Consider the following 114474-nt stretch of genomic DNA (forward strand, 5'->3'; position numbering starts at 1 on the left):
GGAGTCGACAATGAACCCTGGTTCATCCCGCTGCCCTCGATCGACCCCGGGCAGCACCCACGGCCGGCGAACACCACCTTCAAAACCTGAGGGGCCAAACCTCAGATGCACCAGAACATGCCCAGGCCTGTTTCAGACCCGCTGCTCTGTGTCCGACCGATTGGTGGGAGGTGGAGTCGAATGGTTGCGTGCTTTCGGGGCGGCTCTACTTTCGGGTGCCCGTGTGGCCTGTCCCACTCAGTGGGTCATTATTCCGTTGTTGCCGCGCCGGTTGTGCCAGGTCATTTGGACGTCTGACCTGCAGTGCAAAATCTTTCGTTAGAACACGTTCCAATTTCGCAGATTTGTGGCTATGGTCACAGAGATAGATGCGGGTGTGCGAATGAAAGGGTGAAGTGACGTGAAGACCAAGGGTGCAATCCTGTGGGGCCTCAATGAAAAGTGGTCCGTCGAGGAGATCGAGATCGGTGAGCCGGTAGCCGGCGAAGTTCAGATTCGCATGGAAGCGGCCGGAATGTGCCACTCCGATCACCACATCGTCACCGGCGCGACCCCGATGCCGTCGTTCCCCGTCATGGGTGGGCACGAGGGTTCGGGCGTCATCACCAAGCTCGGCCCGGAGGTCAAGGGTCTGGAGGTCGGCGACCACGTCGTTCTGTCCTTCATTCCGGCTTGTGGAACCTGTCCGGCGTGCTCGGCCGGCCATCAGAACCTGTGTGACCTCGGGATGGGCCTCCTCAGCGGCCAGGCCATCAGTGACGGTACCTACCGAATCCAGGCTCGCGGCGAAAACGTGATCCCGATGTGCCTGCTAGGGACGTTCTCGCCCTACATGGTCGTGAACCAGTCGTCAGTGGTGAAGATCGACAAGGATATTCCGTTCGAGGTTGCCGCACTCGTCGGTTGCGGCGTCCCGACCGGTTGGGGATCGGCAACCCACATCGCCGATGTGAAGCCCGGCGAAGACGTTGTGATCATGGGTGTCGGCGGCGTCGGTATCAGTGCACTACAGGGTGCAGTTGCATCGGGCGCCCGGTACATCTTTGCCATCGACCCCGTGCCGTGGAAGCGTGAGCAGGCTCTGAAGTTCGGCGCAACGCACGCTTTCGAAAGCGCTGCCGCTGCCATTCAGCCGATCATCGACGCTACGTATGGCCGCATGGCGCAGAAGACGATCATCACCGTCGGCGAAATGAAGGGTGAGTACGTCGAAGAAGCGATGATTCTGACGGCAAAGGCCGGCCGTTGTGTCGTCACCGCAATGGGGCACCTGACGGACATGGATGTGAAGCTGAACCTGTTCCTGATGGCGATGCTTCAGAAGGACCTTCAGGGCAACATTTTCGGCGGTGGCAACGCTCGCCAGGACGTGCCGAACCTCCTCGCGATGTACAAGGCAGGCAAGCTGAACCTCGACGACATGGTGACTCGGACCTACACGCTCGAAGGCGTGAACGACGGCTACCAGGACATGTTGGATGGCAAGAACATCCGCGGCGTCATCCGCTACACCGAAGCTGACTGGTGATCGGAAGCGCAACTCTTGTGCCAGTAGTCTGATCGGGTGCCCAGTACTCACAGTCTCGACGTAATCCAGCAGTGGCCGGTCGACAATGCGGCAGCGGTCGTCCTCTCCGGGAAGAATCCCGGTGAGGGCGACCGCATTCGTGGTTTCAGTGGCGACCAGGCGCATGTTTTCCCCCTGGCTTCGGTGACAAAACTGTTGTGCGCCTACGCGATTCTCGTGGCAGTGGAGGAGGGGGCGGTCGAGTTGGATGGGCCGGCCGGGCCTGAGGGGTCGACCGTTCGTCATCTCCTCGCACATGCTTCGGGATTGGCATTCGCCGAACGGGTTGTTCAGGCGCCGGTGGCGTCGAAGCGGATCTACTCGAGTGCGGGGTTCGAGGTGCTTGCCGAGTTGGTTTCCCGGGAGACCGAGATCGAATTTGCCGACTATCTGGCCGAGGCGGTGTTCGCGCCGTTGGCGATGACCAGCGCGGCTCTTGTCGGTCCGGCCGGTCACGGTGCGCAGGCATCGGCAGACGACTTGGCCAAGTTCGCGGCTGAACTGCTCTCGCCGACTCTGGTCTCGGCGCAGACGTTCGCAGAGGCGACAACTGTGCAGTTCCCGGGGCTCCCCGGAATTCTTCCGGGTTACGGCTCTCAGCGCCCCAACGACTGGGGGCTCGGATTCGAAATTCGGGGCGACAAGCGTCCGCATTGGACGGGTCTCGAGAACTCGGCCGCTACCTTCGGTCATTTCGGCCAGTCCGGGACGTTCCTGTGGGTCGATCCCACGATCGATACTGCGTGCGTCGTGCTTACCGATCGCGATTTCGGTGATTGGGCCAAGCCTTTGTGGACCGAATTGTCGGATGGCGTGGTCGGTGAAGTTTCGCGGTAGAGCACAAATTTCTCTCCTTCCACTGGCGCAACACGGGTAACACAAGGCACACTGTTCAATCGAGCGTGCTGCACGAACTCGACAGAGGTCGTTGGGGAAGACGTCCCTCGTCGAAGCAGGAGGCTCGAGTGCGCGAAATGAATCAATTCGCGGACGTGACGACTGGTGTGGTTTACATCCACTCGTCGCCCGCGGCGCTGTGCCCGCACGTGGATTGGGCTTTGTCCGCCACGTTGGACAGCCCTGCCAAGCTCAGATGGACCTCACAGCCTGCCTACGACGGGCTTCTGCGTGCGACGACGGACTGGACGGGTCCCGTCGGAACCTGTGCCCGCCTGGTCGACTCGCTACGCGCGTGGCCGATGTTGCGGTTCGAGGTCACCGAGGACCCGAGCCACGGCGTCGACGGCGAACGGTACAGCCATGTGCCCGGTCTGGGCCTGTGGCGCGGATCCACCAGTGCGAACGGTGATGTCGTCGTAGGGGAGATGAAACTGCGGTCCATCATGAATTCCGGTGGAGACATCGCCGCGGAGATCGATCGGGCGATAGGCGCACCGTGGGACGAGGAACTCGAACCCTTCCGGAGTTCAGGCGAAGGTGCCGAAGTGACATGGCTGCGAAGGCGTGTCAGCTGACCGAGGTCCATCCTGAACCCTGAGCGCTCTCGCGGCTTGAACGACAAAGACTCGAATGACAAAGGTGGGCCCCGCCGTATCGGCGAGGCCCACCTTGCTGTCCCGGGTTGTCAGAGCGGAATGTTCTTGTGCCGCGCGCGGACAGATGGTGCAGACGCGAGGGCAGCGGTCACGATGCTGCGAGTCTTCGCCGGGTCGATTTCCTCGTCGACGACGCCGATTTCGACAGCGCGGTCGACGCCGCCTGCGATCGCCTCGTGTTCGGCAGCGAGTCGGTCGTGCAATGCTTCACGCTCGTCGTCCGGTGCAGCTGCGAGGGCCCGCTTGTGCAGGATGCCGACAGCAGCCTTCGCACCCATCACGGCTACTTCGGAGTTGGGCCAAGCGAATACGGCCGTGGCTCCCAGTGCTCGCGAGTTCATCGCGATGTAGGCGCCGCCGTAGATCTTTCGAGTGACGACGGTGACGCGGGGGACCGTTGCCTCGGCGAAGGCGTGAAGTAACTTCGCTCCGCGTCGGACAACGCCTTCCCACTCCATCGAGACGCCCGGCAAATACCCGGGAACATCGACGACGACCACGAGCGGCACGCCGAATGCGTTGCACAGTCGCACGAATCGAGCGGCCTTCTCTGCACTTTCGGAGTTCAGGCACCCCCCGAGTCGCAGTGGGTTGTTCGCAATGACGCCAACGGTGCGTCCGGCCATCCGGCCGAAACCGGTGACGATGCTCCGAGCGTAATTGCCTTGCAGTTCTTCGAAACTCGACTCGCCTTCGACGTTGTCGAGCATTTCGTGAACGATCGGACGAACGTCGTACGCGCGTTTCGCGGAGGCAGGCATCATGGCGCGCAGATCGCTGTCGCCGAGTTCCGCTGCCCGCTGATCGAATTCGCCCTGCTCGCACATCATCGAGACCAGGCGGCGCGCGCGGTGCAATGCGTCGGCCTCGTCGTGTGCGGCGATGTGCGCGACACCCGACTTCTTGGTGTGTGTGTCCGGACCGCCGAGTGACACCATGTCGACCTGTTCGCCGGTGACACTACGAACTACGTCTGGCCCGGTGACGAACACTCGGCCTTCCGGCGCCATGATCACGACATCGGTGAGGGCTGGACCATACGCGGCTCCGCCAGCGGCAAAGCCGAGCACGACGGAAATTTGAGGTATGAGACCCGACGCGCGGACCATGGCCTCGAAGACCAGTCCGACGGCGTGGAGCGCCTCGACGCCTTCAGCCAGACGCGCGCCACCGGAGTGCCAGAGGCCCACGATGGGGGACTCTTCCTCGATAGCGGTATCGATGGCTTTGACGAGGTGTTTGCAACCGTCGACGCCCATGGCGCCACCCATGACAGTGGCGTCGGAGCAGTATGCGATGGTGCGGACGCCGTCGATGTTTCCGGACGCGGCGAGCACACCGGACTTGTCACGGGCGTGGAGCGGCACTGTTGTGCCGGGGTCGAACAGATTTTCCAGGCGCGCAAGAGGATCGCGCGGGTCTGTCGATGATTCGGACTTTGTCACGGGGGCCAGGATGGTCATCGCGTCCTCCTTCAGTACGAGCCTTGGGTGGAACGAAAGGTCGGTGTTGTCCGCGGGTGACGTTGTGTTGCAACGACACCCGCGGACAGGTGCAAACCGCGGTTCGGGCTAGGCCCGACCGAAGGCGAGCGCGACATTGTGCCCACCGAAACCGAACGAGTTGTTCAGTGCGAAATCGAAAGAGCCGGTTCGGGGTTCACCCTTGACGACATCGAGATCGATTTCTGGATCCTGGCTGTCAACATTGAGCGTGGGCGGGATGATCCCGTCACGCACTGCCAGAACCGTGAGGACTGATTCGAGGGCGCCGACAGCGCCGATCGAGTGTCCCAGCGCGGATTTCGGGCCGTACACCGCAGCGTGATTGCCGACCGCTGCGTTGATTGCCTTTGCCTCTGCGATGTCACCGATCGGCGTCGCAGTGGCGTGGGCGTTGATGTGCTTGATGTCGGACTTCGTCAGTCCGGCCATCTCGATTGCTCGGGTCATGGCTCGCGCCGCGCCCAGGCCTTCCGGATGCGGTGCCACGATGTGGTACCCGTCCGAAGTGATTCCGGAACCAAGCAGGCGGGCGTGAATCGTTGCCCCGCGTGCCTTTGCGTGCTCCTCGGTTTCGAGGATCATCAAGGCGCCGGCTTCGCCGAAGACAAATCCGTCGCGGTCCTTGTCGAAAGGACGTGAAGCTGCGGCCGGATTGTCGTTGTTGGTGCTCATCGCACGCATCATGGCGAAGCTCGCGATCGGAACGGCGTCGATGAAGCTCTCGACTCCACCAGCCACAACCATGTCCGCGTCACCCATGACAAGCATGCGGTGAGCGTGAGCAATTGCCTCGGAACCTGATGAACATGCCGACACCGGAGTGATGACGCCACCGCGGGCCCCGAGTTCGAGTCCGACCGTTGCGGCCGGTCCGTTGGGCATGACCATCTGCACCGAGAACGGGGACACCTTGCGGTATCCGCCGCCACGGAGCTTGTCGACGGCGTCGATGAGCGTGTCGCCGCCGCCGAGTCCGGTGCCGATGACAACGGCCAGGCGGTCCTGATCGACTTCAGGGCTGCCGGCGTTGCTCCAGACCGTGCGACTCAACGTGAGGGCAAGGCGTTCCACCCAGCTCATCCGTCGAATTTCGACGCGGGACAAGCCCTCGTCCGGTGAAACCTTCAGGTGCCCGCCGATGCGAATGGGAAGGTCGAACTCGTCGATGAACGGGTCATCGAGGATTCCGATGCCGCTTTCGCCGGCGAGTAGCGCCTTCCACGTGCCATCCACATCACCAGCCACCGAGGTCGACGTCGCGAGGCTCGTGACGACGATGTCGGGGAATTTCCCTTTGCGGGTAGAAGCGGAAGTCACGGTCGGCTCACTCTGCGTTCTTGGCTTCGGCGCCTTCGGCTTCGAGCTTCTGGATGTACGCGACGATGTCGCCGACGGTGCGCAGACCTGCAAGATCCTCGTCGGGGACCTTCACGCCGTACTTGTCTTCGGTCTGAACGGCGATCTCGACCATGGACAGGGAGTCGATATCGAGGTCGTCCACGAAGGACTTGTCAACGGTGACCTCGGAAGGCTCGATACCGGTGACCTCCTCCACGATCTGGCCGAGTTCCGCGATGATTTCTTCCTGAGTGTGGGCCACTGGTGTGGCTCCCTTCTTGATCGATTGAGGTGGGGTGAAACGTCCGGCCGCCGTTCGGGCTGATCGGCCGGGTGGGCGTCCGAGCTAGGTCAGCTCGGACAGTGCGGAGATATCCTCCGGGTTCTTGAGGGCCACCGTCGGTGTGCCACGCATTTCACGCTTGGCAATTCCGACGAGGGTTCCGGCCGGCGGGAGTTCCACGATCGCGCTGACTTCTGCTGTCCGCAACGACGCGGAGCAGAGGTCCCAACGAACGGGGCGGGTTACCTGCGCGGCAAGCTTGGTGAGGGCGTCGGCGCCCGAGGAGACGGGTGCGCCATCCGAGTTGGAAAGCAGCGTGCGCGTCGGATCGGAAGGGGTGATCTTGGCGGCAGCAGCTGCGACGGCGACCTGCGCCGGCGCCATGAAGCGGGTGTGGAAAGCTCCGGCGACGGGTAGTGCGCGGACTCGGGCCTTTTCGGGTGCGTTTGCTGCGAGTTCTTCGAGCGCGGTGAGCAGTCCGGCCGCCACGATCTGGCCGGCCGCATTGCGGTTGGCTGCTTCCAGCCCGAGTTCTTCGATTCGTGCGAGCACTTCGGCTTCGTCTCCACCGAGAACGGCTGACATGCCCGTGGGCTCGAGCGAACAAGCCTTGGCCATCTCGGCGCCACGGAGGGCGGCAAGCGCGACCGCGTCGTCAGCGGAGATAACACCGGCGACCGCAGCAGCGGCAAGCTCACCCACCGAATGGCCGGCAGCGATGACGTCGGCGCCGAGGAGCCCACGTGATTCGATTTCCTCGTATGCCAGCAGAGCAGCGGCAACGACGAGGGGCTGGGTTACCGAGGTGTCGGTGATTTCTTCGGCGGTCGCGGTCGTGCCGAGTCGGACGAGGTCCAGGCCGGCTGCCTTCGACCACACTTCGAGGCGGTCTTGTGCTCCGGGCAGTGCCAGCCAGGGGCTGAGCATGCCGGGTGTCTGAGAGCCCTGTCCCGGGGCGAGCAACGAAATCACTTATTAAGAGAACACCGCCGCGAGCGACCTGCGAGATGTCGGTCGCGATGAACTCTGGCGAAGTGTTTTGTAGGGTTCCCACAAAATCCCACGTCGCGCTCGGCCATCGAAATTGGACGCTCAGGGGTTACAGGTTTGTTTGTCCGGATGTTAAAGATGTGACTGAAGTAACCGAATTGTTCGATTTGAGATCGATTTGTGTCAATCGGCCCACGGTAGCGGCGATCCGTAGTACATACGCGTCGCGTGGATTCGTTGGATCCCGGCCGGTAACTTCGGCGATTCGCTTCAAGCGGTACCGAACGGTATTTGGATGAACAAACAGAAGACGTGCACAAGTCTCAACCGCACCTCCACAGTCGAGATAACTGTCTAAAGTATCGGTCAAGACTGTGCCGGATTCAGCTAAAGGTGCGACGAGGAAATCGCGAAGAGCCTTCACGGCAGCGGCGTCTCCCAGTAGTGCCCGTTCCGGGAGCAGTTCAGTCGCGAAAACGGGACGAGGTGCGCCGCGCCACCCGGCAACAGCCTTGATTCCCGCCAGAGCTTCGGACGCACTGAAGTGCGCTGCGCTCAACGAGGGTGTCGTCGGGCCGATCACCACCGGCTCGTCGGCGAAACTCATGAGCAGGTCTTGAAGGAATTGGCTGCCTTCCGTCTTACTGCTCAGCTCGCCGCTGACGATCATCACCAGTCGCGGACCCTGCACCACGGCGAGAACAGCGCGCCCGTGCGCGGCGGCAGTCGCGTGGACGGTGCCGGCAACCGAGACCCGCTCGTCCGGCGGGGGAGACCCGACGATGACGGTGGCCGGAGCCGTGGCATCCCAGTTCAAGGTGGCGGCGCGAGAGAGCATGTCCGAGCCGGTGTCTCCCTGCACGACGGCGTCGACGACGAGCGCTTCCAGTCGCGTGTCCAGGGCACCCCGCGACTCGGCAGCGCTTGCGTACACCGTCGCTGCTGCGAAACCGAGTTCACGCCCGTAGCGCAGGACGGCTTCTGTCAGCGCGATCAGCTGCTGATCGTTGCGGGCGAGAGCCGGCAGCCATTTCTCGAAGAACTCCATCGCCACCCGGACCATGTCGACGGTCTGGCGCAGCGTGAGCTGTCGAGCAAGATCCTGAGGGATGACCGGAAACGACTCGTATCCGAAGCTGATCTCCGAGTCGAGTTGCCGCAGCCATTCCAGGAAATTCACCACCGACGTCTGCACCAACAGTTGAACGTCGGCGCGTTGCGAAGCGTCGAGACTGTCGAAGAACGGAAGCTGCTCCTCCATCACGGTCACGGCCTCGGTGGAGAGCCGGCCGGAGAACTGTTTGACGCGACGGAGCAAGGCTTCTGGAAGTGGATCGCGAACCTGACGACGGCGGGCGAGTACAGCCTGCAACCCGGACGACTGTGGTCGAGTGCGGCGTACGCCCTCTTCGGGTTTCTCGGGATCAGGTTCGGGCATGAGAAAAACCTACGCCCATCGCCGCAGCGGATGTCGAGATGACACCCGCGGCGATGGGCGTAGGTCTGTTTTCGATCGCTGGGACTGTTGCCCTACGACTTAGGCGCTACCGGTGTCCCCGGTCTGCTCGGGAGCAGCATTCACGTCGTCGATGCGGTATCGGCTCGCTGCTTCGACGGCCTTCGACCGCTCGATCGATCCTTCCTTTGCCAAACCGATCAGCACGGCAACGACGATGGACTCGGCATCGACGTTGAAGTAGCGACGCGCTGCAGTGCGGGTGTCGGAGAACCCGAACCCGTCCGTGCCGAGCGTGGTGTAGTCGCCGGGAACCCACTGACGGATTTGATCCGAGACCGCCCGCATCCAGTCCGAAGCCGCGACGACGGGGCCTTGGGCCGAGGACAACGCCGTGGTGACGAAGGGAACCGGAGCATCCTCGGACGGATTGAGCAGCGCCTGACGTTCGCACTCGACGCCTTCGCGGCGCAGCTCACCCCAGGACGTGACCGACCAGACGTCGGCCGAGACGCCCCATTCGTCGGCAAGCAGCTTCTGCGCGCGCAGCCCCTCGGGCATCGCGACACCGGAGACGAGGATCTGTGCCTTCGGGCCCGATGCTTCGGACGTCTTGTAGAGGTAGATGCCCTTGAGCAAGCCCTCGACGTCGAGACCTTCGGGCTCCGCCGGCTGAACGTACGGCTCGTTGTAGATGGTCAGGTAGTAGAAGATGTTCTCGCCACCGAAACCGTCGACGCCCTCGGTGCCGCCGTACATGCGGCGCAAGCCGTCCTTGACGATGTGCGCCAACTCGTACGAGAACGCGGCGTCGTACGTGACAGCTGCGGGGTTGGTGGATGCCAGGAGCAGCGAGTGTCCGTCGGCGTGCTGGAGACCTTCACCGGTCAGAGTTGTACGACCGGCGGTGGCGCCGAGAACGAATCCCCGAGCCATCTGGTCGGCAGCCGCCCACAGGCCGTCGCCGGTGCGCTGGAAACCGAACATCGAGTAGAAGATGTACAGCGGAATCATCGGTTCACCGTGGGTGGCGTACGACGTGCCGACTGCGGTGAACGAAGCCGTCGAGCCGGCCTCGTTGATGCCCTCGTGCAGGATCTGGCCGATCGGGCTCTCCTTGTAGGCGAGCATGAGTTCGGCGTCGACGGAGGTGTAGAGCTGCCCGTTGCGGTTGTAGATCTTCAGCGACGGGAACCACGAGTCCATACCGAACGTGCGAGCCTCGTCCGGGATGATCGGTACGATGCGCTTGCCGATCTCCTTGTCGCGCAACAGTTCCTTGAGGATGCGCACGATCGCCATGGTGGTGGCGACTTCCTGCTTGCCCGAACCCTTGCGGATGACGTCGTACGTCTTGTCCTCGGGGAGCTTGAGCGGCGCCGCATCGGTGTTACGGGAAGGCAGGAACCCGCCGAGTGCTTTACGACGGTCGAGCATGTACTTGATCTCGGGAGCGTCCGCGCCTGGGTGGTAGTACGGAGGCAGGTACGGATCCTTCTCTAGCTCGGCATCCGAGATCGGGATGTGCTGCATGTCGCGGAACGCCTTGAGATCGTCCAGCGTCAGCTTCTTCATCTGGTGTGTGGCGTTGCGGCCCTCGAAGTGCTTACCGAGGGTGTAGCCCTTGATGGTGTGCGCCAGGATGACCGTCGGCTGGCCCTTGTGTGCCATGGCCGCTGCGTAGGCGGCGTGGACCTTGCGGTAGTCGTGGCCGCCACGCTTGAGGTTCCAGATTTCCTGGTCTGTGAGGTCCTTGACCAGTTCCTTGGTGCGGGGGTCACGTCCGAAGAAGTGATCGCGTACGAACGCGCCGTCGTTGGCCTTGTACGTCTGGTAGTCACCGTCCGGCGTCACGTTCATCAGGTTGACCAGTGCGCCGTCGCGATCGGCGTGCAGCAGCGCATCCCACTCGCGACCCCAGACGACCTTGATGACGTTCCAGCCGGCACCGCGGAAGAACGATTCCAGTTCCTGGATGATCTTTCCGTTGCCGCGGACCGGGCCGTCGAGGCGTTGGAGGTTGCAGTTCACCACGAACGTGAGGTTGTCGAGGCCTTCGGTTGCCGCGACGTGAGCGAGGCCGCGTGACTCGGGCTCGTCCATTTCGCCGTCGCCGAGGAACGCCCACACGTGTTGATCGGTGGTGTCCTTGATGCCGCGGTCGTTGAGGTAGTGGTTGAACCGGGCCTGGTAGATGGCGTTCATCGGGCCGAGGCCCATCGAGACCGTCGGGAACTCCCAGAAGTCGGGAAGCAGCCGTGGGTGCGGGTAGGACGGCAGTGCGCCGCCGAAGTCGGCGTGGGACTTCTCCTGGCGGAATCCGTCGAGCTGTTCCGCGGGGATCCGGCCCTCGAGGAAGGCGCGCGCGTAGATGCCGGGGGAGGCGTGACCCTGGATGAAGATGTGGTCGCCGCCGCCGGGATGGTCCTTGCCGCGGAAGAAGTGGTTGAAGCCGACCTCGTACAACGCTGCCGAGGATGCATAGGTCGAGATGTGACCGCCGACGCCGACGCCCGGTCGCTGAGCGCGGTGGACCATGATCGCGGCGTTCCAACGGATCCAGGCGCGATAGCGGCGCTCGACCTCTTCGTCGCCGGGGAACCACGGCTCGTTTTCGGTCGGAATCGTGTTGACGTAGTCGGTCGAAGTGAGCGCGGGGAGTGCGACGTGCTTCTCGCCGGCGCGTTCGAGCATGCGGAGCATGAGGTAGCGGGCACGCGTGGGTCCGGATCGATCCAGAAGTCCGTCGAATGATTCGAGCCATTCGGTGGTCTCGTCCGGATCGATGTCCGGCAGGTACGACGCAACACCTTCGCGAATGACGCGAACGCGACCGTCGGTTCCCCCCGGCGTATTCGACGCGGGCGAACCCGACTCGCCGGCGGCGCCGGAATCGGCGTTCTGCCCGGACGCGGGACCCTGGATCAGGTCAGACAACGTGTGCTCCTCATTGGTTTGGGGACGCGTGGTGGGGCGTCCTTACATAGGTGATCGAGGCCTTGTTAGGTCCGACGCACTTCCATCGTGAATATGGCGCGTACCTCATCTTTCACCATCCCGGTCGGTCCGGCATACCTCGCCTCTGGTTACTCTCGGGTAGCGTTTTTCGGCGTGACGCAGGGGTGTGATGGTTCCCCGTAGTCACAGGCTTGGGGGATCGATCGGAACGTATGAAGGGGTGGGAAAAAATAAACAAAGAAATCAATTACGGCAGGGTCGGGGCGTGGGTCTCGGTCGGATCGATCGCAGTGGGGCTGTCGGTGATCGTGGGATGTTCGGCGGCGGTGACCGGATCGGCAGTACCCAATGAAGCGCACGTGGCTGCATACCAATCCGAGGTGAGTATTTCGATGGCCGCCGCGTCCTCGTCGAAAGCGGCGGCAGATGCGGCAGAGGCAGCTTTCGCGATCTGTGAGGAAGCGGTCTCTCGATCGAAAAACGACGTGGTTGCGTTCAATGCCTACGTCGACGCCGGAAATCATGGTGAGACCGACCTGAGAGCCGAAGCAAGCGCTGCTGCTTCGTCGGCCAGGGACACCGCCTCGTGGTTCGACTCGGTCGCGAGTGAACTTCCGACGCAACTTTCCGGACTGTTCGACGAATTGGCCGCGAACCTACGTTCATCTGCAGTCGTGATCGAGAGTGATCATTCGGCGGATGAAATCAATTCGATCAGCGATACGAGCAATTCGATTCGCAAGTCGATCTTCGATGAATGTGGATCCCTGTGACCTGCGGTAATCCGCAGGCGTAAGGTTCGCCGTGTGTCAGAAGACGATCTTTGGTGAAAGTTTTCGGCGTGGTCGGCTTGCGCTAACGCCTCAGACCATGTTCGCTTTCCCTAATTGATCGTCAAACGGTAGGTGTGCGGGGTCGCCACACACCATCAACAAAAGGAGGACCCCACCGTGGTCGCCGCGGCGGATGCCCAGAACTACGCTCAGAAACTCGGGATTACCACTGACATGGTGGTGCAGGAACTGGGCTGGGATGAGGATACCGACGACGGCATTCGTGCCGCGGTTGAGGAAACCATCGGCGGGGAAATGCTCGACGAGGATTCCGACGAGGTCATCGACGTCGTGCTGCTGTGGTGGCGCGACGAGGACGGTGACCTGGTAGATGCCTTGATGGATGCCATCGGGCCCCTCGCCGACGAAGGCTTCGTGTGGGTTCTCACTCCCAAGACCGGTCTCGACGGACACGTCGAGCCCAGCGAGATCGCCGAATCGGCGCCGACTGCCGGCCTGACGCAGACATCGGCAGCCAACCTCGGTGACTGGTCGGGAAGTCGACTGGTTCAGCCGAAGGCTCGTCCGGCCAACAAGCGCTGACCCGGTCCTTTCCGCACTTTCCCAAGGAATCGCACATGCCTCTCGAAGTTGGTGCCCAGGCACCGGATTTCACCTTGAAGGACCAGAACAACCAGGAAGTTTCGCTCGCAGATTTCCGCGGTAAGAAGAACGTTCTGCTGGTCTTCTATCCGTTGGCCTTCACCGGGACTTGTCAGGGGGAGCTCTGTAAGGTCCGTGACGAGCTTCCGAAGTTCGAGAACGACGACACCGCCATTCTCGCGATTTCTGTCGGTGCTTCGCCGACTCACAAGATCTGGTCGGCCGAGCAGGGATACACATTTCCCTTGCTGTCGGACTTCTGGCCGCACGGTGAGGTCGCTCAGAAGTACGAGGTGTTCAACGACAAGTTGGGCTTCGCGAATCGTGGCACCTTTGTCATCGACAAAGACGGAATCATTCGTTTTGCCGAGATGAACGGCCCCGGAGAAGCCCGTGACCACGGACTTTGGGCAAACGCGCTTGCCGCGCTAGAGTCTTAGAGCACTCCCGGTGAGGGTCTCACCGGGAGTTCGGGCGTGTAGCTCAGTGGTAGAGCTCTGGTTTTACACACCAGCGGTCGGGGGTTCGAAACCCTCCGCGCCCACCGAAGAATTCAAGCCCCGATCTGCGTCGACGCAGATCGGGGTTTTTTCATTTTCGGCAACGAATTGTCCGCAATACGCCATTCTGGACGCATGTCCAGTTCTGTGATCGAAGTAGCCGTCGACCCGACGCGCGTGCATCCCACCCGTCCGCACATACACATCGCCGAGATGCCCAGTCTCAGTGTTGCGTTGTTCCCGGGGCAGACGATCCGGGTTCGTTCCCAAAGCGACGCACTGGCGACCGGGATTGCCCGTGTCTGGGAAATCAACCGAATGCACCGCTTGATCTACCTGACGATCGACTGGGACGGGTAGAGATCGGCTCGTGCAGACACGTGACGGTTGGCCAGAGAACGAGCGTCGCTGCTACAACTACGCTCGTGCAGATTTCGGTTCGTTCGTCCCAGTCTCGATTCAATGCGCGAGCTGCCGGGCTTCTCCTCGGCTTCGTCGCGGATCGGGTCTTCGCCGATCCGGGGCGGTTCCATCCGGTTGCCGGCTTCGGAACCGCGGCTATCGCGCTGCAGAAGATGTCCTACCGGGACTCGCGCGCGGCCGGAACACTTCATGTTGCCGTGCTCTTGGCCGGCACCGCAGGACTTGGGCTCGCAGCCGAAAAAGTGTCGCGCCGGGCCGGTTGGGTGGCCGTCACGGGTACGACAGCGATGGCTACCTGGGCTGTGCTCGGCGGGACGTCTCTTGCACGCACCGGCATCGACATGGCCGCTCGATTGGAGGCGTCACAGGTCGATCGCGACCTGACGAAAGCGCGCGAGCTTCTCCCTTCACTGTGTGGACGCGATCCATCGGTACTGAGCGAGGAGGGCCTCACGCGTGCAGCGCTGGAGTCGGTCGCCGAAAACACCTCGGATGCAAGCGTCGGTGCAATGTTCTGGGGTGCAATTGCGGGCGTGCCGGGTCTGTTCGTCTACCGCGCTGCCAACACACTCGACGCGATGATCGGCTACCGCTCCGAGAAATACCTCAGATTCGGGTGGGCTGCGGCGAGGTTCGACGACCTGGTCAACATCGTCCCCGCTCGGCTGACCGGTGCGCTGACGGCTGCGTGTGCACCGGTGGTGGGCGGCTCGGTTCAGGAATCACTGGCAGCGTGGAAACGCGACGCAGCGGCTCATCCAAGCCCCAATGCGGGCGTCGCGGAAGCGTCGGCGGCAGGGGCGTTGGGCATTTCGTTGGGTGGTCGGACCGAGTACGCGCACGGGGTGGAGATGCGTCCCGTCCTCGGCCGCGGGGCTGTGCCGACGCCGAACGATCTGCGCCGCGCGGCGAGGCTTTCGTCGGCGGTGCAGATCAGTGCAGTTGTGGTGTCAGCGGGTATTTCAGCGGGTATTGCCGTATCGATCGGCAAGTTTGGCTTCCTGCGCCGTCAGCGGCACTGATTCCGGCTCCGGCTTCTTGCGACGGCTGAAGGTACGAGTCGGTTCGGCGGGGGGTGCGGCAGGCGCGGACACCGGCGCTTCCGGGGTCGTCTCGGTAGCGGCGTCGTCCGCTGCGAAGCCGTCGACAGCTGCTTGAGCTGCCTTCTCCTTGCGACGTTCGCGCCACTCCGCGCGAATGAAGTAGGCCAGTCCGAGCGGCGCCATGATGCCGAACGCCAGCCATTGGAACCCGTACGAGAGATAGGGGCCTGCATCGAGTTGGGGGAGAGGGATCGTCCCCAGGCCGCCGGGCTGGTCGGGTTCGAGTTGGATGTACGCGTCGATCAGGTCCGTTCCGATGAACTCGCCGATAGGTTGTGCGTCGATCGAGTAGACCTGTTTCGCGCCGTCCTCGAACATCGGAACTCGGCCGGGCGCGGTGCCTTCCGACAGACGCACGCGACCGTTGAGAGTGACCGGATCGGTCGGCGGCGCGGCGATGGGCGGTGCCTCGGCGCCGTTGATCGGCCGAACGTATCCGCGATTGACGAGGATCGTGCGGCCGTCGTCCAGGCGGAAAGGCGTCAGGATCTCGTAGGACGGCGCGCCCTCGATGGACTGCAGTCGGACGAGGATATCGGCGTCGGGCAGATAGGTACCGGCCGCGGTGATGTTTCGCCATTCGTCGTCCGGTGCGATCGTCGAATCGGCGATGACATCACCGATCGGCACGGTCTCCGCGTTGATCGAGTTCGAGATCAGATCATTGCGGTGCTCGGTCTTCGTGTTCTTGCCGAGCTGCCACGGAGCGAGCACGGTGAAGCACAGGTAGGCGAAGAGCCCGACCACAGCTGCCAGTACCAACCAACCGGGCCGCAACAGGAATTTCAGTCTTCGCACACGTCCACGGTATCCGTTGCCCGAACGGGAGTGAATTTTGCTCCGGGTTCAGGCTCGCTCGCGGATCCAGTCGAGTATGTCGGGAATGGCCGCTTCGATCTGGTCTCGAACCAGTTCGAAGTCCTCCTGATCCCCGTAGTACGGGTCCGGAACCGATTCTCCGTCCGCCTCGGGGTCGAACGACCGCAGTAGGCGCCGACGCTCGGTGGGCACGCCGAGATGAGCAAGCTCACGTTCGTGCCCGGTGTCGAGGGCGACGACAAGATCGGCGGCGAGATGATCTGCATTGACCTGCGCGGCGCTGTGGCCCGTCGGATATCCGGCCGCTCGGAGCACGACGTTGGTCCGCTCGTCGGCCTCGCTACCGGTGTGAAACCCCTCGGTACCTGCACTGCTGACACGGACTCGGTCGGCGAGGCCTTCACGGTCCAGATGCGCGAGCAAGATCTTTTCGGCCATCGGTGACCGGCAGATATTGCCGGTGCACACAAACGTCACATGAAGTGGTTCAGTCACGTGGAGTGGTTCAGTGGCGGCCATCGAGAAGTCCTCCCAGTTCGGATGCCGACGATACGGAGCGAAACGCTTGCCGCGCTTCCTCGGCGGAACCGTAGCCCCATTCGACGACGACGGTGGGGATGCCGTACTTCGCGGCGCCGAGCACGTCGTGATCACGGTCGCCGATCATGAGAACGTCGGGGGTTCCGCCGTCGGATGCGAGGACGGGAGTGATCCCGAGCGAGGTCAGCGAATGCGCGATCACATCGGGTTTAGCCCGACGAGTTCCGTCGTCACTCGCGCCGCCGATGAACTCGAAGTGCTCGGCCAGGCCGAAATGCTCGAGGATTCGAATGGCGAATCGCTCCGACTTGGAGGTGGCGACGGCCAGTCGGGTGCCGCTCGCGCGAGCCTTACCCAGGACGACGTCCATGCCTTCGTACACCGAGTTCTCCTGCCACCCGGTCGCGTCGTAACGCTCGAGGTACGCGGCGATCGCCCGATCCACGTCCGCCGGGGCCATACCGAGTGACCTGAAGGTATCGACCATCGGCGGGCCGATCACCGATGCCAACATCGCTTCCGTCGGCTCCGGATGGCCGACAGTTGCCAACGCGTGTCGGAAGCCGCCGTGAATGCCGGGAGCGGAATCGGTGATGGTGCCGTCCAGATCGAACAGAACTACGGGAAAGCGGTCGAGCGGTGGTGTCGTCACGGCACTCATTGTCCCGGACGGCAGGGGTGATGTCCGCGCACGGCGCTCGACCGTAGGCTGACCGGGTGAGTACCGGAACGGTTGACCTGGAGAGCTTGCGACATCACGGCGATGTCGAAGCGGAGCCCGGGTTACTCGATTTTGCCGTCAACGTTCAAGGCTCCGGCCCGCCGAAGTGGTTGCGGGATCGGCTGGCCGCAGGGCTGGCGACGCTCGGTTCGTACCCGTCGGCCGCAGCGGAACTGAAGGCACGCGAAACGGTCGCGCAGCGGCACGGGCGCCGGCCCGAAGAGGTGTTGTTGCTCTCGGGCGGTGCCGAGGGATTCGCGATGCTGCCGCGTCTGGGCACTCGTTCGGCAGCGCTGATCCATCCGTCGTTCACCGAACCGGAACTGGCACTGCGAGAGGCCGGTGTGCCGGTGACTCAAGTGATTCTGGAGCCGCCTTTCGAGCTTCGGACCGCGCAGGTACCCGAATCCGCGGACCTTGTCGTTCTGGGCAATCCGACCAACCCGACGTCCGTGCTTCACCCCAAGGCCGATGTGTTGGCATTGCGTCAGCCGGGCCGGATCCTGGTGGTGGACGAGGCCTTCGGCGACGCGGTCCCCGGCGAAACGGAGAGCATCGCCGGTGTCGAGTCGGCGGATGTACTGGTCCTTCGGAGCCTGACCAAGACGTGGGCGCTCGCCGGATTGCGGTGTGGATACGCGATTGGCTCTCCCGATCTTCTGGCTCGACTCAGTCACGGCCGAGCCCACTGGCCATTGGGCAGTCTGCAGATCGAGGCCATCACGGCGTGCTGCGAACCGTTCGCCGTCGAGCAGTCGAGGATCAAAGCCGACGCGATTGCCGTGGACCGCCGAGACATGTCGCGGCGACTGACCGAGATCGGGATTGCCGTGCACGAACCCGCTGCGGGGCCGTTCGTGCTCATCGACGTCCGTGACGGCGCCACGATGCGAGAGCACCTGCATGCCCGCGGAATCGCGGTCCGCCGGTGCGACACCTTTCCCGGACTCGGCCCGGATCGGCTGCGCGTGGCCGTCCGTCCAGCCGAGCAGGTTGCGGTACTGATCGAAGCGATGAAGGAGATCTTGTGAGTGGCCCAACTCTTGCGGACGTCATAGCCGTGCTGGAATCCGCTTATCCGCCGGCCCTGGCGGAATCGTGGGACTCGGTCGGCCTGGTCTGCGGCGATCCGGCCGACGCTGTGACGAGAGTGGTTTTCGCGGTGGATCCGACCGAGGCAGTGGTCGACGACGCCATCGCCTCCGGTACCGACCTTCTGGTCGTTCACCATCCACTTCTGCTGCGTGGGGTGGACACCGTCGGTGCTCACACACCCAAAGGTGCGTTGGTTCACAAGCTCATCAAGGCGGGGTGCGCGCTGTTCTCGGCGCACACCAATGCGGACTCGGCCGACCCCGGAGTGTCCGACGCGTTGGCGCAGGCTCTGGGCCTGACCGTGCTGCGCCCGATCGAACCCAAGCCGACGCAGCCGCTCGACAAGTGGGTCGTCATGGTTCCGGTGGAGAATGCATCGGCCGTGCAGGATGCACTTTTCGAGGCCGGGGCTGGGCGGATCGGTGACTACAGCCAGTGCAGTTGGACCGTCACCGGTACGGGTCAGTTCCTGCCCGCCGACGGAGCGAATCCGACGATCGGGACCGTCGGCGCTGTGGAGCAGGTTCGCGAGAATCGTGTGGAAGTGATTGCCCCTCGCGGAAAGCGAAGCGCAGTGCTGGGCGCATTGCGTGCCTCCCATCCGTACGAGGAACCGGCCTTCGATGTCTTCGAACTCGCAGCGTTCCCCAGTTCACTCGGACTGGGGCGGTTGGGTGAGCTCGACCACCCCGAAACCTTGCGGGAATTCACCGCGCGAGTGGCGCGCTCACTGCCCTCGACCGAGTGGGGTGTTCGCGCGGCCGGAGATCCAGACGCGACCGTTCGTACCGTGGCGGTGTGCGGCGGTTCCGGCGACTCGTATCTCGACGTGGTGGCGGCACTGGGCGCCGACGTCTACGTCACTGCGGACCTGCGGCATCATCCCGCGGACGAGCATCTACGCGCCGGTGGCCCGGCTCTGGTCGACGTCGCGCACTGGGCGAGTGAATACCCGTGGTGCGCACAGGCGAAATCGGTGCTCGACGCCGCGTTTGCCGACAATCCGGAGTGGGAAAGCCGGGTTTCGACAATTCGCACCGATCCGTGGTGTTTGAGTGCGCATTAGTGCAGCGCTCTGCAAGGTACGGTTGCACGAACAATTCAAGAGCAGTTCTTCGAGAGCCGTCCTTCGCGAGCACTGCCGACATCGGACTTACAGCAGGAGTTATACAGCGTGAACGTCGAACCACAGGTGCAATCCAAGCTTCTCGACCTCGCCGGGGTGGATGCTGAGCTCACTCGGATCACCCACCGACGCGGAGCGCTTCCCGAGCAGCAGGAAGTCGAACGTCTCGAGGCCGAGCGAATCAGCCGTAAAGACGCGTCCGTAGCCGTCGAAATCCAGATCGACGACATCGATCGCGACATTCGCAAGCTCGAAGGCGAGGTCGACGCGGTTCGTCAGCGCGAGGATCGTGACCGCACACTCCTGCAGAGCGGATCGGTCGGGGCGAAGCAGCTCACCGAACTCGAACACGAACTCGGCAGCCTGGTCCGGCGTCAGGGGCTCCTCGAAGACGAGTTGCTCGAAGTGATGGAGCAGCGTGAGGCGTTGCAGGCCGATCACGATCACGCCGGTGCCCAGCTGTCCCAGGCCGAAGAAGAGCTGATCGACGCCAAGCGTCGCCGCGACGATGCCGTCGCTGATCTGGACAAGGCGCAGGAGCGTTGCGCCGCCGATCGTGAACGACTCGTCGGTGAATTTCCCGCCGATTTCCTTGCTGTCTACGAGAAGCAGCGCAGCCTGGGCGGACCGGGCGCGGCGCTTCTGCAGGCACGCCGATGCGGCGCTTGCCGGATCGAGATCGACCGCGGCGAGATCTCCCGAATCGCCGCGACACCGGCCGACGTCGTAGTTCGTTGCCCAGAGTGCAATGCAATCATGGTGCGTACCAAGGAGTCCGGTCTGTGACTCTCTCGCAAGTCATCGTCGAGGCCGACGGTGGATCGCGGGGCAACCCCGGTCCGGCCGGCTACGGAGCGGTGGTGTTCGACGCCTCGCGCTCGGTGTTGGCCGAACGCAAGGAAAGCATCGGTATCGCGACCAACAACGTCGCCGAGTACCGCGGACTGATCGCCGGGTTGACCGCTGCCGGTGAACTCGGCGCGTCGACGGTCGACGTCCGCATGGATTCCAAGTTGGTCGTCGAGCAGATGTCCGGGCGCTGGAAGGTCAAGCACCCGGACATGATTCCGCTGCAGCGGCGCGCTGCCGAGCTGGCGACGCAGTTCTCGCGAGTGACCTACACGTGGATTCCTCGCGGCGAGAACTCTCATGCCGATCGCCTTGCCAACGAGGCGATGGACGCGGCTGCCGGCATCGAAACCGGCCCAGTCGCACCTTCGGCCCCCGCACCTGCTGCACCTGCCGCGCCGTCCGAAGAGACGTCGGAGCCGCAGATCGCCGGCTCTCCGGGATGGATCGCCACCACCGGCAAGCCGACACGAATGTTGTTGCTACGTCACGGACAGACAGCGATGTCGGTCGATCGCCGGTACTCCGGACGTGGGAATCCGGAGCTCACGGAACTGGGCCGCGCGCAGGCTGCCGGCGCAGCCGGACGCTTCGGGAACCGAGGCGGTATCGACGCCATCGTCTGCTCACCCCTCGGCAGAACCCGTGAGACGGCAGAGGCATCGGCCCGCGTGCTCGGCTTACCCGTCGTCGAGCACAAGGGTTTGATCGAAACCGATTTCGGCGACTGGGACGGACTCACGTTCCGCGAGGCAGCCGAGCGTGACCCGGACCTGCATCGCGAATGGCTCTCGGACACTTCGGTGCGTCCACCGGGCGGCGAGAGTTTCGACGAGGTACGCGAACGAGTCGTCGCCGCGCGTGACGACCTGATCTCGACCTACGGCGGCGCGACGCTGTTGGTCGTCTCTCACGTCACCCCGATCAAGACTTTGGTGCAGCTGGCCCTCGATGCCGGGCCGTCGTTGCTGTACCGGTTGCATCTGGATCTGGCGTCGCTGAGTATCACCGAGTTCTATCCCGACGGGGGAGCCTCGGTCCGGTTGGTCAACGACACGTCACACCTTCGCTGAAAGAGCCCCGACGGCTGATCAGCCTCTGATCAGATCACCAACCACAGGGCACTCACGGCGGCGAGCAATGTCAGTGGCGTCGTGATGACCCCGAGCAGAGTGAATGTCGCCAGCGTGGGCGGTGCGCCCGCGCTGGTGGCGACTCGTCGCCAGAGCATCGTTGCCAGTGAGCCCACGTAGGTGAGGTTGGGGCCGAGGTTGACGCCGATCAACATCGCAAGCACCAGCGCTGGAGGTGCCGCCGTTCCGAGCGCTGCGATCATCAGCAAGGTTGCCGGCAGGTTGTTGACGAGATTGGACGCAACCGCCGCTACCGCGGCGACAAAGAGCAGTGAGCCGTAGCTGGTGTCGCCTGGCAGGATCTGCGCAATCCATTCGCCCACCGGCCCGTTCGCGACTCCGGCGACGATGATTCCGAGAACCAGGACGAACGCGCAGAACCAGAGGTCGGCAGCGTAGAGCATCTTGGCGGCCGTCGTACGGTGCCGAGCCAGAGCGATCGCTCCCAGGACACTCGCACCCACCACCGCGATCCAGGCGGGCTCGATCCCGAAGAAACCCGAAACCGCGAAACCGAGCAGCGTCATTCCGATCACCGTCAGCGGCAGAATCGGCGCAGGCGCAGATCTGGCTGCCACCGGCGGTTCGGCGCTGTCGCCCCGCGCGAGTTCCGAACGGAAGAACAGTCGAAAAATCAGGTACTCGACAGCGATCGTCACAACCCACGGCAACGCCATCAACGCGGTGAAGTGCAAGAACGTCAAACCTGTTGCAGCAAACGCGATGAGGTTGGTCAGATTGGACACCGGCAGCAGGGTCGACGCCGAATTCGACAGGTGCGCACTGGCATAGGAATGCGGCCGGGGACTTGCTCCGATGGATCGTGCGGCCGCGATCACCGCGGGTGTCAGCAGCACGACGGTGGCGTCGAGGCTCAGGACCGCCGTGGTCAGGGCGGCGGCGCCGAACACATAGATCAGCAACCGGTGTGGATCGGCGAGGGATTTTTGCTGCAGGATCTGGCTGACCCAGCGAAAGACGCCGAGAGCATCGGCGGCATGAGCGAGAACCAGCACGGCAACCAGGAAGACGACGGTGGGTGCCATGCTCGCCAGTTCGTCGCGGGCTTCGTCGAGAGTTACGACGCCGGTCAGGAGAACGACGACAGCTGCCGGCCCGGCGATGACGATCTCGGGAAGCCCGCGTGGACGCACTATCGCGAAGACGAGGACGAGGGCGACGAGCAGGATCGGTAGAAGAGTCACGCGATGGTGCTCCGTGTCGGGGCGAGCGTCATTTGAGCAGTTTGTAGAGCGTGTTCAGGTTTCGGGTTGTGGTGAACGCCTTGAACTTCGGTTTTCCGGTGTTCCTGCCGAACGCGCTCTTGACGGTCTGCCCCTTCTCGACCTCCCAGTACAGGACTCCGTCGCCTGCCGCCACACGCTCGACCGAGGCATCGAGTTGCGCTGCTGCAGTGCTCAATTCCTCCAGGATTTCCGGCTCGGAGGCAACCATCGCATAAGCATGCCAACCCTCGCGTTCGCGCTCGAACGGGTAGTTGTCCACGATCGCCTGCAGTGTCGGAAGGTCGAGGACGAACACCCAAGCCTCGTAGCCGAACTCGCGGGCAAGGGCGGATTCGATCTGTTTCTTCAGCGTCGGGATGTCGGTGCTCGGACTGTCGAACAGAACGTTGCCTGAGGCCAACACGGTTTTCACCCCTTGGAATCCGAGGTCACCGAAGACTCTCGCCAGGTCCGCCATCTTGATGTTGATGCCGCCCACGTTGATACCGCGTAGCAGGGCCACGTACCGAGTCATACGGTGACCATAGTGCCGGCCACCGACAGGCGCCCGGTAGCATACGGGGGCGGACGAGTTGGCCGGGCGGCCGCGGCTTCTGGAACCAGCGCGTATCGCGCACAGGCCTGGGGCCGAGGAAAGTCCGGACTCCACAGAGCAGGGCGGTTGTTAACGGCAACCCGAGGCAACTCGCGGGACAGTGCCACAGAAAACAGACCGCCTGCCTTTCGAGGCAGGTAAGGGTGAAACGGTGCGGTAAGAGCGCACCAGCACCTCGGGTGACCGGGGTGGCTAGGTAAACCCCGCCCGGAGCAAGGTTGAAGGTCGCATCGCTCGCGGTGCGGCTGCGCAGGTGTTCGAGGGCTGCTCGCCCGAGCCTGCGGGTGAACCGCTCGAGGCACCCGGCGACGGTGTGCCCAGATGGATGGTCGCCACTCGGCACTTCGGTGCCGCAGGACAGGATCCGGCTTACACGCCGACTCGTCCGCCCGCGATCTGCACAGTGAGAAAAAGAAGACCCCCACCGGATCGGTGGGGGTCTTCTTTGTTCGAAAAGCTGTCAGACAGGCTTGATGACCAGCAGCGTAGCCCAGTACGTTGCCGCGTCATGGCCCATGAGCGGGAGGAGGTAATCGTAAAGAATTGCGGACATGCGCACTCCATTTTCTGTTCGTAGCTTGTGTTGGGCATTCAAGCAGAACTCACCGTTCGAATGTCCGGTTCTCACCTGCCAGGCCAAGTAGAAAGAATATCAGTCTCACAGCGATCTACAAGCTTCTATCTCACTCTGATGTCACACTGTGGATATGACTGATGAAGATCGACTCTGGTACTTCGACGTGTCCGACGGTTCCGTCACGCAGGGAAAGGGTGCGTCCTCGCTGACGAGGATGGGGCCGTACCCTGATCGGGACTCTGCCGAGCATGCATTGAAGATCGCTGCCGAACGCAACAAAGCCGCCGATCGGGCAGACGAAGACTGGAACAACTGAGCCTTGGAATAACTGAGCCTTGGAACAGTCGGGACTCGAACAACTGGGACCGGTACTGCTGCTACACCGGCCCGAACCGATCATGGAGGATGCGTGCCCGCAAGTCGAATGATGGTGCAGGGAATCGACTTCGGAGTGGTTCGGGCGGAGTTCGACTTGCCAGGAGCATTCTCGGCTGCGGCGCAGGCCGAGGCCGAGAATGCCGTGGATCGTTTCGGTGCCGGGCGTGTCGACGAAACGGGTATCGCCTTCGTGACCATCGACCCTCCCGGATCGATGGACCTCGACCAGGCAGTGCACATCGAGAAGATCTCGACCGGGTACGTCGTGCACTACGCGATCGCCGACGTCGCGGCGGTGGTGACGCCGGGTGGCGCTCTCGACATCGAAACCCGCAAGCGGGGCCAAACCTTCTATCTCCCGGACGGTTCCGTCCCGCTGCATCCCCGAGCGTTGTCGGAGGGATCGGCGAGTCTGCTGCCGGACGTGGTTCGTCCCGCCGCGCTGTGGCGGATCGAACTCGACGCGCAGGCCGAGCCGACGTCGTGGCAGGTGAGACGCGCTCTGGTGAAATCGGTGGCACGTCTGGACTATTCGACCGTGCAGCGCGATGCCGACGCGGGAACCTTGCATCCGTCCATCGCCGCACTACCGGAGTTCGGACGATTGCGCAGTGTCTCGGCGGTTGCCAGGGGTGCCATCGAGCTGAAACTGCCCGAGCAGTCAGTGGTTCGGGATCAGCCGGAGGACGAGTCCTCGGCTCGCTGGCGGATCGAACTGGAGCCACGCACCGAAGCGGACGACTGGAACGCAGAAGTGTCGCTGCTGACCGGGATGTGTGCCGGCCGCATGATGATCGACGCAGGTATCGGGTTGCTTCGCACGCTGCCACCGGCCGAGGAGTCCGCGGTTCGGACCTTGCGGAGAACTGCAGTGGCGCTGGGTATCACGTGGCCGGAGGGGCAAAGCGTCGGGCAGATTCTTGCCGGACTCGATTCCAACGAGCCGTCGACTATGGCGCTGATGTCGGTTGCGCCGTCGTTGCTGCGCGGGGCAGACTACGCGGCCTTCGACGGCCGACTACCGGAGTTGACGGTGCATGCGGGGATCGGAGCGCCCTACGCTCACGTGACTGCTCCGCTGCGCCGGCTGTCCGATCGTTTCAGCACCGAGGTGTGTCTGGCGATCACAGCTGGTACGCCGGTACCGGAATGGGCGCGCACTGCACTTCCCGAGCTGCCCGACATCATGAGTGGGTCCGACTCGCTGGCGAACAAGGTCGACCGTGCGTGCATCGATCTGACCGAGTCCACGCTGCTCGACGGCCGGGTCGGCGAGGTCTTCGACGCAGTGGTGATGCGCGCCAAGGACGGAAAGCGCTCGGCGGAAGTGTTTGTCCCGTCGGTCGCCGTGATTGCGAAATGCGTCGGAACGCCCGACGACGGTGAGCGCGCAAAGGTGCGACTCACCGCCGTCGACACCGTCAAACGGACGGTGGAGTTCACGTTCCCGGCGTAGCGAGCTACCGGTAAGAATCGGTGGCTTCCACCAAGTGATGTGCGATGCCGGGCTCCATCGCGGAGTGTCCGGCGTCGTCGACGATCACGAGCTTGGATTCGGGCCACGCCTTGTGCAGCGCCCACGCGCTGGTGGCGGGGCAGACGACGTCGTAGCGGCCCTGGACGATCGTCCCCGGAATGCCGTGCAGTGCGGAGCTTTTGCGTAGGAGCTGACCCTCGTCGAAGAATCCGCCGTTGACGAAGTAGTGGTTCTCGATACGGGCGAAAGCCAAGGCGAATCGGGTCTCGGAGTTCTGTTCGATCTTGTCCGCCTGTGGGTACAGGTAGCTCGTCGATCCTTCCCAGGCCGACCAGGCGATCGCTGCCCGGGCTGCGACGTCGGGGTCTTCGGAATGGAGCAGTTGGTGATAGACCGCGACGAGGTCTTCGCCGCGCTGCGCCTCGGGTACCGGTTCGAGGAATTTGTCCCAGCGCTCCGGGAAGATGTTTCCCGCGCCGCCATTGTAGTACCAGTCGATCTCGCTACGACGCAGGAGGAAGATCCCGCGCAGGACCAGCTCAGTGACGCGCGTAGGAAACGTTTCGGCGTAGGCGATGGACAGCGTGGAACCCCAGGACCCGCCGAAAACCATCCACTTGTCGATCGAAAGATGTCCGCGCAGGGCTTCGATGTCGGCCAGCAGCTTGTCCGTCGTGTTCACCGACAGGTCGGCGCCGTCGGCAACGTGAGGGGTGGACCGCCCGCAGCCGCGCTGGTCGAGTAGAACGATGCGGTATGCGGCCGGATCGAAGAACTGGCGTACCGCCGGTTGCGCACCACCGCCGGGGCCACCGTGCAGGAACACCACCGGCTTGCCGTCCGGATTTCCGCTGACTTCCCAGTACATGCTCTGGCCGTCACCGACATCGAGGAAGCCGGTGACGAAAGGCTCGATCGGGGGATACAGACTCCGGAGAGTCGACGGCCGCGCGGAAGTGTCGGTCATCAGAAGCCCACCAGGCCGGAGGCGAGATCGGGGATCTCGAGTGCGGAAATCGCGCCGCTCCGGACGTCGGGGCACGCGGCTGAGGTTGCCGCGTCGATGCTTTCGCGGTTCTGAGCGAGATCGAGCAGGTTGATGCCGTTCTGCGTCGCCCACGTGATGACGATCGTGTTCAGTCCGCCCTTGCCGAGCGTCGGGGTGACGGTCCGCCAGTTCTGCAGCTGCCCTTCCATATCCGAGCACAACTGCTGGACTTGAGCGTCGGTGAACGTCGAACCGGACGCGGTTGTTGCCGGCGCCGTCGTGGTGGAACTCGCGGGCGTAGTGCTGCTGGGCGCGGGAGAATTGGTGGACCCTCCCGCGCATCCGCTCAGCACCGTGACGAGAGCTGCCGCGCCGACTACAGCTGCGGCAGTAGAACTTCGACGGTTACCGATCATTGAACGCACCCCTGGCTGGTTGAGAGACAGGCGGCGTTCGCCGGTCTCGGATCAGAAACTGTGTTCTGCGGCCGGGAAAGCGCCAGTGCGAACTTCTGATGCATAGGCTGCGGCTGCGGAACGCAGTTCGTCACCGACGTTACCGAAACGCTTGACGAACTTGGCTGTCTTACCACTCGTGTAACCCGCCATGTCCTGCCAGACGAGTACCTGAGCGTCGCATTCGGAACCGGCCCCGATGCCGACGGTGGGGATGGTGAGTTTGCGGCTGACCTGGCCCGCAATCTCGGCCGGAACCATTTCCATGACGACGGAGAACGCCCCGGCTTCCTGGACTGCAATGGCGTCCGCCACAAGTTGCTCGGCCGCGTCGCCACGACCCTGGACGCGGAATCCGCCGAGCGAGTTCACGCTCTGCGGGGTGAATCCGACGTGAGCCATGACGGGGATGCCGGCCGAGGTGATAGCCGCGATCTGCTTACTCATCCGCTCACCGCCCTCGAGTTTGACGGCGTGCGCGAGGCCTTCCTTCATGAACCGTGTCGCAGTCGCTAGGGCCTGCTCGGCGGAACCCTCGTAGGTGCCGAAGGGGAGGTCGGCGACGACGAGTGCGTGCGGCGCGCCGCGAACCACGCCACGCACGAGCGGGAGCAGTTCGTCGACGGTGATCGGCACGGTGGTGTCGTAGCCGTAGACGACGTTGGCGGCAGAGTCGCCGACGAGCAGCACCGGGATGCCTGCGTCTTCGAAGATGCGTGCCGTGGAGTAGTCGTAAGCGGTGAGCATCGACCAGCGTTCGCCGTTCTGCTTCATTTCGGCGAGGTGGTGAATGCGCGTCTTACGCTTCGGTGCATCGGTAGAGCTTGCAGTGGGTACAGAAACTGCACTGGGTACAGAACCGTAGAGAGGTGTTTCGGACATCGTTGTCCCTTTCTGGCCTCGAGGCCCTGAGCGTTGATCGCCTTCGGGTCCCCGGGTGTGGGTGATGACGTGTTCAGTCTGCCACCGGACATCGCCGACACGAATAGTTGACGGGGTGCAATGGGTCACATCACCGCGCGCGTATCAGGTAGGTGCCGAGACGAGGCGAACCGCTGGCTATCGCGGTTTCCTGGCACCATCGATGGCATGTCGAAGTTCGTTCGCCTCTCCGGTGCCCTCGCCGGAAGCGCAGCAGTGCTCGTGTTGGTTGTCGGTTGCACCAGTTCGGAAGGCACGCCCGAATCAGTGGAACCTGCTGGTTCTGCCGCGTCCGCGGTGCCGTCCGGCCTCGAGAAATTCTACGAGCAGACGCTCGACTGGGGTTCGTGCGACCAATTTGTCGAAGAAGGAACTGCGCCGCTGGGGCGTGGGATCGACTGCGCCGAGGTGAGCGTTCCCGTCGACTACGCGAATCCGAACGGCGACACCGCGAAGGTGGTGATCTCGCGTTCGAAGGCAACCGGCGACCGCATCGGCTCACTGTTGCTGAACCCCGGCGGGCCGGGTGGGTCCGGGCTGTCGATGGCGACCTCGGGTTCGGGCACCGAATTGCAGGAACGTTTCGACATGATCGGCTTCGATCCGCGGGGGATCGGGGCGTCGACCCCGCAGGTTCGGTGTTTGACGCCGGAGGAGACCGACGCGGAGCGTGCGGAGGTCAACGTCGACATGACGCCGGAGGGCATCGCTCTCGCCGAGGCGGACAGCAAGGACTACGCCGCCAAGTGCGCTGAGCGGACCGGTACGGAGTTCCTCGCTCATGTCGGTACCTACGAGGTGGTGCGAGATATGGACGTCATTCGGGGCGTTCTCGGCGATCCGAAGATGAACTACCTCGGGTTCTCGTACGGGACCCGGCTCGGATCCACGTACGCGGAAACCTTTCCGCAGAACGTCCGAGCGATGGTCCTCGACGGCGCGCTCGACCCCGAGCAGGATCCGGTCGACGAAGTGGTCTTGCAGGGGCAGGGCTTCCAAGGCGCGTTCGACGCCTTTGTCGCCGACTGTGTCTCGCGAACGGATTGCCCGCTGGGTGATGATCCGGCGCAGGCGCAGGCACGCTTTCAGGCACTCGTCGATCCGTTGATCGAGAAGCCGGCACAGACCACCGATCCGCGCGGGCTGAGTTATTCCGACGCGATCACGGGCGTGCAGCAAGCTCTGTACTCGCCACAGTTGTGGACGCCGCTGCGTGGGGGTCTGTCGAGTCTGGCCGACGGACGCGGCGACTCGCTGCTCAATCTCGCCGACATGTACGAAGGCCGTGAGGATGACGGCAGCTACTCCAACATCAACGACGCGTTCAACGCCATTCGCTGCGTGGACGATCCGGCAACCACCGACCGCGCCGAGGCCGGCGAATCCGACACTCGGTACCGCGAGGCGGCACCGTTCCTCGACGACGGACGGGGTACCGGTCAAGCACCGCTCGACCTGTGCGCGTTCTGGCCCGTTCCGGCAACCGGCAGCCCCCACGCGCTCGACCCCCAGGCGCTCGCTGACGCCGGTCTGCCGCAGCTGGTCGTCGTATCCACGACGCAGGATCCGGCGACCCCGTATCAGGCCGGAGTGGATCTCGCGAAGCAGTTGGGCGCCGCCCTCATCACGTTCGACGGAACCCAGCACACGGTGGTTCTGGACGGAAACTCCTGCGTCGACGATGCCGTCGTCGACTACTTCGTTTACTTGAAGGCTCCGGAAGAAGGTCTCACATGTTAGCCGGCGAGACGCCGTACGCTGCGCCTATTCGATGGTGACCAATCACTCTGTTAACCGGGACCACTGATGTAACACAGATTTAACGTGGCTTGCTTAGTCTCGCGTGCATGGATCGCCAAAAAGAATTCGTGCTTCGTACCCTGGAAGAGCGCGACATTCGGTTTGTCCGCTTGTGGTTCACCGATGTTCTCGGGTACCTCAAATCGGTGGCGATCGCCCCCGCCGAACTCGAAGGTGCCTTCGAGGAGGGAATCGGATTCGACGGTTCCGCCATCGAGGGATTCTCGCGAGTCTCCGAAGCCGACACCGTCGCCCGACCCGACGCTTCGACATTCCAGATCCTGCCGTGGGCCCACAAGGACGGTGCGCAGCATTCCGCGCGCATGTTCTGTGACATCACGATGCCCGACGGTTCGCCGTCGTGGGCAGATCCGCGCCACGTCCTGCGTCGCCAGTTGAGCAAGGCCAGCGATTTGGGCTTCAGCTGCTACGTTCACCCGGAAATCGAGTTCTTCCTGCTGGAGAACGGTCCGATCGACGGCACTCCGCCGATCCCGGCCGACTCGGGTGGATACTTCGACCAGGCCGTCCACGATTCGGCTCCGAACTTCCGCCGCCACGCCATTGACGCACTCGAATCGATGGGCATCTCGGTCGAGTTCAGCCACCACGAAGCCGCGCCGGGTCAGCAGGAGATCGATCTGCGCTACGCCGACGCACTCTCGATGGCCGACAACGTGATGACGTTCCGGTACGTCGTGAAGGAGGTCGCGATCGGTGAAGGCGTCCGGGCGAGCTTCATGCCCAAGCCGTTCAGCGATCAGGCCGGCTCCGCGATGCACACCCACATGAGCCTGTTCGAGGGCGATACCAACGCCTTCCACAATCCGGACGATCCGATGCAGCTCTCCGAGACCGGCAAGGCGTTCATCGCCGGCATCCTCGAGCACGCCAACGAGATCAGTGCGGTCACGAACCAGTGGGTCAACTCGTACAAGCGACTCGTCCACGGGGGAGAGGCACCCACTGCTGCGTCGTGGGGCCCGTCCAACCGATCGGCTCTCATTCGCGTCCCGATGTACACGCCCAACAAGGCGTCCTCGCGCCGCGTCGAGATCCGTAGCCCAGACTCGGCTTGCAACCCGTACCTGACTTTCGCGGTCCTGCTTGCTGCCGGTCTTCGCGGCATCGAGAAGGGCTACACCTTGCCGCCCGAGGCAGAAGACGACGTGTGGTCGTTGACCTCCGCCGAGCGCCGCGCCATGGGTTACAAGGAACTGCCGAGCAACTTGGACAGCGCTCTGCGCGAGATGGAGAAGTCGGAGCTCGTGGCCGAAGCACTCGGCGAGCACGTCTTCGATTTCTTCCTGCGCAACAAGCGTCGTGAGTGGGAGGAATACCGCAGCCACGTGACGCCGTTCGAGCTCAAGACCTACCTCGGTCTGTGACGGTGAAACCGCCCGCTGCGAGATCAGCAGTTCCAGGACCGGGTCGACTCGGGCTGGTCGAGCCCACCGCTGCCGACGAGTTGCGTCAGCTCGGTTGGGTCGACGCCGAGAGCATCGAACTCTTGTGGTCGCTGTCGCGTGCCGCGAACGCCGACCTCGCTCTGCGCATCCTTGTGCGGATCAAGGACGGGCTCGGCGACGGGTGGCGCGAACTCGATCAGGCATTGCGCAAGGACAAGAGCCTGCGCGGCCGTTTGTTCGCACTGGTGGGTGCGTCGTCGGCCTTCGGCGACCACCTGGCCGCGGATCCGATCGGCTGGAAACTGCTCGACGGCACCGCTCTGCCGACCAAGGACGAGGCGACTGCAGCCTTGCTGGAGGTCGTGGGTGCAACTGTCGACGAGGGTGCCACCGAAGGTTCATTGACCTACCGCGCCACGGTGACCGGGCCGGAAGCTGTTGTTGCTCTGCGTAAGAGCTACAAGGACCAGTTGATGCTGCTGGCTGCGGCTGATCTTGCGGCGACCGTCGAGAACGAACCCGTAGTTCCGTATCAGACTGTGGGGCACCAGCTTTCCGATCTGGCCGACGCCGCGCTGACCGCTGCACTTGCGGTGGCCATCGCAACGGTGTGTCCCGAGGGCAGCTGTCCGATCCGGCTCGCCGTGATCGCCATGGGCAAATGTGGTGCGCGCGAGCTGAACTACGTCTCCGACGTCGACGTCGTGTTCGTCGCCGAACCGGCCGATGCGACGGCCAGTCGCGTTGCCGGTGAGATGATGCGTATCGGTACCTCCGCATTCTTCGAGGTCGATGCTGCGCTGCGGCCCGAAGGCAAGCGCGGAGAATTGGTTCGCTCCCTCGAATCCCACATCACGTACTACAAGCGCTGGGCCAAGACCTGGGAGTTCCAGGCACTGCTCAAGGCTCGTCCGATGACCGGCGACATGGAGCTCGGTCGCCAGTACTCCGAGGCGATGAGCCCGATGGTGTGGATCGCCTCCGAGCGCGAGGACTTCGTCCCCGAAGTCCAGGCCATGCGTCGACGCGTCGAGGAAATGGTTCCCCCCGAACTGCGTGAGCGTGAACTCAAACTCGGCCGCGGAAGTTTGCGCGACGTCGAATTCGCCGTCCAACTCCTGCAATTGGTGCACGGGCGCGCCGACAGTTCGTTGCATGTCCAGAGCACCGTCGATGCACTGACTGCATTGGCGGCGGGTGGATACGTCGGCCGCGACGACGCCGCCAACCTGACTGCGTCATACGAATTCCTGCGCCTGCTCGAGCACCGTCTGCAGTTGCAGAAGCTCAAGCGCACACACACCCTGCCGCCGCCGGACGACGAGGAAGCGCTGCGTTGGCTGGCCCGCGCCGCGCACATGCGGCCAGACGGTCGTCTGGATTCCCTGGGAGTCCTGCGCGCCGAGATCAAGCGGAATTCGCATCGGATTCGCCGCCTGCACGCCAAGTTGTTCTACCGCCCGCTTCTCGAATCGGTGGCGCGGATGGACAAGGAAGCACTGGTCCTGGGACCAGAAGCCGCGGTTCGGCAGTTGGCCGCTCTGGGTTACACGGCACCCGAGCATGCTCTCGGGCATCTGACTGCACTGACGAGTGGCGCTTCACGCAAGGGGCGCATTCAAGCGCTCCTGTTGCCGACTCTGCTCGAATCACTCGCGGACACACCGGATCCCGATGCCGGGCTGCTCGCTTACCGCAGGCTCTCGGACGCGCTCGTCGACCAGACGTGGTTCCTGCGCCTGCTCCGCGACGAGGCTGCGGTGGCCGAGCGTCTGATGACCGTGCTGGGCTCGTCGGCGTACCTACCCGACCTGCTCATCAAGGCTCCCGACGTGATTCGCTTGTTCGCGGATTCGCCGAGTGGACCGCGCCTGGTCGAGCCGAAGCCCGAGGATGTGGCTCGCGGGATCCTCACCGCCTCCGGTCGACACAGTGATCCCAATCGTGCTGTTGCTGCGGCCCGCTCGCTGAGGCGACACGAACTTGCGCGAATCGCGTCGGCCGACATCCTCGGCATGCTCGATGTTCCTGCAGTCTGCAAGGCGCTGTCCTCGGTGTGGGCCGCGGTGCTCAATGCATCGCTCTCCGCGGTGATCAAGGCCAGCGTCACCGAACTCGGGACCGAGGCGCCGGCCAGTTTCTCCGTCATCGGCATGGGTCGACTCGGCGGCGGCGAACTGGGCTATGGATCCGATGCGGACGTGCTGTTCGTGTGCGAACCCCGCGAGGGCGTCGACGAGACCGTTGCGGTCAAGTGGGCCAACAGCATTGCCGACAAGGTCCGCAAGCTCCTCGGGGCACCGAGTACCGATCCGCCGCTCGAAGTCGACACCGGATTGCGTCCGGAAGGCCGTAACGGTCCGATGGTGCGCACTCTCGAGTCCTACGACGCGTACTACGCGAAGTGGGCTCAGGCGTGGGAGATTCAAGCGCTGCTTCGTGCGCACCCGGTTGCCGGTGATCCTGAACTGGGACTGCGGTTCCTGCACATGATCGACAAGACCCGCTACCCCGAGGGCGGCGTCAGTGATGCGGCGGTGCGCGAGATCCGGCGCATCAAGGCGCGAGTCGATTCCGAAAGGCTCCCGCGCGGAGCCGATCCGGCGACGCACACGAAACTGGGTCGCGGAGGCTTGGCCGACATCGAGTGGACTGTGCAACTGCTGCAGCTACGCCATGCCGACAAGATCGAGTCGCTGCACAACACATCGACCCTCGAGACTCTCGACGCCATCGGCGCCGCGGAACTGCTCAGCGAAGGTGACGTCGAACTGCTGCGTGACGCCTGGATCACCGCGACGAAGGCACGCAACTGCCTCGTTCTGGTGCGAGGCAAGCCGACCGATCAGCTTCCCGGCCCGGGCCGTGTTCTCGCGGCGGTGGCGCAGGTCGCTGGATACGGCGACGACGCAGGGGAGTTCCTCGACAACTACCTGCGCATCACGCGTCGGGCAAAAGCAGTGGTGGAGAGGGTCTTCGGCGGGGAGTAGCGTTTTCGCTCAGTCTTGGCGAACCGGCGCATTCGCGGCGAACTTGCGGACTTCGGCGTCCTGCCACACGTGGGCGGGAACTCCGCCGCCGAGTAGCTCGCGCGCGAGCGCGGGTTGCCCGCCGATCGGTACGTCGCTGCCCGCGATGATCATGTTGCCGTAGCGGCGGCCCTTGAGCATCGCGGGATCGGCGATGATCGCCATGTGTTCGAACTGTGCGCCGATGGTTGCGGCCTCGCTGCGCGCGCCCTGGAGATCCGGGGTGTCGCCGCAGTTGACGATGTAGATGCCGCCCGGTGCGAGCACGCGTCGTACGTGGGTGGTGAATTGCGCCGTCGTCAGTGGTGTCGGAGTTGTGCTGCCGGCGAAGACATCTCGAATCACGATGTCCCGGGTGGACTCGGTGAGAGTTTCGGTGACGGCGCGGGCTTCTCCGACGCGGATGCGCAGAAGAGGCGCGCGCGGGAGGTCGAACCAATCGCGTACGAGTTCCGCCAGAGCACCGTCGATTTCGACCACCACTTGACGCGCGTCAGGGTAGGTGGCGGCGAAGTATCTGGCCATGGAGCAGGCGCCACCGCCGAGATGAAGCACCCGCAGGCGCTCGGCCTTGTCACGTTCGGAATCGACCAGATGCGCGATCCACCGCATGTACTCGAAATCGAGCACCGTGGGATCCGCGACGTTCACGTGGGAACTGGGCACTCCGTTGATCTGGATGATCCAACTGTCATCGGAGTACTGATCGCGGACTAGTTCGCACGTCCCGGTATCGATCGGAAAAGTGCCGGCGACGGGACCGGACTCGCCTCGCTCGGGAGTACTGCTGCGAGTTCTGGTCTTGCGAGTTCCCTTGGCCACTGTGTCCATGTTAGCCGTGCGCCTTTCTGGTAGAGGCGGCTACCAAAAAGGCACACGGACCGACGGTATTCTCGGGCTACTTCAGGCACACTCGTACATGGAGTGTGATCGGCGACACAAATGCCGGCGCGTTCTTTCGTCGTCCGTGCATCACGAAGAATTTCGAGGAGTGCAGGTGAAGGTCAAGGCAGCGGTAGTCAAGGCGCCAGGTCAGGCGTGGGAGATCGAAGAGGTCGAGCTGGGGGACCCGGTCTCGGGTGAGGTGCAGGTCCGACTCGCCGCATCGGGGCTGTGCCATTCGGACGAACATTTGCGTACGGGCGCCAGCCCGCTGCCCTTCTACCCGGCCCTGGGCGGGCACGAAGGAGCCGGAGTGGTGACGAAGGTCGGACCGGGTGTCGCGAGCGTCGAAGAAGGCGACCACGTGGTTCTCGCCTTCATCCCGGCGTGCGGACGTTGTCCGTCCTGTGCGAAGGGTCTGCAGAACATCTGCGACGAAGGAGCCGGCCTGTTGACCGGGCAGGCGATCTCCGACAAGACGTACCGCGTCACCCTCGACGACGAGCCGGTCATCCAGATGTGCCTGCTCGGAACATTTTCGCCGTACGTGACCGTCAACGAGGCGTCGGTGATCAAGATCGAGAAGGACATCCCGCTCGACAAGGCGGCCTTGCTCGGCTGCGGTGTTGCCACCGGTTGGGGATCGGCCACCGCAATCGGTGGAGCCAAGGTCGGCGACACGGTGGTGGTCGTCGGCGTCGGCGGCGTCGGAATCAACTCGGTGCAGGGTGCGGCGTCCGCCGGAGCACGATTTGTGATCGCGATCGATCCCGTCGAGTTCAAGCGCGACAAGGCAAAGGAATTCGGCGCCACACACACTTTTGCCTCCCTCGAGGAAGCGCTACCGGTGATCGGCGAGATCACCTGGGGCAAGATGGCCGACGTCACCGTGATCACCGTGGGCGAGATTCACGGCGACATCATTCAGCCCGCGCTCAGCGCGACGGGCAAGGGTGGCCAGGTCGTGGTCGTCGGAATGGGGCATTACGCGGATTCGCAGGTGACGCTCAGCCTCTTCGAGCTGACCCTTCTGCAGAAGCGTTTGCAGGGAGCCATCTTCGGCGGGGTAGGGCCACGGTCCCAGATTCCCAAGTTGCTCGATCACTACCGAAGCGGCGCACTCAAACTCGACGAGTTGGTGACCAAGACTTACAAGCTCGAGGAGATCAACGAGGGGTACGCCGACATGCTCGAAGGAAAGAATCTGCGCGGGATGATCGTCTACACGGAGGACGATTACTGATCGTTTCCCTTTGACTGAAGGCTCCGGCCCGGCACCACGCTTCGTGGTGTCGGGCCGGAGTCTTCTGCCCCCACGCACATTTCTGTCGATCGATGAGTCGACTGCCCCCGTAGTGGGCACTCGCAGAGTGAGGAAACCGGGCACCGTGTCCGGATCTCAGTCCACGACTCGACAGAGAAGAGCAGAGCATGCCCTACATCACCACCTCCGACGGAACCGAGATCTACTACACCGAGCACGGCGTCGGTCGGCCGATCGTCCTCAGCCACGGGTGGCCGCTGAGTTCTGACGCGTGGCAGGTCGAGATGAAGTTGTTCGCCGACGCCGGATACCGGACCATCGCGCACGATCGTCGAGGACACGGTCGCTCGTCGAAGACGTACACCGGCAACGACATGGATACATATGCCAAGGACCTGGCTGAGCTGATCGACACACTCGACCTGAAAGACCTGGTCCTGGTTGGCCATTCGACCGGCGGCGGGGAAGTGGTCCGGTACGCGGCGCAGCACGGCAAAGGGCGCGTGGCGAAGGTGATCACCGCCGGCGCCGTACCGCCGATCATGGTCAAGTCGGACGGCAACCCCGAAGGCACACCGATCGAGGTCTTCGACGGCATCCGTGAGGGAGTTCTGCGAGACCGATCGCAGTTCTACAAGGATCTCAGCGAGAGCTTTTACGGCGCGAACCGCGAAGGTGCCGACGTCTCGCAAGGGGCGAAGGACGACTTCTGGCGGCAAGGTATGTTGGTCAACCTCGCCGCGGCCTACGACTGCGTCAAGGCATTCTCGGAGACGGACCAGACCTCCGATCTCGAAGCCATCGACGTTCCGTTCCTCATCGCTCAGGGCGACGACGATCAGATCGTGCCGATCGGCGCAGCGGCCGAGAAGGCGATCAAGCTGGTGAAGAAGGGCACGCTGAAGGTGTATCCGGGCGCACCTCACGGTATCTACGGCTCATATCAGAAGACACTGGACCAGGACATTCTCGCGTTCATCGAGGACTGACGTCAGCGAGGCGGAAGGGAGCGGAGTCGAAAGGACCAGAGTGGGAAGGATAAAATTGCCATGTCTACACACGTTGCCTCACTACGCAATGGCCCCAGTGTCTTCGAGAACGAACTCGGGTCGATCTCGCAGCTCGACACGAGTTCGTTGCCGATCCTGTCCGGTCTGTCGATCAAACGAATTGTTCTCGGTCCCGGCGCGATCCGTGAACCACAATGGAACGTCAACGCGAACCAGATCGCCTACGTCACCAGCGGAACCGTGCTCGTCTCGATGTTGGGCAATGCTGACGAGTTCGCCAGCTTCGTGGTGCGAGCGGGGCAGATGTATCACGTCGAATCCGGCGCGATTTATCACATCGAGAATGTCGGAGAGGAGGAGGCGGAGATCATCGCTGCCCTGCGTACTTCACTCCCGCAGCACTTTTCGTTGCAGAGTAGCGTCAGCGCAATGTCGAACGCGGTGCTCGGCAACACGTACGATCTCGCCGCATCGGCCTTCGACGTCTTCGGTAGAGCCGATGCGTCCCAGATAGTTCGGCGGGACGGCGCCGCCGTCGTTCCCGATACCGCCGGCCTTCCCAACGCGCATCTCTTCGATCTCGAAGGCCAGATCGCGCCTCTCGCATATCCGTACGGACAGGCGAAAGTGGCGCGCAAGCAGTATTGGGCGGCGCTGGAGGATCTTTCGATGTACTCGTTGACTATTCGCGAGAGTGGGATGCGTGAGCCACACTGGCATCCCGTCACTGCCGAAATGGGATACGTGCATCGTGGTCACGGGCGGATGACGGTCCTCGATCCGGACGGTTCGCTCGACACCTACCTACTGGAGCCTGGTCAGGTGTATTTCGTTCCGCGTGCCTATCCCCATCACATCGAGGTTCTAGGTGACGAGGACATCAACTTCCTCATCTTCTTCGACCAGCCGACGCCGGGCGACATAGGCTACCGTGCAACGGCTTCCGCGTTCTCACGCGGCGTTCTCTCGGCCTCGTTCGGTGTTCCGGAACGGGATCTGCCGCACTTTCCTTTCACCCCGATCGATCCGCTCATCGTCTCGCGGATCAATCCGATCGACCGCCAGCACTGATCGGCAAGGACGCCCATCATGACCACCACGCTCACCGTGACCGATCACGGGACGACGCTCGACTTCACGTACGAGGACGCCCTCCGCTATCACGGTCCGCAGGCCCCGGGCGGCGTGGCGCATGCCTACAAGGTTCTCGAGCGCGCTCTCGGTGTGCTCGGCGGGGAAGGCTCCGTCGAGCGTCGCGAGCTGGTCGTCACCACCGCACACGGCGGACCAGGAGTGCGCGATTCGTTCGAGTTGGTCACGCGCGCGGTGACCGAAGGGCGGTACACCGTTGACAGTTCCTTGGCCAGGCGTGAACGTGGAAACACGCTCGCGCTGTACGTATTTCGGATCACCTATCGCGGCGCCAGCGTCACGCTGACTGTTCGGGAGGGGTTCGTCGTCGACGAGTTCATCACTCTGTCCCGTAAGTCCGACCGGACGGCCGAAGACGAGTCACGGCTGACAGAGCTCAAGCAGGAGATGGCGGATCGAGTGATGTCGAGCCCGGCCGAGAGCGTGTACGACGTCGAGACCGGCACGCTCCCCGTCTGAGCGACGGCGGCGCAGGCGTCGGCGTGCAGAAATCTGGGCTGTCTGAAGTCAGCGGCTGGCGAACATCCTTATTCGTTGGTCGCGGCTGCGCTCGAGATGGTTGCGCATGTGACCACGTGCGGACGATTCGTCCCGGGCGCGGATGGCGTTCAGGATCTCTTGATGCTCCGAATTGAGCAGGTCAGGTTCGCCGTAGTTCGACGGCGGGCCGCTGTCGTAGATTCGCAGTTGGGTGGTGAGGCGGATCAGCAATGAGGTGATCGTGGAATTGTGGGCGGCCTGCCAGAGGGCCTCGTGAAACTTGAAGTTTCCGGCACGAACCTCGGTGCCTTCTGTTGCAGTGCAGCAGAACTCGTGCAATCCGTCCAGGCGGGCAAGGTCGAGATCGCTGTGGCGGAGTGCGGCGGCGCCGGCGGCTTCCGATTCGAGGGCAACCCGCGCTGCGTAGATTTCGATGACGTCTTCGGGAGTGCCGGAGCGGACACGAAAACCGCGGGCGGCTCGTTCGAGTAGACCGTCGTGCGCGAGCCAGTTGAGTGCCTCGCGGATCGGGGTACGCGATGCGCCGTACGATTCGCACAATTGAGTCTCGTGCAGCGGAGCGCCCTGGGGGAACTTGCCGGCCAGGATGTCGGCTCGCAGGCGCAGGTACTGCCGCGAGGTCTGATCGGACCGGCCGAGCGCAGCCTCCGGCACCAGCAGATCGGTGGTGCTCGTATCGGCGTCGAGATCCATGTGTCCCCATTCCTGTGCATGCAAGTAGAGCGCGTTCGATTATGCCATCGACGACGAGTGAGTACTTGCGTATACGCTAGTACTCATTTAGGTTCGTGCTTGTTCGTTTCCGAGGGAGAGGGTCCGAAGTGGCTGGAGAGACCGCGTCGCCGCTGGTGAGTGCTGCTGAACTCGACGCGATCCTGCGTGAGGGAGGCGTCGCTGTGCTCGACGCGACGGTTCATTTTCCTCCCGCGCGATTTGACGGCGACTATCGCCCGGAGTCCGGGTACGACGGCTGGGTTTCCTCGCACATCCCGGGTTCCCGACACGTCGACCTCATGGACGTCTTTTCCGAAAGGGAAGCGGCGCTGCATTTCACACGCCCGTCAACGGAGCAGTTGATGTCCGATCTCCAATCCAGTGGTATCGAACCGGGTGCGACAATCGTGATCTACGACCAGGGTTCGACCACCTGGGCATCACGGCTCTGGTGGGTGTTTCGCAACGCCGGCATCGAAGCAAGAGTCCTCGACGGTGGCCTCGCCGAATGGACTCGATGCGGCTTCGCCCTCGCGAGCGGCGACGACGTCACCCACACGTCGGCGTCGAAGCGTTGGAGTGTGACGGACCTTGGCCTGTGGGTCGATCTACCTCGCGTTGCCTCACTGTCCTCAGGAGAAGAAGCCGGAACGCTGGTGTGCGCGCTGGCGCCTGAGCAGTACGAGGGAACGGAGAAGACGCGATATTCGCGACGCGGACATATTCCGTCAAGTGTGAATCTGTCTGCGAAGGGTCTTCTCGACGCCGATGCCCGGATGCTTCCGGCGGACGATGTTCGGTCGAAATCTGCTGACGTTCTACCACCCGTCGCTGAACCTGTCGTGATCTATTGCGGCGGTGGAGTTTCGGCGTGCCTGACAGCACTCGCACTGATCCGCGGCGGCTATGAGGACGTCAAGGTCTACGACGGTTCGTTGGAGGAATGGACTGCAGATCCGACTTTGCCGATGGTTGTCGGCGGTGAGCCCGGCGGCGCGCTTGCGGATGTTCGATGTCCGCGGTCCTGAATCGCCGCAGTCCTCAATTACCTCCCGTTCTGAAGGAATTCTCATGTCTGACACTGTCTCTGTCGAAACCGTCGCGTCGGCGATCGACGCACTCCGCGATCAGGTACCGCTCGTCCAGTCGCTGACCAACATCGTTTCTGCGAACTTCTTGACCAATGTTCTGCTCGCCGCCGGCGCAAGCAACGCTCACATCGACAACGTCCACGAAGCGGGTGGGTTCGCTGCCATCGCCGGGGGAGTGCTCGTCAACCTCGGAACGCCGGACGACGGGACAGCCGAAGCTTTCCTGATAGCAGCAGAAGCGGCCCGAACTGCCGGTACGCCATGGGTTTTGGATCCCGTCGGTGTCGGCGGACTACCCTGGCGGAGCGGTATCGCTGTGGATCTGCTGCGCTTTCACCCCAGCGCCATCCGCGGGAACGCATCGGAGATCATCGCTCTGGCCGGACTCGGCGGTGACACCCGCGGCGTCGACAGTGCCTCCGATTCCGCCGACGCGGTGCCCGCCGCTCTGTCACTCTTGAAGCATGCGGATGCCGTGTCGGCATCCGGACCGGTCGACTACATCGTCGGCCGCGATGCGGGCGGTGACACCCAGGGCATCCGAGTCTCCGGTGGCAGCGCGCTGTTGCCGCGCGTGACCAGTACCGGTTGCTCTCTGGGCGGTCTTGTCGCCGCCTACCTCGCCGTCACGTCGACCGCGCTGGACGGATTGGTTGCCGCGCACACGCATGTTGCCGTGGCATCGGAGATCGCCGAGGAAAATGCCTCGGGCCCCGGTTCTTTCGCGGTCGCATACCTCGACGCGCTCTACAGCGTGAATGCGGACACCATCCGTTCGCGTGCCCGAATCGAATCGTTCGACCTGCCGGCTGGAGTGCAGAACTGATGGGCATCAAGACATTCTGGTATCTCACCCAGGCAGACGGGGACTACCCGTGGAGCCCCGGTGGGCTGTTCCCCGTGGACGGGGCCAGGCAGATCGAGCTCGCGAAGACCATCGACGACGGCGGATTCGAAGGTGCGCTTGTTGCCACCTGGCCGAACGATCCGTTCATCTCGGCGACGTGGGCGGCAGCGCACACCACGCGCATGAAGTTCCTCGTCGCCGTCTACGCGAACATGACGCCGGCGCGACTGCTGGCGGAGAAGGCATTGACTTTCGACGCCTTCAGCGGCGGCCGACTGTTGATCAACTCGGTCAACGGACGCGAGAACATCCTGACCAAGTACGACATGAACGTGCCCCACGACGAGCGTTACGAGTTGGGGGAGCAGTACTGGGCGGACTTCCGCCGCATCTACGCCGAAGGCACGGAGTCGAACTTTCCCAACACACCACTGCGTATCGATGCGCCCGCTGGGCATCAGGTTCCGCTGTGGGGTACCGGTGATTCGCCTGCAGGCCTGGCGAATTCAGGCAAGGTGCTCGACACCTACTTGGCGATGCTGCGCGAGACTTCGTTCATCGAAGACAAATTCTCTGCCGCACGGGCGGCGGCGGAGGCAGCCGGGCGCGAGTTCACCGACTTCGGTGCGCTCACCGGTGTGATCGTTCGCCCCACCAAGGCGCAGGCGCACGACCGGTTCCGTTCGTTGTTCGAGAAGACGGGCGTCGAGCAGATCGCTCATGTCTTGGACAACGCAGTGCGTCGTCGTACTCAGGGGAAGCAAGACCTCAAGACCTTCACCGCCCGCGACGCTCAGCGACAGGGTTGGGCGGACAAGATTGCCTCCGGCCGACTTCCGGAACCGGAGGAGTTGTACGTCGGTGACGGGCTGTACGCGGGTATCACGGCGTGGTCACCCCTCGACATCTTCGGCACCGGGTCATCGGCCGTGTACTACGTCGGCGATCCGGATTCGATCACGGACTCGGTACGCACGCTTCGCAGCCGAACCGGTTTGACTGCACTGATCCTGGCAGGTTGGCCTCTGATCGAGGAAGCGAAGTGGGTTGCGGAGCATCTTGTTCCGCGATTCGACGAACTCAGCTGACGGCGCGCCGCAAGACAGTGGCACCGAGACCTAGAACGTCGCGGAGAAATGCTGTGGCAGTGTCGATTTCAGACGCAGTACATTCGAGAAGGATCTTGACTTCCACGTTCTTCTTGACGATGTCGGCAACAACGGCCACGGCGACAACACCGTTGCCGACGGCCGAGCCTCGGAACAGATCGATCCCGTCGCCGTCCGCGCTGACCGTGCCGTCGAGATAGCCGTAGTCGAGCGGATAGATCGCATCGGGGTACCGCGGGTGTGCCGACCCTCGGGGGCGATCGATCACGACAGCTGACGTGGCAGCCAGGTGATCGAGGGCGGCGAACAGTTCTTCACTCATCGTTACCGGTGCTCGCGCAGTAGCTGAGTCGGTGTCAGGCCTGCCAGTGCACGCGTATCGCGTGCGAGGTGGGCTTGGTCGGCGTAGCCGGCGCGACCGGCCAGCGACGACAGCGTGAGATTTGCGCCGCGGCTGAGAGTCAACACGTCCTGCATTCGTTGCACCTTCTGAATCAGTTTGGGGGACAGCCCGACCGCCGATGTGATCGATCGTCTGAAATGACGTTCGGAAACACCGAGGTCTGCAGCAATCTCTCGTATCGGCGTGGAAGGGGAGGAGATGAGCGCGGAGTAACCACGCTCGATTCCGTGGTCGGGTTCCAGTCCGCGCCACAACTGGCCCAGTAGGTGAGCGTCGACTGCCTCGTGGCTCAGGGCGTCGCCAAGTACCCGCGCTTGTCTGGAAGTGAGGATGTCGTCGAAGGCGATCTTCGAATCCTGCACCGCGTCGGCAGCTGTGCCGAGCAGGCTCCGCAGAGCCGGTGGATTGATCCGGATGCCCCACATGGTTGTACCGGCGGCGACCGAAACCAGATCGGCACCGGTGGCAGGTCCGACGAGCCACGACTTTCCGGTGCTGTCGACGATGAAGTCGGCGCAGAGATCGGGAAGAATCCGCTTTGCTTCCGTGGGCGTATGGGCTTCGCTGGTGCTTTTCCACGTGCAACTGAAGAAGAGGCCGGCCGAACCGGTGATCCAAGTCTCGACATAGGTGTGGCCGTTTTGTTCAAGACTCGACGCTACCGTCCGACTACCGTCGAGAGCGAGGGTGTCAGTGCCGGTCATCAGATCATCGTCACACACTCGCCGATCACTTCTCGACCCGAAACAGGAGAAATACCGTGTCCGTCTCTCCGAGACTCGATCTCGTCGGAATCGTCACCAACGATCTCGCGCGTTCCCTCGCGTTCTACCGAACCCTCGGGCTCGACATTCCGGAAACACCCGCTGACGCTCCGCATGTGGAGTTCACTTTCGACGGTGGGCTTCGGCTGGCCTGGGACGCGCTGTCCACCATCGCGAGCTTCGATCCGGACTTCGCTGTCGGGGAAGGTCGACACCCCGTCGCTTTGGCCTTCGATTTCGGGACTCCCGCCGCAGTAGACGAGGCGTATCAGCGCATGACAGCCGACTTCCCCGGGCACAAGGCGCCCTTCGACGCCGTATGGGGGCAGCGTTACGCCGTTCTTCTCGATCCCGACGGCAATACCGTGGATCTCTTTGCCGCGCTCTGAATTCGAACGACGCAGGCCCCGAACGAATATCGGTCGGGGCCTGCGGTTGTCGGTGATCGAGTCGTTGTCAGTTCACCAAGCGTTCAGGGTGTCGAGGATCTGGCCTCGGGCCTTCCACAGTTCTGCACCCCAGTACGGCCACGAATGAGTGCCGTTGGCCGGGAAGCTGTACGTTGCCGGAATTCCCAGGGAGTTCATGCGCAGTTGGAATGCCCGTGAGTTCATCAAGGCAAGGGCCTCGAGCCCGATGGCACTACCGGTATTCACGAAGTCGACGGGCCGACGCGGTTGATCGAACTGCCCGGGCAGGCCGCTCGCAGCGGAGATGTACAGCGAGAGCCCAGCCAGTTCGGGTGCAAACACGAAGGGATCGTTGCGGAGCCAAGCGGGGTTCCACGGCGGTCCCCACATTGCATCGACATTGAAGGACCCGGCGCTGACCATGGCCACCCGGATCGCCTCACGCATGCCTGGAGCTGAGATGTTGAGGTATCCCGAGAGCGAACCGGCGAACTTGAACTGATCGCGGTGGTAGGCGGCTAGCGTCAGTGCCGCGCTGCCACCCATGGACAGTCCGAGCACGCCGTTGTTGGTTCGCGAGACGCCGCGCGATTCCAGATAGGCGGGAAGTTCCTGGGTGAGGAAGGTTTCCCATTTGTACGTGACCGGCTGGCGATTCAAATTGCTGTTCGCATACCAGTCGGAGTAAAAGCTGGACTGCCCGCCGACCGGCATGACCAGGGTGACGTTGTCGCCGCGATACTGCTCGAGAGCGTTGGTCTCGAAACTCCATGCGTTTCGGTCGTCGCGTGCTCGTAGGCCATCGAGAAGATAGAGCGCCGCGTTGCCGCCGCGCGAAGCCCACTGGATCTGAACCTTGATCGGTCCCATCGACGAGTCTACGAACACTTCCTCGTAGCCACCGTCCGGGGCGGTACGCGCGGGCGCTGCGGTCGCTACCGATCCGCTGATCAGGCCTGCGGTCAGGGGGAGTGCGAGTGCTGTCGCTGCGAGGCCCAGGATCCGACGCTTGATTCGTTTCGAAATACGGTTTCTCGAAAGATCCGGGTTCGAAATATCTGGGTTCTTCGCCAAATCTGTGTGAGCCTCGTGCATGTATCACTCCCGCCCCAAAGGTGCTTGCACACCGAAATCCGACCGAGCCCCCCGAGGCGCGGAATTCCTTATGACACTAAGTGGTCTGTATTGACCTCGACGGCACCGTTACCGGTTCGTTATCAAACTGGTCCGATTTACCGTAATGCCGTCAGGCGTCGTCGACCGGAGGTTGTGCCACGATTTGCCAACCTCCACGAATCAGGTGTTCACGTACCCGAGCGACGTCCGATTCGTGCGGAATATCGTCGGTGACCTTGGTGATGAGGACGCCGATGTCGATCGGATCGACCGAACCGGGAAAGTCGATCGGATCGACCGGAAGCGGAAAGCGGGCGACGAGATCGTCAGCAAGAACGGCGATCTCGTCGTCGGACAGTTGTCGCCGGAGCAGGGCCATCAAAGGGACGTAGTCCTGCTCCGGCACACCGTTCGGATACCCGGCACGCAGCCAGCCGAGTATCGAAGCCAGAAGTGGTGGAAGACTCAACGAATCGAGCTTCAGTGGTTGTCGAGATCAGCGAGGGGCCACCCGGCGGCAGCAAGGACGGAGGCAACGCGCGCGATGTCCTCGTCCGAGGGAGTCTGGCTCGTCAGATCGGCGATCTGAGCGCTGATCTCGTCGCTCGAGATCACCTGGTCGCTGTTGACGTCGCTCAGTTCTGCGAGTGCAGCGCCGATGGCAATGTCTCGAATTTGCGCGTCCGAGAGTTTGCGTCGTAGCAATGCGACCAGCGGAATGCGGTCCTTGGGCGGTATGCCTTCGGGGTAGCCGGCGCGAAGCCAGTCAAGAATGGATTGAGGAAGGGATGGAGTCGGTGCAGTCACGGTGATGTCTTTCCGCTCGTGAGGGCGCACGGGATCAGAAGATCTCGATGCCGAATGTGTGGCTGAGGAAGCCCTGCATGATGAAGAGGATTCCGGTGACGATCGCGATGAGCACGACCGCGAAGCACACCACTGCGCCTGCCACGGCCAACGGACTGCGAGCCGCGACGGCAGTGCTCCCGCCGCCACTGCCGCGTTGTCCGGCGTCGAGCGACTTCAGGCCGATTGCGAAGATCGCCGGTAGTCCGGCGCCCAGCAGGAGGCCGACCAGTACGACCTGCCAGAGCGAGTCGACGGTGTTTTTCAAGATATCCATGTCGATTCCCTCTTTCAGGCTTTGGCGTCGGTGGTGACGCGGGCGTCCGGACCGGGGACCTCTGCAGGCACCAGGCCGCCGTCCCACTCGGCGTTGACGTTGCTCGGATCGATGGGCTCCTTGCGGGAGCGCAGGTACATCCAGCCGGCCAACGCGATGAGCACGGCGAAGACGACCAGGACACCGGGCAGGCCGCCGACGATGTCGGCCAGTCCCCAGCACAGAGCGCCGACGATTGCAGCGGACGGAAGAGTGATCAACCAGGCGACCGCCATACGTCCGGCTACGCCCCAACGAACTTCGGCGCCCTTGCGTCCCAGACCGGTTCCCATGATGGAACCCGTCGCCACATGGGTGGTGGAGAGCGGAAGGCCGAGGTGGCTGGAGGTGAGAATGATTGCAGCAGAGGATGCTTCGGCTGCCATGCCTTGTGGTGCGGCAATCTCGACAAGTCCCTTGCCGAGAGTGCGGATGACTCGCCAACCGCCGAGGTAGGTTCCGGCAGCGATCGCGAGCGCACAGGTGAGCTTGACCCAGAACGGCATGTCCGCGTCGGCGGAAATGGTTCCGTGGGCGACCAGGGCGAGGAAGATGACGCCCATGGTCTTCTGAGCGTCGTTGGTGCCGTGTGCGAGGGAAACGAGTGAAGCCGAACCGATCTGGCCGAGTCGGAAACCTTTGTCCTTGGTTTCTTCTCCGACGTTGGAGGTGATGCGGTAGATGAGCCAGGTGCCGGCCGCGGCAACCAAGCCGGCCACGACGGGAGCGAGAACTGCGGGGATGACAACCTTGCTGAGGACGCCGCTCCAGGCGACACCGCTCATGCCGAGGGACGCGATGGCGGCGCCGATCAGGCCGCCGAACAGTGCGTGTGAGGAACTCGAGGGGATGCCGAGCAACCACGTTGCCAGGTTCCAGATGATGCCGCCGACAAGGCCTGCGAAGACGATGGTGAGCAGCGCTTGGCCACCCACATTTCCGAGGTTCACCACGCCCTTGGCCACGGTGGCAGCAACCTCTACCGAGAGGAAAGCTCCGACCAGGTTCAAGGAAGCAGACAGAGCGACTGCCACCTTGGGCTTGAGGGCGCCGGTTGCAATCGACGTGGCCATAGCGTTGCCAGTGTCATGAAAACCGTTGGTGAAGTCGAACCCCAGAGCGGTTACGACGACGACGAGGAGAACGATGAGTTCCGCATTCACGAGAAGTCATGTTCCAACACCTCCGGGCCTCAAATCGACCTCAGACGTGGTCGTTCTGCGACATTTCCACCACTCGGCACCTGTTGTTCACCTTCGTCCGGATAATTGTCCGTTTTGAAACTCCTGAGGTAGAGAAAATTCATTCGCGTGCATGGTCGTGGAGGTTGTGGAGGCATACGCTCGTTTCATGTCCCTGGGCGAAGAGAAGACGATCTCGGTCACCACATTCCGTAAGAGCGGTGACGGCGTAGCCACGCCGACGTGGGTCGTGCCTCTGCCTGACGGACGTATCGGCTTCTGGACTTCCTCGAAGTCGGGTAAGGCCAAGCGTCTGCGGAACAACCCACGCGTCACCGTGGTGCCGTGCAACAACCGCGGAAAGGTTGCCGACGGTGCGTCGCCGGTCACCGGGACCGCTCAGTTGGTGAGCGGTGGAGCTGAATTCGACGAGATCCGCAGCAAAGTCAAAGCGAAATACGGTGTGATGGTGCCTATTTCGAAATTCTTCAACACCCTTGGTCACATCGGTAATGGTCCGTTCCCGTACGGCGACACCGGCGTGATCATTTCCGTCGATGCGTAGTCGGGATTGCGTAGCGGAGTAGTCTGAAGGTATGGAACCCACGACCGGGCACCTCTGCCTGACGGTTCCACGAATCCTCCGTCAAGGAGCCTCGTCATGGCGCACATCAGCACTCTCGACTATGCAATGGAAGCGCCGCAGCGCCATGTCGGGCAACCTTTCCCGTCGCCGACGCGGACTCCGCGATTCCTGCTTCGTGGGCAAGGTGCCGTCAAGGCATCGGTTGACGGCGCGTGGTTCCCGTGGACCACGAACGTCACGGCGGAGCTTCACGATCTGATATCCGCACTTTCGCTGAGGTTCGGGCCGATCGCGCGGGTTGCGTTCGACTGGAACACGATCAGCAGCGCGCAGCGTCGTATCGACGAGGTCGACGGACTGGAAGTGCGGGGTCCGTACCCTGGCCAGCCCCACGATTTGATGTATCTCGACGATATCTATGGTCGTCAACTCGTTTTGATGATGATTCCGCCGTACACGGATCCGGACCGCGCGTACGAGGTCATGCGGCGGTTGGTGGATCCTGTCCGCAGCGAAACCTATCGGGTGCAGTGAGATCTTTCTGACGTGCGGGGGTCGAATCTCGCGATTCCTGAACATGCGTCCAGTTTGTCTGGTTTGATGGTTCTCGTAACCACGATCTCAGGCGCATTCCTTCAGGTCAGCGCTTGGGCGCGGCAGCTTGACTCCCTGCCGTGTCGTCGGTCCGGCATGTCCACCACCCTCCCACTGTGCGTGAGCGCCGGACCAGAGGAAGCCCCGCCCTCCCCACGGGGGTGGGGCTTCTACTCTGTTCGGGCTGAGCGGCGTTCGCATCGCCGAATCCGCCCGCTTGTTCGGCAGTTCGGGACGCCCTGGCCCGTAGCATCGCCACCGTGAACATTTCCCTACTCGGTGCGGCTGGGCTTCAGGACTGCGCCGACAGTGGAATGGACTGCATGGACGGATTCGAAGCATTCATTCTTCTGTACGGCGGCGGATTCATTCTCGCCTTGATTTGGCTTTCCCTGTGTCTTGTCGGAACGGCCGATGTGGTTTCTGTGTCCGGGCGAGTCGGTGTGTGGCGCGCTGTCGCCTTCTCTGTCGGGATTTGGCTTGTGCCCATCGTCGGGTTGAGTGCATGGTTTGTTTACCGACGCTCTCGCCAAATCTCGAAGACGGTCGGTCCGGATCAAGCCCCCTACTGGACTTGAATGAGACTGACATTTTCACTGAGACCGCACCTAGCCTTGAAACTATGTGGCATCCTGCCGCTGCAGCCAGTTCAAGATCGCTTGGTTGGTCTCTTCGGGTCTTTCTTGTTGGATCCAGTGACCGCAATCGAGATTGACTACTTCCACATTGGGCACGAACTCTGTCAGGTTCTCAGCTCTCGCGATCGCGTCACGGTCGCCGTAGATCATGAGTGTGGGCTGTTGGATGATCGGGTCCACCTCCGCCAGCAGATGCCAGTTGCGGTCAAGGTTCCTGTACCAGTTCACACTGCCCGTGAATCCTGTCGATTCGAAGGCGGAGACGAAAACGGCCAATTCTCTATCGCTCATCAGGGGCTCACCGAGTGGTGTCTCTGCTTTGGCGAGATCGATCAGCGCCATACCCGGCTGAGGTTCCCTGAGGGGTTCGTTCTTCCGGTACAGGTTGCGGAGGAACCGGAAGGTGTTGTCTTCGAACACCGCGTCCGCGACGCCCGGCTGTCGATTGAAATGGACGAAGTAGAAATCACCGCCAAGCACGGCTTCCATGAACTCAATCCACGGCTGCTCTCCGCGATCCTGGTAGGGCAGGCTCAGGTTGATCACTTTGTTTACCCGGTCCGGGTGCAACAGGGTAAGGCCCCACACGACAAAGGCACCCCAATCGTGACCGACAAAGGTGGCATCGTCGTAGCCGTAGTGATCGAGAAGTGCGATGAGATCACCCGCCAAATGTTCGATGTCATAGTCCGTCACTTCGGTCGGACGTGACGAATTGCCGTAGCCGCGTTGGTTCGGGACGATGACGTGGTAGCCCGCCTCGACAAGGGCGGGCACCTGGTATCGCCAGGAATAGGCGTGCTCTGGCCATCCGTGACACAACACGATGGGTTTCCCGGCATTGTGTCGCCCTGCTTCGAAGACTTCGAGTTCCACGCCGTTCACTGGGATGAGGACGGGCCTGGGGAAGTCGGATGGATTCACGGATGCTCCTTTGAGTCGAGTACCGATCTCGTGTCTGGATCGACCGGTTGCTCCGACGATAGGGAGCATCGTGGACACATAAAGTCCTAGATCGCTGGCAATCTGAAGAAATGCGGAACGATCCCACAGGCCGAGCACTGCAACTGCTCTCGCTCCTTCAGACTCATCGCTTCTGGCACTGTGCCGAACTTGCCGCACGACTCGATGTCACGCAGCGGACGGTGCGCCGCGACATCGATCGCCTACGCGACCTCGGCTATCCGGTCGATTCCACGTCCGGAAAATACGGGGGCTACCGACTTGCAACGGGGGCGCACGTGCCGCCCCTGATCCTCGACGATGACGAGTCCGTGGCGGTAGCCGTCGGACTGCGCTACGCCGCCGAGGCCGCCATCGGAGGCATCGAAGAAACGGCGCTGCGCGCGCTGACGAAGATCGAAACACTCCTGCCCCATCGACTTCGCCGACGTGTGTCGGCACTGCATTCGAGCGTCAGTTCCATGCGGCGGGCAAATGACGACATCGTCGATCCCGAAGCACTCAGTGTGCTCGCTGCGGCATGTCGTGACCACGAGCACGTTCGTTTCGACTATCGGCGAGGTGATGGCGAGAGCAGCAGACGACTCGTCGAGTCGCACCGCCTTGTCACGGCGGGGCGTCGTTGGTATCTCGTAGCATGGGACCACCATCGTTCGGATTGGCGAACATTTCGACTGGACCGGCTCTCGGAGCCCTGGCTGGCAGGCAGTCATTTCACGCCACGCGAGATCCCGGGCGGTGACGCGGCAGGCTTCGTCGCGAGATCAGTGGGCTCGCCACCCCGTCACCACGATGCAAAACTCGCCATCGAAGCTACGTTCGCCGACCTCGCGGGCGTACTCAGATGGATTGACCACACACCGATCGAGGTGGCAGCGGACCGCTGCCTTGTCGAGATCCGCAGCGAAGATCTCGGCAGGCTCGCCATGACGGTTGCGCGCATTGCGCTCACCGCCCCAGTGGTCGTCATCGAACCAACCGAGCTTGCCGACACCGTCAGTCGGCTCGCCCTTCACCTCAGGGTCTCGCCACCATGACAGTCAGAAGAGGATTGCGCGACAAGACCATTCACGTCCAAGTTGCCGCGGGGACGTGTTCCCTGCGCAGGCCCCTCGTCTATCGAGACACGTATCCGATTCCCTCTAGGCTTGGAGAGTAAGTGACCGATTCGAAATCATCGCCGCCGGCTTCCGTCCACCCCCCGACGTGGAAGTTCGACTACCCGATCATCCACGCCGAGACTCGCGAACAGTGGCGAACTTGGTTGACGGACAATCACACGTCAGGCCGTGGAGTGTGGTTGTGCTCCTGGCGCACCACCACCAGCCGACCACGCTGCCCCTACCCTCAGGCCGTTGAGGAAGCGATCTGCTTTGGGTGGATCGATTCCACTAACACCATCTTCGACGAAGAGCGCAATTTGCAACTGTTCACACCGCGGAGACGCAAGAGTTCCTGGACCCGACTCAACCGCGAACGCGCAGCTGATATGGAGGCGCGTGGCCTCATGACCGCTGCTGGTCGTGGTGCCATTGCTGCCGCGAAATCCACTGGTTGGTGGACGATTCTCGACCAAGTCGAAGACCTCGAGGAACCATCTGACTTGCAGGCGGCGCTGGACCTGGACACGCAAGCGCGAAGCAACTGGGACAGTTTTCCGCCCAGCGCCCGCAAACAGATGCTGTGGTGGATCGTCAGTGCCGCTCGAGACGCAACACGGGCAGGTCGAATCGCCCATATCGTCAACAATGCGGCCATCGGTCAACGTGCCCGCGGCTGATCCGCGATTCGACCGCGTCCGGTATGAAGGCCGGTCATCATCTGTCCGAGGGGTTTCCCTCGGACGAAACAAGTCCACCCGCCCCGCAGAAGCGGGACGGGTGGACTCGGTACTCGCAGGTCTGACTTACGTCAGGATGCGGATCACACGTCGTAGTAGAGCTCGAACTCGTACGGGTGCGGACGCAGGTTGACCGGAGCGATTTCCTGCTCACGCTTGAGCGAGATCCAGGTCTCGATCAGGTCGGTGGTGAAGACGCCACCCTCGGTCAGGTACTCGTGATCGGCTTCGAGGCGGTTGATGACCGTCTCGAGGCTGGTCGGAGCCTGCGGGATGTTGCGAGCCTCCTCCGGGGGAAGCTCGTAGAGGTCCTTGTCGACCGGAGCCATCGGCTCGATCTTGTTCTTGATGCCGTCCAGGCCGGCCATCATCTGTGCAGCGAAGTTGAGGTACGGGTTACCCGAGGAGTCGGGTGCGCGGAACTCGAGACGCTTTGCCTTCGGGTTGTTGCCCGTGATCGGGATACGGACAGCTGCCGAGCGGTTGCGCTGGCTGTACACGAGGTTGATGGGGGCTTCGTAGCCCGGCACCAGACGGTGGTACGAGTTGATCGTCGGGTTGGTGAAGGCCAACAGCGACGGAGCGTGGTGCAGGATGCCGCCGATGTAGTGGCGCGCCATGTCCGAGAGGCCTGCGTAGCCGGACTCGTCGTGGAAGAGGGGCTTGCCGTCCTTCCACAGGGACTGGTGGACGTGCATGCCCGAGCCGTTGTCACCGAAGAGCGGCTTCGGCATGAAGGTTGCGGACTTGCCGTGCTGCCAGCAGGTGTTCTTGACGATGTACTTGAACAACTGCAGGTCGTCAGCAGCTGCGAGCAGCGTGTTGAACTTGTAGTTGATCTCCTGCTGTCCGCCGGTGCCGACCTCGTGGTGGCCGCGCTCGAGCTCGAAGCCCGCGTTGGTCAGGTTGGTGGAGATTTCGTCGCGCAGGTCCACGTAGTGGTCGTACGGAGCGACGGGGAAGTAGCCACCCTTGGCGCGAACTTTGTAGCCGAGGTTCGGGGAGCCGTCGGCGTTGGTCTCTGCGCCGGTGTTCCAGGAACCGGAGATGGAATCCAGCTCGTAGAACGCGGAGTTCATGCCGGAGTCGTAGCGAACCGAGTCGAAGATGTAGAACTCGGCCTCGGCGCCGAAGAATGCGGTGTCCGCGATGCCGGTGCTGACCAAGTACTCCTCGGCCTTGCGGGCAACGTTGCGCGGGTCGCGGCTGTAGGACTCACGGGTGAACGGGTCGTGCACGAAAAAGTTGATGTTGAGGGTCTTCGCCTTGCGGAAGGGGTCGATCTGCGCCGTGGTGACGTCGGGAAGCAACATCATGTCGGACTCGTGGATCGACTGGAATCCGCGGACCGAAGATCCGTCGAATGCGAGGCCGTCCTCGAACACGTCCTGGTTGAAAGCAGACGCCGGGATCGAGAAGTGCTGCTGGACGCCGGGCAGGTCGCTGAACCGAATGTCGACGTACTCGATGTTCTCGTCCGCGATGTACTTGATGACCTCTTCGGCCGTGGTGAACGCCACGCTTGTGCTCCTTAAGTCGCTTCAGCCAAGTGATGTCGGTTGAATCCGTCGAGGCAGACGGTAGGGAGCTGGTGTTGCCCGCTCGTCAACCCTTTGTTTCGGCAGTGTTACGCGTCGCAGCATCCTGGGGATTTCCGAAGTCCATGTGACCGGCCACACAGTTAAAACCCGGCAAATCTGGACTACGGTGCTGCGACGCCTATCCTGGACAGCATGGCACGTATCACCGGAACTTGGCTCTCTGGGCCGCAAGCAGCTTTGCCGAAGAGCGCGGACGGCCGTGAGCAGTCGTACCGTGGCGAGCTCCTCGGTTTCCCTCAGGAGGGTCCGGGTTCGCTGGTCGGTTCGGGCCGTCGTATCGCGGCACTGTTGGTGGATTGGGTGATGGCTGTGGGAGTGGCCTCGCTCATCACCGGCGACTTCTTCGACGGTATGACCTCGACTGTCACGCTGATGGTGTGGTTCGCAGTCGGCGTCGTCACGGTGGCGCTGTTCAACTTCACACCGGGGCAGTTCGTCCTCGGACTTCAGGTTGCACGAATCGAAGGCCCGATTCGAGTGGGCTTCGTGCGCGCGCTCGGACGTCAGGCACTGCTTGTGTTCGTGATTCCCGCGACCATCACCGACATCGACGGTCGCGGTATGCAGGACCGCGCGACCGGCACTTTGCTCGTGAAATCGCGCTGACACAAATTTCTCGAAGTAAAGAAAGACCCGGGTCCGTGTGGGCCCGGGTCTTTCGTTTTGCTGTGGGGGAGTGTCAGCGACGACGAATGGTTCGCTGCATTCCCTTCATCTTCGCGCCTCCGGGCATCGGGCCCTTGGGAAGCGCTGCTCCGCCGCCGCGTGCGCTTAGTGCAGCGAGGCGACCTTCGATGTTGTCCATGCGCTTGGTGTCGATGTTGCGGGGCAACTTGTTCAAGTAGCGCTGGAGCTGCGAGAGCGGAACCTGGCCCTCGTCGTTGCCGATGATGATGTCGTAGATCGGGGTGTCGCCGATGAGGCGGGCGGTCTTCTTCTTCTCCTGCGCGAGGAGGCCCTTGACGCGTTGCGGCGAACCTTCGGCGACGAGGATGACACCCGGCCGTCCGACGACGCGGTGAACAGCATCGAGTTGGGTAGTGCCGGCGACGGCATTCGTGACGCGCCACGCACCCTGCATGTTGTCGAGCGCCCACGCAGCGGCACCGGCCTGACCTTCAGCCTTCTTGTACACCGATTTCTGGACGCGACGACCGAAGATGATGAAGGCGCCGAGGAGACCGAGAACGATGCCGATCGGCAGCAGGAACCACTGAAGGCCCCAGATGAGGCCGACCAGGAAGAAGACCAGAGCCGCACCGACGAGGGTGCCGATCATCAGCGGCAGGAGGAGCTTGTCGTCCTTGCGCTGCATCTGGAATGCCTGCCAGAGCTGTGTTCTACGTTCCTTGGAAGCCTGCTTGCGGGCAGCCTTCGCTGCAGCCTTTGCCTCTTTGGTGGGTTTGCCCTTACCGGATTTGCTGCCGTTCGCCATGTACCCAGGATACGTCCATTGCTGTGCGCCTTTACTAACCGCCCGCGGTTAATAAAGGCGCACAGCAAAAAGTGGATCAGCGATTCAGGCGCGCCATGAGTGAGCTGGCTTCCTGGGAAGCGTCGCCGCCCTCGGTCAGATGACGCTGCGCCTCGGGAAGTTCACGGCCGTGATGTGCCATGGCCTGCGCATACAGGCGGCCGGCGCGGTACGACGAGCGAACCAACGGACCGGCCATGACGCCGGCGAAGCCCATCTCTTCTGCAGCCTTCGAGTGTGCGACGAACTCCTCGGGCTTGACCCACCGCTCGACGGGGTGGTGCCGGGGCGAGGGTCGCAGGTACTGGGTGATGGTGAGGATGTCGCAACCGGCGGCGTGGAGATCTGCCATCGCCTCGGTGACCTCTTCAGGGGTTTCGCCCATGCCGAGGATCAGGTTGGACTTGGTGACCAGTCCGTAGTCGCGTGCTGCGGTGATGACGTCGAGGCTGCGCTGGTACCGGAATGCCGGACGGATCCGCTTGAAGATGCGGGGGACGGTCTCGAGGTTGTGTGCGAGTACCTCGGGGCGTGAGGCGAAGACCTCGTCGAGCAGTTCGGGCTTGCCGTTGAAGTCCGGAACCAGGTTCTCGACGCCGGTGCCAGGGTTGAGTTCGTGGATCTTGCGGACGGTCTCGGCGTAGAGCCAGGCGCCGCCGTCGGGGAGGTCGTCGCGGGCGACGCCGGTGATCGTGGAGTACCGAAGGCCCATGGCCTGAACGCTTTCCGCGACGCGACGGGGCTCGTCGCGGTCGAGGGCTTCGGGCTTGCCGGTGTCGATCTGGCAGAAGTCGCAGCGGCGTGTGCACTGCTCACCGCCGATCAGGAACGTGGCTTCGCGGTCTTCCCAGCACTCGTAGATGTTGGGGCAGCCCGCTTCCTCGCAGACGGTGTGCAAACCTTCACGCTTGACCAGGCCCTTGAGCTCCGTGTACTCGGGGCCCATCTTTGCTCGGGTCTTGATCCAGTTGGGTTTGCGTTCGATGGGCGTCTCCGCGTTTCGGATCTCGAGACGGAGCAGCTTACGTCCTTCTGGGGCGATAGTCACGACAGTGATCCTACGCCCGGTGATTACTGCAACGGGGTTCGGGCGAGCCCGTCAGCTGTACTGAACGGTAGTAAAAGTCGGAGTAGGCGAGGCGCTTTCGAAGGTGACGCGCTCGACGTTCCGTTCGGTGACGGGCATGGTTCCGTCGAGAGCAGCGATCACTGCCTCGGTCACAGCGGGAGTGACTTCGTCCACGGTGACGTCGCGACCGAGTTCCTGCGACAGCGTCGTGACCCCGGCGTCACGGATGCCGCAGGGAATGATGTTGTCGAATCCGGTCAGGACCGAATTGCAGTTCAGGGAGAAGCCGTGCAGTGCCACGCCCCGTTGGACGCGCACGCCGATGGCTGAAACCTTGCGCTCGGGCTTCCATTGCCCGTTTGCGAGTTCGGCGGGCAGCCAGACGCCGGAGCGGCCGTCGATGCGCCCGCAGTTCAGGCCGAGGTCCGTGCACACCGTGATCAGTGCTTCCTCGATGCGTCGGACATACCGCACCACGTCGATGGGCTCGGCCAGTTTCACGATCGGATATCCCACCAGCTGGCCGGGGCCGTGCCAGGTGATCTTCCCGCCGCGGTCGACGTCGATGACAGGCGTGCCGTCGACGGGACGATCTTCGGGTTCCGTGCGTCGTCCTGCTGTGTACACCGGCGGGTGTTCGAGGAGCAGTAGCGTGTCCGGTCCGATGTCGTCCGCCCGCGCTGCCGCGAGCTCACGCTGGCGGTCCCACGCGGCGTTGTAGTCGATCGAACCGAGTTGCTCGACGGCGATCGGCAGTTTCGAGAACCGGGCGGAAACGGCAGCGCTGCTCATGGACGTAGAGATTACGCCCGACTTCGGAATCAACCGAGTGCGGCCGCCAGCGCTTCGCCGATCGTGTTGTGGCGGAAAGAGAATCCCGCCTTTTCCAAAGCTGCGGGAATGGCGCGCTGGCCACCGAGGATGCCGCTCTTGGCGAATTCTCCGATCAACGCTTCGAGTGCGAACCCGGGAACGATCCAGGGAGCCGGGCGGTGGACCGCACGGGACATGGCGTCATTGAACTGGGCATTGGTGACAGGGGCCGGACCGGTCAGGTTGACGGGACCGGAGAGTTCGGAATTCGTGAGCGCGAACTTGATCGCGTCGCACTCGTCCTCGAGTGAGATCCACGGAAAGTACTGGCGACCGTTGCCCAGTCGCCCGCCGAGGCCGAACGAATAAAGGCGCCGAAGCCGACCGAGCATGCCCCCATGAGGTGAAATCACGACGCCGGACCGCAGATTGACGACGCGGGCACCCGCCGCACGCGCCGGTTCGGTGGCAAGTTCCCAATCGCGACACGTCGTGGCGAGAAAGTCTGTGCCTGCCGGCGAATCCTCGTCGACGATCTTGTCGCCGGTGTCGCCGTAATAGCCGACGGCGCTCGCGTTGGCGAGGACGGGAACCTTCTCACTCGCGACCGCTTCGGCCAAGACGTCGGTCGCGACGATGCGGCTGTCACGGATCGCTTGCTTGTAGGAACCCGACCACCGTTTGTCGCCGATGCCGACGCCGCAGAGGTTCACGACGGCGTCGGCGCCCTGCAGGACGGAGAGGTCCAGACGGTCGTGGTCCGGGTCCCAACGCGATTCGTCGGGGCCGGCGGTCGAGCGTCGCACCAGACGCACCACGTCGTGGTTGTCGGAGCGCAACGATGACACCAAGGCCGTTCCGATCAAACCGGACGAGCCGGCGATGACTACTCGCATTCGGAAAGCCTCCTTCGATTCAGCGTGCTTCGATATCCGAACGTATATCTCCGACCGTACTGAAAAAGCCGGGGCGCCACCTCCTGATGGAGATGACGCCCCGGCCGGCCGAGCAGTTGCTTACAGGCCCAGATCAGCTTCGAACGAGGCTTCTTCCAACCGCTGCTTCACAGTGGTGAGGAATCGGCCGGCGTCGGCGCCGTCGACCAGACGGTGATCGTAGGTCAGCGGCAAGTAGATCATCGAGCGAACGCCGATGGACTCGTTGCCGTTCTCGTCGGTGACCACCATCGGGCGCTTGACGATCGCGCCGGTTCCGAGCATGGCCGCCTGCGGCGGTACCAGGATCGGGGTGTCGAACAGCGCGCCCTGGCTGCCGATGTTGGTGATGGTGAAGGTGCCACCCGAGAGCTCGTCCGGCTTCAGGCCACCCGAGCGTGCACGCTTGGCGATGTCGGCGATGGCGCGGGCCAAGCCGGCCAGGCCGAGATCGCCGGCGTTGTGGATGACGGGGGAGAGCAAGCCCTGATCGGTGTCCACTGCGATGCCGAGGTGCTCAGCGTCGTAGTAGGTGATCTGCTTGGCAGCCTCGTCGTAGCTGGCGTTGATGTTCGGGTGCGACTTCAGCGCCTCGACGACTGCCTTGGCGAAGAACGGAAGGAACGTCAGGTTGACGCCTTCGCGCTCGATGAAGCCGGCCTTGGCACGGGCCCGCAGGGCGACGATCTTGGTGACGTCCACCTCGAAGGTCTGCGTGAGCTGAGCGGTGTTCTGCAGCGACTCGCGCGTCTTGGTGGCCGTGATCTGCCGAATACGGTTGGCCTTCTGCGTGGTTCCACGCAGGTGTGCCAGTTCGGGTCGGACGCCTGCGGCTGCGGTGGCGGCCGGTGCGGCCGCGGGTGCTGCAGCAGCAGGAGCTGCGGCGGCGGGAGCCTTCTTGGCCTCCGCAGCGGCGAGCACATCCTGCTTGCGGATGCGGCCGCCGACGCCGGTGCCGGTGACGGTCGCGAGGTCGACGCCGTTGTCCGTTGCGAGCTTGCGCACGAGCGGGGTGACGTACGGGCTGCTGTCGCCGGAAGCTGCGGGTGCGGCCGCCGGTGCGGGAGCCGCAGCAGGCTTCGGAGCGGGTGCGGCCGGTGCGGCGGCAGGCTTGGGTGCTTCAGCCTTGGGTGCTTCGGCCTTCGGAGCTTCGGCCTTGGGGGCAGGGGGTGCTGCCGGTGCTGCGGGAGCGGCCTTGGGTGCCGGAGCCGCGGCGGGTGCGCCGGAGCCGACGACGGCCAGCTGGCCACCGATCTCGACGGTGTCGTCTTCCTGCGCATTGATCTCGAGCAGGATTCCGGCGACGGGGGACGGGATCTCTGTGTCGACCTTGTCGGTCGAGACCTCGAGCAGCGCCTCGTCGACGGCAACCTCGTCGCCGACAGCCTTGAGCCAACGGGTGACGGTGCCTTCGGTGACGGACTCGCCGAGGGCGGGCATCGTCACGGCGGTACCTTCAGCGGAACCGCCGGAAGCAGCGGGTGCCTCGGCAGCGGGAGTTTCTTCGGCGGGAGCTTCGGCAGCCGGCGCTTCCTCGGCGGGAGCTTCCTCTGCGGCGGGGGCGGGTGCCTCTGCCGCGGGTGCTGCGGCTTCGCCGGCTTCACCGATCTGGGCGAGCTCGCCACCGATTTCCACGGTGTCGTCTTCCTGCGCGACGATCTTGGTCAGGACGCCGGCGACGGGAGACGGAATCTCGGTGTCGACCTTGTCCGTGGAGACTTCGAGCAAGGGTTCGTCGACTTCGACCGTGTCTCCTTCCTGCTTGAGCCACCGTGTGACAGTTCCCTCGGTGACGCTCTCACCTAGGGCTGGCATCTGGACGGAGAAGGCCATGTCTTTTGACTCCTCGACAGTTGTGTTCGGGTTGTTGAATTTTGTCGACTTGTGGTCGTAATGCATTGTGCTCGAGTGGCGCGCGACGTGCGGCTACTTGTAGCTATTTTGCCGATGTCGACGCGCGGGCGCGGCGTCACCGTCGTTCATCTTTCCATTGATACGCCGGGCGTGTCCGATGAGGGGGATGCCGTCCGTTTCGGGTGTGTCGGCTACTGGCGAGTAGGTATGCGTCGGGGGTCCGGCTGTAACGTCGTAAGCGGACCAAACGGTATGTCGTGCGCAGGCACAACGGACATCGCCTGGCAAACTTGACATATCGCCGGGGTGCATCCGCGGCGTCGGTACCGAGGAGGGTACGACCGTGGGACTGTTCGATCGTTTCAAGCGTCCGCCAAGTGCGGCTCAGGCCGCAGCGCAAAGTGATGCGGATCATCTGGCGAATTGGGCGCACTCGCACGAAGGCGTCGAGGCCTATGTGGAACCGCAGACGACGGTGACCGAGGTGACCGTCGTCCTGGTTGCGAAGGACGGGGAGTGGACTCGTCGTCGTGTCGGCGGCGAACGTGGTGCCCGCAAATTGGGACAAGACCTGAAGATCCCGGTCTACGACGTCCGAAAAACGGGATATCCGCAGCGTATGCGCGATCACGACGAACGTAAGCGAATCGAACGCAAGCGGGCCCGAGAGCAGGAATTGCGCGACGGCGCCTGAACTGCTGTGGGGCTTTCTTAACCGCGGGGGGTTAATAAAGGCGCACAGCAAGGGGTCAGCCGTTGACCGCGATGTCCTCCAGGACCGAGATCATCGTGCGAACGGGAACGCCGGTACCGCCCTTGCCGGTGTAACCCCACGGCCCTGACGTGTTGTAGGCCGGCCCCGCGACGTCGATGTGCGCCCACTGGACACCCTCGGGAACGAATTCCTTGAGGTAGTGAGCTGCGACCAGCATGCCGCCCCAGCGGTGTGGGGTGACATTGGCCATGTCGGCGACCTTGGAGTCGAGATCTCCGCGCAATTCCTCCGGCAGCGGCATGGCCCAGCCGTTCTCGCCGACGCTCTGCGAGATGGAGGCGACGCGGTCACGGAACTCGTCGGTGCCCATGACTCCGGGGGTGCGGTTGCCGAGCGCGACCATCTGCGCACCGGTGAGGGTGGCGGTGTCGATCATGTAGTCGGGGTTGTCCTCACCCGCGCGAACCATCGCGTCGGCAAGAATCAAACGGCCCTCGGCGTCGGTGTTGACGACCTCGATGGTGATTCCGCCGTACTGGGTCAGCACGTCGCCGGGACGCTGGGCGGTCGCGGACGGCATGTTCTCGGCCATCGGTACGTATGCGACGACGTTGACGGGCAGGCCGAGCTTGGCGGCAAGCACGACGGTGGAGATGACGGCTGCGGCGCCGCCCATGTCCGAGGTCATGTTCTCCATACCGGCGGCGGGCTTGATGGAGATTCCGCCGGTGTCGAAGGTGATGCCCTTACCCACCAGTGCGACCTTGCGGGCACCACGCTTCTTCGACGCGTATTCGAGGCGGACGAGACGCGGCTGGCGTGACGAGCCCTTGCCGACGCCGATGATTCCGCCGTAGCCACCCTTCTCGAGTGCCTTCTCGTCGAGAACCTGGACGGTGAGCCCGGCCTCGACGCCCAGTGCCTTCGCGCGCGCGGCGAACTCGGCGGGGTAGAGGTGGCTCGGGGGAGTGTTGACGAACTCGCGTGCGGTGGCGACGGCCTCGGCGATGGCAGCCGACCGTGCCAGCGTCGCTTTGGTCTCCTTCGTGCGCGGCGACGGCACCAGAAGTTCGACGCGGGCCAGTGGCTGCGAATCGGGACCGGGAGCCGTCATGGACGACTTGAATTCGGTGAAGCTGTACGCGCCCAACGCAAATCCCTCGGCGGCTGCACCGAGGTCGAGGATCGAGAGCGTGGTTGCGACGGTGTCGATGCCGGACAACGAGCGAGCTGCGGCGCCGGCGGACTTACGGATCTGCTCGCTGCCGAGCTTGTCGGCAGAGCCGAGTCCGACGGCGAGAACGCTGGTGACCGACAGTTCGCTCGGTGCCGGGACACGAGTGAGCTGCTCGGGCTTGCCGGTGGCGCCGACGGCGATGAGGCTGTCGAGGATCTCGGCGAGTACGTCTTCGGCGACGATGCCTTCGCTGAGTGCGATTTCGGGGCCGTCCGGACCCGACGTCAGACCGACGACCAGTATCTCTGCGCGCTTGGCGACTGTGCCGGCGAGAACGAGGTCGGGTCCCAACGATCGGGCTGTGCGAGTGCTCAAGGTGTCTCCTGTGAGGTGAGTGTGCGATGCGTCCGGTTCTGGCGGATGCCTGAGTCGATGTTAGGCCCTTTGCAGTTTGCGGACGGGCGATCGTCACGGCCGGGTGAGCTCTCGCTGCGGACATGTTTCGATCGGCGAAGTCCGATAGGTTGTGGGCCATGACCGACGAACAACTGTTGCAGGGCCCGATCCACCCCGTCCACGTCGAACTCGGCGCGACGTTCGCGCCGTTCGGGGGGTGGCAGATGCCGGTTTCGTACGCCGGCGTCGTGGCCGAACACACCTCTGTGCGTGAGAATGTCGGACTCTTCGACGTCAGTCACCTCGGCAAGGCCGTCGTGCGTGGCGCGGGCGCCGCGGAATTCGTGAACTCCGCACTGACCAACGATTTGAACAAGATCGGGCCGGGTAAGGCTCAGTACACGTTGTGCTGCAACGAGTCCGGTGGTGTCATCGACGACCTCATTGCGTACTACGTCAGCGACGACGAGATCTTCCTCGTCCCGAACGCAGCCAATACCGCGGACGTCGTTGCGGCTCTGGTCGCCCTCGCACCGGACGGAATCACCGTCGAGGATCAGCATCGTGCCTACGGTGTGCTGGCTGTGCAGGGTCCGAAATCGGTGGCGGTTCTGACCGCTCTGGGACTTCCCACCGAGATCGAGTACATGGCGTACGAAGATGCGGAATGGAACGGCGTGCCTGTTCGTGTGTGCCGCAGCGGTTACACCGGTGAGGTCGGCTACGAACTCCTGCCGCGGTGGGACGACAGCGAGCCGTTGTTCCGCGCGCTTCTCGAGGCAGTGCGCGCCGAGGGTGGGCAGGCCGCCGGACTCGGCGCCCGTGACACTCTTCGTACCGAGATGGGGTATCCGCTGCACGGGCATGAGCTTTCGCTCGAGATTTCTCCGCTCGAAGCGCGCTGCGGATGGGCGATCGGTTGGAAGAAGCCGACATTCTGGGGCAAAGAGACCTTGACCGACGAGAAGGCTGCCGGCCCGGCTCGCAAACTCTGGGGGATCAAGGCTCTCGATCGCGGCGTGCTTCGTGCCGGCCTCGGTGTTCTGCGTGACGGCGAGGCAATCGGCGAGACCACCTCGGGGACGTTTTCGCCCTCGCTCAAAGTGGGAATTGCGTTGGCGCTCCTCGATTCCGGTGCCAATGTCTCGGCCGGCGACGAGATCGAAGTCGACGTCCGTGGTCGTGCTCTTCGGTGCGTCGTGGTGTCTCCTCCGTTCGTGGAGACCAACACCAAGTAGAGAGCTTTTTCACGTTCGATAGGATTGCGCCCATGACAGGTGCCGCCGATTTCGTTCGTGTTCAGAGCTCGTCCCCGAAGTCCGACGCCGAGCGCCGTGACATTTTGGCGGCGCCCGGCTTCGGGCGGCACTTCACCGACCACATGGTCTCGATCGACTACACCGCGGGCAAGGGCTGGCACGACGCCCAGGTGTTGCCGTACGGAAACATCGAGCTCGATCCGGCCGCAATGGTTTTGCACTACGGACAGGCCATCTTCGAGGGCCTCAAGGCATACCGTCAGCCGGGTGGCGAGATCAGCTCGTTCCGCGTCGAGGCCAACGCCGAGCGTTTCGCGGCATCTGCGCGCCGTCTGGCCATGCCGGAGCTCCCGTCGCAGATGTTCATCGATTCCATCACCGAACTGATCGACGTCGATCTCGACTGGGTTCCCGCAGCCGGTGGCGAGGACGCGCTCTACCTCCGTCCGTTCATGTTCTCCACCGAAGCCGGACTCGGTGTCCGTCCCGCCGACGAGTACCGCTACCTGCTGATCGCCTCGCCTGCCGGTGCGTACTTCCCGCGCGGCGTCAAGCCGGTCAGTGTGTGGCTGTCCACCGAATACGTTCGCGCGGCCCCCGGTGGTACCGGCGCGGCCAAGTTCGCCGGCAACTACGCCGCTTCACTCCTCGCCCAGGCGCAAGCCGCCGACGAGGGTTGCGACCAGGTGGTCTGGCTCGACGCCATCGAGCGCACGTACGTCGAGGAAATGGGTGGAATGAACCTGTTCTTCGTCTTCGGCTCGGGCCCCGACGCTCGCCTCGTGACGCCGTCGCTGTCCGGTTCGTTGTTGCCAGGCATCACGCGCAACTCGTTGCTCGCCCTTGCCGCCGATTCCGGTTTCGCCGTCGAGGAGCGCAAGATCAGCACCGACGAATGGCGCACCAAGTGCAAGAGCGGTGAAATCACCGAGGTCTTCGCTTGCGGCACAGCAGCAGTCATCACCCCCGTCGGACGCGTCAAGTCCGCCGAGGGCGAGTTCACCATCGCCGACGGCGAGCCGGGTGAGGTGACGATGGCACTGCGCGACACCCTCACGGGTATCCAGCGCGGAACCTTCGCCGACACCCACGGCTGGATGACGAAACTTCACTGATCGCTGGTTCGTTCCGCGAGCAATCGCTCCCGGAAGAACTGCAGAATCTCGTCTCGTGCGACGGTGGTGGGCGATCCCGCCTCGTCGACGAGATGAGCCGTCACCACGCTGTGTGGATTGGCAATGACGTGTTCGAAGAACGGCGACGTTGTCGCGTTGGCCGCTTCGTCGGGTAGTACCTTCCCGACGAAGCGCTCGCCCAAGGCCTTCGAATAGGCGGCGAATCGTTGTGCGCGGCAGAACGAGTCACCTCGAAAGCGGTATGCAAGCACCGTGAGGTCTTCGGCCTCGAGTCTCGAGCGCACGGCTTCGAGTTCTTCGGGCCCGCTGTCGGTTTCGTCCGGTCGATCGAGCGGTAACGACGGTTGGGCGAGAACCGGCGCGATGACCGAGGGTTCGAGCATCATCGACAACGCGAAGTTACCGGTGAAGCACATTCCGATCACGCCGACGCCAGGTCCGCCGCTCTCCTCATGGGCGGAAGCGGCGAGTGAACGCAGCCAACGGACCGCCGGACTCGGTTCATCGGCAGCGAGGGCGCGGAATTCTGCACTGACGCAGGCTCTCTTGAATACCGTCAGCCCCTCGTTCACTGTGGGGACCGCGCCGTCGTGCCCGAACAGTGACGGAACGAAGACAGTGAAACCGGCGTCGCGCACCCAGCGGGCGAATCGCGCTACATGCGGGCTGATGCCCGGCATCTCCGGCATGACGATTACTGCGGGACCGGTGCCGGCCACGTACACGGACTTCGCCACTGCGTCGATGGTGATCGTTCGACGGTCGAAGTCTTCGAGCGGATCGTCTTCGGTCATGCTCCGGTTCGGCACGGTGAGCCCTCTCAGTAGTCGAAACAATTCCTCTGCACAGTCTTTCGGCGCGGGATCGACTACAGAAGAGGGCGGTTCGCCATGTTTTCGGGCGGGCTCGCCTCGCACCTATCCGGCGCCGCCGTTGCGGAATCGCTTTCGGTAGTCGGCCGGGCTGATGCCGACGCGGTCGGTGAACAGGCGACGGAAGGTTCCAGGATCCTGATAGCCGATGTGCCCCAGGATCTTTCCGAGAGGCCAGTCGGTCGATTCCAACAACCGTCTCGCTTTTCGGATCCGTGCACGCTGCAGATAACTGCGCGGCGATTCCCCGGTCTCGTCCTTGAACTTCCGAAGCATGGTTCGGGTGCTGAGGTGAAAAGCACTCGACAGCAGATCCAAGTCGTAAGGTTCCGCCATCCGTTCGACCAGCCACCTTCCGACGTCGTCGGCAAACTGTGTGTGTTTGGCGGGCAGCATCGAGTCGAGGATGTACGGAGCTTGACTGGTTCGGTTTTCGGGCGCCAGCGTAATTCTTGCGGTCGTACGCGCAATCTTGTCGCCGAGATGCTCGCGCACGAGTGCTGTTGCGAGGTCGAGCGCGGCGGTGAACGCAGCAGTGGTGGTGACGCCGTCGTCCTGGACGATCAACGAGTCGGTTCGAACCGTCGCACCGGGGTAACGACTCGCGAGGTCCGCACCGTACAGCCACGACGTCGTACATCGGCGTCCGTCGAGCAGTCCCGCCTCGCCCAGCAGATACGCGCCGACGCAGACCGACGACACCCGGACGCCGCGCGCCTCGCACGCACGGATGAACTCGATTTCTCTGTCCCACAGCGACAAACGCGTCGCAGGGTCTTCGGACGGCACGAGTTCGAACCCCGGCACAACCAGGTGATCGATGTCGTGATGCCCCTCCTGCACGCCGAGCGAAAATCCACCTGCCGCAACGACGGGCGTGCCGGACGCTGCGATGACCGATACCTCGAAGGGGTCGGCGGGCGCTCCATCAGCGACGCGATTGGCGATCAGGAGAAGGTCGGTGAAAACGAAGATCTCGGCCGCGAGGCAACCTTCGTACGCAAGGACACCTACTCGCACGACGTCGGATCACAGTCCGAGAGTGAGGCCGACGGCCGTAAGCGTCACAGTGAGTTCGAGTGCGAATCCGAGAACGTCTCCGTTGAGTCCGCCGAATCTACGGACGCAGTGACGCACGCACAGCACACTGATCACCAGCACCGACGCGGTCACGAGAGGGCCGAGCCACCACCGGTCGGTGGCAAAGCCGGAAGCGGCGATCAGCGGAACCGACCACACGATTGCGGCCCACAGCGGTTGTGAATCGGCGACGAGCGCACCGAATCCGCTCGGGCCAGACGCGAGAATACCTCGGCGGCAGGCAAAAACGACGGCCACACGACCCGCAGCGACAGATACGAGAACGGCGATCCACTGCGTGGGGGAGTCGGCAACAGCGAGGACGCCGAAGGAGACCGATTGCAGCCCAAGGAAGATGAACAGTGCCGCGACCCCGAACGGTCCGGCACCGCCGCTGTGCATGACCTCGCGGGCGCGCTCCGGTGGACCGTAACAACCCAGTCCGTCGACGGAGTCTGCCAGTCCGTCCACGTGCATCCCGCGTGTCCCGAGAGCGAGCGCACCTACCGTCAGCAAGCCTGCGAGATAGGGATTCAGGCCGATACTGGTTGTGCCCCAGAGCAGAAACGTCGCGGCAATGCCGAGAGCGATCCCGGTGAGCGGAGCTGCGGCGATGGCGCGACGGCCGGCAGTTCGATCGATGTCGGAGGGACCACGAACCGGAAGGACCGTCAGCCACGAGAAGGCCAGCGGCACTCCGGACAGCGGGCCCGCCACGCTCACTCCGCCGTATCGGTCTTGGTCAGGTCGATCGACTCCGGTTCGTCGGCAGGTGCGCTGCCCTGAGTGCTGACACCGGCTTCGGAGAATGTCGCCATCTTGCTCAGGATTGCCACTGCGCCCTGAAGAATCGGGAGAGCGGTGACTGCACCTGAACCTTCACCGAGACGCATGTCGAACTCGACGATCGGGTCGAGACCCATTCGGGTCAATGCGATGGTGTGGGCGGGTTCGGTGGAGCGGTGTCCGGCGACCCACCATTCACGTGCGCCGAAAGCCAGTTCGTCGGCAACCATGGCGGCTGCGGTGACCACAACGCCGTCGAGGATCACCGGCGTACGACGCGAAGCTGCCTGGGCCAGAAAGCCGGCCATCGCGGCGAGGTCGGCACCCGAAGACGTGCGCAGCAGCGCGACTGTGTCGCGAACGTGCGGACGGGCACGCCGGAGAGCGTCGCGAATCGCTGCGGTCTTGCGGATCCATCCGGCGTCGTCGATACCGGTACCTCGACCCACGACCGCGACGGGTTCACTGTCCGTGAGTGCGGCGATGAGTACGGTTGCGGGCGTCGTATTGCCGATGCCCATGTCGCCGGCGATGAGAAGATCTGCGCCCCCGTCGATTTCCTCGTCCGCGATCGCTCGGCCGGCGGCGATGGCCTGAAGGGTTTCCTCGTTCGACATGGCGTCTTCGCGGTCGATGGACCCGGAAGACCTGCGTACCTTGTGGTTCGAGACGGACGGATCGGTATCGCCGTCCACTGCGATGTCGACGACGCGTACCGTGGCGCCGGCAACCTCGGCGAGGACGTTGACCGCCGCGCCGCCCCCGAGGAAGTTGGCGACCATCTGTGCGGTCACTTCCGGCGGATAGGCGGAGACCCCGTTGCGGGCGATTCCGTGATCACCCGCGAACACGACGACGCGAGGCCGAGCGAAAGCATGTGGGGGACAAACTCCTTGGCAGGCTGATGCCCAGCCGGCGAGAGCCTCCAGTCGGCCCAGCGAACCGGCCGGCTTGGTCAGATCACGCTGACGCGCATCGGCCTGCGCTCGCACCTCGCGGTCGGGCGGGGTGACGGGTTCGAAGTCGGCGCTACTGACTGGCGCGACGTCAGGGTTGGCATCTGGATTCGCCCCTGAAATGGCCCCTGGATTGGCCTCGGTACTCACATCGTGCCTTCCGGTTGTGCAGCAGTATCTTTCAAGATGAGCGGTAACCCTGCAACCACTAGTACGACACGATCGCACACCGCCGCGATACGAGCGTTGAGAGTGCCGATCTCGTCGCGGAACAATCGTCCGGACCGCGTCTCGGGGATGACGGCCAAACCCACTTCGGGGCTGACCAGCACCAGGTGTCCGCGATAGTTCTCGACACTGGCGACCAGGCTGTCCGCCGCGGGAGTGACGGTGCCGCGCGGAGCGTCCCAGGCGCCTTGCCGATCGAGTTCCGTGGTCAGCCACGTTCCCAGATCGTCGACCAACGTCGCTGTGTGTGAATCGCTTTCGAGCTGCGCCGCGAGATCGCCGGCATCTGCGGTTTCGACCGTCGACCAATGGGAAGGCCGCCTGTTGCGGTGTTGGTCGATCCGGCTCTCCCAGTCTGCGTCGGAGACATCGCGCCTTGCCGTCGCCAGATACCGGATCGGTGCCGAACTTTCGGGTAGGTGGCCTCCACAAACCAAATCCTCGGCGTGCGCGGACTTACCAGACCGCGCGCCGCCGAGGACCAAAGTTCTATACGTGTTCGTCACGCTCAGATTGCGTCGCCCGGCCCCACACGAGGCTTCGGTGCGCGCAGCTTGCGGATCTGCGACGCGCGAACGAACGCGTACCAGCCGAGCTTGAAGCCGCCGTCGGTGCTGTCGGGGAAGCGCTCGGCGACGCGGTTGTTGATCATGCGACCGAGCCAGATGCCTTCACCGACCATGAAGAGCATCATCACGAGCATTGCCAGTGTGACGATCTGCTGGAGCGCGGGCGTGACGAACATGGTCATGATGAGGATCAACGCGAGCGGCATGAACAGCCCGACGAGGTTGCGGCGAGCGTCGATGAAGTCGCGGACGTAGGCGCGAACCGGTCCCTTGTCGCGGGGGAGCAGGTACTTGTCCTCGCCGGCGAGCATGCGGGCGCGGCGGTCTGCCGACGATGCGCGACGCTCGGCGGCTTCGGCCTTGCGGTCCTCCTTGGAGCCGCGGGTCGCCTTGCGGCGGGCGCGGGCTTCCTTCGCGGTCAGCGGGGCAGGGGCAACGGGGCCACGCCTCTTCGCCTCGGCGTCACGACGCTTGGGTGTGGGGCGGCCCTTGCCCACCTGCTCGATGGGCGCCTCTTCGGAGGCCGAGGATGCCTCAGTGCCCTCGACGTCACGTTTGTCGGAGTTGTCTGAGTCACCGCGGCGTAGCAATTTCACACCTCCAGGCTATTGGATAAGTGCACGGTCTGGGAAACCGACCTCGGTCTTTCTGAAAAACCCAATCGCCCGAGGCACTGAAACGCGCGAGATCGTGAAACATCGGGGTCATTCGGGACTCTTAGACTTCGGCTATGCGGGTAATAGTTGCTCCAGATTCGTTCGGTGAGACGTTGACGGCCGTCGAAGCGGCCGAATCCATTTCTGCCGGCTGGCGGCGCGGTCGACCCGGCGACGACGTCGTCACCGCGCCACAATCCGACGGTGGTCCGGGATTCGTCGACGTCTTGGCCACGGCCGGGGGCGACATCCGGACTGCACGGGTGTCCGGGCCTTTGGCCGCCGCCGTCGACGCCACGTGGCTGTTCGATTCGGACACGGCGTACATCGAGTCCGCCGAGGCCGTCGGGCTCGGCCTGCTCGGAGGTCCGCCGACGCGGGACACTGCACTCGCCGCGCACAGTCTCGGTGTGGGAGAGCTGATCGCTGTCGCGCTCGAGGCAGGCGTGAAGACGGTTGTCGTCGGACTCGGTGGGAGTTGCTGCACCGACGGGGGACGTGGACTGGTGGAGGCGCTGGGCGGCCTGGAGGTTGCAGCGGCGGCTACGGCAGGCACTCAGTTGGTCGCCGCCACCGACGTCGAACACGTACTTCTCGGCGAGCACGGTGCGGCAGCGGTGTTCGGCCCGCAAAAGGGTGCCGACGCCGAAGCTGTCGCTGTTCTCGAAGCGCGGAACGCGAGATGGGCCGAACAGTTGGAGTCCGCCACCGGAAAACGAGTGTCGGATTTTCCGGGTGCCGGCGCCGCGGGTGGTATCGGTGCCGCGCTCTTTGCGCTCGGTGCACAGCGGCGATCCGGGGCCGACGTCGTCGCGGATCGCACCGGACAGGCCGCGCTACTGGCTTCCGCTGACCTGGTGATCACAGGCGAAGGCAAGTTCGACCACCAATCTCTGCGCGGCAAACTCGTCACAACGCTCGCTTCGGCGGGGGCAGCGCACGGCGTTCCGACGCTCGTCTTTGCCGGCCAGGTGACGCTCGACGAGGCGGACTATGCGTCGACCTCGATAGTCGCGGCGAAGTCGGTGACGGATTTCGCCGGGTCGGTGGAACGTGCGATGGAGGAAGCGTCGGCGTGTCTCGAGGGACTCGCCGAACACACGGCGCGCGAGTGGAACTTCTGGCGCGGCGTCCGGAGGTGAGGATCCACAAGCGTCGATGCGCCGTTGCCGTGTCTGGAAGACCGGATAGGATGAAGATGAATCGCACCCGGTAAAGGACTGGCGGGAATAAGTCGGCAGCGGCGTACCGTTGAAGCGTTCACGGGTTGGTACGAACATTAGGGAGAGCCCATGACTGTGCAGAACGAGACCGCCACCCACGGCGTCAAGATGACCGAGGCCGCGTCCGCCAAGGCGAAGGCACTCTTCGATCAGGAGGGTCGCGACGACCTCGCGCTGCGTATTGCAGTGCAGCCCGGCGGCTGTGCCGGACTGAAGTACCAGCTGTTCTTCGACGACCGCACGCTCGACGGTGACCTCACTGTCGACTTCAACGGCGTCAACCTGGTTGTCGACCGGATGAGCGCGCCGTACGTCGAAGGTGCGTCCATCGACTTCCTCGACACCATCGAGCAGCAGGGCTTCTCGATCGACAACCCCAATGCAACAGGCTCCTGCGCCTGCGGTGACTCGTTCAACTGAGTCTGTCGATCACAACTCAATTCACGAACAACTGACGCGGAACCGACATTCGGTTTCGCGTCAGTTGTTTGTGGTGACTCGTACGTAGACCGTTCCGATCCGACAGCTCGGACGCCGATGACGGCGCTACGGGCGGTAACGTGAACTTTTGCTCCTCTTTCATTCTTGTACTCACTTCGCTGAAAGGCCACGATCCGTGACTATTGCGGTAACCGGTTCCATCGCCACCGACCACTTAATGCGCTTCCCCGGCCGCTTCGCCGATCAGCTCCTCGCCGATCAGCTCGCCCACGTTTCGCTGAGTTTCCTGGTCGACGATCTCGTGATTCGCCGCGGTGGTGTCGGCGGCAACATCGCTTACGCCATGGGCGTGCTCGGTGGGTCCCCGCTACTCGTCGGCGCAGTCGGTGCCGACTTCGCCGAGTACCGCACGTGGCTCGAGGACAACGGCGTCGACTGCAGCGCGGTCCGTATCTCGGACAAGGCACATACGGCGCGTTTCGTGTGCACCACCGACGAGGACATGGCGCAGATCGCGTCGTTCTACCCCGGTGCGATGAGCGAGGCTCGCGAGATCGAACTCGCGGCAGTGGCCAAGACTGCAGGCGCAGTCGAGTTGGTGCTGATCGGCGCCAACGACCCCGAGGCCATGGTTCGCCATACCGACGAATGCCGTCTGCTCGGGATTCCGTTCGCAGCGGATCCGTCGCAGCAGCTTGCCCGCCTGTCCGGTGACGAGGCCAAGGCGCTCATTCACGGCGCGAAGTACTTGTTCACCAACGAGTACGAGTGGGGTCTTCTTCAGCAGAAGACTGGTCTGAGCGAGGAAGAGATCCGCGCGCAGGTCGGCATCCGTGTCACGACCCTCGGCTCCAAGGGTGTGGAAATTGTTGACGCCGAAGGCAATTGGGTGCGCGTCGACGTAGTGCCCGAGACCGGCAAGGTGGATCCGACGGGCGTTGGTGACGGCTTCCGCGCCGGGTTCCTGCTCGCACACGGCGCCGGTCTGAGCTTCGAGCGTGCTGCACAGTTGGGATCTTTGGTCGCTGTGTTGATTCTCGAGACCGTGGGAACGCAGGAGTGGGTGTTCAATCGCGACGAGGCACTCAAGCGCCTTACCGACGCATACGGCAGCGCGGCAGCGGACGAGATCGCGACGATCCTGCCGAAGTAGGGCTCCGCCCCGTGAGTGGTTGAGGAGTTCGGAGACTCCCTAACCGCTCACGGGGCCGAAGGCCTAGATATTGACCGGGTACACCGGTTCCTGGATCTGCGGCACGATGCGCTTCTCCACGAAGATTCCGTGCCAGACCATGAAGGTCAGGACGGTCCACAGGCGTCGGCTGTGGTCGGACACGCCCTCGCGGTGATCGTTGAGCATCTTCACGACGGCCTGCTTGTCGAAGATGTGGTCGGTTCCCGACTCTTCGATCTGCAGATGTGCCCAGTCGAAGAGTTCGGTGCCGCGCAGCCAATGGCGCAGGGGAACCGGGAATCCGAGCTTCGCGCGGTGCAGAACATGGTGCGGCACAATGCCTTCCAGGGCCTGGCGCAGTGCGTACTTGGTCGTGTCCTTCGTGATCTTCTGATCGAGCGGTACGCGTGACGCGACGTCGAAGACCTCGGGATCGAGGAACGGCACACGCAGTTCCAGCGAGTTGGCCATCGTCATCTTGTCTGCCTTGACGAGGATGTCGCCGCGCAGCCAGGTGAACAGGTCGAGATGCTGCATCCGCGCAACCGGATCCCAGTCCCGTGACTGCGCGTAGATCGGCGCAGTGACGTCCTGGTGAGTCCACTCGGGGCGGAAATCGCGCAGGACGGCGCGGAGCTGAGCGTCGTTGAAGCTACGAGCATTTCCGTAGTAGCGCTCCTCGAGCGTCAAGGAACCGCGGTTGAGCAGACTCTTGCCGCGAGTGCCGTCCGGGATGCGTTCGGACAACTTGCCGGCAGCCCGACGCAGTCCCTTGGGGAGGTACTCGAAAGGCTTGAGCGACAACGGCTCACGGTAGATCGTGTAGCCGCCGAACAGCTCGTCGGCACCCTCGCCGGACAGCACGACCTTGACGTGCTTGCGCGCTTCCTTCGCGATGAACCACAGCGGAATCAATGCCGGATCGGCTACCGGGTCGTCGAGGTACCAGACGATCTCGGGAATGGCAGCGGCGAACTCGGCGGGGGAGACCACCTTGACAACGTGCTTCGCGCCGATCGCTGCGGCAGATTCTGCAGCGACGTCGACCTCGGAATAGCCCTCACGTTCGAAACCGGTCGTGAAGGTGATCAGGTTGGGGTTGTGGCGCATCGCCAGCGCCGCGATCGCCGTGGAGTCGATACCACCGGACAAGAACGAACCGACGGTGACGTCGGCGCGCATGTGCTTGGCGACCGAATCCTCGAGTGCCTCGGCGATTTCCTGGTAGCGCGCCTTCTCGGTGCCAGGTGCAAAAGGCTTGGCCGGGAACTTCGGCGTGAAATACCGCGTGAACGTGGGCTCCTCGCCCGGACGCACCCGAGCGAAGCTGCCCGACTCCAGGCGTCGGATCTGCTTGTGCAGTGTTTCCGGCTCCGGTACGTACTGCAGAACGGTGTAGTGCTCGATGGCACGCGGATCCAGCTCGGTACCGATGCCGATCAGATCGGTGAGTTCGAGCAGGCTCTTCTTCTCGCTGCCGAACGCGGTGCCGCCGGCGCCGGTCGCGATGAACAGCGGCTTGATCCCGAACGGATCGCGCGCGATGAACAGCTCGCGTGTGTCGGTGTCCCAGATCGCGAACGCGAACATTCCGCGCAGGCGCCGGACCGCGTCCTCACCCCAGTAGTGGAATGCAGCGACGATGGCCTCGGAGTCGCCCTCGGTGAAGAACTTGGCGTCGTGGTCCTTGACCAGTTCGGCGCGGATCTCCAAGTAGTTGTAGATCTCGCCGTTGAACGTGAGCGCATAACGCTCCGGGTTCTCCGGTGGGCCCCAACGCAGCGGCTGGTGGGAATGAGCGATGTCGATGATCGCCAGGCGGTTGAACCCGAAGACGAGGTGATCGTCGTTCCACGTCCCGTGTTCGTCCGGCCCGCGGTGACGAAGGCAATGCATCGCCTGGTCGACCCGCGAGACGGCGTCCTCGCTGGTTCCGCCAGATGTCAGTAGCCCGAGCAGTCCACACACAGCGTCCGGTTCCTCGATTCAGAATTTTTGTACAGAAGGCTCCCGGACACGAGTGTCGGGGAGAGGTCAACGAACTCTTGACGAAAGTATGCCGCAGATCGACGTCCCTGCCGATCGCGGCGGAACGAATCGACGTGATGTGCGTCGCCGAAACGACCTGAGCCGTTCCTGAGCAGCACCTGAGAGAGCTGTGTGACGTCCGCCGCGACACGGGCGAGGACCCGAGGATGGATAGCGCCCGGCTTTGGTCTACGCTGCGTAGTAATTGGGCCTTCCCTCCGGGCATGCCCTAGTTGAATTTTGTGGCGATCAGGAAGGCGTGAACGTGGCGCAAGGTCGGATCCTTCGGCGAGCGGGGCTGGCAGTATCTCTGGGCATTGCTGCCTTGCTGCTGTCGGGTTGCTCCATCGACAACGAAGTGCTTCGTTTCGGGTGGCCTTCGGGCATCACCCCGGAGGCGACGCGCATGCGTGAGCTGTGGACGTGGTCGGTTGTAGCCGCCCTCGTCATGGGTGTGCTGGTGTGGGGGTTGGTCTTCTGGGCCGTCATCTTCCACCGTAAGAAGAAGGACTCGCCGGAATTCCCGCGTCAGACGGCATACAACGTGCCGCTCGAACTCGGTTACACGGCAGTTCCCTTCGTCATCATCGCGGTTCTCTTCTACTTCACCGTCATCGTTCAGAACCATGTTCTGGACAAGACGGACAACCCTGACGTCGTTGTAGACGTCACGGCCTTCCAGTGGAACTGGAAGTTCGGCTACCGCTCCATCGAGTTCGGTGACGGTTCCGCCAAGTACAACGGAATCGACGTCGAGGCCGAAGAGGCTGCCAAGACCGAGGGCTCCACTGTCAACGATCACGGCGAAGAAGTTCCCGGCCCGATCCACGGCAACAGCACCGAGGACCTGAGCTACCTGCACTACGACAAGATCGAGACCGTCGGCTCCAGCCAGGAGATCCCGATCCTCGTTCTGCCTACCGGCAAGCGAATCCAGTTCGAACTCGCTTCCTCGGACGTCATCCACGCATTCTGGGTGCCCGAGTTCCTGTTCAAGCGTGACGTTCTCCCGAACCCCAAGGAGAACCACTCGGACAACATCTTCCAGATCAGTGAGATCGAGAAGGAAGGCGCGTTCGTCGGGCGTTGTGCAGAAATGTGTGGCACGTTCCACGCGATGATGAACTTCGAGGTTCGTGCGGTTTCGCCGGAGGACTTCGCCAAGTACATCGAACTGCGCAAGGGTGACGCGGAGGGCAAGGGTGGTCTGACGACCGCTGAGGCTCTGCAGGCAATCGGTCAGTCGCCGGTGGCTACGTCGACCACGCCGTTCAACACCGACCGCGAGTACCGTCAGGCAACCGTCGCCACTGCAGGCAACTGAGCCGGCCAGCCTCTTCACTGAACAAGGACAAGTGCTGATATGAAGATCGAAGCCAAGCTCTTCGAGATCCTGACGATGTTCTTCATTCTCGTCGCGATCATCTACGGAGTGTTCACCGCTCTGTCACGCACAGGTATCGAGTGGGCCGGACTGACGGCCATCGTCCTGTCTGCAGGTCTGACGCTCATCGTGGGTACCTACTTCCGCTTCGTCGCCCGTCGTCTGGACACCCGTCCCGAGGACTACGACGACGCTGAAATCTCGGATGGTGCAGGAGAACTGGGCTTCTTCAGCCCGGGTAGCTTCTGGCCGATCCTGCTTGCCGCTGCTGCTGCACTCGCGGCAGTGTCGCTGGCGTACTTCCAGCCGTGGCTCATCGCAGTCGCAGTTGTCTGTGTGCTCGCCGCAGCCGCAGGCCTGGTGTTCGAGTACTACACCGGACCCGAGAAGCACTAGTTTCACCCGCACTCGAACAGAGGCGCCGCACCCACCCGGGTACGGCGCCTCTGTTGTCGTTTATGTACGTTTCGGTGGTAGGAGGGTGCCTGTCAACAGCCGCTCTCTGTCAATCGTGGAGCGAGTATTCGAGGTCGTAGCGGTGCAGACCGTCGACGACCTCGAGCTCGAGAGTGCCTGAGATGCCCTTCAACTCGCCGGTTCCGGACCCCGGCACGATCTCGTACAGAAGCTTCTGCGTTCCGTCGATCATCTGACCGAACTGCTGCAGGGCGAACGATCCCACAGCTTCGTCGACCTGCCCCGTGACAAACTCCAAAGCGACATAGCCCGCTGCACCGGCTGTCGGATCGCCCGCGGACAGCATCAGTCCGGACGACGTGCCTTCGACGCCGCCGATGAACGTCTTGTCGAACTCGAAGCGTCCGACGCGTCCGGAGAGCTCAGGATCGGCGGGGCGAAGATCGATCTCGAAGGTGCCGCGTGCATGGGATGTCATGGTCCGAGTATCTCACCAGGCGACAACGCCTCGAGGGGACTCCCGAGAACGTGCAACACTCGGTAGATGATTCTCGAACATGCCGTCCTGCAGGTCGATCCGTCGCAGTCAGCGCGTTTCGAGGCCGCATTCGACGTGGCCCGAACCATCATCTCCGAGGTTCCCGGATTCATCAGGCTGCGGCTCTCGCACTGCCTGGAATCACCGGAGCGATATCTCCTGCTGGTCGAGTGGGAAGACGTGGAGTCACACACCATCGGGTTCCGTAAGTCGCCAGGATACGAGAAGTGGCGAGAACTTCTCCATCACTTCTACGAGCCGTTCCCGACGGTGGAGCACTATTCGACTGTGCTCGAGGTCTAGCAAAGCGTAGTGCCTGCTGTTGTCGGCGCTCAGACGACGGACCGGGGGAGTGGTGCCCACTTGGAGGTTGTCCATACTGAATCGCTCAGAGAACGAGTGAGGCCCCGAACCGGAATCCGGTTCGGGGCCTCACTGGTCAACTGACGTTCTTAGTGGAGTTCTCCACTTGAACCATCGGACTTGCCGTTGGTTCGGTTCTGGTAGTCCAGAAGGATCTGAAGCTGCTCGTGCTCAGCTTCGTGATGAGCGGCTTCGAGAGCCTCGCTCTCCTCGACTGGGTCAGCGGTGATCAGGCTACCGCTACCGGGCTTGCCGGCGAGGCCGAGCTTGTTCATCTTCTTCGGGACAGCAGCACCCTGGTACTCGAGCGGGATCGGGTGTCCGTGCTCGTCGACGGGGCCGAGCGGCTGGTGGATCTCGATGTACTGGCCGTTCGGCATCCGCTTGATGATGCCGGTCTCGATGCCGTGTTCGAGGACTGCACGGTCACTGCGCTGCAGGCCGATGCAGAACCGGTACGTCACGAAGTACGCGATGGGCGGAAGGATGACCATGCCGATACGGCCGATCCACGTCATTGCGTTCAGCGAGATGTGCAGGTGGTACGCGATGATGTCGTTGATGCAGGAGATCGTGAGCACCAGGTAGAACGCGATGGACATCGCACCGATAGCGGTACGGACCGGCACGTCGCGCGGGCGCTGCAGGATGTTGTGGTGAGCGTCGTCTCCGGTGAGACGCTTCTCGATCCACGGGTACGCGATTAACAGTGCGAAGACGAGGCCCATGATCAGGGCGACGGCGAACACTGCAGGGATCGTGTACCGGTTGAACAGGTAGATCTCCCACGCTGGCCACAGTCGAGCAAGGCCGTCCGTCCACATCATGTAGATATCGGGCTGGGAACCTGCCGAGACCTGTGACGGGTTGTACGGACCGATGTTCCACACGGGGTTGATCTGGAACAGACCACCGAGCAGTGCGAGCACGCCGAAGGTCATGGCGAAGAACGCGCCACCCTTCATCGCGAAGACCGGGAGGATGCGGACGCCGACGACGTTCTGTTCCGTACGGCCGGGGCCGGGGAACTGCGTGTGCTTCTGGTACCAGACCAACGCGAGGTGGCCGGCGATCAGAGCCAGGATGATGCCCGGGAACAGCAGCACGTGAGCGACGTAGAGACGCGGGATGATGAGGTCGCCGGGGAAGTCGCCGTCGAAGATCAGCCAGTGCATCCAGGTACCGACGATCGGGATACTCATCGTGATACCACCGAAGGCGGCGCGGAGGCCGGTGCCCGAGAGCAGGTCGTCGGGGATGGTGTAACCGAAGAAGCCTTCGAACATCGCCAGGATGAGCAGCAGGCAGCCGATGACCCAGTTCGCTTCACGTGGGCGACGGAAGGCGCCGGTGAAGAAGATGCGAGCGAGGTGAACGATGATCGACGCCGCGAACATCAGTGCAGCCCAGTGGTGAATCTGGCGAACGAAGAGACCGCCGCGCACCTCGAAGGAGATGTTCAGGGTCGTCTCGTAGGCGCGAGACATCGTGACACCGCGAAGCGGCTGGTATGCGCCCTGGTAGACGACGTGTGCCATCGACGGATCGAAGAACAGCGTCAGGAACACACCGGAGATCAGCAGGATCACGAAGCTGTAGAGCGCGATCTCGCCGAGCATGAAGGACCAGTGCGTCGGGAAGACCTTGTTGATCTGCCGGCGCATGCCTGCGGCGAGGTGGTAGCGGGAGTCCATAGCCTCCGCTTGTCCAGCCGCTGCCGCGCTGATCTTGGACGGTTTGGTTGTTGTTGTGGTCACGGTCGACGCTCCCAAAATGCCGGGCCGAGTGCTTCGATGAAGTCACCGTCGGCGACCAGGAAGCCCTCTTCGTTCACTGTAATAGGCAACTGCGGAAGTGCGCGAGCAGCGGGACCGAAGATCGGCTTGCCGTAGGTCAGTGCGTCGAACTGCGACTGGTGGCAGGGGCACAGAATACGGTTGCTCTGCTGTTCGTAGAGCGAGGTGGGGCAACCCAGGTGGGTGCAGATCTTCGAGTAGGCGAAGTAATCGCCGTAGTTGAAGCTTTCCTGGCCCTTACGCTTGGTGACACGCGCGGTGTCTTCCGTGCGGAGGCGGATGAGCATCACCGAGTTACGAATGCCGCGTAGTGCTGCGAGCAGAGCGTGCTCGTCGCCACGGTCGGACTCGCGGAACGGGAAGACCGTTTCCATCGAACCGGCATCGAGATCTTCCGGGCGAACGAGGACGATGTCCTCGGGACGGCCGGTGTCACGACGCAGGTAGATGGTCTCGCCCGGGTAGTTCGGGGTCCAGCCGGACACCCACAGAGGTGAGTCGTCGCCCTTGGCCCACGGGTTCTTGATGAGTCCGCCGAGGGGCATGACCATCATGACGCCGAGTGCGCCGCCGCCGAACATCAAGCTGCGCTTGATGGCCTTGCGGCGGGGGAGGGTGGACGTCTCGAGGGTGTCGCCGAGCTCGGCGACGATCGTGCGACGATCGACCTCGGTGGAACCACCGTCGTGGCGGTCCTGGATCGAGACCTCTTCGGGGATGAACTTCTTCGTGAACTGAACGGCACCGATGCCGACGCCGAGGATCGCCAGACCCATGGTCAAGCCGATCAGCGGGGTGTACAGGCTGTACTTGCCGTAGTTCTCGTCACCGGCGCCTGCGTACTCCCAGGGCCAGAACAGGTAGATCGCGATGAACGCGATCGCCGAAACGCCGGCGAGGCCGAACCAGAAGGCGACGTTGCGCTCGGCGCGCTTTTCCGCCCTGGTGCCCTTTACCGACCAACGATCACGGCGGTAGACGACATCGACGCCATCGAGATTGGTACCCAGCTTGACCAGGTCGTCGCGTGACATCGCGTCGAGCTCTTCATCTGTGTACTTCTTAGGCGTATCGCCGCCATGCTGGCCAGCGTCGCTCATGACCTTGCTCCGATCCACAATGCTGCACCGACGACAGCGATGATTCCGACGGCCCACATGGCGAGACCCTCAGAGGCCGGACCGAGGCCACCGAGCCCGTACCCACCGGGGTCCTTCGACTCGCCCGACGACTTGACGTAGGCGATGATGTCCTTCTTCTCCTCGATCGTCAGCTGACGATCCGAGAACTTCGGCATGTTCTGGGGACCGGTAACCATGGCAGCGTAGATCTGCTGCTCGCTGGCCGGATCCAGGACCGGGGCGTACTTGCCCGAGGACAGTGCGCCACCGCGGCCGGTGAAGTTATGGCACGACGCGCAGTTGAGCCGGAAGAGCTCACTGCCGCGTCCGACGTCGCCACCGCGCAGCGAGGACTGGGCGATTTCGCCGTTCTCGTCGCGGATGAGCGTCGGGCCGCCGCCGTTGGCCTGGATGAAAGCGCCGAGGGCGTCGGTCTGCGCAGCATCGAACTTGGGGTCCTTGCGTGCAGCCTGGGCCTCGTTGCGAGCTGCCGGCATACGACCAGAGGAGACCTGGAAGTACACGGCTGCTTCGCCGACGCCGATGAGGCTGGGACCGCGGTCCTGCACGCCCTGCAAGTTCGCGCCGTGGCACGTGATGCATGACGTGTCGTACAGCTGCTTGCCTTCACGAATCAGGGCTGCTGAATCGTCACTGGCGGTCGCAACCTGCGGAGCTGGTGTCAACGCCGAAGCGAGGAAACCTGCGCTGATCAATCCCATCATCAATACGAGCGCGCCAGTGACGCGCCGGCGGATTTTCCGCTGGCGACGCGACTTCGCGGCATTCGCTGAGTTATCGGATGCGGGAGGGGGGGATGAACTCATCTGTATCCCTTTGGTATGTCGGGACGGAACTGGACGTCAGGGGCTGCCTGGGGCGTACAGCTGATTAACGGATGAAATAAATCGTGGCAAACAGCGCGATCCACACGATGTCGACAAAGTGCCAGTAGTACGAAACAACGATCGCGGCGGTGGCCTGGGCGGGCGTGAACTTGCTGACCCGGGTACGTGCGATCAAGAAGACGAAGGCGATGAGACCGCCGATGACGTGCAGACCGTGGAAGCCGGTGGTCATGTAGAACACCGAGCCGTACACGCTGCTCGAAATCGTGGTGCCCTCGTGCACGAGGTGGTAGTACTCGTAACCCTGGCCGGCGACGAAGAACGCCCCCATGACCAAGGTGATGGTGTACCAGCGACGAAGTCCGAAGACGTCGCCACGCTCAGCCGCGAAGACACCCATCTGGCAGGTGAACGAAGATGCGATAAGCACCAAGGTCACCGGCACGGCCAGATACAGGTTCAATTCGGTTGGCTCCGGCGGCCAATTTCCGTTCGCCTGAGCTCGTGCCACGAAGTACATGGCAAAGAGCCCTGCGAAGAACATGAGCTCACTTGACAACCACACGATGGTGCCAACGCTGACCATATTCGGCCGGTTCAGCGAGTGCACGCGTTGGGTGATTGCCGATCCTGAAGTCCCTACTGCGCTCGTCACAGACAGAAGTATGACGCTTCGTCGTAAGAGACGACCACTCGGGTCCACCATCGGCGCGTCGCTCGGCTCGAGTTCGCGGGATCGGGCGGCGAACGCGCTGGTGGCGTGGTCGGAATATGCTGGCGCGATGGCAGCTACACACAAGAGTAGACCGTGGTTCCTGAGAATTTTCGGCACGAAGATTCCGACACCGCTCGATGCAGGGCGGTCGGATCTGGTCGTCGTTGCCGAAGGCTTCGACGACGCCGAGGCGAGCTCGACGGCTCTCGAACGTGCCGCCTCCACCGAGCCGGAGTTCAGGGCGGAGTCCGAAGTGGTTCTGCGGCATCATCTCGACCTCCCGGAGGGCTCGGTAGCCGATGCCGAGAGCATCGTCGCCCAGGACGGATATGTGCGAGGCTCGAGTCGGCCCGAGGACGTGACTCCGGTGGTCGAGAATTCGGTTCGCGTCGTCTTCGAGCGTGTCCAGGTGCTTGACGCCCTGCATTGCTCCCAGGAGCGGTCACGAATGGCCGGTCTGGCGCAGCGACTCGGTGGTTCGGTCGCCGGGTGGGACGCGCTCCAGCCCCCGATACTTGCGGAGGCGCCGCCCAAACGCGGTCGCAGAAAGTCCTGAGCGGCCCTATTCGGTTTCCTCCTTACCTCACTGACTAGGCTGCGAGGGTCATCGGCAGCACAAAATGGCAGCGCGAAACGACAGCTCGAAATCCAGCCCACTCGAACGACAGGGGACCAAGGCACTATGGCCGGCACCGACGCATCCAACGCCGTGAACGTCGATTCGAGTGCAGTGGTGCGGTCCTGGCCGTTGATTCTCGGTTTGCTCACGGACGGCAGTGACTTGTCGGAAGCCGACAGTCGCTGGGCGATGGGCGAGATCATGTCGGACAACGCCACCTCCGCTCAGATCGCTGCTTTCGGGGTCGGTCTGAAGATGAAGGGCGAAACCCCCGCGGAGTTGGAAGGGCTCGCCGCCGCGATGCTCGAACACTCCAGGCGCGTGCCGGTCGATTCCGACGTCGTCGACATCGTCGGCACGGGTGGTGACCGCTCCAACACGGTGAACATCTCGACGATGGCCTCGATCGTGGTTGCCGCGTCCGGTGTGCGAGTTGTCAAGCACGGCAACCGCGCTGCTTCGTCCAAGAGCGGTGGCGCCGACGTGCTCGAGGCGCTCGGCGTTCGCATCAACCTCGGGCCGGAGCAGGTTGCGAGGTGCGTCGAAGAGGTCGGCATCGGCTTTTGTTTCGCGCCGGTCTTCCATCCCGCACTGCGCTTTGCGGCGGTGCCTCGCAAGGAAATCGGCATTCCGACGGCATTCAACGTGCTCGGTCCACTGACCAATCCGGCTCGTCCGCGTGCCGGGCTGATCGGGTGCGCATTTCCGAAACTGATCTCGGTCGTCGCGGGAGTCCTTGCGCAGCGCGGCAATTCGGCGTTGGTGGTACGGGGAGACGACGGACTGGACGAACTGACCACATCGACGACGTCGACAGTTCACATCGTCGGGGGTGGAAGTGTGCGAACTGTCACGCTGGATCCGCGTGACCTCGGAATCGACCGCGTTCCTCTCGAAGAGTTGCGTGGAGGCGACGCCGAAATCAACGCCACCGTCGCCAGAACGCTGCTTTCCGGGCAGAAGGGGCCGGTCCGGGACGCGGTCCTGCTGAACGCGGGAGCAGCCATCGCGGCATTCAACGGTGTCGGCGACGATCTCGAGAGTGCGATCTCTGCCGGGATGACTGCAGCCGCTGCCGCGATCGACAGCGGCGCGGGCGCTGAACTGCTTCACAAGTGGGCGGCGCTCACCGCCGAGCTGGCCGACCAAGCCTGATCGAGGGGCTATTCACCCAGCGAGAAACCGGCCTCGACGTCTGCGCTGGAGAATGACTGGAACGCAATGTGTGTGGCGGTTCGGAGAACGCCGGGCACCTTGTTGATTCCTCCGGTGACCACGTCGGCGATCTGGGCGTGGTCACGCACTTTCACGATGGCGATCAAATCGACGTCACCTGCGCACGAGTAGACCTCGGTCACTCCGGACAGGTCGGCGACGGCCTGCGCGGTTTCCGGGATCCGAGCGGACTCGGCGTGAATCATGACGATGGCGTTGATCATTTCTCTCCTCGATTTCCCTGCGGGTTGTGATGACCCGGTGGTTTCGATCGAGCTTAGGGGTGCCGCCCCGCCGTTACGTCATCGATGTTCGGATTCGGTTCCGGCTCGGGCGAGTCGGCACCAGGCTTCCCACTTGCCGGCGCCGCTCACAGGTTCGACGTATCCAGATGTCGCCGACACGATTCGGACACCGTCCGACGAGAGCCACCTTGCGATCAGTCCCAGTTCTTCGGGTGACGCGCCGCGGAACGGGGCGTCGTCCGGTAGGACGGTTTCGGCCGCCGCGGTGATGGCGTCGACGACGGGCATCGGGTGAGTCCCACGTCTGGCGAGCCCGGCGGACGCGAGACGCCCGGACCGGATCACCGACAGCTCCCAGCCGCCGTCTCCGGTGGGGCGGGCGAGAACGAGTTGTTCGATCGCCGCGACTGCAGCGAGTCGCTGAGTGCGCCGCACTGCGGTGGCGACTGCGACCGTTCGGTCACGCAGACGCGCAGCATTCTCGAACAACGCGTGTGCGGACAGCTCGTCTATCCGGGCCTGCATCTGTTGGAGGGGAGTGTCGTTGGTTCCTCGGAAGAATCCACGCACGGCCTCAGGGGCGGCCGCGTAGTCCTCTGCGTTGATTTCCGGGGTCCAGGAGGCTGGACACGCCCCCAGTTCGCGAGCGGGGCAGTCAGGGCCGTGAACGGCGCCGCGTCCGAGACGCTTGGTACACGTGCGCAGACGACTGAACTCTGCGACGGTGTCGGCGACGTCGACTGCGTCGGCGCGAGAGGTGAACGGGCCGATCGAATCGGCCGTGGGCGTGCGAACCACGGACAGTCTCGGAAACGCCTCGTCGGTGAGGGTGATCCACCAACCTCGCTTGGGAAACTTGGAGCGACGGTTGTACGGCGGCGCATGCGCGCTCAGCAGTCGTAGTTCACGCACCCCGGCTTCGAGAGCGTGCGCGCACTCGACATGGTCCACGCGGGTGGCCAGCGCGACCATTTCCTTCATCCGGCCGCGGGTCTCCGAACCGGTGAAGTAGTTGCGGACGCGGCGTCGAAGGTCGGTAGCAGTTCCTATGTAGAGGGCTTCGTCGGAAGGACCGCGGAAAAGGTAGACACCGGGGCTTCGCGGCAGGTTTGCGGCGAAGGACCGTTTGGCCCGTTGATGCGAGGAAATGTTGGGCAGGTAGTCGACTAGTTCGCTGTAACTGTGGACACCCTGGTTTCCGACCCTGTCGATCAGTCCGTGGAGGACGTCGACGGTCGCACGCGCGTCGTCGAGAGCCCGGTGCGTCGGCTGGGTGGTCACTTGGAAGAGATGGGCGAGTGCGGAGAGCTTCACCGAAGGTGCTTCGTCGCGTGTGAGTACGCGCCGGGCGAGTTTGACGGTGCACAGGACACGGAACGCAGGCCACGGGCGCGCGCTGCGTGACGCCGCTGCTTTGAGGAAACCGATGTCGAACGGCGCGTTGTGTGCCACCAGCACCGCGCCCTCGGCGAACTCGAGAAATGCAGGCAGGACACGTTCGATTGGAGGTGCGCCGATCAGCATGGCCGTGGTGATTCCGGTCAGTTCGACTATGTAGGGCGGAATCGACCGGCCGGGGTCGACGAGTGTTGCCATTTCGCCCAGTACCTCGCCGCCGCGGATCTTGACGGCGCCGATCTCGGTGATGGAGTCCTGGTCGGCGCTGCCCCCTGTGGTCTCGAGGTCGACGACGACAAATGTTGTCTCGCTCAGCGGTGTGTCCAGTTCGTCGAAGCTCAGTTGCCGCCCGACGTCGAACTTCTCCCCGTCGGAGAACGGGGGCGGAGACGGAAATTCTCGGGCCGAGGCGGGACTCACACCGCAGACAGTAGAAGTACCCCCCGACACGAATTCGAGAGTGCAGACACGGAATCCGACCCGCACGGACTTCCATTGCGAAATCGGTGGATGAACGCCCGACAAAAGTAGGAGAGACGAGGATCACACTTGCGGTGGGAACTCGCGAATGTGGACGCGCGCCTACTTGTGAGTAGGGCGAGTCGAGGGGTCTTCGGTGCGTCTGTCGACGGCTGAAACCGCGTCCGTGACCGGAACAGGTTCTAGTTTCAAGTAATCATCGTTGAACTGCATGGAAGATCGGATTGTCGGGTTTGGTGAGCCTTGGCAGTGGGTAGAGGGCGCGGGTTTGACGGCCTGGAGTGGGTCGCCGAACCGACCTGTTGTTATCTCCCCGTGACCCGCCGGGCGTATCGCGGGCGCGGCACCACGATTTCCGGCGAATCGGGCGCGATTGTCACGAAGCGGTCGACATCGTCGCGATCATTTCGTAACCTTCCTGAGACCTAACGAAGTCTTGCCGGACCAAACAGGACCGGCATCGTCAGGAACCGCCTAATCGGGATCTCCGCGAGGAACCCGAACCGGGAACCCAAGTTTCCACTGGGGTGAATCCCGCCTGGGGTGCAGCACGCAGGATCGCTGCAGACCACGCGGGTAGGGCTGATCTTCCCAGCCCGAACCCGTCAGCTAACTCGGTCGGCGGATGAATGGAAGAAATGGAGCACCCCTTAAGTGGCGTCACAGAGTTTCAAGCGTTCTGCGCAGTTGGCAGTAGCCGGCGCGCTCGCAGTCGGAGCATTCGCTGCAACCGCTGCACCTGCCTCGGCAGACCCCATCACCATCCCCGGCGTCGGCACGTTCGAGGTTCCGGGCGTTTCTATTCCTCAGTTGCCGGTCATTCCGGGCATCACCGACATCGCACCGGCTGCACCGGCCGCTCCCATCTCCAGTGTTGGTGAGCAGGCAGTTCGCGCCGCAGAGAGCAAGCTGGGCTCCCCGTACGTGTACGGCGCAGCCGGCCCGGACGCATTCGACTGCTCCGGTCTCGTTCAGTGGGCATACAAGCAGGCCGGTCTCAACCTGCCTCGCACGAGCTACGACCAGGCTGCAGCCGGCGTTGCCGTCGCACAGTCCGATCTTCAGGTCGGCGACGTGATCTCCTTCTACGGCGGATCGCATTCGGGCATCTACGCCGGTAACGGCAATGTCATCCACGCGTCGACCGCTGGTCAGCCCGTGAAGCTCGCTCCGGTGTCCTCGATGCCGTACGACGGCGCTCGCCGTTACTGATTTCTGAACACGCTCGACGGCTGTCTCCGGTAGGCAGTCGGAACGATCCGCCGCTGTGATGCGGCGGAGCTCGGGGGAGCTCCGGATCTTCGAATGTGGGCCTCGAATCTTCGATTCGGGGCCCACATTTTCGTTTCGCGACAATTCGCCCGGTACTTCACCCCGACACGCCTACCGGCGAGTAGACACAAACGTATGCCGTTCCGTAACCTTATCGAGACATTGCGCGGCCGAGACAGGTACTGTGGATAGTTGACAGCCAGCTAACAGATCGTCGACCGGCCCCGGTCGGCGTCGCTTCACCGAGACGGAGAGTTGCATTCCGTGGTTTCATCGAAAAACAACAGTCGAGTACGGGCCGCATTGACAGTGGGAGTGCTGGCGTTCGGACTCGTTGCAGGGCCTTCGATGCAGGCCGGTGCTGACCCCGTCATCACCAACCCCACCGAGGCGCTCGACAAGCTCGGTGAACTCTCCCGGGTTTCCGAGCAGACCAACGAAGCGCTGCACAACGCGCAGATCGACCTCGACGCGAAGCTGGCAGTCGCGAATGATGCGGACGTGCGATCGGCAGCCGATCAGGGTCTTCTCGACGCGGCTTCGGCGCGCGTCGCCGAGTTCGCTCCGGCGGTAAACCGTATTGCCACAGCGAATTACCAGGGTGCGCGAACCAATCGCCTCTTTGCGTTGATGGTGAGCGACTCGCCGCAGCAGTTGCTCGACCAGATGTCTGCGCTCGACGTGATTTCCAACGACGCGGCAGTACAGGTCTCTCAGTTCAACCAAGCCACTGCCGATGCGCGTGCCGCCTCGGAAGCGTCGAAGCGATCGGCCGAAGAAGCGCGAACCGCCGCCGATCAAGCCCGCGCGCTCAGTGACGATTTGCAGCGCAAGCAGAGTGAACTGCAGACGCAGATCGCCGACGTGACCAAAGCCTTCCAGAATCTCACCGACGACGAACGTAACCAACTGAGCGGTACGCCTTTCCCGCCGGACGTCGATCTCAGCAAAATTCTGGCTAACTTGACCCCTGGCTCGGGTGCTGCTGCTCTGCAGGCAGGCCTCACGCGGATCGGTGACCCGTACGTCTGGGGCGCGACCGGCCCGAACGAGTTCGACTGCTCAGGTCTGGTGGTATGGGCCTACAAGCAGATCGGAAAGACTCTGCCGCGATCGAGCCAAGCGCAGGCGCAGGGCGGTGTACCGGTGTCGAGGGACCAACTACAGCCCGGCGACGTCGTGACGTTCTACAGCGACAACTCGCATGTCGGCATCTACGCCGGCGACGGAAACATTCTGCATGCGTCGACGTTCGGCGTACCGGTGAAGGTCCAGTCGATGGCAGGCATGGAGTTCTCCACTGCGCGTCGTTACTGACGGCTTGCTGCGCCCGAGCGGCGTGTGGCCAGCCGCCGTGAAGCGTCGAGTCGAGTTCTCCTACACTCGGCACCGTGCCGACTGAACCGATGACGACGCCCGACGTCGGCGCAGATCGACCACGCCGTTGGGAGTATCCGGCCCTCGTGGCGCTCGGTGTAGCCGTGGTGCTCGTTCTGGGCCTGACGATCTTCCTGACGAACAGGTCCGATTCCGACGAAAATGCCGCCGCCGAACAGGACGCGGAACGCAGCGCTCAAGTCCAGAGCTTTCTCGATGCATGGGCCGCGGCTCAGATGTCCGACGATCCGTCGGGGCTGGCGAAGTTCGTCGACAGTGCCGCCGCACCCGGTGTGCTCGAGGCGGAAGTTCGACGAGCCACTGCTGCGGGAGCGCTTGAATTCTCCGACTGGGGATACGAGATTCCCAGCGGCGGCCTGACTCCGGCGCCGCGAACCGGTGCGCCGGGCGGAGACGTCGAAGTATGGAATGCGCAAGTTCTGTTGCGGTACGCCCTCGACGGCGTCGACGCATTGCCCACGCGCAAGGCAGTGTCCATGACGCTCGCGAAACGCGGCGATCAGTGGTCGGTTCTTGCGGACGGGTCGATCGTCGGACTGGACGGCGCCCGAACGGCGGGCGAATCCTGGAACGGCCCCTGGGACTTCGGCCCGCTTGCCGTCGCCGAGAATTCTGCGGGTAACGCGCTGGTGATCGGCCACCCGGGTCAGCAGGCGTTCGTCGACGCTTTGGCTGCCGATGTGGACTCAGCCATCGAGAACACGACGCAGTTGTGGGGGCCGTGGTGGTCCGAGCGCGCGGTGCTCATGGTGGCGGGGTCCGCTGAGGAATTCACCGCACTGGTCGGCTCCCATCACGACGGCGCTTCGATTGCTGCAGTGTCGGTCGCGGATGCGACGGCGGACGGGTCTTCCGACGTGAGTGGCCAGCGGGTGGTCTTCTCGCCTGCCGCGGCTTCGAGGTTGACCGACATCACCAGGCGAACGGTGTTGCGCCACGAACTGATGCACATAGCCGCCCGATCGAAAACCCGTGACGGGTCGCCGATGTGGGTATTGGAAGGGTTTGCCGAATACGCGGGAAACCGTGGATCCTCGCGGGCCTGGGGTGAGATCGCGCCGACTCTGGCGGCAGCGGTACGCTCCGGCGATACTCCGACCGAGTTTCCGGACGACACGCAGTTCAGCGGTGTACCGGTCGTGAGTTCACTGGCGTACGAATCGGCGTGGTCGATCAACGCGTATATCGCCGATCGATTCGGAGAAGCAAAGCTGACCGACCTCTTTCGCGCTCTCGCCTCCGGAAAGATGACGGCCGAAGACCTCGATTCGCGGATCCGAGCGGTCGTTGGCGTCGGAACCGAGGAACTGCGAGCCGGATGGGTCGACTGGACCAACAGCCATCTGGGCTGAGTAGTTCGCGGCTGGGTCGATTGCAGCGGCGAGGTGCCCTTCGCACGTTTGAAGCACCGAGTGCCCTACGGTGGACGGATGCGCCGGACCCTCTTGGTGACCAACGATTTTCCTCCTCGCCCCGGAGGTATCCAGTCCTATCTCCACACGTTCGCCGGGCATCTGCCGCCGGACAAGTTGGTGGTGTACGCACCGCGGTGGCGGGGCGACTCGCACAAGAAGTTCGATGCGGCACAGCCTTTCGAGGTCGTTCGGCACCCGACGACGCTGATGCTGCCGTCGCCTTTTGTCGCTCGTCGAGCCGCGAAGTTGGTCAAGAAGCACGACTGCGAGTCGGTCTGGTTCGGTGCGGCAGCGCCGTTGGCGTTGTTGGCACCGGTTGTTCGACGCGCCGGAGCGAGCCGAGTGATCGCGAGTACTCACGGCCACGAGGTCGGATGGTCGATGATTCCCGGTGCGCGGCAGTCGTTGCGTGTGATCGGTGACCACACCGATGCGGTGACGTTCGTCAGCAAATACACCCGTGGGCGGTTCTCGGCGGCCTTCGGCCCGCAAGCGGCGCTCGAGCACCTTCCTTCCGGAGTGGACACGTCAGTGTTCCACCCGGACTCGGTCGCTCGCGCGGAACTGCGTAAGCGATACGGGCTGGGTGAGCGGCCCACGATCCTGTGCCTGTCGCGGCTCGTGCCACGCAAGGGGCAGGACATGCTCATCAAGGCGCTGCCGACCGTACGCAAGAGCATTGACGGGGCGGTACTGGTGATCGTCGGAGGTGGGCCGTACGAGGACTATCTCCGCCAATTGGCGCGTAAGACCGGGATGGACGATCACGTCGTCTTCACGGGCACGGTGCCCGCCGCAGAGTTGGCGGCGCACCACACGATCGCCGACGTGTTCGCCATGCCGTGCCGTACCCGAGGCGCCGGATTGGACGTCGAAGGACTGGGAATCGTCTACCTCGAGGCCTCGGCTACCGGTGTGCCGGTCATCGCCGGGCGCAGTGGTGGCGCTCCGGAAACGGTGCAGCAGAACAAGACCGGGCTCGTGGTCGACGGCACCTCGGTTCGCGACGTCGCCGAATCCGTGATCGAGGTGCTGTCCGATCGTGATCGCGCGGCCGCGATGGGAGCAGCCGGCCGGGCATGGGTTGCCGAAGACTGGAAGTGGGACACGCTCGCTTCGAAACTGCGTAATCTCCTCGGCTGAGCAACCGGGACTCGAACGCGAACGGCCCGCACCGAATTCGGTGCGGGCCGTTCGTGTCGGCACGTTCGTGTCGGCAGAGGACTGATCGGCGAAAGACTACTTGGCGTAGATCTTTTCGATGTCGGCGGCAAAGCTCTCGTGCACGACGTTGCGCTTGAGCTTCATCGTGGGCGTGAGTTCGCCTGTGTCCTCGGAGAAGTCGACCGGAAGAATGCGGAACTTCTTGATCGCCTCGGCGTGTGAGACGAGCTTGTTGGCCTCGTCGATGGCGTCCTGGATTTCGCCGACCAGTTCGCCGTCCGAAACCAGGTCGGCCGCTGTGGTTCCTGCGGCCTTGTTGTTGCGCTCGTTCCAGGCGGGAAGAGCTTCTGCGTCGATGGTGATGAGGGCGCCGATGAAAGGCTTCTGGTCGCCGACCACGATGGCCTGGCTGATCAGCGGGTGCGCGCGAAGGGAATCTTCGAGCTGAGCGGGGGAGACGTTCTTGCCGCCTGCCGTGACGATGATTTCCTTCTTGCGGCCGGTGATGGTGATGTAGCCGTCCTTGTCGACGGTGCCGAGGTCGCCGGTGTGGAACCAGCCGTTCTCGATCGACTCGGCGGTGGCCTTCTCGTTGCGCCAGTAGCCGGTGAAGACCACCGGTCCCGAGAGGAGGATTTCGCCGTCTTCTGCGATACGAACGGAGTTGCCGGCCAACGGCTTTCCGACAGAACCGACCTTCTGTGCGCCGATGGTGTTGACGGCGAAGGCCGCGGTGGTTTCGGTCAGTCCGTAGCCCTCGTAAATCGTGACGCCGATACCGCGGAAGAAGTGGCCGAGTCGAGCGCCCAGAGGTGCACCACCGGAAATGGCCAGCTGGCACTGCCCGCCGAGCGCTGCGCGCAGCTTCGAGTACACGAGCTTGTCGAAGAGAGCGTGCTTGGCCTTGAGAACGATGCCGGCGCCGCCCTTGTCCTGCGCCTCGCTCCACGCGACGGCGGTGTCTGCGGCCGCGTCGAAGATCTTTCCCTTGCCGTCGCCGTGCGCCTTGGCGCGTGCGCTGTTGTAGACCTTCTCGAACACGCGCGGCACCGAGAGGATGAAGTCGGGCTTGAACTCGCCGAACGTCGGAACGAGGTTCGGGATGTCACTCGTGTGCCCCAGCGCTGCACCGGCGTCGAACGACGCGATGCTGACTGCGCGAGCGAGAACGTGCGCGAGCGGCAAGAACATCAGCGTGCGGACGCCAGGAGTCTTGAGCAGCGTGCCGAGGTTGGAGTCGAGGATGCCCTTCGACTCGGCAATCAGGTTGGAGTGCGTCAGCTGGCAGCCCTTGGGTCGGCCCGTGGTGCCCGACGTGTAGATCAGGGTCGCGGGATCGGATGCCTTCAGTGCCGCGACGCGGGCGTGGACGTCCTCGTCGGAGATGTCGGCGCCCAGTGCGGTCAATTCCTCGACGACACCCTTACCGCCCGCCGCGGCATCGATCTGGTAGACCGTGCGCAGCGCGGGTGCGGCTGCAGCGACGTCCTTCACGGTCGCGGCGTGAGTGTCGTTCTCGACGATGAGGTCGATTGCTTCGGAGTCCTCGAGAATCCAACGAACCTGCTCGGCTGCGGAGGTTTCGTAGATCGGAACCGTCACGCCACCGGCTGCCCAGATGGCGTAGTCGACGAGCGGCCATTCGAAACGCGTCGCCGACATGAGGCCGACGCGGTCGCCCTGCTTGACGCCGATCGCGATGAGGCCCTTGGCGACGGCAGTCACCTGAGCGGCGAAATCGCCTGCAGTGACATCGACCCATGCATTTCCGACTTTGCGCTTGTAGACAACCGCCGCCGGCTTCGTCTTCGCGAAGGCGAAGACCGAGTCGACCGCGGAGGCATCCTCGGGAATGGTGAACGTCTGGGGTGCGCTGAACTCAGGCACGAAATACCTCCGACACTGCGAAATACTGACGAGTAGGGTTTTCGTCTCCTACTGTAGTCGCATGTCCGACGCAGTTGTGGCCAGGCTTACAGTCTGTCCGGTATGTAGTGTTGCGACACCCCTCGACGCTTCGCGGACGCGATATGTGAAGCTACTTCGGTGAGCAGCATTCAGGTCGCAGACCAGACTTTCATCGCCGCCCCGCCCGAGCGGGTCGCCGAACTGTTGTCCTCGCGCGCGCAGTGGCGTCGCTGGTTCAGTGATCTCGAGCTCGAAGTCCGGGAAGATCGCGGTCCCGCAGGATTCCGTTGGGGAGTGTCCGGTCAGCTGGTCGGCACCATGGAGGTGTGGCTCGAACCGGCCATGGACGGGACGATCGCGCACTACTTCCTGCACTGTGAGCCGGTCGGCGTATCGCCGTCCGATCTGGCGACCCTCGACCTCGCCGGGATGAACCGCAAGCGTCGGGTCGATGGCAAGGTCATGTCGTTCCAGCTCAAACGCGAACTCGAAGCGGGACGTGCCGCCGGAGTAGCACCGGACTGATAATCGAAGCACTGCACGTTGTGCAGGTTCTGGACTTTTGACGAAGGAAGGTAGCGCAGTCGTATGGCCGAGAAGACCAAGGGGTTGATCAGCATCGACGCTCCTGCCGACGCCGTGATGGACGTCATCGCCGATTTCGAGCGGTACCCCGAGTGGGTGGCCGCGGCGAAGTCCGTCGAGGTGACGGCGCCGGGACAGGGCGGCCGCGCGGACCGAGTACGTTTCGTCCTCGACGCGGGGATGGTGAAGGACACCTACGAACTGCAGTATTCGTGGGCACCGGACGGTATGGCGGTGAGTTGGGAGCTGATCTCGGGCGAGATTCAGAAGTCCCAATTCGGTTCGTACACACTCGAGCCCGGCCCGAACGGCACCACGTCGGTCACCTACGAGTTGACGGTCGACCTGACGATTCCGATGATCGGACTGTTCAAGCGCAAGGCCGAGAAGATCATCACCGACACAGCTCTGAAGGAACTGAAGAAGCGAGTCGAGGGCTGAGTGCCGGAGCAACGATCGCGCGTCCAACTGTTCGTCGGTAAAGGCGGAGTAGGCACGACGACGCTTGCCGCAGCGACTGCTGTGTCGGCTGCGACCGATGGGGCGAGAGTGCTGCTCGTGTCGATCGATCAGGCAGGTTCTCTTGCAGACGTCCTGGGCGTGCCGAATCCGCGAACGACCACATCTCTCACCGAGCGTCTCGACGTCCGGCAACTCGACACGTCAGCGCTCCTCGAGGACAAGTTCCGAGGATTGTCGGGGTTGATCGACGCTGCAGGAACTTTCGGAGCGGGAGATCACGAACACGGTTCGTCGTTCGAGGGCTTGGAACCGGAAGAGTTGACGGGATCCCTGGGCATCCAAGACATGCTCGGGCTCGCCGAGATCGTCGACCTCTCGGACAGCGGCGACTACGACGTCGTGATCGTGGACTGTCCGGCCGCAGCCGAAGCGCTGCGGATACTCGGCTCGCCGTCGATGGTGTCGGAGTATCTCGAGCGATTGTGGCCGCGGCACAGGCGGATGGTCGCTGTGACAGGTACGGACATGCGGCTGCTCCTGCTCGTGTCCGTCGTCGAACGCGTGCTCGCGTCGGTGGATCGGATCGCGGTTCACCTCTCGGATCGGGAGAACACCGGCGTGCGTGTGGTGACGTCGGCCGACGGCGTGTCGGTCGCGGCGACTCGTCGGACGTTGTCCGGGCTGGCTCTGGCCGGGTTGCGAGTTGACGGGATTGTGGTCAACAACCTTGTCCCGCAGTTCAACTCGTCCGCCGGGAAGGGTGTCGACGATTCACCGGCGGCGCAGTGGCTCGCGTCGATCCGGGCGGCTCAGGCACTCGTCGTGGACGAACTGCGTGGATCAACCGATGGAATGTCCGTCACAACGGTCGAACGCGCTTGCGCCGAACCGGTAGGGTTGGCCGCTCTGGGCGAGATCGCGGCCACGTTCGAGGGTGGAGCGGGCACGGATTCGGGCACCGTCGGTACCGCGGACAACATCGTGGTGTCGTTGGAGTCCGGGACCGGAGTCGATTCGGTGTACGTGATGCGGATGTACCTTCCGCTCGTGGATCCGTCGTCGTTGTCGTTGGGCCGGGTGGAGGACGATGTGCTGGTGGGAGCAGACGGCGTACGACGCAGAGTTCGTTTGGCGTCGGTGCTGCGTCGTTGTGTCGTGAACGGGGCGGAGTTGGACGGCAGTTACCTGATCATCCGGTTCAGCCCGGATCCCGCGGTGTGGCCGGTATGAGCGAAGAGCACGAGCGCCTCGTCGCGGAGTTTCGCGCGCTGGCGGAAACCGTTCTGACGCGCCTGGAACCGGTGCTGCAGAAGGCCGCAGCAGCGACGGCAGACGTTGCGAGTGACTCGGCGTCCACGGACACGCAGCCGGTGTTCACCGGCTGCAGCTGGTGCCCGGTGTGCGCCCTCGCCGCACTGGTTCGCGGTGAGCACCACGAACTGTTGGCATTCCTCGCGGGTCAAGCAGCAGCATTCCTTGCGTTGCTTCGTGAGATTCTCGACGAGTTTCTCGGGGGGCCGTCAGGCCCCGATCGTGGACCCGAAGGCGGTCCGACGACGCCAGGTGCGGAGCGAACTCGCACGGCGGCATTTGTCCCGATCAACGTGACGGTCAAGGACTGACTCAGTACCCCGGGTAGAGCGAACGGCCCGAGATGAGCACAATCGACACAATGGTCACCGACGCACGAGGCACCGATTCAGGGTGCGCACTCCAGCGGACGCCGCTCGCGCGGGAATCGTCGCGATGAGCGCGCGCCGCTTGAAAGCGGTCTCCGACTCCACCATGGACGACATCTTGACGGTCGGCATCGACGTCGGCGGGACGAGTATCAGGGCCTCCATCGTGGACGTCGACGGACAAGTGCTCGAGATGATTCAAGCCCCGACCCCGCAGTCGGCCAGGGCACTCGAAGACGGTCTCGATCGCGTCGTGCGCGAATTGGTCACCAGGCACGAGGTATCGGCCGTGGGGTTGGCGGTCGCCGGCTTCATCACCTCCGATCGAAGCTCGGTTCGGTTCGCTCCGCACTTGCCATGGGTGGACGCGCCGGTCGGAAGTGACTTGAGCAAGCGGCTCGGCTTGCCGGTCGTTCTCGAACACGACGCCAATGCAGCGGCGTTCGCGGAGCACCGATTCGGCGCGGCCGCAGGTGGCCGCAATGTCGTGATGGTGGCGATCGGGACCGGAATCGGTGGAGCGCTGCTGATCAACGGTGAGCTGTACCGGGGGAGTCACGGCGTCGCTCCCGAACTGGGCCACATCCAGGTCGTTCCGGGCGGGCGTCAGTGCGCGTGTGGCAAACGTGGGTGTTGGGAGCGCTATTGCAGCGGAACGGCGCTCGTCGACACGGCAATCGAACTGCTTGCCGCCGACCCGGCCGCGTCGACGGTCCTGGCGCGTGAGGTAGCGGTGGATCCTGGTTCGCTCACCGGTCGCCGGATCGCCAACGCCGCGCAGGACGGTGACCCACTCGCGCTGGCAACGATCGCCGAGTTCACCCGTTGGCTGGCCGTGGGTCTGGCCATGGTCGGTGACGTCTACGATCCCGATCTGGTCGTGATCGCCGGCGGCGTCGCGAGTTCTGCCCCACTGTTTCTCGACGACGCCCGCGAGCAATACGCGACATTGTTGACCGGGGCGAAGCACCGCCCACTGGCCCGCATCCGTTCCGCTCAGCTGGGCGAAGCTGCGGGCATGGTCGGCGCCGCCGCTTTGGCCCGATCGGTAGTGCCTCAGGATCTCGGTGGGGTCGACGGCGCTGGAACCACGTCTGCCGGACTGTGATCGGGTCGATCCTGCAGGGGCGTGTGTAGCGGGGGTTACCGGTCGGCAGTAAGGTCGTACTCAGCGAAATTCAGCTGTGAATGGGAGGGACGCCGTGTGGTATTGGCTCTTCAAGTATGTGTTGCTGGGGCCGATTCTCTGGCTGCTCGGGCGTCCGACGGTCAAGGGTCACGAGAACATTCCGACTGACGGGGCGGCCATTCTGGCCAGCAATCACCAGGCGGTTCTGGACTCGTTCTACCTTCCGCTTCGCGTCAACCGCCGCATCACGTTCCTTGCCAAGAGTGAGTACTTCACCGGTTCCGGTCTGAAGGGCGCTTTCCAGAAGTGGTTCTTCACGGCGGTCGGTCAGGTCCCTATCGACCGAACCGGTGCAGACGCGGCGCAGGATGCACTCAACGCCGGTCTCAAGGTCCTCGGTTCGGGCAGCCTGCTGGGTATCTACCCCGAGGGGACGCGCTCGCCTGACGGTCGCCTCTACAAGGGCAAGACCGGAATGGCGCGCCTCGCACTTGAATCGGGCGTCAAGGTGATCCCGGTAGCGATGGTCGGCACCGACAAGATGAATCCGATCGGCTCACGGATGTGGCGTCCCGCCAAGGTCACCGTGATCGTCGGCGAACCCATCGATTTCTCCCGCTTCGAAGGCATGGGCGGAAACCGCTTCGTCGAGCGCGCTGTGACCGACGAGGTGATGTACAAGTTGATGAAACTCTCCGGCCAGGAGTACGTGGACATCTACGCGGCAAGCCTCAAGAACCAGGCGCCCACGAAACCCGAAGCTGCCGTCGACGTTCCGGCGGAAGGCGGCGAGTCGGTTGTCGATCTCGTGGCCTCGGCCGAGTCGAAGGAATCCGCGAAGTCCGACAAGGATTCGCTCCCGGACGCACAAGCCAGCTAGAGATTTCCCACACCGGCCGCACGCGCATTGGCTCCAGAGCCTGCGCGTGCGGCATAGTTTTCGGACGTGCGCTACTTCTACGACTGTGAATTCATCGAAGACGGTCGAACCATCGATCTCGTGTCCATCGGCGTTGTCTGTGAGGACGGCCGAGAGTACTACGCGGTTTCGACGGAGTTCGATCCCGCCCGTGCCGGTAGTTGGGTGCGCAAGAACGTGCTGCCGAAGTTGCCGCAGCCTTCGTCGCCGCTGTGGAAATCACGCGAGAAGATCCGCGACGATCTTCTGAAATTCTTCGTTCCGCGGCCGATGGTGGTTCCGGAGCTCTGGGCGTGGGTCGCCGCCTACGACCACGTCGCGCTGTGCCAGTTGTGGGGCGACATGACGGAACTACCGCAGTCGATGCCGCGGTACACCCGCGAACTCCGACAGTTCTGGGAAGACAACGGCAGTCCTGCCCTCCCGTCGGCGCCCGCCGACGCACACGACGCACTTGCCGACGCCAGGCACAACCTCGTGAAGTTCGACGCCATTTCGGCTGCACGGTCACTTCGCTGACCCAGGTTTCGGTGCGCGGGAAGTGTTCCGATTGGGCTGCGATCGAGAGCCTGTGTGACGCGCCGACGAGCGAGCGAATATCCTGTAGAGGTGAACTGGACTGTCGACGTGCCGATCGACCGCTTGCCCGAACTCCCGCCGCTGCCTGCCGGACTGCGTAAGCAGCTCGACGAGGCGCTCGCGAAGCCCGCTGCTCAGCAGCCCTCGTGGCCCGCTGACCAGGCGGCCGCCATGCGGACTGTGCTCGAGAGCGTGCCTCCCATCACGGTGGCCAGCGAAGTCGAGGCGCTGCAAGAGCGTCTCGCGCAGGTCGCGCGTGGTGAGGCATTTCTGCTCCAGGGCGGTGACTGCGCCGAGACCTTCGCGGACAACACCGAGCCGCACATCAAGGGAAACATCCGCACGTTGCTGCAGATGGCCGTCGTGCTCACCTACGGTTCCTCGATGCCGGTCGTCAAGGTCGCTCGCATCGCCGGCCAGTACGCCAAACCGCGCTCTGCCGACATCGACTCGTTGGGTCTGAAGTCCTACCGCGGCGACATGATCAACTCGCTCGTCGCCGACGAGGCAGTCCGCGCCCACGATCCTTCGCGACTGGTGCGTGCATACGCCAACGCCAGCGCCGCGATGAACCTGGTTCGCGCACTCACCGGCGCCGGCATGGCCGACCTGCACAAGGTGCACGATTGGAACCGCGAATTCGTCGCAGCGTCTCCCGCGGGCGCACGCTACGAGCAACTGGCAGCCGAGATCGACCGCGGCCTGCAGTTCATGAACGCGTGTGGCGTCACCGATCCGAGCCTGCACCAGGCACAGATCTTTGCCAGCCACGAGGCCCTGGTTCTCGACTACGAGCGCGCGATGCTGCGTCTCGACAACGACAGCGATCACCCCAAGCTCTACGACCTGTCGGCTCACTTCCTCTGGATCGGTGACCGCACTCGTCAGCTCGACGGCGCGCACATCGCCTTCGCCGAGTTGGTGTCCAACCCGATCGGCCTCAAGATCGGCCCGAGCACGACGCCGGAAATGGCGGTGGAATACGTCGAGCGTCTCGACCCCACCAACAAGCCGGGTCGTCTGACTCTGATCTCGCGCATGGGCAACGGCAAGGTCCGCGACCTGCTGCCGGCGATCATCGAGAAGGTCCAAGCCACCGGTCACCAGGTCATCTGGCAGTGCGATCCGATGCACGGCAACACCCACGAAGCCTCCACCGGGTACAAGACGCGCCACTTCGACCGCATCGTCGACGAGGTTCAGGGATTCTTCGAGGTCCACAACGGTCTCGGCACGCATCCGGGTGGCATCCACGTCGAGCTGACCGGTGAGAACGTCACCGAGTGCCTCGGCGGCGCGCAGGACATCTCCGACCTCGATCTCGGCGGTCGCTACGAGACGGCGTGCGACCCCCGATTGAACACCCAACAGTCGTTGGAGCTCGCGTTCCTCGTGGCCGAGATGCTGCGAGGCTGAAACCCTGCTTCGCCGAAGCTGATTCGCGCCGGCATTGATTTTCGGCAAACGCCCTCACCCGCTCGCGCAGGTGGGGGCGTTCGCTATTGCGTGAATCGTGTGACGAATCGGCGCTGCCAGGGCATTTCGACGGCGCGAGGTGAGTAACGTGCGCGAACGTACGCGGTGGCGTCCTTACTGGGCACTCCGTCCATGACGGCAAGAGCGGCCAACGCTGTTCCGGTGCGGCCGTATCCACCACCACAAGCGATCTCGACTCTTTCGGTTTCCGAGCGCACCCACACTTCGTGCAAGGCCCTGCGCAGCGCATCGGGATCGCTCGGCAACCAGAAATCTCGCCAGCGGACCCACTCCGACTCCCACTCGGTGTCGGGAGGTTCTTTACCGGTCAGATAGACGCCGAAGGTGGGGAGAGGTCCGGAAGGAAGTGGATTGCGGAGTCCTCGACCCCGAATCGATCTCCCCGACGGCAAGTCGAGTATCCCAATGCTCTCGGGTTCCCACGTGGCCATGAATTCAGATTAGGCCGAAGCGGACTGTCAGGGAATTGCGACGACGCTGATGTCGGTGCCCTTGGCAACGAGATCGTTCTTGACGCTCTGGCTGATGATGACCGAGCTGTCGTTCTGGGTGAGCTGACGCACGGTGATCTCGAGGCCGAGGCGGCCGAGTTCTTCGCGTGCTGAGGAGACGGAGCGGCCGATCAGCGAGGGAACCTTGACGGAGTCGGAGATGAGGAGAACCACGGAGGTGCCGGCGTTGACGGAGGACCCGACTGCGGGATCGGTGCCGATCACGCTACCGCCCTCGACGGCGTCGTCGAACGTTGTTCTGGTGGTGCTGACGGAGATACCTACCTTGTCGAGGGCGGCGCGCGCAGCGTTCTCGGACATGCCCTTCACATCGGGAATGTCCACGGGCGGTGACCCTTTGGATGTGATGACCTTGACCGAGGAGCCCACGGCAACTTCGGTTCCCGGTGCCGGGTCGAGCGCGGCCACGCCGCCGATCGGGATCTTGGAGCTGAATGTGTCCCCGCCGTCGACCGCGACGAGAGTGCGATCGGCGAGTTGTGCGCCCAGGGCCGAGACGTCGCCGCCGGCCGGAATGGGCGGGACAGTCGGACGCCCGAGCGAAGTCAGCAGCGCGACGGTCGAGCCTTTGGTAACCCTGGAGCCGGAGGCCGGGTCTGTCCCGATCACCGTGTCGATGGGTTGGGCGTCGGAGTACTGACCCTGGACGTCGGGGGAGAGCCCGGCGTCCTGCAGAGCGGTGACCGCAGTGTCCTTTGTCAGCCCGTCGATCGAGGGAACGGCTGTATAGCGGCCCGATCCCATCCACCATCCGCCGAAGCCCAACGCGAGCGCGAGGACCGCGATGACGAGCAGCCAGATCAGGGTGGCTCGTCGCGATTTGCGTCGTGCCTCGACAAAATGAGCATGCGGATCGTCGTGCCCCGGGTGGTCGTCGCCGAAATCGGAACCGTCGTCGAAATCCGAGTCGCCGTCGACCGTCGCCGGACGAGCAGTTTGTGCGGTGACCGCGCGAGTGTGCTGGATACCGCCAGGGGGAGGAGAGCCCGTGCCGAGCGCCGTGGTGGCTGCCACAGCCGGGGCCACGCCGGACGCCAATACCGTCGTGGCAGCAGGGTTCGGGCGCGCAGCAGAGTTCGGGTGTACCTCCGTGGGAGGCGCAGGCGCCGGTTGTGGCCGGGCCGGGGCAACTTGCGCGCTCTGGTGCTGGGCGCTTCGACGCGGAGCGGGAACGCGGTATGACGGAAGTTCCAGTTGCTCGCTCACACTGCGAAGTGCAGCTGCCATCTCACCGGCGTCGGCGAAACGATGTGCGGGCTCGCGGTGAGTGGCTTCGGCAACCAGACGATCGAACTGCGCCGGTACACCGGGGATACGTGAACCTGGGCGCGGGACATCGTCGTGGATGCGTTGGTAGGCGATGGAGAGTGACGTATCGCCGGTGAACGGTGTTGTACCGGTGAGAAGTTCGAACATCAACACGCCGGTGGAATAGACGTCGCTTCGAGTGTCGGCAATTCCTGACGTCACCTGTTCCGGCGACAGATAGGCCGCGGTGCCGAGGATCACGCTGTTGGAGGTGGTGGTTGCTGCCGCAGCTGCACGCACCAATCCGAAGTCGGCGATCTTCACTTCGCCGGTGTCCGAGATCAAGATGTTCTCGGGTTTGACGTCACGGTGCACCAGTCCCGCTCGATGCGCCACCGCCAACGCGTCCAGGACAGGTGCCACGACTGCAGCGACTGCGTGTGGCGGCATCGGTCCGCGCTCACGAAGGAGTTCACGCAAGGTTCCACCGTCGACGAGTTCCATCACGAGGAACACGTGATTGCGATCGCTGCCTTGGTCGTAGACGGCCACAAGGGCCGGATGCTTGAGTCGGGCCACGGCCCGGGCCTCGAACTCGAAACGAGTCAGGAACGCTGGATCGCCGGCGAATTGCGGGTCCATCACCTTGATCGCGACAGGTCGATCCAACCGTGTATCGAGGCCTCGATACACGGTCGACATACCGCCGCGCGCGATCGGTGCGTCCACTCGATAGCGGCGCTCGAGCATTTCGCCGATCAACCCTCGACCTCCGTAATGACTGTTCCTCCGTGCTTGCGATCTGTCTGCTTGCGGTCTAGGTGGTAGCTGTCGGCATGTGGGTGGTTGTTTACCGCGTACTGGCTCCCGCAGTGAGGGCACCCATTTACATCCACCGCGAAATCCCGGTTACTGATACGCCGCATCCCGTCCATCGTAGCCAGCGATACCGACGCGGAAGTCTCGAGAACGTCACAGAGCGCTGTGACCTGAGCGGAGCGGCAGTTTCGAGCACTGCACCGGGCGGTACACAGCGGGCTCGCCGGACCGGATAAACTTCTCGCGGTGAGCGCGATTCCTTATTGTGATGATGTCCTGGATTCTTCGGTTTCCCTGTTCCAGCTGGTGGATGTGGCGAAGAACGTCGGGTTGCCGGTGAGCAAGGTTCACCAGTTGCTTCGCGATCACAAGATCATCGCAGTCAAGCGGCATGGCGTTCTCGGTGTCCCCGAAGTGTTCTTCGGCGAGGACGGCCAGATCGTCAAGTGGCTGCCCGGTCTGCTGGCGGTGCTGCACGACGGCGGCTACACCGATGTCGAAATCCTCCGCTGGTTGTTCCTGGCCGACGATTCCCTGCCGGGGCGCCCGGTGGACGCACTGCATGGTGATCTCGCGCGTGAGGTCATCCGCCGCGCACAGGCCATGGCTTTCTGAGCTGCCGGCCTTCTGACAACTCACCGCATGCGGTTTTTCGCCGCGTAGGTTGCCGACCGGACCAGACCCGGCGCAGCGACTCGAAGTCGCGTGCGTCCGGGAACGGACACACGTCGATGCAGTATCCGGAAGTCGGCGCGCTCGACCTGGTCGAGAATTGCTCCGTACAACACGAAAGCCGTGCGGATCGACGGCTGGACCCGCCGATCGAGCATCGGGATGCCAGATTCGGCAGACCGATACCGCCCCCGCGTCACGGCAATGAAGTGTGCCAGCGCGCGCTTGACCCGAACGTCCACCGTTCCGGTTCTGCGCCCGTGCTCGAGCATCTCGATGTCGACCCCGAATGCGGCGAACTCGCCCGCCGGTAGATACAGACGTCCCCGGTCGAGGTCTTCACCGACGTCGCGGATAAAGTTGGTCAGCTGAAACGCCTCACCGAGATTCGACGCGGGCACTACCGCTTCCTGCTGCGGAACGCTCACTCCGAGAATCGGGAGCATCTGCAAACCGATGACGACGGCAGAGCCGTACATGTACTCGCTGAGTTCGTCCATCGTGTTGTAAACGGGTCGAAACTTCGCCGTGTCGGGGGCGTCCATCCGCATGGACTCGAAGAAGGCGTCGAAATATGCGCGCGGGATGTCGAACGTCTTCACAGCATCCGCGAAGGCCGGGAGTACGCGTGTCAGGTCGAGGGGAACCGTCGACGGGAAGCCACCTGTCGCAGTGGGGTTGTCGAGTGCGTTGACGGCTGCACGTTCGACGTCGGCGAGCACCGTGCCTCGTTCATGCGGACCCGAGGGTTCGTCCACGATGTCGTCGACGACGCGAGCAAATGCGTAGAGCGCATGAACTGCGCGGCGTCGAGGTACGGGCAACAACCGGGTGGCCAGAAAGTACGTTCGGCCGTGTTCCCTCGTCACGTCCTCGCAGAATTCATAGGACGCAGGCAGTGCGTTCATGACACGCGGATCACGCAGATCCTGACGTCGAGGGCGCCGAGGCGGCTGACGTCATTTCGATCGGTTTCTCGTGTTTGCGTCCACGAAGTCGCAGTGGGTCTTCCGTCTGCAAGGACATCGCCGCGATCACGGCAGCGACGATGGCCAGAGCCACGTGCGGGAAGGTGTACAGGCCGATCGATCCGTCTGGCTGGAACACCAGCATCAGCCAGGTGGACAGCCCGGTCAGTACGGCGAGAGTCGTCGGCGACATTGCGAAACCGGCCGCTACTGCCAGCGGCCAGGAGTAGTACCAGGGGAGTGCTGCGGGGGACAGAACGACGATGGCGACCATCACGATCACGATGCCCATGACGGCGTCGCGTTCGGTCTTGCGGTAGCGCCACCACACGACGGCGATGATCGCGATCAACACAACCGCCGAGATGGTCCGGGAGACTTCGAGGATGTCGTTGAAATGGTCGCCGGCGAACCAGGAGGTTGCCATGGTTCCGATGTGCGCCACGATCGTGGGCAGCGAGAGCCAGTTGATGATCTTTGCCGAACCGGAGAGTGCCGTCGTCCAGCCGAGGCCGACTCCGGCGATCAGTGAGGTGGATCCGAGTACCGCCACGAACACCGCGAAACCTGCGCCGGCTGTCTTGACGAACGATCGGATCGGTGACGCCGGTTCTCGCCCGGCCGCTGCGGCGTCCTCCCGCTCGTGGATCATCCAGATCCAGACTATGAAGGGAAGTGCGACGCCTGCGGTTGCCTTGATCGCGACGGCGAGCGCGATCAGCCCGATCCCGAAGAGGTGCTTGCGTTCGAGAGCGAGCGCAATGCCTGCGGCCATGAGGCCGACCATGAGCATCTCGTTGTGAACGCCGCCGATCAGGTGGATCAGGACGAGGGGATTGAGTACTGCGAGCCACAGGGCGATCGAGGTGTTTCCGCCGAGCTTCGTCGCGAGATGGGGAACGGCCCACATCATCAGGGCGAGTCCGGGCAGCATCGTGATCCGCAACAGCATCGTGCCGGCGATGACGTTCTCGCCGGTCAGCCGAACGATGGCGTCGGCAAGGAGAAGGTGAACCGGACCGTACGGGGTAGTTGTCGTCGTCCACACGTTGGAGACGTTGTCGAGCAGGATTCCCGGATTGACGACGGGGCCGACGGCATACGGGTCGAAGCCGTTGCGCAACAACGCGCCTTGCGCCAGGTAGGAGTAGGCGTCACGGCTGAACATGGGCACCGCGAACAGCAGCGGAAACGTCCAGACCGGGACGACGTAGCGCAGGCCGCGCAACGAGACGTCACCGCGCAGAGTCGAGCGGCCCAGTCGAACCCAGGCGGCGATCATGCACAGGACACCGATCCAGACGATGGCCGCCGACAGAATCGATCCGTGGCCGAAACGGAGCCAGGACAGATGCATCGACTCGAGCAGCGGATCTTGGCGCCGGACGCTACCGGCACCGAATCCGCCGAAAGTGATCATGACTGCGCCGAAGAAACCGAGCAGTGCACTGTGACCTTCGGGAGTCCGAAGGAAATTGGCGGCCCTTAGGTGCCACGGTCTTTCAGTGGCTGCGGCAGAGGACGTCATCGGTGCAGGTTCCTCCCCCGAGGAGATCGGTGTCGATCGGCGCGTGCAGCGCCCGAGTCGGTGAATCGTGGATGAATGGTCGGTTACGAGGGGCCAGTTTAGTTGCTCGCACGAGTGCCCACCGCGCTGGCTCGCTCGCGTGTACCGGTAATACGTTCGGCGGCGAGCCGTCCGGACAGCAGAACGGTCGGTACTCCCACCCCCGGAACGGTTCCCGATCCGGCGAGAACGACGTTGTCGAAGCCGCGGGCGAGGTTCTTGCGTCGGAACGGCCCCGTCTGGGTGAAGGTGTGTGCCGCTGCGAACGGGCTACCCGCGGCCATGCCCTTCTCAAGCCAGGTCTGCGGGGTGTCGACGTGATCGATCTCGAACCCTTCGACCAGTCCCGTGTAGCCACGTTCTTGCAGCGTGAGGATGATTTCGCGCACGTAGGGCGGGCCGAGAGTCGACCAGTCGAGACTTGCACTGTCCAGATTCGGACACGGCGCGAGGACTGACAGCGGTTCACGGATTCGGCCGTCTCGCGAGAAGGCCAGGCTCGGATCGGTCTGTGCCGGTCGGGTGACGAGCAGTGACGGATCACTCATCAGTCGCCCGCGGCCGCGGCGTGCCGTGATCTCGGCGAAGGTACGCTTCCACGCCTCGCCGAAGTCGATCATGTGGTGTCGCTGCGCGGGCCATTCGTCGGCGACCGCGGAGGAAACAGTGCCGTGAATCACGACAGCGGACGGCGATGTACGCACCGGGCGCGGACGCAATCGCGTATGCGGGCGCAACAGCGAGTCCGTGACGGCCATGTCGGGAGTGAGGACGGCGGCGTCACAGTCGAAGCGCTCGCCGTCGCGTGTGTGAACGGTGTGCACGCGCCGATCGCTCACCTCGAGGCGTTCGACAGTGCGGCCGAGATGCAGAATTCCGCCGGCCTCGGTGAAGGCGTCGGCCATCGACTCGGCGATCGTGCGCATCCCGCCCTCGGGGAAGTAGACGCCGAGTGAGGTGTCCATGTGAGCGATCGCCCCGTACACCGCGAGGGCCCGAGACGGAGCAACGCCCGCATACAGCGCTTGGAAGGTGAAGATCCGCCGGAGGCGAGGGTCGCGGATCTTGCGATCCACCTGCCCGCCCAGTTTCCCGAATCCTCCCAGTGCGACGAGCCGGCTCAGATCTTTGACTGCGTCACGCGAATTGACCAGTCCGAGGGGAGAATCGAAGTCGGCGTCCATGAAGCGGTCGAATTCCGCGTCGAAGATCCGGTTCAGCCATTGCCGCAACGCACGGTATCGCTGCGCTTCTTCCGGCCCGCAGACACGGGAGACTTCGGCAGCCATGTCTTCTGGGTCGGCGTGGACATCGAGAGCGGTGCCGTCTGCGAATCGCGCGTGGTACGTCGGATCGAGCTTGTGCACAACGAATTTGGGGTTTGTCGAGGCTGGGTCGGCGCCGACGGCCGCAAGGGCGTCTTCGACGAGTTCGGGCATCGTGAGCACCGTTGCGCCGTTGTCGATGCTGTAGTCATTGCCCTGGTAGACACCGACTCGCCCACCGACCGAGCTGTTGCTCTCGAGAATCGTAACGTCGCGGCCGGCGCCACGCAGATACAACCCCGCAGACAGTCCGGCAAGTCCCGCGCCGACGATCACGACTCGATCGGTCGGCGAGCTGACGGTTCGAGTGCGGTGCACGTGTGCCACGGTCAGTAGCTTCGCTTCGTGGCCGCGATCGCCATGTCGGTCAGGCGAGCCTTGGACTCTGCCGTTGCCGTGCTCGAGTCGAGGGCGTTCGCAGCTGCCTCGACGAGGGTGTCGATCTGCGTTTCGACGTCGGTGACGGCGCCCAGATCGGTGATCACCTGGCGCAGAGTGTCGACCTCGGTGTCGGTCAGCTGCGTGCCGATTCCGTTGCGGAGCAGTTCTGCTGCCGCCGGATCTGCGGCGTCGGCGCGGGCAAGCGCCATCGCGAACAGGACAGTTCGCTTACCGGCGATGAGATCGTCGCCCGACGGTTTGCCCGTGACGGACGGATCTCCGAAGACACCGAGCAGGTCGTCGCGAAGTTGGAAGGCGATACCGATGTCCGTGCCGAAGGTCCGGTAGGCATCGACCAACTCGGCGTCCGCACCGAACAGCGCGGCGCCGAGGTGCAGTGGGCGTTCGATCGTGTACGCGGCGGTCTTGTAGCGGTTGACCCGCATGGCTGCCTCGACGGTCTCGTCGCCTCGGGCTTCGTTGCTGATGTCGAGGAATTGGCCACCGAGCACCTCGGTGCGCATTGCCGACCAGACCGGGCTGACACGTGCGGCCGCCTCGGGGCTGATCCCGGATTCTCGGATCATGTCGTCCGCCCAGGCCAAGGCCAGGTCGCCGAGAAGAATGGCGACGGCCTCGCCGAAGTGCGCGGAATCGCCGCTCCACTCCTCGTCTCGGTGCTGGTTCTCGAATTCGACGTGAACGGTCGGGAAGCCGCGCCTGGTCGTGGATGCGTCGATGATGTCGTCGTGGACGAGCGCGCAGGCCTGCACCAGTTCGAGGGCGGCGCACGCACGAATCACCGCGTCTGCGTTCTTACCGTTCGGGTCGCCTCCGGCGCCGAGCCATCCCGTCCAGGCGAACGACGGTCGGACGCGCTTTCCTCCGCGCAGGACGAAGGCCTCGAGGGTGCTGACGGCCTCCTCGTATCCACCGCCGATGTTCGAGACGAGTTCGCGGCGTGAATCGAAGAAGTCGCGGAGCGCTGCTTCGAACAGACCCGGCAGTTCGAGTGAGGTCGGATGCGGTGCGGTGTTGGTCGAACTCTGTCCAACGCGCGCGGTTCCTGCGGACAGGGTGGCCTCCAAGATCGGTATGTTCTCGCGCCGGAGGGTTACACGGAAGCGAGCTTGGAGCCCAGCTTAGTGGGGGTTGGAATCAACGGCGGGTCGGGCCGTGAACTGCGCGATCCTGACATTCGGGATACGCAGTACTGGGCGATGAGCTTGTTTGCAGCTGGAAAACATATGCTTGACCGGTGACATTCGATCCAGTCAGGGGCCGCTCCAGCGAGGGATGGGCCACCCGAACACCGTCGATCGTCGATCGGATCGCTTCCTCGACAGGTAGCCGTATTCCGTTCTCGGTCGAGTTTTCGCCGCCGCGTGACGCGGACGCCGAAGCGCGCCTGTGGCGTGCGGTGCGTACCTTCGAGCGGCTCGGACCGGCATTCGTCTCGATGACCTACGGCGCAGGTGGCTCGACGCGCGATCGTACGGTGCGTGTCACCGGCGAACTTGCCGAAGAGACGACCCTGCTGCCGGTTGCTCACCTGACTGCTGTCTCACACAGCACCGAAGAGCTTCGCGCCATGGTCGGTGCCTACGCCGATCGTGGGATCAGCAACATCCTCGTATTGCGCGGCGATCCGCCCGGCGATCCGCTCGGCGAATGGAAGAAGCATCCCGAAGGCGTCGAGTACGCCGAGGAACTCGTGCGGATGGTCCGTGACCTGGGCGACTTCCACGTCGGCGTCGCGTCGTTCCCCGAGGGGCACTACCGCGCTCCGGACTTGGCATACGACACGAAGTACCTGGTGTCGAAGTTGCGTGCCGGCGCCGAGTACTCGATCACGCAGATGTTCTTCGACGTGGAGGACTACCTGCGTCTTCGTGACCGGGTGAGTGCGTACGACGCAGAACAGGGCGCCAAGCCGATCATCCCGGAGATCATGCCGGTGACGTCGCTGCGCTCGGTGCGGCGCATGCTCGAGCTCTCGGGCTCGTCGTTGCCCCCCGCTCTCGAGCGTCGATTCGACGCCGCGGCCGGAAGCGGTCCGGACGAGAACCGTGCAGCGGTCCGCGAACTCGGCATCGATCTGGCCACCGAGATGGGTGAGCGGTTGATCGCCGAAGGCGCTCCGTGCCTGCACTTCATCACTTTGAACTTTGCGCGCGCCACCAGTGAGGTCCTCGAGCGACTCGGTCTCACCCCCGACACCTCTGTCGGGACAGCGCAAGCCGTCTGATCCCGGTTGCCCCGCTCGACACCAATCGAGTGGGGCAATCGCCAGGCGCTACTTCGTGGTGTTTTTCGGATTCCTGTTGTCAGCTTGCTTGCTGGCAGGTGATTTCGTGACAGGCGTCTTCATGACCGGTGCTTTCGCGGCGGGCGCGCGCTTGATCGGTGCTCGATTGCGCGCCATCCAGGCCATCGCACCGACGACAATCGCGACACCGAGCGCCAGCCCGGCCATGATTCCTGCCCACCCGGCGAAGCTTCGGGTGCTTGGGTCCGCGTAGTTGACCTCGGCGCGCATTGTCGACACCTCGCCGGCGGGCAAGGTCCACGACACCCGGGAATCGCCGTCTCGTGTTCCGTTGGTCGTGCCGACCCGTGCCGGGAAGGCGATGCTGACCTGGACGTCGGCGCCCTGAGTTGGAACCGTCTTCAGGTCTGCCTTGCCGTCGAGCGTGACGGTGTCCCCGGATCGCTTGAGGGTGATCTGGAACGACCCGGACCCCTCGGCGTACATGGAGCCCAGTTGGGCGACGTCACCGAAGGACAAGTCGCTGAAGAACGCCTGGCTGCCGACGTACCCGTCCTTCTTGTACTCCTGAACCCGTATCTTGTCCTCCAGCGACGAAGGTGGGGTCAGCTGCGGACCCTTGTCCGCCTCGTTCGCCGGAATAGCGGCAGCTACCACCTGTCCGGTCACACGATCGTTCGCGGACACTCCCATCGACACCTGCACGCGGATGCACCCGGCAAGCAAGGGAACAAGCATGAGGGCGAGCGCGGCAACCGTCAGGAAACGTTTCCGACTGGTCGGCTTGGCGGCGGGATCGGTGGACTGTTGCACAGTGGTCATCGTGCCAGCCGTGGCGTAGCCAGTCATCGAGGCGGGGGCGTGTCGGCGGGTGAAGTTCGGCGGGTGACCTTCACGACCTGCTCGAACGACGCATCCAACGACGAGTCGCGCCCCGGCGGCTGTCCGACAGTGCGATTCGAGCCGCACTGCGACCACTGGCTCCGGACACACCGCCACCGGGATGAGTCGATGCTCCGGTCAGATACAACCCGTCTGCTCCCGGAACGCGATGGCCGGACAGTTCCGGAAGCGGTCGCCACAACATCATCTGATCGAGTGACATCTCGACGTGCATGACATTTCCGCCGATCATCCCCAATTCCGACTCGATGTCCCGGGGGGTCTGAATGAACCGGTCGAGGACGGAATCGGCGAACCCGGGTGCGAAAGCCTCCATCTCGCCGACGATCCGGTCGGCCTCCGCCTCGGCGACCGATGCCCAATCGCGATGTCCGCTGAGGCGATACGGTTGCCACTGCGACCACAGTGTCACCTGATGCCGACCGGCCGGGGCGATCGTGGGATCGATTCCGCTGAAACTCATTCCGAGAACCGCAGGGCGAGGAGGAAGTTCCCCCGCCAGTGCTGCGCCGTGTGCAGTGCGCAAGTGTGCGCGATCGGAGACGAGTAATTGCAATCCCGAGGTACTTTCCCGTGTCGTGGCGTCGCCGCGGTACGACGGAAGCGCGGATGTCGCCAGTCGAAGTACCGCGCCGATGCCGGGGCCGACCCTGATTTTCCGCCGCCAGTGATCGAGCGTGGTTCGGTCGAAGCCCCCTCGGCCCAGGAGGTCGAGCGTGGTCAGGATGTGGCACCCGGCGATTACCTTGCGAGCGTGAACTTCTCGACCGCTCTTGGTTGTGGCGGTCCAGTGACTCGAGTTTCGGCGGATCGACGTCACGCCGTCACCGAGCGCGACCGTGGCGCCGTCGACGGCCATCCGGGAGGCCAACGCAGCACTCAGTGCGCCGCTTCCACCGACTGCTCGCCCTGGCGGCAAGATGTGCATGAGGGCCGCGAAGCCGACCATCGGAGCGGTTCCCGGTTCCGACATCGCAGGCCCGGACTGGGCGCCGAACCACGCAAGCGCTGCTTTGAGTGCCTCACTGTCGAAATACTCGTCGAGCAGTGCGTCGCCAGGCGCGAGGAACTGCCGAGACAGTTCGCTGTTGCCGCGTGCGGTGGCGAGACCTCCGAACGCACCGATCAGGTTCGATCCGGTGGGCGGTGCGGAAAACGCTTTCATGACATGTCGACTGCGCTCCGACCAGACCGCGACGAATCGCCGGTAGGAGTCGGCGTCCTTTGTCCCGCATGCTCGTTCGATGGACCAGCAGGTTGCGTCGAGGTCGCGGTGAAACACGATGCCCGGCCCGTCGGTGCCCGGGGCGGGCGGCGCGAACGCCCACGGGTCACAGTCGATGTAGCGCAGTCCGTGCGCGCCGAGTCCGAGTTCCTCGATGATGCCGCTGTGTCGGATCATGAGGTGTGCCGACGACCCCCGGTCCACCTTGTATCCGGGAAATCGCTCGACGGTCGAGACTGCGCCGCCGAGAACCGTGTCCTTCTCCAGAACCTCGACCGACCAACCCTCGCGTGCGAGGTAGGCGGCCGATACGAGCGCGTTGTGTCCGGAGCCGACGACGACGGCGTCGAGAAGCGCGCTCACAGTGGGAGTCCACGGCCGAGGACTGCGAACGGCCGGTTGTCGCCGGCAAAACGAAATCTGCGGAGCACGTCACGAAAGCCGAGGCGACGGTACAGCCGCCAGGCTCGGTTGTCCTCGTCGTACACCTCGGGTGTCGACAACAGAACACTGCGTTCGGGTCGATCGACGAGGAGGTGACGCAAGAGCGATTCGCCCAACCGGTGACCTTGTCCGTTCGGATGCACGTGGAGTTCGGTGAGTTCGAAGTAGTCGCTCAGAATCGCGTCGATCTCGCTCTGGGGACGACCCGAGCGCCGAAGCCCGTGCAGTACCTGTTGATGCCACCACTGGTCCGGGCTCCCGCGATACCCGTAAGCGATCCCCACCAGCGGCAGATTTTCGTGTGACGGTTGCTGAGGAACCGCCAAAGCGCCGACTGCCTTCCAGCCAGGCCGGTTCGCGTGCTCCTGCCACATCGGTGCGCGATGGAACTCGGTTCCTCGCGGATAGTCCATCGCGGTGACGTACACGGCCAGTGCCTCGTGGAGTCGACTCGCGAATTCTGCGCGATCGAGGTCGACCGTATGTGGTGTCCAGGCGATCTGCGGGTCGACCGGTCTCACCTCTTCTCTTGACGGCGTGTCGGTGGGTGCAGTTATATTGAATAGGTCGAACAGATGTTCGATGTGGGTGATCCGGAGATGCCCGAAGGGAAGCGGGCATCTCCGGACCACCTGGTCTTGGATCCTCACGGTGCAGGAGGTGCCCCGATGTCCGAGCGTGTGAAGCCTGAACGTGTGAAGTGCCAACGAACTCTTCCTGCCGAGTTGTCGAGTCCGTCGGATGCCGCAATTTCTCGATTGCCGATGTCGGCGAGGCGGTCCTTCGGCGCGAGTGACGCCAGCGACCGCACTGCTCGAGTGGGAAAGTCCGGTGTGGCGTGGGGGCTGCTCCGGAAGGCGGATGCGCTTTTAGAGGAAGCGATTGGGGCGGGCGATCCTGCCGACCGGTTCCGGTGTGCCTACCTGGCGGCCCTACGTGGTGCCGGGGCAGTGTTGGCCGCAGCTCCTGCCGGTGCCGGCTCGAAGCGCAAGCGAAGTGGAAACGCGTGGGTTCTGATGGACGCCGCAGCGCCCGCGTTCGGAGCGTGGTCGAAATTCTTCGCAGGGTGGTCCGCTACGCGTGCGGCCGTGGAAACCGGCGTGTCGATCGTGATCACGGACTCCGATTCCGACGCATTCTTCGCCGAGGTCGGCCGTTTTCTCACGGCGGTCGAAGATTTCATCGGTCAGGACGCGTCCGAGCATTTGCGAGCGTCGTGAACAAATGGTCCGTGTCGGCAGTTGTTTCCGGGGAATTTCCTGGTCCGCACAGGCAAATGGAGCCGAATCGGGGCCCTTCGGCACGAATACGTACGCTTGTGGCGGAACTCGTACCCGGAGTTGGTGGTCCGAGACCTAAACTGCTCGTATTATGAAAACAGGTAATCGTCCAACTTGATTACCCGCCGCCTCACACCGTGGGGTGGTTGCCAAACTTCCAGTGCCGGGGGAGGTACCGTGCCACTCTCCGAGCACGAGCAGCGCATGCTCGATCAGATCGAGAGCGCTCTCTATGCCGAAGACCCCAAGTTCGCCTCCAATGTGAGGGGCGGCCGTATGCGGGCGCCGTCGAGTAGACGGCGGTTCCAAGCAGCGGCTCTATTCGTGCTGGGTCTGGTCCTGCTGATCGCGGGGGTTGCACTCCCGCTCAAGCCGGGCGGTTTTCCGATCATCAGCCTGTTCGGTTTCTTGTTCATGTTCGGCGCAGGGGTGTTGTTCCTCTGGGGTGGTGGACGTAAGTCTGCGCCGGCCGCCGACTCCGCTTCCGAAGGTGGCAATCATCCCTCCGGTCCGCCGGGTAGGGGTAGTGCCGGCGGATCCGGGCGGGGACGCGGCCGGAAGTCCGGCGGCGGATTCTCGTCGCGGATGGAAGATCGATTCAAACGCAGGTTCGAGCAGGACTAGCTCTCCCGCCCTTCTTCGGGCGTACTTCGAGAGTGATGCAGTTCGGACGTGACGCCCTCTTCAGGGCACGGACGACCACACGTGTGGCGGGGGGGGAACAAAAGTGTCGACACACACACACTGGTGTTGTTGGGGGTGTGGGGGTGTG

The 114474-nt window shown here is 63.5% G+C and carries 113 protein-coding genes, 1 tRNA gene, 1 other RNA gene and 1 riboswitch; of the genes, 60 read left to right on the plus strand and 55 right to left on the minus strand.

Going from position 1 to position 114474, the window contains the following annotated elements; all coding sequences use genetic code 11:
* Positions 1-400: 400 nt before the first annotated feature.
* The 3 genes from AC1Q6C_RS27110 to AC1Q6C_RS27120 all read left to right on the plus strand — a co-directional run bounded on the left by AC1Q6C_RS27110 (position 401) and on the right by AC1Q6C_RS27120 (position 3042).
* Positions 401-1528: an NDMA-dependent alcohol dehydrogenase gene (locus AC1Q6C_RS27110; protein WP_003941638.1), complete on the plus strand. Its 1128-nt coding sequence runs from the start codon at positions 401-403 to the stop codon at positions 1526-1528.
* A 36-nt stretch (positions 1529-1564) separates the two neighbouring features.
* Entirely contained in the window at positions 1565-2404 is an 840-nt protein-coding gene (locus tag AC1Q6C_RS27115) for a serine hydrolase domain-containing protein (RefSeq protein ID WP_230358803.1), read from the plus strand.
* Between the two features lie 128 nt (positions 2405-2532).
* Positions 2533-3042, plus strand: coding sequence for a DUF3145 domain-containing protein (locus AC1Q6C_RS27120; protein ID WP_003941617.1), 510 nt, complete (start codon positions 2533-2535; stop codon positions 3040-3042).
* A 110-nt stretch (positions 3043-3152) separates the two neighbouring features.
* Here the strand turns inward: AC1Q6C_RS27120 and AC1Q6C_RS27125 are convergent, their stop codons facing one another.
* The 6 genes from AC1Q6C_RS27125 to aceE form a co-directional block, all read right to left on the minus strand.
* Positions 3153-4586, minus strand: coding sequence for an acyl-CoA carboxylase subunit beta (locus AC1Q6C_RS27125; RefSeq protein WP_003941597.1), 1434 nt, complete (start codon positions 4584-4586; stop codon positions 3153-3155).
* 108 nt (positions 4587-4694) lie between these two features.
* Complete coding sequence (locus tag AC1Q6C_RS27130; RefSeq protein WP_003941591.1) at positions 4695-5945, minus strand: KasA/KasB family beta-ketoacyl-ACP synthase; 1251 nt, start codon at positions 5943-5945, stop codon at positions 4695-4697.
* A gap of 7 nt (positions 5946-5952) precedes the next feature.
* Complete coding sequence (gene acpM / locus AC1Q6C_RS27135; RefSeq protein WP_003941649.1) at positions 5953-6228, minus strand: meromycolate extension acyl carrier protein AcpM; 276 nt, start codon at positions 6226-6228, stop codon at positions 5953-5955.
* An 84-nt stretch (positions 6229-6312) separates the two neighbouring features.
* On the minus strand, positions 6313-7221 hold the full coding sequence (locus AC1Q6C_RS27140) for an ACP S-malonyltransferase (protein ID WP_492666907.1): 909 nt from the start codon (positions 7219-7221) through the stop codon (positions 6313-6315).
* Between the two features lie 127 nt (positions 7222-7348).
* Positions 7349-8677 carry a PucR family transcriptional regulator gene (locus AC1Q6C_RS27145; protein WP_003941635.1) on the minus strand — a complete coding sequence of 443 codons (1329 nt, stop codon included), beginning with the start codon at positions 8675-8677 and terminating at the stop codon, positions 7349-7351.
* A gap of 99 nt (positions 8678-8776) precedes the next feature.
* Positions 8777-11632: a pyruvate dehydrogenase (acetyl-transferring), homodimeric type gene (gene aceE, locus AC1Q6C_RS27150; protein ID WP_042445740.1), complete on the minus strand. Its 2856-nt coding sequence runs from the start codon at positions 11630-11632 to the stop codon at positions 8777-8779.
* A gap of 233 nt (positions 11633-11865) precedes the next feature.
* Between aceE and AC1Q6C_RS27155 the strand changes: the two genes are divergently transcribed.
* The 6 genes from AC1Q6C_RS27155 to AC1Q6C_RS27180 all read left to right on the plus strand — a co-directional run bounded on the left by AC1Q6C_RS27155 (position 11866) and on the right by AC1Q6C_RS27180 (position 15034).
* Positions 11866-12426, plus strand: coding sequence for an Rv2240c family protein (locus tag AC1Q6C_RS27155; RefSeq protein ID WP_007735475.1), 561 nt, complete (start codon positions 11866-11868; stop codon positions 12424-12426).
* Between the two features lie 177 nt (positions 12427-12603).
* The gene (locus AC1Q6C_RS27160; protein ID WP_003941575.1) at positions 12604-13029 is read left to right on the plus strand and encodes a DUF3052 domain-containing protein; all 426 of its coding nucleotides are present in this window, start codon (positions 12604-12606) and stop codon (positions 13027-13029) included.
* Between the two features lie 35 nt (positions 13030-13064).
* On the plus strand, positions 13065-13529 hold the full coding sequence (locus tag AC1Q6C_RS27165; RefSeq protein ID WP_003941619.1) for a peroxiredoxin: 465 nt from the start codon (positions 13065-13067) through the stop codon (positions 13527-13529).
* A gap of 32 nt (positions 13530-13561) precedes the next feature.
* Positions 13562-13633, plus strand: a tRNA-Val gene (locus AC1Q6C_RS27170).
* Positions 13634-13724: 91 nt separating this feature from the next.
* On the plus strand, positions 13725-13949 hold the full coding sequence (locus AC1Q6C_RS27175) for a hypothetical protein (protein ID WP_003941648.1): 225 nt from the start codon (positions 13725-13727) through the stop codon (positions 13947-13949).
* Between the two features lie 65 nt (positions 13950-14014).
* On the plus strand, positions 14015-15034 hold the full coding sequence (locus AC1Q6C_RS27180; protein ID WP_492666908.1) for a cobalamin biosynthesis protein: 1020 nt from the start codon (positions 14015-14017) through the stop codon (positions 15032-15034).
* On the opposite strand, the gene AC1Q6C_RS27185 is transcribed toward AC1Q6C_RS27180, so the two are convergent.
* From AC1Q6C_RS27185 to AC1Q6C_RS27195, 3 genes are read right to left on the minus strand one after another with little or no spacing between them, the layout of a single operon-like run.
* A complete protein-coding gene (locus AC1Q6C_RS27185) occupies positions 14975-15913 on the minus strand; it encodes an SURF1 family cytochrome oxidase biogenesis protein (RefSeq protein ID WP_218680243.1) in 939 nt (312 codons plus the stop codon). The genes AC1Q6C_RS27180 and AC1Q6C_RS27185 overlap by 60 nt on opposite strands.
* A gap of 48 nt (positions 15914-15961) precedes the next feature.
* Positions 15962-16453, minus strand: coding sequence for a low molecular weight protein-tyrosine-phosphatase (locus AC1Q6C_RS27190; protein WP_007735468.1), 492 nt, complete (start codon positions 16451-16453; stop codon positions 15962-15964).
* The gene (locus AC1Q6C_RS27195) at positions 16440-17135 is read right to left on the minus strand and encodes an HAD hydrolase-like protein (protein WP_007735467.1); all 696 of its coding nucleotides are present in this window, start codon (positions 17133-17135) and stop codon (positions 16440-16442) included. The genes AC1Q6C_RS27190 and AC1Q6C_RS27195 overlap by 14 nt, the downstream gene beginning before the upstream one ends.
* Before the next feature lie 56 nt (positions 17136-17191).
* Here AC1Q6C_RS27195 and cobC point away from each other — a divergent pair, with 56 nt between their 5' ends.
* The 4 genes from cobC (at position 17192) to AC1Q6C_RS27215 (ending at position 21338) form a co-directional block, all read left to right on the plus strand.
* Positions 17192-18226 carry an Rv2231c family histidinol phosphate aminotransferase CobC gene (gene cobC / locus AC1Q6C_RS27200; RefSeq protein WP_492666909.1) on the plus strand — a complete coding sequence of 345 codons (1035 nt, stop codon included), beginning with the start codon at positions 17192-17194 and terminating at the stop codon, positions 18224-18226.
* A complete protein-coding gene (locus tag AC1Q6C_RS27205; protein WP_322002251.1) occupies positions 18223-19356 on the plus strand; it encodes a Nif3-like dinuclear metal center hexameric protein in 1134 nt (377 codons plus the stop codon). The genes cobC and AC1Q6C_RS27205 overlap by 4 nt, the downstream gene beginning before the upstream one ends.
* A 108-nt stretch (positions 19357-19464) precedes the next feature.
* The gene (locus AC1Q6C_RS27210; protein WP_003941604.1) at positions 19465-20202 is read left to right on the plus strand and encodes a zinc ribbon domain-containing protein; all 738 of its coding nucleotides are present in this window, start codon (positions 19465-19467) and stop codon (positions 20200-20202) included.
* Complete coding sequence (locus tag AC1Q6C_RS27215) at positions 20199-21338, plus strand: bifunctional RNase H/acid phosphatase (protein WP_030537561.1); 1140 nt, start codon at positions 20199-20201, stop codon at positions 21336-21338. Before AC1Q6C_RS27210 ends, AC1Q6C_RS27215 begins: the two co-directional genes overlap by 4 nt.
* Positions 21339-21367: 29 nt before the next feature.
* On the opposite strand, the gene AC1Q6C_RS27220 is transcribed toward AC1Q6C_RS27215, so the two are convergent.
* Positions 21368-22603, minus strand: a complete 1236-nt coding sequence (locus tag AC1Q6C_RS27220) for an SLC13 family permease (RefSeq protein ID WP_007735459.1) — start codon at positions 22601-22603, stop codon at positions 21368-21370.
* 28 nt (positions 22604-22631) lie between these two features.
* Positions 22632-23159, minus strand: a complete 528-nt coding sequence (locus AC1Q6C_RS27225; RefSeq protein WP_007735458.1) for a DUF1697 domain-containing protein — start codon at positions 23157-23159, stop codon at positions 22632-22634.
* Positions 23160-23213: 54 nt separating this feature from the next.
* On the opposite strand from AC1Q6C_RS27225, the gene rnpB reads away from it, so the two are divergent.
* The 3 genes from rnpB to AC1Q6C_RS27240 all read left to right on the plus strand — a co-directional run bounded on the left by rnpB (position 23214) and on the right by AC1Q6C_RS27240 (position 25651).
* Positions 23214-23628: RNase P RNA component class A (rnpB, locus tag AC1Q6C_RS27230), an RNA gene on the plus strand.
* A 319-nt stretch (positions 23629-23947) separates the two neighbouring features.
* The gene (locus tag AC1Q6C_RS27235) at positions 23948-24133 is read left to right on the plus strand and encodes a hypothetical protein (RefSeq protein WP_007735457.1); all 186 of its coding nucleotides are present in this window, start codon (positions 23948-23950) and stop codon (positions 24131-24133) included.
* 108 nt (positions 24134-24241) lie between these two features.
* Entirely contained in the window at positions 24242-25651 is a 1410-nt protein-coding gene (locus tag AC1Q6C_RS27240) for an RNB domain-containing ribonuclease (RefSeq protein ID WP_007735456.1), read from the plus strand.
* 4 nt (positions 25652-25655) lie between these two features.
* Here AC1Q6C_RS27240 and pip read toward each other — a convergent pair whose 3' ends face one another.
* The 3 genes from pip to panB are packed head-to-tail and all read right to left on the minus strand — an operon-like array spanning position 25656 to position 27997.
* Complete coding sequence (gene pip, locus AC1Q6C_RS27245) at positions 25656-26639, minus strand: prolyl aminopeptidase (protein WP_492666910.1); 984 nt, start codon at positions 26637-26639, stop codon at positions 25656-25658.
* Entirely contained in the window at positions 26639-27076 is a 438-nt protein-coding gene (locus tag AC1Q6C_RS27250; protein WP_007735455.1) for a hypothetical protein, read from the minus strand. Before AC1Q6C_RS27250 ends, pip begins: the two co-directional genes overlap by 1 nt.
* A gap of 51 nt (positions 27077-27127) precedes the next feature.
* Entirely contained in the window at positions 27128-27997 is an 870-nt protein-coding gene (gene panB / locus AC1Q6C_RS27255; protein WP_007735454.1) for a 3-methyl-2-oxobutanoate hydroxymethyltransferase, read from the minus strand.
* Between the two features lie 207 nt (positions 27998-28204).
* Between panB and AC1Q6C_RS27260 the strand changes: the two genes are divergently transcribed.
* The 3 genes from AC1Q6C_RS27260 (at position 28205) to AC1Q6C_RS27270 (ending at position 34235) form a co-directional block, all read left to right on the plus strand.
* On the plus strand, positions 28205-29776 hold the full coding sequence (locus tag AC1Q6C_RS27260) for an alpha/beta hydrolase (RefSeq protein ID WP_007735453.1): 1572 nt from the start codon (positions 28205-28207) through the stop codon (positions 29774-29776).
* A gap of 107 nt (positions 29777-29883) precedes the next feature.
* On the plus strand, positions 29884-31224 hold the full coding sequence (locus tag AC1Q6C_RS27265; RefSeq protein WP_003941637.1) for a glutamine synthetase family protein: 1341 nt from the start codon (positions 29884-29886) through the stop codon (positions 31222-31224).
* The gene (locus AC1Q6C_RS27270; protein WP_492666911.1) at positions 31221-34235 is read left to right on the plus strand and encodes a bifunctional [glutamine synthetase] adenylyltransferase/[glutamine synthetase]-adenylyl-L-tyrosine phosphorylase; all 3015 of its coding nucleotides are present in this window, start codon (positions 31221-31223) and stop codon (positions 34233-34235) included. The genes AC1Q6C_RS27265 and AC1Q6C_RS27270 overlap by 4 nt, the downstream gene beginning before the upstream one ends.
* A gap of 9 nt (positions 34236-34244) precedes the next feature.
* Here the strand turns inward: AC1Q6C_RS27270 and AC1Q6C_RS27275 are convergent, their stop codons facing one another.
* Positions 34245-35105 (minus strand): spermidine synthase, encoded by an 861-nt coding sequence (locus AC1Q6C_RS27275; protein ID WP_007735449.1) that lies wholly within the window; start codon positions 35103-35105, stop codon positions 34245-34247.
* Between the two features lie 166 nt (positions 35106-35271).
* Here AC1Q6C_RS27275 and AC1Q6C_RS27280 point away from each other — a divergent pair, with 166 nt between their 5' ends.
* The 4 genes from AC1Q6C_RS27280 to AC1Q6C_RS27295 all read left to right on the plus strand — a co-directional run bounded on the left by AC1Q6C_RS27280 (position 35272) and on the right by AC1Q6C_RS27295 (position 39041).
* Positions 35272-36399: an NDMA-dependent alcohol dehydrogenase gene (locus AC1Q6C_RS27280; protein ID WP_003941634.1), complete on the plus strand. Its 1128-nt coding sequence runs from the start codon at positions 35272-35274 to the stop codon at positions 36397-36399.
* A 188-nt stretch (positions 36400-36587) separates the two neighbouring features.
* Positions 36588-37409: an alpha/beta fold hydrolase gene (locus AC1Q6C_RS27285; protein WP_003941629.1), complete on the plus strand. Its 822-nt coding sequence runs from the start codon at positions 36588-36590 to the stop codon at positions 37407-37409.
* Between the two features lie 60 nt (positions 37410-37469).
* Positions 37470-38501: a cupin domain-containing protein gene (locus AC1Q6C_RS27290; protein ID WP_075833459.1), complete on the plus strand. Its 1032-nt coding sequence runs from the start codon at positions 37470-37472 to the stop codon at positions 38499-38501.
* 18 nt (positions 38502-38519) lie between these two features.
* Positions 38520-39041 (plus strand): hypothetical protein, encoded by a 522-nt coding sequence (locus AC1Q6C_RS27295; protein ID WP_054186672.1) that lies wholly within the window; start codon positions 38520-38522, stop codon positions 39039-39041.
* 48 nt (positions 39042-39089) lie between these two features.
* Here AC1Q6C_RS27295 and AC1Q6C_RS27300 read toward each other — a convergent pair whose 3' ends face one another.
* Positions 39090-39776, minus strand: a complete 687-nt coding sequence (locus AC1Q6C_RS27300; RefSeq protein ID WP_058039441.1) for a GntR family transcriptional regulator — start codon at positions 39774-39776, stop codon at positions 39090-39092.
* Positions 39777-39904: 128 nt separating this feature from the next.
* On the opposite strand from AC1Q6C_RS27300, the gene AC1Q6C_RS27305 reads away from it, so the two are divergent.
* From AC1Q6C_RS27305 to AC1Q6C_RS27315, 3 genes are read left to right on the plus strand one after another with little or no spacing between them, the layout of a single operon-like run.
* On the plus strand, positions 39905-40825 hold the full coding sequence (locus AC1Q6C_RS27305; protein WP_492666912.1) for a sulfurtransferase: 921 nt from the start codon (positions 39905-39907) through the stop codon (positions 40823-40825).
* A 43-nt stretch (positions 40826-40868) separates the two neighbouring features.
* On the plus strand, positions 40869-41714 hold the full coding sequence (gene thiM / locus AC1Q6C_RS27310) for a hydroxyethylthiazole kinase (protein ID WP_054186673.1): 846 nt from the start codon (positions 40869-40871) through the stop codon (positions 41712-41714).
* On the plus strand, positions 41714-42823 hold the full coding sequence (locus AC1Q6C_RS27315) for an LLM class flavin-dependent oxidoreductase (RefSeq protein WP_007735443.1): 1110 nt from the start codon (positions 41714-41716) through the stop codon (positions 42821-42823). Before thiM ends, AC1Q6C_RS27315 begins: the two co-directional genes overlap by 1 nt.
* Here AC1Q6C_RS27315 and AC1Q6C_RS27320 read toward each other — a convergent pair.
* Positions 42816-43166: an inorganic pyrophosphatase gene (locus tag AC1Q6C_RS27320; protein ID WP_230358797.1), complete on the minus strand. Its 351-nt coding sequence runs from the start codon at positions 43164-43166 to the stop codon at positions 42816-42818. The genes AC1Q6C_RS27315 and AC1Q6C_RS27320 overlap by 8 nt on opposite strands.
* Before the next feature lie 2 nt (positions 43167-43168).
* A complete protein-coding gene (locus tag AC1Q6C_RS27325) occupies positions 43169-43951 on the minus strand; it encodes a helix-turn-helix domain-containing protein (RefSeq protein ID WP_230358796.1) in 783 nt (260 codons plus the stop codon).
* Between the two features lie 56 nt (positions 43952-44007).
* Between AC1Q6C_RS27325 and AC1Q6C_RS27330 the strand changes: the two genes are divergently transcribed.
* Entirely contained in the window at positions 44008-44400 is a 393-nt protein-coding gene (locus AC1Q6C_RS27330; RefSeq protein WP_003941628.1) for a VOC family protein, read from the plus strand.
* A gap of 72 nt (positions 44401-44472) precedes the next feature.
* Here AC1Q6C_RS27330 and AC1Q6C_RS27335 read toward each other — a convergent pair whose 3' ends face one another.
* The 5 genes from AC1Q6C_RS27335 to AC1Q6C_RS27355 form a co-directional block, all read right to left on the minus strand.
* Positions 44473-45516 (minus strand): alpha/beta hydrolase, encoded by a 1044-nt coding sequence (locus AC1Q6C_RS27335; RefSeq protein ID WP_185744464.1) that lies wholly within the window; start codon positions 45514-45516, stop codon positions 44473-44475.
* A 151-nt stretch (positions 45517-45667) separates the two neighbouring features.
* Entirely contained in the window at positions 45668-46006 is a 339-nt protein-coding gene (locus tag AC1Q6C_RS27340) for a DUF3349 domain-containing protein (RefSeq protein ID WP_230358795.1), read from the minus strand.
* 11 nt (positions 46007-46017) lie between these two features.
* Positions 46018-46344 carry a DUF3349 domain-containing protein gene (locus AC1Q6C_RS27345; protein WP_003941653.1) on the minus strand — a complete coding sequence of 109 codons (327 nt, stop codon included), beginning with the start codon at positions 46342-46344 and terminating at the stop codon, positions 46018-46020.
* A 34-nt stretch (positions 46345-46378) separates the two neighbouring features.
* A complete protein-coding gene (locus AC1Q6C_RS27350) occupies positions 46379-46660 on the minus strand; it encodes a hypothetical protein (protein ID WP_003941641.1) in 282 nt (93 codons plus the stop codon).
* A 14-nt stretch (positions 46661-46674) separates the two neighbouring features.
* Positions 46675-47862, minus strand: a complete 1188-nt coding sequence (locus AC1Q6C_RS27355; protein ID WP_007735433.1) for an inorganic phosphate transporter — start codon at positions 47860-47862, stop codon at positions 46675-46677.
* Between the two features lie 187 nt (positions 47863-48049).
* On the opposite strand from AC1Q6C_RS27355, the gene AC1Q6C_RS27360 reads away from it, so the two are divergent.
* From AC1Q6C_RS27360 to AC1Q6C_RS27370, 3 genes are all read left to right on the plus strand, one after another.
* A complete protein-coding gene (locus AC1Q6C_RS27360) occupies positions 48050-48445 on the plus strand; it encodes a PPOX class F420-dependent oxidoreductase (RefSeq protein ID WP_042445944.1) in 396 nt (131 codons plus the stop codon).
* A gap of 96 nt (positions 48446-48541) precedes the next feature.
* Entirely contained in the window at positions 48542-49000 is a 459-nt protein-coding gene (locus tag AC1Q6C_RS27365) for a DUF5994 family protein (protein WP_230358794.1), read from the plus strand.
* Positions 49001-49320: 320 nt separating this feature from the next.
* Positions 49321-49638 (plus strand): hypothetical protein, encoded by a 318-nt coding sequence (locus AC1Q6C_RS27370; RefSeq protein ID WP_230358793.1) that lies wholly within the window; start codon positions 49321-49323, stop codon positions 49636-49638.
* A gap of 42 nt (positions 49639-49680) precedes the next feature.
* Here AC1Q6C_RS27370 and AC1Q6C_RS27375 read toward each other — a convergent pair whose 3' ends face one another.
* On the minus strand, positions 49681-50622 hold the full coding sequence (locus AC1Q6C_RS27375) for an alpha/beta fold hydrolase (RefSeq protein ID WP_054826291.1): 942 nt from the start codon (positions 50620-50622) through the stop codon (positions 49681-49683).
* A 110-nt stretch (positions 50623-50732) separates the two neighbouring features.
* Between AC1Q6C_RS27375 and AC1Q6C_RS27380 the strand changes: the two genes are divergently transcribed.
* A complete protein-coding gene (locus AC1Q6C_RS27380; protein ID WP_064444137.1) occupies positions 50733-51698 on the plus strand; it encodes a helix-turn-helix transcriptional regulator in 966 nt (321 codons plus the stop codon).
* Positions 51699-51820: 122 nt separating this feature from the next.
* Positions 51821-52441, plus strand: coding sequence for a YdeI/OmpD-associated family protein (locus tag AC1Q6C_RS27385; RefSeq protein ID WP_063316166.1), 621 nt, complete (start codon positions 51821-51823; stop codon positions 52439-52441).
* Positions 52442-52584: 143 nt separating this feature from the next.
* Here AC1Q6C_RS27385 and glnA read toward each other — a convergent pair whose 3' ends face one another.
* The gene (glnA, locus tag AC1Q6C_RS27390; RefSeq protein ID WP_003941609.1) at positions 52585-54021 is read right to left on the minus strand and encodes a type I glutamate--ammonia ligase; all 1437 of its coding nucleotides are present in this window, start codon (positions 54019-54021) and stop codon (positions 52585-52587) included.
* A 213-nt stretch (positions 54022-54234) separates the two neighbouring features.
* Between glnA and AC1Q6C_RS27395 the strand changes: the two genes are divergently transcribed.
* Complete coding sequence (locus AC1Q6C_RS27395; RefSeq protein WP_003941579.1) at positions 54235-54708, plus strand: RDD family protein; 474 nt, start codon at positions 54235-54237, stop codon at positions 54706-54708.
* A gap of 73 nt (positions 54709-54781) precedes the next feature.
* Here AC1Q6C_RS27395 and AC1Q6C_RS27400 read toward each other — a convergent pair whose 3' ends face one another.
* The 5 genes from AC1Q6C_RS27400 to sucB form a co-directional block, all read right to left on the minus strand.
* A complete protein-coding gene (locus tag AC1Q6C_RS27400; protein WP_003941625.1) occupies positions 54782-55537 on the minus strand; it encodes a DUF4191 domain-containing protein in 756 nt (251 codons plus the stop codon).
* Positions 55538-55613: 76 nt separating this feature from the next.
* Positions 55614-56624, minus strand: coding sequence for a lipoyl synthase (gene lipA, locus AC1Q6C_RS27405; protein ID WP_003941610.1), 1011 nt, complete (start codon positions 56622-56624; stop codon positions 55614-55616).
* Between the two features lie 51 nt (positions 56625-56675).
* Complete coding sequence (gene lipB / locus AC1Q6C_RS27410; RefSeq protein ID WP_007730040.1) at positions 56676-57437, minus strand: lipoyl(octanoyl) transferase LipB; 762 nt, start codon at positions 57435-57437, stop codon at positions 56676-56678.
* Between the two features lie 29 nt (positions 57438-57466).
* A complete protein-coding gene (locus tag AC1Q6C_RS27415) occupies positions 57467-58354 on the minus strand; it encodes a TIGR01777 family oxidoreductase (protein WP_007730042.1) in 888 nt (295 codons plus the stop codon).
* Positions 58355-58474: 120 nt separating this feature from the next.
* A complete protein-coding gene (sucB, locus tag AC1Q6C_RS27420; protein WP_007730043.1) occupies positions 58475-60226 on the minus strand; it encodes a 2-oxoglutarate dehydrogenase, E2 component, dihydrolipoamide succinyltransferase in 1752 nt (583 codons plus the stop codon).
* A 364-nt stretch (positions 60227-60590) separates the two neighbouring features.
* Between sucB and AC1Q6C_RS27425 the strand changes: the two genes are divergently transcribed.
* Positions 60591-60941, plus strand: coding sequence for a hypothetical protein (locus AC1Q6C_RS27425; RefSeq protein WP_003941713.1), 351 nt, complete (start codon positions 60591-60593; stop codon positions 60939-60941).
* A gap of 55 nt (positions 60942-60996) precedes the next feature.
* Here AC1Q6C_RS27425 and AC1Q6C_RS27430 read toward each other — a convergent pair whose 3' ends face one another.
* Positions 60997-62514 (minus strand): leucyl aminopeptidase, encoded by a 1518-nt coding sequence (locus AC1Q6C_RS27430; protein ID WP_007730044.1) that lies wholly within the window; start codon positions 62512-62514, stop codon positions 60997-60999.
* Positions 62515-62672: 158 nt separating this feature from the next.
* On the opposite strand from AC1Q6C_RS27430, the gene gcvT reads away from it, so the two are divergent.
* Positions 62673-63773, plus strand: coding sequence for a glycine cleavage system aminomethyltransferase GcvT (gene gcvT, locus AC1Q6C_RS27435; protein ID WP_047270091.1), 1101 nt, complete (start codon positions 62673-62675; stop codon positions 63771-63773).
* A gap of 32 nt (positions 63774-63805) precedes the next feature.
* Positions 63806-64909 carry a branched-chain amino acid aminotransferase gene (locus AC1Q6C_RS27440; protein ID WP_003941766.1) on the plus strand — a complete coding sequence of 368 codons (1104 nt, stop codon included), beginning with the start codon at positions 63806-63808 and terminating at the stop codon, positions 64907-64909.
* On the opposite strand, the gene AC1Q6C_RS27445 is transcribed toward AC1Q6C_RS27440, so the two are convergent.
* The 6 genes from AC1Q6C_RS27445 to AC1Q6C_RS27470 form a co-directional block, all read right to left on the minus strand.
* The gene (locus AC1Q6C_RS27445; RefSeq protein WP_007730045.1) at positions 64903-65724 is read right to left on the minus strand and encodes a dienelactone hydrolase family protein; all 822 of its coding nucleotides are present in this window, start codon (positions 65722-65724) and stop codon (positions 64903-64905) included. The two genes, AC1Q6C_RS27440 and AC1Q6C_RS27445, sit on opposite strands and share 7 nt — an antisense overlap.
* A 123-nt stretch (positions 65725-65847) precedes the next feature.
* Positions 65848-66822 (minus strand): GlxA family transcriptional regulator, encoded by a 975-nt coding sequence (locus AC1Q6C_RS27450; RefSeq protein WP_230358790.1) that lies wholly within the window; start codon positions 66820-66822, stop codon positions 65848-65850.
* Between the two features lie 9 nt (positions 66823-66831).
* Positions 66832-67599 (minus strand): adenosylcobinamide-GDP ribazoletransferase, encoded by a 768-nt coding sequence (locus AC1Q6C_RS27455; protein ID WP_230358789.1) that lies wholly within the window; start codon positions 67597-67599, stop codon positions 66832-66834.
* Between the two features lie 2 nt (positions 67600-67601).
* The gene (cobT, locus tag AC1Q6C_RS27460) at positions 67602-68747 is read right to left on the minus strand and encodes a nicotinate-nucleotide--dimethylbenzimidazole phosphoribosyltransferase (protein ID WP_054187294.1); all 1146 of its coding nucleotides are present in this window, start codon (positions 68745-68747) and stop codon (positions 67602-67604) included.
* 23 nt (positions 68748-68770) lie between these two features.
* Positions 68771-69358, minus strand: a complete 588-nt coding sequence (gene cobU, locus AC1Q6C_RS27465; protein ID WP_054828420.1) for a bifunctional adenosylcobinamide kinase/adenosylcobinamide-phosphate guanylyltransferase — start codon at positions 69356-69358, stop codon at positions 68771-68773.
* Positions 69359-69360: 2 nt separating this feature from the next.
* Positions 69361-70017, minus strand: coding sequence for a DUF3043 domain-containing protein (locus AC1Q6C_RS27470; RefSeq protein ID WP_007730051.1), 657 nt, complete (start codon positions 70015-70017; stop codon positions 69361-69363).
* 134 nt (positions 70018-70151) lie between these two features.
* On the opposite strand from AC1Q6C_RS27470, the gene AC1Q6C_RS27475 reads away from it, so the two are divergent.
* The 3 genes from AC1Q6C_RS27475 to AC1Q6C_RS27485 all read left to right on the plus strand — a co-directional run bounded on the left by AC1Q6C_RS27475 (position 70152) and on the right by AC1Q6C_RS27485 (position 72894).
* Positions 70152-71219: a glycerate kinase family protein gene (locus AC1Q6C_RS27475; RefSeq protein ID WP_230358788.1), complete on the plus strand. Its 1068-nt coding sequence runs from the start codon at positions 70152-70154 to the stop codon at positions 71217-71219.
* Between the two features lie 150 nt (positions 71220-71369).
* Complete coding sequence (locus AC1Q6C_RS27480; RefSeq protein ID WP_007730053.1) at positions 71370-71720, plus strand: HesB/IscA family protein; 351 nt, start codon at positions 71370-71372, stop codon at positions 71718-71720.
* Between the two features lie 196 nt (positions 71721-71916).
* Positions 71917-72894, plus strand: a complete 978-nt coding sequence (locus AC1Q6C_RS27485; RefSeq protein WP_003941700.1) for a carbohydrate kinase family protein — start codon at positions 71917-71919, stop codon at positions 72892-72894.
* 63 nt (positions 72895-72957) lie between these two features.
* On the opposite strand, the gene asnB is transcribed toward AC1Q6C_RS27485, so the two are convergent.
* Positions 72958-74883 carry an asparagine synthase (glutamine-hydrolyzing) gene (gene asnB / locus AC1Q6C_RS27490; RefSeq protein ID WP_003941790.1) on the minus strand — a complete coding sequence of 642 codons (1926 nt, stop codon included), beginning with the start codon at positions 74881-74883 and terminating at the stop codon, positions 72958-72960.
* 319 nt (positions 74884-75202) lie between these two features.
* Here asnB and ctaC point away from each other — a divergent pair, with 319 nt between their 5' ends.
* A complete protein-coding gene (ctaC, locus tag AC1Q6C_RS27495; RefSeq protein ID WP_007730054.1) occupies positions 75203-76267 on the plus strand; it encodes an aa3-type cytochrome oxidase subunit II in 1065 nt (354 codons plus the stop codon).
* 39 nt (positions 76268-76306) lie between these two features.
* Positions 76307-76723 carry a cytochrome c oxidase subunit 4 gene (locus AC1Q6C_RS27500; protein ID WP_003941723.1) on the plus strand — a complete coding sequence of 139 codons (417 nt, stop codon included), beginning with the start codon at positions 76307-76309 and terminating at the stop codon, positions 76721-76723.
* 109 nt (positions 76724-76832) lie between these two features.
* Here the strand turns inward: AC1Q6C_RS27500 and AC1Q6C_RS27505 are convergent, their stop codons facing one another.
* Positions 76833-77222 (minus strand): DUF3224 domain-containing protein, encoded by a 390-nt coding sequence (locus tag AC1Q6C_RS27505; protein ID WP_063316159.1) that lies wholly within the window; start codon positions 77220-77222, stop codon positions 76833-76835.
* Between the two features lie 66 nt (positions 77223-77288).
* Here AC1Q6C_RS27505 and AC1Q6C_RS27510 point away from each other — a divergent pair, with 66 nt between their 5' ends.
* Positions 77289-77585 (plus strand): antibiotic biosynthesis monooxygenase family protein, encoded by a 297-nt coding sequence (locus AC1Q6C_RS27510; RefSeq protein WP_019748908.1) that lies wholly within the window; start codon positions 77289-77291, stop codon positions 77583-77585.
* 149 nt (positions 77586-77734) lie between these two features.
* Here AC1Q6C_RS27510 and qcrB read toward each other — a convergent pair whose 3' ends face one another.
* The 4 genes from qcrB to ctaE all read right to left on the minus strand — a co-directional run bounded on the left by qcrB (position 77735) and on the right by ctaE (position 82065).
* Positions 77735-79339, minus strand: a complete 1605-nt coding sequence (qcrB, locus tag AC1Q6C_RS27515; RefSeq protein WP_007730057.1) for a cytochrome bc1 complex cytochrome b subunit — start codon at positions 79337-79339, stop codon at positions 77735-77737.
* A gap of 59 nt (positions 79340-79398) precedes the next feature.
* The gene (gene qcrA, locus AC1Q6C_RS27520) at positions 79399-80541 is read right to left on the minus strand and encodes a cytochrome bc1 complex Rieske iron-sulfur subunit (RefSeq protein ID WP_007730058.1); all 1143 of its coding nucleotides are present in this window, start codon (positions 80539-80541) and stop codon (positions 79399-79401) included.
* A complete protein-coding gene (gene qcrC, locus AC1Q6C_RS27525) occupies positions 80538-81389 on the minus strand; it encodes a cytochrome bc1 complex diheme cytochrome c subunit (protein WP_003941682.1) in 852 nt (283 codons plus the stop codon). The genes qcrA and qcrC overlap by 4 nt, the downstream gene beginning before the upstream one ends.
* A 64-nt stretch (positions 81390-81453) precedes the next feature.
* On the minus strand, positions 81454-82065 hold the full coding sequence (gene ctaE / locus AC1Q6C_RS27530; RefSeq protein ID WP_007730060.1) for an aa3-type cytochrome oxidase subunit III: 612 nt from the start codon (positions 82063-82065) through the stop codon (positions 81454-81456).
* A gap of 127 nt (positions 82066-82192) precedes the next feature.
* Between ctaE and AC1Q6C_RS27535 the strand changes: the two genes are divergently transcribed.
* Together AC1Q6C_RS27535 and trpD are read left to right on the plus strand one after the other, a co-directional pair.
* The gene (locus AC1Q6C_RS27535; RefSeq protein ID WP_054826532.1) at positions 82193-82681 is read left to right on the plus strand and encodes a hypothetical protein; all 489 of its coding nucleotides are present in this window, start codon (positions 82193-82195) and stop codon (positions 82679-82681) included.
* A gap of 126 nt (positions 82682-82807) precedes the next feature.
* Positions 82808-83899 carry an anthranilate phosphoribosyltransferase gene (gene trpD, locus AC1Q6C_RS27540; protein ID WP_042921851.1) on the plus strand — a complete coding sequence of 364 codons (1092 nt, stop codon included), beginning with the start codon at positions 82808-82810 and terminating at the stop codon, positions 83897-83899.
* A gap of 8 nt (positions 83900-83907) precedes the next feature.
* Here trpD and AC1Q6C_RS27545 read toward each other — a convergent pair whose 3' ends face one another.
* Positions 83908-84183, minus strand: a complete 276-nt coding sequence (locus tag AC1Q6C_RS27545; protein ID WP_003941677.1) for an Lrp/AsnC family transcriptional regulator — start codon at positions 84181-84183, stop codon at positions 83908-83910.
* A gap of 78 nt (positions 84184-84261) precedes the next feature.
* Complete coding sequence (locus AC1Q6C_RS27550; protein ID WP_268868028.1) at positions 84262-86022, minus strand: DEDD exonuclease domain-containing protein; 1761 nt, start codon at positions 86020-86022, stop codon at positions 84262-84264.
* Positions 86023-86543: 521 nt separating this feature from the next.
* Positions 86544-86722, plus strand: a riboswitch (cyclic di-AMP (ydaO/yuaA leader).
* Positions 86723-86736: 14 nt separating this feature from the next.
* On the opposite strand from AC1Q6C_RS27550, the gene AC1Q6C_RS27555 reads away from it, so the two are divergent.
* The 4 genes from AC1Q6C_RS27555 to AC1Q6C_RS27570 all read left to right on the plus strand — a co-directional run bounded on the left by AC1Q6C_RS27555 (position 86737) and on the right by AC1Q6C_RS27570 (position 91310).
* Entirely contained in the window at positions 86737-87294 is a 558-nt protein-coding gene (locus AC1Q6C_RS27555; RefSeq protein WP_003941754.1) for a C40 family peptidase, read from the plus strand.
* A gap of 324 nt (positions 87295-87618) precedes the next feature.
* Complete coding sequence (locus AC1Q6C_RS27560; protein ID WP_003941704.1) at positions 87619-88671, plus strand: C40 family peptidase; 1053 nt, start codon at positions 87619-87621, stop codon at positions 88669-88671.
* Positions 88672-88745: 74 nt separating this feature from the next.
* A complete protein-coding gene (locus AC1Q6C_RS27565; protein ID WP_223304499.1) occupies positions 88746-90104 on the plus strand; it encodes a peptidase MA family metallohydrolase in 1359 nt (452 codons plus the stop codon).
* Positions 90105-90182: 78 nt separating this feature from the next.
* Positions 90183-91310: a glycosyltransferase family 4 protein gene (locus AC1Q6C_RS27570; protein ID WP_064444143.1), complete on the plus strand. Its 1128-nt coding sequence runs from the start codon at positions 90183-90185 to the stop codon at positions 91308-91310.
* A 96-nt stretch (positions 91311-91406) separates the two neighbouring features.
* Here AC1Q6C_RS27570 and AC1Q6C_RS27575 read toward each other — a convergent pair whose 3' ends face one another.
* Positions 91407-93218, minus strand: a complete 1812-nt coding sequence (locus tag AC1Q6C_RS27575; protein WP_047887999.1) for an AMP-dependent synthetase/ligase — start codon at positions 93216-93218, stop codon at positions 91407-91409.
* A 159-nt stretch (positions 93219-93377) separates the two neighbouring features.
* Here AC1Q6C_RS27575 and AC1Q6C_RS27580 point away from each other — a divergent pair, with 159 nt between their 5' ends.
* From AC1Q6C_RS27580 to AC1Q6C_RS27615, 8 genes are all read left to right on the plus strand, one after another.
* Positions 93378-93764, plus strand: a complete 387-nt coding sequence (locus AC1Q6C_RS27580; RefSeq protein WP_054827545.1) for an SRPBCC family protein — start codon at positions 93378-93380, stop codon at positions 93762-93764.
* Between the two features lie 63 nt (positions 93765-93827).
* Positions 93828-94265 carry an SRPBCC family protein gene (locus AC1Q6C_RS27585; protein WP_003941701.1) on the plus strand — a complete coding sequence of 146 codons (438 nt, stop codon included), beginning with the start codon at positions 93828-93830 and terminating at the stop codon, positions 94263-94265.
* Positions 94266-95516: an ArsA family ATPase gene (locus tag AC1Q6C_RS27590; protein ID WP_003941793.1), complete on the plus strand. Its 1251-nt coding sequence runs from the start codon at positions 94266-94268 to the stop codon at positions 95514-95516.
* The gene (locus tag AC1Q6C_RS27595) at positions 95513-95908 is read left to right on the plus strand and encodes a hypothetical protein (RefSeq protein ID WP_007730069.1); all 396 of its coding nucleotides are present in this window, start codon (positions 95513-95515) and stop codon (positions 95906-95908) included. The genes AC1Q6C_RS27590 and AC1Q6C_RS27595 overlap by 4 nt, the downstream gene beginning before the upstream one ends.
* Before the next feature lie 124 nt (positions 95909-96032).
* The gene (locus AC1Q6C_RS27600) at positions 96033-97073 is read left to right on the plus strand and encodes an ROK family protein (protein ID WP_492666914.1); all 1041 of its coding nucleotides are present in this window, start codon (positions 96033-96035) and stop codon (positions 97071-97073) included.
* A 94-nt stretch (positions 97074-97167) separates the two neighbouring features.
* Positions 97168-97974 (plus strand): lysophospholipid acyltransferase family protein, encoded by an 807-nt coding sequence (locus AC1Q6C_RS27605; RefSeq protein ID WP_003941692.1) that lies wholly within the window; start codon positions 97168-97170, stop codon positions 97972-97974.
* Positions 97975-98040: 66 nt separating this feature from the next.
* The gene (locus tag AC1Q6C_RS27610) at positions 98041-98532 is read left to right on the plus strand and encodes a polyadenylate-specific 3'-exoribonuclease AS (RefSeq protein WP_003941683.1); all 492 of its coding nucleotides are present in this window, start codon (positions 98041-98043) and stop codon (positions 98530-98532) included.
* Positions 98533-98622: 90 nt separating this feature from the next.
* Entirely contained in the window at positions 98623-100008 is a 1386-nt protein-coding gene (locus AC1Q6C_RS27615; RefSeq protein ID WP_007730070.1) for a class II 3-deoxy-7-phosphoheptulonate synthase, read from the plus strand.
* 83 nt (positions 100009-100091) lie between these two features.
* On the opposite strand, the gene AC1Q6C_RS27620 is transcribed toward AC1Q6C_RS27615, so the two are convergent.
* The gene (locus tag AC1Q6C_RS27620) at positions 100092-100520 is read right to left on the minus strand and encodes a protein-tyrosine phosphatase family protein (protein WP_003941706.1); all 429 of its coding nucleotides are present in this window, start codon (positions 100518-100520) and stop codon (positions 100092-100094) included.
* A gap of 27 nt (positions 100521-100547) precedes the next feature.
* Complete coding sequence (gene pknB, locus AC1Q6C_RS27625; protein ID WP_003941667.1) at positions 100548-102611, minus strand: Stk1 family PASTA domain-containing Ser/Thr kinase; 2064 nt, start codon at positions 102609-102611, stop codon at positions 100548-100550.
* Positions 102612-102914: 303 nt separating this feature from the next.
* Here pknB and AC1Q6C_RS27630 point away from each other — a divergent pair, with 303 nt between their 5' ends.
* A complete protein-coding gene (locus AC1Q6C_RS27630; protein WP_003941747.1) occupies positions 102915-103283 on the plus strand; it encodes an Rv2175c family DNA-binding protein in 369 nt (122 codons plus the stop codon).
* Between the two features lie 20 nt (positions 103284-103303).
* Here AC1Q6C_RS27630 and AC1Q6C_RS27635 read toward each other — a convergent pair whose 3' ends face one another.
* The 4 genes from AC1Q6C_RS27635 to AC1Q6C_RS27650 form a co-directional block, all read right to left on the minus strand.
* Positions 103304-104248 (minus strand): phytoene/squalene synthase family protein, encoded by a 945-nt coding sequence (locus tag AC1Q6C_RS27635; protein ID WP_007730072.1) that lies wholly within the window; start codon positions 104246-104248, stop codon positions 103304-103306.
* A gap of 10 nt (positions 104249-104258) precedes the next feature.
* A complete protein-coding gene (locus AC1Q6C_RS27640) occupies positions 104259-105836 on the minus strand; it encodes an alpha-(1->6)-mannopyranosyltransferase A (protein WP_003941737.1) in 1578 nt (525 codons plus the stop codon).
* 98 nt (positions 105837-105934) lie between these two features.
* Complete coding sequence (crtI, locus tag AC1Q6C_RS27645) at positions 105935-107527, minus strand: phytoene desaturase family protein (RefSeq protein WP_003941668.1); 1593 nt, start codon at positions 107525-107527, stop codon at positions 105935-105937.
* 2 nt (positions 107528-107529) lie between these two features.
* The gene (locus AC1Q6C_RS27650) at positions 107530-108669 is read right to left on the minus strand and encodes a polyprenyl synthetase family protein (RefSeq protein WP_003941696.1); all 1140 of its coding nucleotides are present in this window, start codon (positions 108667-108669) and stop codon (positions 107530-107532) included.
* Positions 108670-108839: 170 nt separating this feature from the next.
* Between AC1Q6C_RS27650 and AC1Q6C_RS27655 the strand changes: the two genes are divergently transcribed.
* On the plus strand, positions 108840-109829 hold the full coding sequence (locus tag AC1Q6C_RS27655) for a methylenetetrahydrofolate reductase (RefSeq protein ID WP_003941803.1): 990 nt from the start codon (positions 108840-108842) through the stop codon (positions 109827-109829).
* A 48-nt stretch (positions 109830-109877) separates the two neighbouring features.
* Here the strand turns inward: AC1Q6C_RS27655 and AC1Q6C_RS27660 are convergent, their stop codons facing one another.
* From AC1Q6C_RS27660 to AC1Q6C_RS27670, 3 genes are all read right to left on the minus strand, one after another.
* Positions 109878-110672, minus strand: a complete 795-nt coding sequence (locus AC1Q6C_RS27660) for an LppM family (lipo)protein (RefSeq protein WP_063892119.1) — start codon at positions 110670-110672, stop codon at positions 109878-109880.
* 70 nt (positions 110673-110742) lie between these two features.
* Positions 110743-112341 carry a phytoene desaturase family protein gene (locus tag AC1Q6C_RS27665; RefSeq protein WP_230358787.1) on the minus strand — a complete coding sequence of 533 codons (1599 nt, stop codon included), beginning with the start codon at positions 112339-112341 and terminating at the stop codon, positions 110743-110745.
* Entirely contained in the window at positions 112338-112943 is a 606-nt protein-coding gene (locus tag AC1Q6C_RS27670; protein ID WP_003941672.1) for a GNAT family N-acetyltransferase, read from the minus strand. Before AC1Q6C_RS27670 ends, AC1Q6C_RS27665 begins: the two co-directional genes overlap by 4 nt.
* A 147-nt stretch (positions 112944-113090) precedes the next feature.
* Between AC1Q6C_RS27670 and AC1Q6C_RS27675 the strand changes: the two genes are divergently transcribed.
* On the plus strand, positions 113091-113642 hold the full coding sequence (locus AC1Q6C_RS27675) for an SAV_6107 family HEPN domain-containing protein (protein WP_225320059.1): 552 nt from the start codon (positions 113091-113093) through the stop codon (positions 113640-113642).
* Positions 113643-113879: 237 nt separating this feature from the next.
* On the plus strand, positions 113880-114326 hold the full coding sequence (locus tag AC1Q6C_RS27680; protein WP_003941660.1) for an SCO2097 family morphological protein: 447 nt from the start codon (positions 113880-113882) through the stop codon (positions 114324-114326).
* The last annotated feature ends 148 nt before the right edge of the window (positions 114327-114474 follow it).

The organism is Rhodococcus sp. MT28 (assembly GCF_058792695.1).

What these genes read in the sequence shown, in the direction of transcription:
- AC1Q6C_RS27125 (WP_003941597.1), bottom strand. Translation starts at nt 4,586, where the DNA reads ATGACCATCCTGGCCCCCGTGACAAAGTCCGAATCATCGACAGACCCG.
- AC1Q6C_RS27145 (WP_003941635.1), bottom strand. Translation starts at nt 8,677, where the DNA reads ATGCCCGAACCTGATCCCGAGAAACCCGAAGAGGGCGTACGCCGCACT.
- AC1Q6C_RS27155 (WP_007735475.1), top strand. Translation starts at nt 11,866, where the DNA reads ATGAAGGGGTGGGAAAAAATAAACAAAGAAATCAATTACGGCAGGGTC.
- AC1Q6C_RS27165 (WP_003941619.1), top strand. Translation starts at nt 13,065, where the DNA reads ATGCCTCTCGAAGTTGGTGCCCAGGCACCGGATTTCACCTTGAAGGAC.
- AC1Q6C_RS27175 (WP_003941648.1), top strand. Translation starts at nt 13,725, where the DNA reads ATGTCCAGTTCTGTGATCGAAGTAGCCGTCGACCCGACGCGCGTGCAT.
- AC1Q6C_RS27190 (WP_007735468.1), bottom strand. Translation starts at nt 16,453, where the DNA reads ATGGCCGCCACTGAACCACTCCACGTGACTGAACCACTTCATGTGACG.
- AC1Q6C_RS27195 (WP_007735467.1), bottom strand. Translation starts at nt 17,135, where the DNA reads ATGAGTGCCGTGACGACACCACCGCTCGACCGCTTTCCCGTAGTTCTG.
- AC1Q6C_RS27225 (WP_007735458.1), bottom strand. Translation starts at nt 23,159, where the DNA reads ATGACTCGGTACGTGGCCCTGCTACGCGGTATCAACGTGGGCGGCATC.
- AC1Q6C_RS27235 (WP_007735457.1), top strand. Translation starts at nt 23,948, where the DNA reads ATGACTGATGAAGATCGACTCTGGTACTTCGACGTGTCCGACGGTTCC.
- AC1Q6C_RS27240 (WP_007735456.1), top strand. Translation starts at nt 24,242, where the DNA reads ATGATGGTGCAGGGAATCGACTTCGGAGTGGTTCGGGCGGAGTTCGAC.
- pip (WP_492666910.1), bottom strand. Translation starts at nt 26,639, where the DNA reads ATGACCGACACTTCCGCGCGGCCGTCGACTCTCCGGAGTCTGTATCCC.
- AC1Q6C_RS27250 (WP_007735455.1), bottom strand. Translation starts at nt 27,076, where the DNA reads ATGATCGGTAACCGTCGAAGTTCTACTGCCGCAGCTGTAGTCGGCGCG.
- panB (WP_007735454.1), bottom strand. Translation starts at nt 27,997, where the DNA reads ATGTCCGAAACACCTCTCTACGGTTCTGTACCCAGTGCAGTTTCTGTA.
- AC1Q6C_RS27260 (WP_007735453.1), top strand. Translation starts at nt 28,205, where the DNA reads ATGTCGAAGTTCGTTCGCCTCTCCGGTGCCCTCGCCGGAAGCGCAGCA.
- AC1Q6C_RS27265 (WP_003941637.1), top strand. Translation starts at nt 29,884, where the DNA reads ATGGATCGCCAAAAAGAATTCGTGCTTCGTACCCTGGAAGAGCGCGAC.
- AC1Q6C_RS27275 (WP_007735449.1), bottom strand. Translation starts at nt 35,105, where the DNA reads ATGGACACAGTGGCCAAGGGAACTCGCAAGACCAGAACTCGCAGCAGT.
- AC1Q6C_RS27285 (WP_003941629.1), top strand. Translation starts at nt 36,588, where the DNA reads ATGCCCTACATCACCACCTCCGACGGAACCGAGATCTACTACACCGAG.
- AC1Q6C_RS27290 (WP_075833459.1), top strand. Translation starts at nt 37,470, where the DNA reads ATGTCTACACACGTTGCCTCACTACGCAATGGCCCCAGTGTCTTCGAG.
- AC1Q6C_RS27295 (WP_054186672.1), top strand. Translation starts at nt 38,520, where the DNA reads ATGACCACCACGCTCACCGTGACCGATCACGGGACGACGCTCGACTTC.
- AC1Q6C_RS27300 (WP_058039441.1), bottom strand. Translation starts at nt 39,776, where the DNA reads ATGGATCTCGACGCCGATACGAGCACCACCGATCTGCTGGTGCCGGAG.
- thiM (WP_054186673.1), top strand. Translation starts at nt 40,869, where the DNA reads ATGTCTGACACTGTCTCTGTCGAAACCGTCGCGTCGGCGATCGACGCA.
- AC1Q6C_RS27315 (WP_007735443.1), top strand. Translation starts at nt 41,714, where the DNA reads ATGGGCATCAAGACATTCTGGTATCTCACCCAGGCAGACGGGGACTAC.
- AC1Q6C_RS27320 (WP_230358797.1), bottom strand. Translation starts at nt 43,166, where the DNA reads ATGAGTGAAGAACTGTTCGCCGCCCTCGATCACCTGGCTGCCACGTCA.
- AC1Q6C_RS27325 (WP_230358796.1), bottom strand. Translation starts at nt 43,951, where the DNA reads ATGACCGGCACTGACACCCTCGCTCTCGACGGTAGTCGGACGGTAGCG.
- AC1Q6C_RS27335 (WP_185744464.1), bottom strand. Translation starts at nt 45,516, where the DNA reads ATGCACGAGGCTCACACAGATTTGGCGAAGAACCCAGATATTTCGAAC.
- AC1Q6C_RS27350 (WP_003941641.1), bottom strand. Translation starts at nt 46,660, where the DNA reads ATGGATATCTTGAAAAACACCGTCGACTCGCTCTGGCAGGTCGTACTG.
- AC1Q6C_RS27360 (WP_042445944.1), top strand. Translation starts at nt 48,050, where the DNA reads ATGTCCCTGGGCGAAGAGAAGACGATCTCGGTCACCACATTCCGTAAG.
- AC1Q6C_RS27365 (WP_230358794.1), top strand. Translation starts at nt 48,542, where the DNA reads ATGGCGCACATCAGCACTCTCGACTATGCAATGGAAGCGCCGCAGCGC.
- AC1Q6C_RS27380 (WP_064444137.1), top strand. Translation starts at nt 50,733, where the DNA reads ATGCGGAACGATCCCACAGGCCGAGCACTGCAACTGCTCTCGCTCCTT.
- AC1Q6C_RS27395 (WP_003941579.1), top strand. Translation starts at nt 54,235, where the DNA reads ATGGCACGTATCACCGGAACTTGGCTCTCTGGGCCGCAAGCAGCTTTG.
- AC1Q6C_RS27400 (WP_003941625.1), bottom strand. Translation starts at nt 55,537, where the DNA reads ATGGCGAACGGCAGCAAATCCGGTAAGGGCAAACCCACCAAAGAGGCA.
- lipB (WP_007730040.1), bottom strand. Translation starts at nt 57,437, where the DNA reads ATGAGCAGCGCTGCCGTTTCCGCCCGGTTCTCGAAACTGCCGATCGCC.
- AC1Q6C_RS27415 (WP_007730042.1), bottom strand. Translation starts at nt 58,354, where the DNA reads ATGCGAGTAGTCATCGCCGGCTCGTCCGGTTTGATCGGAACGGCCTTG.
- sucB (WP_007730043.1), bottom strand. Translation starts at nt 60,226, where the DNA reads ATGGCCTTCTCCGTCCAGATGCCAGCCCTAGGTGAGAGCGTCACCGAG.
- gcvT (WP_047270091.1), top strand. Translation starts at nt 62,673, where the DNA reads ATGACCGACGAACAACTGTTGCAGGGCCCGATCCACCCCGTCCACGTC.
- AC1Q6C_RS27440 (WP_003941766.1), top strand. Translation starts at nt 63,806, where the DNA reads ATGACAGGTGCCGCCGATTTCGTTCGTGTTCAGAGCTCGTCCCCGAAG.
- AC1Q6C_RS27445 (WP_007730045.1), bottom strand. Translation starts at nt 65,724, where the DNA reads ATGACCGAAGACGATCCGCTCGAAGACTTCGACCGTCGAACGATCACC.
- AC1Q6C_RS27475 (WP_230358788.1), top strand. Translation starts at nt 70,152, where the DNA reads ATGCGGGTAATAGTTGCTCCAGATTCGTTCGGTGAGACGTTGACGGCC.
- AC1Q6C_RS27480 (WP_007730053.1), top strand. Translation starts at nt 71,370, where the DNA reads ATGACTGTGCAGAACGAGACCGCCACCCACGGCGTCAAGATGACCGAG.
- AC1Q6C_RS27500 (WP_003941723.1), top strand. Translation starts at nt 76,307, where the DNA reads ATGAAGATCGAAGCCAAGCTCTTCGAGATCCTGACGATGTTCTTCATT.
- AC1Q6C_RS27505 (WP_063316159.1), bottom strand. Translation starts at nt 77,222, where the DNA reads ATGACATCCCATGCACGCGGCACCTTCGAGATCGATCTTCGCCCCGCC.
- AC1Q6C_RS27510 (WP_019748908.1), top strand. Translation starts at nt 77,289, where the DNA reads ATGATTCTCGAACATGCCGTCCTGCAGGTCGATCCGTCGCAGTCAGCG.
- qcrB (WP_007730057.1), bottom strand. Translation starts at nt 79,339, where the DNA reads ATGGACTCCCGCTACCACCTCGCCGCAGGCATGCGCCGGCAGATCAAC.
- qcrA (WP_007730058.1), bottom strand. Translation starts at nt 80,541, where the DNA reads ATGAGCGACGCTGGCCAGCATGGCGGCGATACGCCTAAGAAGTACACA.
- qcrC (WP_003941682.1), bottom strand. Translation starts at nt 81,389, where the DNA reads ATGAGTTCATCCCCCCCTCCCGCATCCGATAACTCAGCGAATGCCGCG.
- AC1Q6C_RS27535 (WP_054826532.1), top strand. Translation starts at nt 82,193, where the DNA reads ATGGCAGCTACACACAAGAGTAGACCGTGGTTCCTGAGAATTTTCGGC.
- trpD (WP_042921851.1), top strand. Translation starts at nt 82,808, where the DNA reads ATGGCCGGCACCGACGCATCCAACGCCGTGAACGTCGATTCGAGTGCA.
- AC1Q6C_RS27545 (WP_003941677.1), bottom strand. Translation starts at nt 84,183, where the DNA reads ATGATCAACGCCATCGTCATGATTCACGCCGAGTCCGCTCGGATCCCG.
- AC1Q6C_RS27570 (WP_064444143.1), top strand. Translation starts at nt 90,183, where the DNA reads ATGCGCCGGACCCTCTTGGTGACCAACGATTTTCCTCCTCGCCCCGGA.
- AC1Q6C_RS27585 (WP_003941701.1), top strand. Translation starts at nt 93,828, where the DNA reads ATGGCCGAGAAGACCAAGGGGTTGATCAGCATCGACGCTCCTGCCGAC.
- AC1Q6C_RS27595 (WP_007730069.1), top strand. Translation starts at nt 95,513, where the DNA reads ATGAGCGAAGAGCACGAGCGCCTCGTCGCGGAGTTTCGCGCGCTGGCG.
- AC1Q6C_RS27600 (WP_492666914.1), top strand. Translation starts at nt 96,033, where the DNA reads ATGAGCGCGCGCCGCTTGAAAGCGGTCTCCGACTCCACCATGGACGAC.
- AC1Q6C_RS27620 (WP_003941706.1), bottom strand. Translation starts at nt 100,520, where the DNA reads ATGGCCACGTGGGAACCCGAGAGCATTGGGATACTCGACTTGCCGTCG.
- AC1Q6C_RS27635 (WP_007730072.1), bottom strand. Translation starts at nt 104,248, where the DNA reads ATGAACGCACTGCCTGCGTCCTATGAATTCTGCGAGGACGTGACGAGG.
- AC1Q6C_RS27640 (WP_003941737.1), bottom strand. Translation starts at nt 105,836, where the DNA reads ATGACGTCCTCTGCCGCAGCCACTGAAAGACCGTGGCACCTAAGGGCC.
- AC1Q6C_RS27660 (WP_063892119.1), bottom strand. Translation starts at nt 110,672, where the DNA reads ATGACCACTGTGCAACAGTCCACCGATCCCGCCGCCAAGCCGACCAGT.
- AC1Q6C_RS27675 (WP_225320059.1), top strand. Translation starts at nt 113,091, where the DNA reads ATGTCCGAGCGTGTGAAGCCTGAACGTGTGAAGTGCCAACGAACTCTT.